76 protein-coding genes, 25 tRNA genes, 1 rRNA gene, 1 riboswitch and 1 other annotated feature (1 of these 104 only partly in view) are annotated in these 84,707 nt (G+C 41.9%); of the genes, 86 read left to right on the top strand and 16 right to left on the bottom strand.

From position 1 onward, the window contains the following. The 29 genes from rrf to FFR60_RS13460 all read left to right on the top strand — a co-directional run. A 5S ribosomal RNA gene (gene rrf, locus FFR60_RS23245) occupies window positions 1-77 on the top strand; the annotation flags it as partial. An 8-nt stretch (window positions 78-85) separates the two neighbouring features. After that, window positions 86-158: transfer RNA gene (locus tag FFR60_RS13595), tRNA-Val, on the top strand. Between the two features lie 3 nt (window positions 159-161). Next, window positions 162-234: transfer RNA gene (locus FFR60_RS13590), tRNA-Lys, on the top strand. Window positions 235-243: 9 nt separating this feature from the next. Further along, a tRNA-Leu gene (locus FFR60_RS13585) sits at window positions 244-325 on the top strand. An 18-nt stretch (window positions 326-343) separates the two neighbouring features. Then, window positions 344-416 (top strand) — tRNA-Thr (locus tag FFR60_RS13580). Window positions 417-420: 4 nt separating this feature from the next. Beyond that, window positions 421-492, top strand: a tRNA-Gly gene (locus FFR60_RS13575). A gap of 22 nt (window positions 493-514) precedes the next feature. Further along, window positions 515-600, top strand: a tRNA-Leu gene (locus FFR60_RS13570). 13 nt (window positions 601-613) lie between these two features. Continuing rightward, window positions 614-687: transfer RNA gene (locus FFR60_RS13565), tRNA-Arg, on the top strand. Between the two features lie 3 nt (window positions 688-690). Beyond that, window positions 691-764, top strand: a tRNA-Pro gene (locus tag FFR60_RS13560). Window positions 765-779: 15 nt separating this feature from the next. Further along, window positions 780-852: transfer RNA gene (locus tag FFR60_RS13555), tRNA-Ala, on the top strand. Window positions 853-865: 13 nt separating this feature from the next. Then, window positions 866-939: transfer RNA gene (locus FFR60_RS13550), tRNA-Met, on the top strand. A gap of 14 nt (window positions 940-953) precedes the next feature. Continuing rightward, window positions 954-1,027 (top strand) — tRNA-Ile (locus tag FFR60_RS13545). 15 nt (window positions 1,028-1,042) lie between these two features. Continuing rightward, window positions 1,043-1,132: transfer RNA gene (locus FFR60_RS13540), tRNA-Ser, on the top strand. Window positions 1,133-1,147: 15 nt separating this feature from the next. Next, window positions 1,148-1,221, top strand: a tRNA-Met gene (locus tag FFR60_RS13535). A gap of 17 nt (window positions 1,222-1,238) precedes the next feature. Further along, window positions 1,239-1,314, top strand: a tRNA-Asp gene (locus tag FFR60_RS13530). 1 nt (window position 1,315) lies between these two features. Continuing rightward, window positions 1,316-1,386: transfer RNA gene (locus tag FFR60_RS13525), tRNA-Gly, on the top strand. Window positions 1,387-1,404: 18 nt separating this feature from the next. After that, a tRNA-Ile gene (locus FFR60_RS13520) sits at window positions 1,405-1,478 on the top strand. Between the two features lie 10 nt (window positions 1,479-1,488). Beyond that, window positions 1,489-1,560 (top strand) — tRNA-Glu (locus tag FFR60_RS13515). A gap of 12 nt (window positions 1,561-1,572) precedes the next feature. Further along, window positions 1,573-1,662: transfer RNA gene (locus FFR60_RS13510), tRNA-Ser, on the top strand. Between the two features lie 15 nt (window positions 1,663-1,677). Further along, a tRNA-Met gene (locus FFR60_RS13505) sits at window positions 1,678-1,751 on the top strand. A 17-nt stretch (window positions 1,752-1,768) separates the two neighbouring features. After that, a tRNA-Asp gene (locus FFR60_RS13500) sits at window positions 1,769-1,841 on the top strand. 5 nt (window positions 1,842-1,846) lie between these two features. After that, a tRNA-Phe gene (locus tag FFR60_RS13495) sits at window positions 1,847-1,919 on the top strand. 10 nt (window positions 1,920-1,929) lie between these two features. Continuing rightward, window positions 1,930-2,000: transfer RNA gene (locus tag FFR60_RS13490), tRNA-Gly, on the top strand. 14 nt (window positions 2,001-2,014) lie between these two features. Beyond that, window positions 2,015-2,088, top strand: a tRNA-Ile gene (locus FFR60_RS13485). Window positions 2,089-2,109: 21 nt separating this feature from the next. Beyond that, window positions 2,110-2,197 (top strand) — tRNA-Ser (locus FFR60_RS13480). Between the two features lie 14 nt (window positions 2,198-2,211). After that, window positions 2,212-2,283 (top strand) — tRNA-Glu (locus FFR60_RS13475). A 112-nt stretch (window positions 2,284-2,395) separates the two neighbouring features. Then, a riboswitch (SMK box riboswitch) is annotated at window positions 2,396-2,480 on the top strand. Then, a complete protein-coding gene (metK, locus tag FFR60_RS13470) occupies window positions 2,478-3,668 on the top strand; it encodes a methionine adenosyltransferase (protein WP_137664558.1) in 1,191 nt (396 codons plus the stop codon). (Overlaps the previous riboswitch by 3 nt.) 747 nt (window positions 3,669-4,415) lie before the next feature. After that, on the top strand, window positions 4,416-5,894 hold the full coding sequence (locus FFR60_RS13465; protein ID WP_137664557.1) for an MDR family MFS transporter: 1,479 nt from the start codon (window positions 4,416-4,418) through the stop codon (window positions 5,892-5,894). Window positions 5,895-5,916: 22 nt separating this feature from the next. Then, entirely contained in the window at window positions 5,917-6,705 is a 789-nt protein-coding gene (locus FFR60_RS13460; protein ID WP_137664556.1) for an alpha/beta hydrolase, read from the top strand. Window positions 6,706-6,711: 6 nt separating this feature from the next. Here FFR60_RS13460 and mnmM read toward each other — a convergent pair whose 3' ends face one another. The 3 genes from mnmM to FFR60_RS13445 are packed head-to-tail and all read right to left on the bottom strand — an operon-like array spanning window position 6,712 to window position 8,886. Next, window positions 6,712-7,275, bottom strand: a complete 564-nt coding sequence (mnmM, locus tag FFR60_RS13455) for a tRNA 5-(aminomethyl)-2-thiouridylate-methyltransferase MnmM (RefSeq protein ID WP_137664555.1) — start codon at window positions 7,273-7,275, stop codon at window positions 6,712-6,714. After that, window positions 7,250-8,230, bottom strand: coding sequence for a tRNA modification radical SAM protein MnmL/YtqA (gene mnmL, locus FFR60_RS13450; protein ID WP_137664554.1), 981 nt, complete (start codon window positions 8,228-8,230; stop codon window positions 7,250-7,252). Before mnmL ends, mnmM begins: the two co-directional genes overlap by 26 nt. After that, window positions 8,227-8,886, bottom strand: coding sequence for a phosphatase PAP2 family protein (locus FFR60_RS13445; RefSeq protein ID WP_137664553.1), 660 nt, complete (start codon window positions 8,884-8,886; stop codon window positions 8,227-8,229). The genes mnmL and FFR60_RS13445 overlap by 4 nt, the downstream gene beginning before the upstream one ends. Before the next feature lie 139 nt (window positions 8,887-9,025). Further along, window positions 9,026-9,217 (top strand) — a binding site (T-box leader). 288 nt (window positions 9,218-9,505) lie between these two features. On the opposite strand from FFR60_RS13445, the gene leuS reads away from it, so the two are divergent. Both leuS and FFR60_RS13435 read left to right on the top strand, forming a co-directional pair. Continuing rightward, entirely contained in the window at window positions 9,506-12,019 is a 2,514-nt protein-coding gene (gene leuS, locus FFR60_RS13440; RefSeq protein ID WP_137664552.1) for a leucine--tRNA ligase, read from the top strand. A gap of 123 nt (window positions 12,020-12,142) precedes the next feature. Beyond that, the gene (locus tag FFR60_RS13435) at window positions 12,143-13,045 is read left to right on the top strand and encodes an NAD(P)H-dependent flavin oxidoreductase (protein WP_137664551.1); all 903 of its coding nucleotides are present in this window, start codon (window positions 12,143-12,145) and stop codon (window positions 13,043-13,045) included. Between the two features lie 35 nt (window positions 13,046-13,080). Here FFR60_RS13435 and FFR60_RS13430 read toward each other — a convergent pair whose 3' ends face one another. Further along, the gene (locus FFR60_RS13430; protein ID WP_137664550.1) at window positions 13,081-14,577 is read right to left on the bottom strand and encodes a UDP-N-acetylmuramoyl-L-alanyl-D-glutamate--L-lysine ligase; all 1,497 of its coding nucleotides are present in this window, start codon (window positions 14,575-14,577) and stop codon (window positions 13,081-13,083) included. Window positions 14,578-14,705: 128 nt separating this feature from the next. Between FFR60_RS13430 and FFR60_RS13425 the strand changes: the two genes are divergently transcribed. Further along, window positions 14,706-16,343, top strand: coding sequence for a putative polysaccharide biosynthesis protein (locus FFR60_RS13425; protein WP_137664549.1), 1,638 nt, complete (start codon window positions 14,706-14,708; stop codon window positions 16,341-16,343). Between the two features lie 409 nt (window positions 16,344-16,752). Then, a complete protein-coding gene (gene apf, locus FFR60_RS13420) occupies window positions 16,753-17,403 on the top strand; it encodes an aggregation-promoting factor (RefSeq protein ID WP_137664548.1) in 651 nt (216 codons plus the stop codon). A gap of 102 nt (window positions 17,404-17,505) precedes the next feature. Here the strand turns inward: apf and FFR60_RS13415 are convergent, their stop codons facing one another. Next, window positions 17,506-18,357, bottom strand: a complete 852-nt coding sequence (locus tag FFR60_RS13415) for an RluA family pseudouridine synthase (protein ID WP_137664547.1) — start codon at window positions 18,355-18,357, stop codon at window positions 17,506-17,508. A 277-nt stretch (window positions 18,358-18,634) separates the two neighbouring features. On the opposite strand from FFR60_RS13415, the gene FFR60_RS13410 reads away from it, so the two are divergent. The 8 genes from FFR60_RS13410 to FFR60_RS13375 all read left to right on the top strand — a co-directional run bounded on the left by FFR60_RS13410 (window position 18,635) and on the right by FFR60_RS13375 (window position 25,929). Next, the gene (locus tag FFR60_RS13410) at window positions 18,635-20,836 is read left to right on the top strand and encodes a PBP1A family penicillin-binding protein (RefSeq protein WP_137664546.1); all 2,202 of its coding nucleotides are present in this window, start codon (window positions 18,635-18,637) and stop codon (window positions 20,834-20,836) included. Window positions 20,837-20,904: 68 nt separating this feature from the next. Beyond that, on the top strand, window positions 20,905-21,246 hold the full coding sequence (locus tag FFR60_RS13405; protein ID WP_088935919.1) for a YlbF/YmcA family competence regulator: 342 nt from the start codon (window positions 20,905-20,907) through the stop codon (window positions 21,244-21,246). A 399-nt stretch (window positions 21,247-21,645) separates the two neighbouring features. Beyond that, window positions 21,646-22,269: a signal peptidase I gene (locus tag FFR60_RS13400; RefSeq protein ID WP_137664545.1), complete on the top strand. Its 624-nt coding sequence runs from the start codon at window positions 21,646-21,648 to the stop codon at window positions 22,267-22,269. After that, on the top strand, window positions 22,266-23,114 hold the full coding sequence (locus tag FFR60_RS13395; RefSeq protein ID WP_249355004.1) for a hypothetical protein: 849 nt from the start codon (window positions 22,266-22,268) through the stop codon (window positions 23,112-23,114). Before FFR60_RS13400 ends, FFR60_RS13395 begins: the two co-directional genes overlap by 4 nt. A gap of 124 nt (window positions 23,115-23,238) precedes the next feature. Beyond that, the gene (locus tag FFR60_RS13390; protein ID WP_137664544.1) at window positions 23,239-24,063 is read left to right on the top strand and encodes a COG1470 family protein; all 825 of its coding nucleotides are present in this window, start codon (window positions 23,239-23,241) and stop codon (window positions 24,061-24,063) included. Next, entirely contained in the window at window positions 24,054-24,539 is a 486-nt protein-coding gene (locus FFR60_RS13385; RefSeq protein ID WP_137664543.1) for a signal peptidase I, read from the top strand. Before FFR60_RS13390 ends, FFR60_RS13385 begins: the two co-directional genes overlap by 10 nt. 18 nt (window positions 24,540-24,557) lie before the next feature. Further along, window positions 24,558-25,151, top strand: a complete 594-nt coding sequence (locus tag FFR60_RS13380) for a hypothetical protein (protein WP_137664542.1) — start codon at window positions 24,558-24,560, stop codon at window positions 25,149-25,151. Between the two features lie 16 nt (window positions 25,152-25,167). Beyond that, the gene (locus tag FFR60_RS13375) at window positions 25,168-25,929 is read left to right on the top strand and encodes a hypothetical protein (RefSeq protein WP_137664541.1); all 762 of its coding nucleotides are present in this window, start codon (window positions 25,168-25,170) and stop codon (window positions 25,927-25,929) included. Window positions 25,930-26,083: 154 nt separating this feature from the next. On the opposite strand, the gene FFR60_RS13370 is transcribed toward FFR60_RS13375, so the two are convergent. Next, window positions 26,084-27,559, bottom strand: coding sequence for a helix-turn-helix domain-containing protein (locus FFR60_RS13370; protein WP_137664540.1), 1,476 nt, complete (start codon window positions 27,557-27,559; stop codon window positions 26,084-26,086). 351 nt (window positions 27,560-27,910) lie between these two features. On the opposite strand from FFR60_RS13370, the gene FFR60_RS13365 reads away from it, so the two are divergent. From FFR60_RS13365 to FFR60_RS13320, 10 genes are all read left to right on the top strand, one after another. Further along, window positions 27,911-28,291 (top strand): EF2685/EF0750 family sortase-dependent surface protein, encoded by a 381-nt coding sequence (locus FFR60_RS13365; protein ID WP_171004941.1) that lies wholly within the window; start codon window positions 27,911-27,913, stop codon window positions 28,289-28,291. Beyond that, window positions 28,288-29,019, top strand: a complete 732-nt coding sequence (locus FFR60_RS13360) for a WxL domain-containing protein (protein ID WP_137664538.1) — start codon at window positions 28,288-28,290, stop codon at window positions 29,017-29,019. The genes FFR60_RS13365 and FFR60_RS13360 overlap by 4 nt, the downstream gene beginning before the upstream one ends. A gap of 20 nt (window positions 29,020-29,039) precedes the next feature. After that, window positions 29,040-29,819, top strand: a complete 780-nt coding sequence (locus FFR60_RS13355; RefSeq protein ID WP_137664537.1) for a WxL domain-containing protein — start codon at window positions 29,040-29,042, stop codon at window positions 29,817-29,819. A 21-nt stretch (window positions 29,820-29,840) separates the two neighbouring features. Beyond that, window positions 29,841-31,928 (top strand): lectin-like domain-containing protein, encoded by a 2,088-nt coding sequence (locus FFR60_RS13350; RefSeq protein WP_137664536.1) that lies wholly within the window; start codon window positions 29,841-29,843, stop codon window positions 31,926-31,928. A 146-nt stretch (window positions 31,929-32,074) separates the two neighbouring features. After that, complete coding sequence (locus FFR60_RS13345) at window positions 32,075-33,124, top strand: WxLIP family cell surface protein (RefSeq protein WP_137664562.1); 1,050 nt, start codon at window positions 32,075-32,077, stop codon at window positions 33,122-33,124. Then, on the top strand, window positions 33,099-33,869 hold the full coding sequence (locus FFR60_RS13340; RefSeq protein WP_137664535.1) for a class A sortase: 771 nt from the start codon (window positions 33,099-33,101) through the stop codon (window positions 33,867-33,869). The genes FFR60_RS13345 and FFR60_RS13340 overlap by 26 nt, the downstream gene beginning before the upstream one ends. A gap of 235 nt (window positions 33,870-34,104) precedes the next feature. After that, window positions 34,105-35,286 carry a metallophosphoesterase family protein gene (locus FFR60_RS13335; RefSeq protein WP_137664534.1) on the top strand — a complete coding sequence of 394 codons (1,182 nt, stop codon included), beginning with the start codon at window positions 34,105-34,107 and terminating at the stop codon, window positions 35,284-35,286. Further along, entirely contained in the window at window positions 35,276-37,906 is a 2,631-nt protein-coding gene (locus tag FFR60_RS13330) for an ATP-binding protein (protein ID WP_137664533.1), read from the top strand. The genes FFR60_RS13335 and FFR60_RS13330 overlap by 11 nt, the downstream gene beginning before the upstream one ends. After that, window positions 37,903-38,847 (top strand): 3'-5' exoribonuclease YhaM family protein, encoded by a 945-nt coding sequence (locus FFR60_RS13325; RefSeq protein WP_088933596.1) that lies wholly within the window; start codon window positions 37,903-37,905, stop codon window positions 38,845-38,847. Before FFR60_RS13330 ends, FFR60_RS13325 begins: the two co-directional genes overlap by 4 nt. A 54-nt stretch (window positions 38,848-38,901) precedes the next feature. After that, a complete protein-coding gene (locus FFR60_RS13320) occupies window positions 38,902-39,408 on the top strand; it encodes a GNAT family N-acetyltransferase (protein WP_212741906.1) in 507 nt (168 codons plus the stop codon). A 138-nt stretch (window positions 39,409-39,546) separates the two neighbouring features. Here FFR60_RS13320 and FFR60_RS13315 read toward each other — a convergent pair whose 3' ends face one another. From FFR60_RS13315 to FFR60_RS13290, 6 genes are all read right to left on the bottom strand, one after another. Then, window positions 39,547-39,915 carry a nuclear transport factor 2 family protein gene (locus FFR60_RS13315; RefSeq protein ID WP_171004940.1) on the bottom strand — a complete coding sequence of 123 codons (369 nt, stop codon included), beginning with the start codon at window positions 39,913-39,915 and terminating at the stop codon, window positions 39,547-39,549. Between the two features lie 317 nt (window positions 39,916-40,232). Continuing rightward, window positions 40,233-40,832 carry a DUF2922 domain-containing protein gene (locus tag FFR60_RS13310; RefSeq protein ID WP_137664530.1) on the bottom strand — a complete coding sequence of 200 codons (600 nt, stop codon included), beginning with the start codon at window positions 40,830-40,832 and terminating at the stop codon, window positions 40,233-40,235. 37 nt (window positions 40,833-40,869) lie between these two features. Continuing rightward, window positions 40,870-41,262: a hypothetical protein gene (locus FFR60_RS13305; protein ID WP_137664529.1), complete on the bottom strand. Its 393-nt coding sequence runs from the start codon at window positions 41,260-41,262 to the stop codon at window positions 40,870-40,872. Between the two features lie 124 nt (window positions 41,263-41,386). Next, the gene (locus tag FFR60_RS13300) at window positions 41,387-41,599 is read right to left on the bottom strand and encodes a DUF2922 domain-containing protein (protein ID WP_088933593.1); all 213 of its coding nucleotides are present in this window, start codon (window positions 41,597-41,599) and stop codon (window positions 41,387-41,389) included. 38 nt (window positions 41,600-41,637) lie between these two features. After that, complete coding sequence (locus FFR60_RS13295; RefSeq protein ID WP_137664528.1) at window positions 41,638-41,844, bottom strand: hypothetical protein; 207 nt, start codon at window positions 41,842-41,844, stop codon at window positions 41,638-41,640. Window positions 41,845-42,130: 286 nt separating this feature from the next. Then, on the bottom strand, window positions 42,131-42,856 hold the full coding sequence (locus FFR60_RS13290; RefSeq protein ID WP_249355003.1) for a hypothetical protein: 726 nt from the start codon (window positions 42,854-42,856) through the stop codon (window positions 42,131-42,133). A gap of 557 nt (window positions 42,857-43,413) precedes the next feature. On the opposite strand from FFR60_RS13290, the gene FFR60_RS13285 reads away from it, so the two are divergent. From FFR60_RS13285 to FFR60_RS13160, 26 genes are all read left to right on the top strand, one after another. Further along, complete coding sequence (locus tag FFR60_RS13285; RefSeq protein WP_137664527.1) at window positions 43,414-44,529, top strand: tyrosine-type recombinase/integrase; 1,116 nt, start codon at window positions 43,414-43,416, stop codon at window positions 44,527-44,529. A 423-nt stretch (window positions 44,530-44,952) separates the two neighbouring features. After that, window positions 44,953-45,588, top strand: a complete 636-nt coding sequence (locus tag FFR60_RS13280) for a WxL domain-containing protein (protein ID WP_171004939.1) — start codon at window positions 44,953-44,955, stop codon at window positions 45,586-45,588. Between the two features lie 94 nt (window positions 45,589-45,682). Then, the gene (locus FFR60_RS13275) at window positions 45,683-46,762 is read left to right on the top strand and encodes a WxLIP family cell surface protein (protein WP_171004938.1); all 1,080 of its coding nucleotides are present in this window, start codon (window positions 45,683-45,685) and stop codon (window positions 46,760-46,762) included. Then, entirely contained in the window at window positions 46,755-47,186 is a 432-nt protein-coding gene (locus FFR60_RS13270; RefSeq protein WP_171004937.1) for an LPXTG cell wall anchor domain-containing protein, read from the top strand. The genes FFR60_RS13275 and FFR60_RS13270 overlap by 8 nt, the downstream gene beginning before the upstream one ends. Continuing rightward, window positions 47,183-47,401, top strand: a complete 219-nt coding sequence (locus FFR60_RS13265) for a FeoB-associated Cys-rich membrane protein (protein WP_137664523.1) — start codon at window positions 47,183-47,185, stop codon at window positions 47,399-47,401. The genes FFR60_RS13270 and FFR60_RS13265 overlap by 4 nt, the downstream gene beginning before the upstream one ends. Beyond that, complete coding sequence (locus FFR60_RS13260; RefSeq protein WP_137664522.1) at window positions 47,370-48,464, top strand: WxLIP family cell surface protein; 1,095 nt, start codon at window positions 47,370-47,372, stop codon at window positions 48,462-48,464. Before FFR60_RS13265 ends, FFR60_RS13260 begins: the two co-directional genes overlap by 32 nt. A 188-nt stretch (window positions 48,465-48,652) precedes the next feature. Next, complete coding sequence (locus FFR60_RS13255; protein WP_137664521.1) at window positions 48,653-50,872, top strand: WxL domain-containing protein; 2,220 nt, start codon at window positions 48,653-48,655, stop codon at window positions 50,870-50,872. A gap of 207 nt (window positions 50,873-51,079) precedes the next feature. After that, entirely contained in the window at window positions 51,080-51,793 is a 714-nt protein-coding gene (locus FFR60_RS13250) for a winged helix-turn-helix domain-containing protein (RefSeq protein WP_137664520.1), read from the top strand. Between the two features lie 420 nt (window positions 51,794-52,213). Continuing rightward, on the top strand, window positions 52,214-53,332 hold the full coding sequence (locus FFR60_RS13245) for a tyrosine-type recombinase/integrase (RefSeq protein WP_137664519.1): 1,119 nt from the start codon (window positions 52,214-52,216) through the stop codon (window positions 53,330-53,332). A 418-nt stretch (window positions 53,333-53,750) separates the two neighbouring features. Further along, a complete protein-coding gene (locus FFR60_RS13240) occupies window positions 53,751-54,374 on the top strand; it encodes a WxL domain-containing protein (RefSeq protein WP_171004935.1) in 624 nt (207 codons plus the stop codon). Window positions 54,375-54,444: 70 nt separating this feature from the next. After that, a complete protein-coding gene (locus FFR60_RS13235; protein ID WP_137664517.1) occupies window positions 54,445-55,485 on the top strand; it encodes a WxLIP family cell surface protein in 1,041 nt (346 codons plus the stop codon). 10 nt (window positions 55,486-55,495) lie between these two features. After that, window positions 55,496-55,963: an LPXTG cell wall anchor domain-containing protein gene (locus FFR60_RS13230; protein WP_137664516.1), complete on the top strand. Its 468-nt coding sequence runs from the start codon at window positions 55,496-55,498 to the stop codon at window positions 55,961-55,963. Next, window positions 55,947-58,280 (top strand): WxL domain-containing protein, encoded by a 2,334-nt coding sequence (locus FFR60_RS13225; RefSeq protein WP_137664515.1) that lies wholly within the window; start codon window positions 55,947-55,949, stop codon window positions 58,278-58,280. The genes FFR60_RS13230 and FFR60_RS13225 overlap by 17 nt, the downstream gene beginning before the upstream one ends. Window positions 58,281-58,289: 9 nt before the next feature. Then, on the top strand, window positions 58,290-58,514 hold the full coding sequence (locus FFR60_RS13220; protein WP_137664514.1) for a hypothetical protein: 225 nt from the start codon (window positions 58,290-58,292) through the stop codon (window positions 58,512-58,514). A gap of 103 nt (window positions 58,515-58,617) precedes the next feature. Then, a complete protein-coding gene (locus FFR60_RS13215) occupies window positions 58,618-59,367 on the top strand; it encodes a winged helix-turn-helix domain-containing protein (RefSeq protein WP_137664513.1) in 750 nt (249 codons plus the stop codon). A gap of 15 nt (window positions 59,368-59,382) precedes the next feature. Then, complete coding sequence (locus tag FFR60_RS13210) at window positions 59,383-60,096, top strand: winged helix-turn-helix domain-containing protein (RefSeq protein WP_137664512.1); 714 nt, start codon at window positions 59,383-59,385, stop codon at window positions 60,094-60,096. Window positions 60,097-60,323: 227 nt separating this feature from the next. Then, window positions 60,324-63,623, top strand: coding sequence for a BspA family leucine-rich repeat surface protein (locus FFR60_RS13205; RefSeq protein WP_137664511.1), 3,300 nt, complete (start codon window positions 60,324-60,326; stop codon window positions 63,621-63,623). A 99-nt stretch (window positions 63,624-63,722) separates the two neighbouring features. Further along, entirely contained in the window at window positions 63,723-64,520 is a 798-nt protein-coding gene (locus FFR60_RS13200; RefSeq protein ID WP_307723319.1) for an InlB B-repeat-containing protein, read from the top strand. Window positions 64,521-64,886: 366 nt separating this feature from the next. Then, window positions 64,887-65,768, top strand: a complete 882-nt coding sequence (locus tag FFR60_RS13195; RefSeq protein ID WP_249355002.1) for an Rpn family recombination-promoting nuclease/putative transposase — start codon at window positions 64,887-64,889, stop codon at window positions 65,766-65,768. 39 nt (window positions 65,769-65,807) lie between these two features. After that, entirely contained in the window at window positions 65,808-65,990 is a 183-nt protein-coding gene (locus FFR60_RS13190) for a hypothetical protein (RefSeq protein ID WP_137664509.1), read from the top strand. A gap of 219 nt (window positions 65,991-66,209) precedes the next feature. Beyond that, complete coding sequence (locus FFR60_RS13185; protein WP_137664508.1) at window positions 66,210-68,630, top strand: HAD-IC family P-type ATPase; 2,421 nt, start codon at window positions 66,210-66,212, stop codon at window positions 68,628-68,630. A 221-nt stretch (window positions 68,631-68,851) separates the two neighbouring features. After that, window positions 68,852-70,345 (top strand): phosphohexomutase domain-containing protein, encoded by a 1,494-nt coding sequence (locus tag FFR60_RS13180; RefSeq protein ID WP_137664507.1) that lies wholly within the window; start codon window positions 68,852-68,854, stop codon window positions 70,343-70,345. Between the two features lie 406 nt (window positions 70,346-70,751). After that, window positions 70,752-71,105 carry an iron-sulfur cluster biosynthesis family protein gene (locus tag FFR60_RS13175; protein ID WP_137664506.1) on the top strand — a complete coding sequence of 118 codons (354 nt, stop codon included), beginning with the start codon at window positions 70,752-70,754 and terminating at the stop codon, window positions 71,103-71,105. 96 nt (window positions 71,106-71,201) lie between these two features. Beyond that, window positions 71,202-71,873, top strand: a complete 672-nt coding sequence (gene sapR / locus FFR60_RS13170; RefSeq protein WP_088933574.1) for a two-component system response regulator SapR — start codon at window positions 71,202-71,204, stop codon at window positions 71,871-71,873. Between the two features lie 9 nt (window positions 71,874-71,882). Continuing rightward, a complete protein-coding gene (sapS, locus tag FFR60_RS13165) occupies window positions 71,883-72,905 on the top strand; it encodes a two-component system sensor histidine kinase SapS (RefSeq protein WP_088933573.1) in 1,023 nt (340 codons plus the stop codon). Between the two features lie 148 nt (window positions 72,906-73,053). After that, window positions 73,054-73,917 (top strand): GRP family sugar transporter, encoded by an 864-nt coding sequence (locus FFR60_RS13160; RefSeq protein WP_137664505.1) that lies wholly within the window; start codon window positions 73,054-73,056, stop codon window positions 73,915-73,917. A gap of 43 nt (window positions 73,918-73,960) precedes the next feature. On the opposite strand, the gene FFR60_RS13155 is transcribed toward FFR60_RS13160, so the two are convergent. Together FFR60_RS13155 and FFR60_RS13150 are read right to left on the bottom strand one after the other, a co-directional pair. Continuing rightward, window positions 73,961-75,151, bottom strand: a complete 1,191-nt coding sequence (locus FFR60_RS13155) for a toxic anion resistance protein (protein WP_137664504.1) — start codon at window positions 75,149-75,151, stop codon at window positions 73,961-73,963. Window positions 75,152-75,210: 59 nt separating this feature from the next. Beyond that, complete coding sequence (locus FFR60_RS13150) at window positions 75,211-75,861, bottom strand: 5-bromo-4-chloroindolyl phosphate hydrolysis family protein (protein WP_088933570.1); 651 nt, start codon at window positions 75,859-75,861, stop codon at window positions 75,211-75,213. Between the two features lie 343 nt (window positions 75,862-76,204). Here FFR60_RS13150 and FFR60_RS13145 point away from each other — a divergent pair, with 343 nt between their 5' ends. From FFR60_RS13145 to FFR60_RS13130, 4 genes are read left to right on the top strand one after another with little or no spacing between them, the layout of a single operon-like run. Further along, complete coding sequence (locus FFR60_RS13145; protein WP_137664503.1) at window positions 76,205-76,774, top strand: NUDIX hydrolase; 570 nt, start codon at window positions 76,205-76,207, stop codon at window positions 76,772-76,774. Between the two features lie 20 nt (window positions 76,775-76,794). Continuing rightward, window positions 76,795-77,079: a cell wall synthase accessory phosphoprotein MacP gene (gene macP, locus FFR60_RS13140; RefSeq protein WP_088933568.1), complete on the top strand. Its 285-nt coding sequence runs from the start codon at window positions 76,795-76,797 to the stop codon at window positions 77,077-77,079. A gap of 42 nt (window positions 77,080-77,121) precedes the next feature. Further along, window positions 77,122-77,814, top strand: a complete 693-nt coding sequence (locus tag FFR60_RS13135) for a 5'-methylthioadenosine/adenosylhomocysteine nucleosidase (RefSeq protein WP_088933567.1) — start codon at window positions 77,122-77,124, stop codon at window positions 77,812-77,814. A gap of 42 nt (window positions 77,815-77,856) precedes the next feature. Further along, complete coding sequence (locus FFR60_RS13130) at window positions 77,857-78,402, top strand: cysteine hydrolase family protein (RefSeq protein WP_137664502.1); 546 nt, start codon at window positions 77,857-77,859, stop codon at window positions 78,400-78,402. A 39-nt stretch (window positions 78,403-78,441) separates the two neighbouring features. On the opposite strand, the gene FFR60_RS13125 is transcribed toward FFR60_RS13130, so the two are convergent. Next, the gene (locus FFR60_RS13125; protein ID WP_137664501.1) at window positions 78,442-79,113 is read right to left on the bottom strand and encodes an HAD family hydrolase; all 672 of its coding nucleotides are present in this window, start codon (window positions 79,111-79,113) and stop codon (window positions 78,442-78,444) included. Between the two features lie 139 nt (window positions 79,114-79,252). Between FFR60_RS13125 and crcB the strand changes: the two genes are divergently transcribed. Further along, the gene (gene crcB / locus FFR60_RS13120) at window positions 79,253-79,633 is read left to right on the top strand and encodes a fluoride efflux transporter CrcB (RefSeq protein WP_137664559.1); all 381 of its coding nucleotides are present in this window, start codon (window positions 79,253-79,255) and stop codon (window positions 79,631-79,633) included. Beyond that, the gene (locus FFR60_RS13115; RefSeq protein WP_088933563.1) at window positions 79,630-79,983 is read left to right on the top strand and encodes a fluoride efflux transporter FluC; all 354 of its coding nucleotides are present in this window, start codon (window positions 79,630-79,632) and stop codon (window positions 79,981-79,983) included. The genes crcB and FFR60_RS13115 overlap by 4 nt, the downstream gene beginning before the upstream one ends. Window positions 79,984-80,008: 25 nt before the next feature. On the opposite strand, the gene FFR60_RS13110 is transcribed toward FFR60_RS13115, so the two are convergent. After that, window positions 80,009-80,986 carry an AraC family transcriptional regulator gene (locus FFR60_RS13110; RefSeq protein ID WP_171004934.1) on the bottom strand — a complete coding sequence of 326 codons (978 nt, stop codon included), beginning with the start codon at window positions 80,984-80,986 and terminating at the stop codon, window positions 80,009-80,011. Between the two features lie 111 nt (window positions 80,987-81,097). On the opposite strand from FFR60_RS13110, the gene FFR60_RS13105 reads away from it, so the two are divergent. The 3 genes in view from FFR60_RS13105 to rhaA are tightly spaced (at most 21 nt apart) and all read left to right on the top strand, a layout consistent with a single transcriptional unit that may run on beyond the window. After that, window positions 81,098-82,408 (top strand): MFS transporter, encoded by a 1,311-nt coding sequence (locus FFR60_RS13105; RefSeq protein ID WP_137664500.1) that lies wholly within the window; start codon window positions 81,098-81,100, stop codon window positions 82,406-82,408. A gap of 2 nt (window positions 82,409-82,410) precedes the next feature. Continuing rightward, window positions 82,411-83,868, top strand: coding sequence for a rhamnulokinase (rhaB, locus tag FFR60_RS13100; protein ID WP_137664499.1), 1,458 nt, complete (start codon window positions 82,411-82,413; stop codon window positions 83,866-83,868). A 21-nt stretch (window positions 83,869-83,889) separates the two neighbouring features. Next, on the top strand, window positions 83,890-84,707 hold the 5' portion of the coding sequence (gene rhaA, locus FFR60_RS13095; protein WP_137664498.1) for an L-rhamnose isomerase. Its footprint extends 466 nt past the window's final position; only the first 818 of its 1,284 coding nucleotides appear in the window; its start codon is at window positions 83,890-83,892; its stop codon lies beyond the right edge, outside the window.

The following is an 84,707-nucleotide window of genomic DNA, read 5'->3' as shown; positions in this document are numbered from 1 at the left end:
TCGAACACAGAAGTTAAGCTTCTTAGCGCCGATTGTAGTGAGGGGTTGCCCCTTGTGAGATTAGGACGTCGCCACGCGAACTTATGGGGGTTTAGCTCAGCTGGGAGAGCATCTGCCTTACAAGCAGAGGGTCAGCGGTTCGAACCCGTTAACCCCCATTTGAGCCGTTAGCTCAGTTGGTAGAGCATCTGACTTTTAATCAGAGGGTCACTGGTTCGAGCCCAGTACGGCTCATAAGTATATGCGGGTGTGGCGGAATTGGCAGACGCACTAGATTTAGGATCTAGCGCCTTACGGCGTGGGGGTTCAAGTCCCTTCACCCGCATTTTATTTTTTTGTAGTTGCCGGCTTAGCTCAGTTGGTAGAGCATCTGATTTGTAATCAGAGGGTCGAGGGTTCAAGTCCTTTAGCCGGCATCATGCGGAAATAGCTCAGTGGTAGAGCACCACCTTGCCAAGGTGGGGGTCGCGGGTTCGAACCCCGTTTTCCGCTTTCCTGAAGACCAGGGGAAAGCGCCGGGGTGGCGGAACTGGCAGACGCACAGGACTTAAAATCCTGCGGTGAGTGATCACCGTACCGGTTCGATTCCGGTCCTCGGCATTAACTAAATAACGCACCCGTAGCTCAATTGGATAGAGTACTTGACTACGAATCAAGGGGTTAGAGGTTCGAGTCCTCTCGGGTGCATTTCGGGAAGTAGCTCAGCTTGGTAGAGTACTTGGTTTGGGACCAAGGTGTCGCAGGTTCGAATCCTGTCTTCCCGATAGAAACAAAATTATGGGGCCTTAGCTCAGCTGGGAGAGCGCCTGCTTTGCACGCAGGAGGTCAGCGGTTCGATCCCGCTAGGCTCCATTTTTATTAATAACGCGGTGTAGCTCAGCTGGCTAGAGCGTCCGGTTCATACCCGGGAGGTCGGGGGTTCGATCCCCTCCGCCGCGATTTTATTCGAGCCAGGACCTTTAGCTCAGTTGGTTAGAGCAGACGGCTCATAACCGTCCGGTCGTAGGTTCGAGTCCTACAAGGTCCATAGTGACTCTTTTACGGAGGATTACCCAAGTCCGGCTGAAGGGAACGGTCTTGAAAACCGTCAGGCGGGTAAAACCGTGCAAGGGTTCGAATCCCTTATCCTCCTTTTTAATAATATTATCGCGGGATGGAGCAGTCTGGTAGCTCGTCGGGCTCATAACCCGAAGGTCGTAGGTTCAAATCCTGCTCCCGCAATTAAAAACTAAAAATACGGTTCCGTGGTGTAGGGGTTAACATGCCTGCCTGTCACGCAGGAGATCGCGGGTTCAAATCCCGTCGGGACCGCCATGCGGGTGTAGTTTAGTGGTAAAACCACAGCCTTCCAAGCTGTTGTCGCGAGTTCGATTCTCGTCACCCGCTTTTAGTTTTTTTTGAGAAGGGCCTATAGCTCAGCTGGTTAGAGCGCACGCCTGATAAGCGTGAGGTCGATGGTTCGAGTCCATTTAGGCCCATTAAAATCATGGCCCGTTGGTCAAGCGGTTAAGACACCGCCCTTTCACGGCGGTAACACGGGTTCGAGTCCCGTACGGGTCATTATTTTTATTCGGAGGATTACCCAAGTCCGGCTGAAGGGAACGGTCTTGAAAACCGTCAGGCGGGTAAAACCGTGCAAGGGTTCGAATCCCTTATCCTCCTTTTTAATAATATTATCGCGGGATGGAGCAGTCTGGTAGCTCGTCGGGCTCATAACCCGAAGGTCGTAGGTTCAAATCCTGCTCCCGCAATTAAAAACTAAAAATACGGTTCCGTGGTGTAGGGGTTAACATGCCTGCCTGTCACGCAGGAGATCGCGGGTTCAAATCCCGTCGGGACCGTTTCTGGCTCGGTAGCTCAGTTGGTAGAGCAATGGATTGAAGCTCCATGTGTCGGCAGTTCGATTCTGTCCCGCGCCATATCAGAGTTGCGGGTGTAGTTTAGTGGTAAAACCACAGCCTTCCAAGCTGTTGTCGCGAGTTCGATTCTCGTCACCCGCTTTAGTTTTTAAGAAGGGCCTATAGCTCAGCTGGTTAGAGCGCACGCCTGATAAGCGTGAGGTCGATGGTTCGAGTCCATTTAGGCCCATTAAAAATCTTTTTGGTTTTTGGGGAAGTACTCAAGTGGCTGAAGAGGCGCCCCTGCTAAGGGTGTAGGTCGGGAAACCGGCGCGAGGGTTCAAATCCCTCCTTCTCCGTTTTTTATTGTTATGGCCCGTTGGTCAAGCGGTTAAGACACCGCCCTTTCACGGCGGTAACACGGGTTCGAGTCCCGTACGGGTCATCCTGAGACGTTTTCGAACGTCTCTTTTTTTGTTGTGAAAGTGTTTTTTCATAAATTTTCAGATTTATTGAGGGATTTATTAGTGACAGGTGCTATTTTTCTGTTATAATCGAGTCGTTGCAAGTTCCCGATAGGCTCTGGAAAAAGGCCAGAGATTCCTTGTAACCGAATAAAAATTAGGGGGAATATTTATAATGGAAGAACGTCGTTTATTTACATCTGAATCAGTTTCAGAAGGACATCCGGATAAGGTTGCTGACCAAATCAGTGACGCGATTTTGGATGCGATTTTGGAAAAGGATCCGAAAGCCAGAGTTGCATGTGAGACATCTGTGACGACTGGGCTTGTTTTAGTTTTTGGAGAAATCTCTACTTCGGCGTATGTAGACATCCAAAAGGTTGTGCGTGAAACAATCAAACGCATTGGCTACACAGAATCTAAGTTTGGTTTTGATGGAGACAACGTAGCTGTTTTAGTCGCAATCGATGAGCAATCTCCTGATATTGCGCAAGGGGTGGATGATGCTTTAGAAACCCGTGGTAAAGAAGAATTGTTAGATGATATCGGTGCTGGAGACCAAGGGCTTATGTTTGGCTTTGCAGTGAATGAGACACCTGAATTGATGCCTTTACCTATTTCATTGAGTCATCACTTAGTGAAACGTTTGGCTGATTTGCGCAAATCTGGCGAAGTGGCTTATTTTGGTCCAGATGCAAAATCTCAAGTAACAGTGGAATATGATGAAAATGGAAAACCTTTACGTGTGGATACGGTTGTTATCAGTACGCAGCACAATGAAGATGCTGATAATGAAACGATTCAAAAAGACGTAATGGAAAAAGTGATCAAACACGAAATTCCTGCTGAATTATTAGACGAGAAGACAAAATACTTTATTAATCCAACCGGCCGTTTTGTAATCGGCGGACCTCAAGGAGATGCCGGTCTAACTGGGCGTAAGATTATCGTTGATACTTATGGTGGTTATTCACGTCATGGGGGCGGTGCTTTTTCTGGTAAGGATGCAACAAAAGTAGACCGTTCGGCTTCTTATGCTGCGCGTTATATCGCTAAAAACATTGTTGCTGCTGATTTAGCTGAAAAAGTCGAAGTACAGCTTGCTTATGCGATTGGTGTAGCACAGCCGGTTTCTATTTCAGTGAATACGTTTGGCACAGCAAAAGTTTCTGAAGAAGCATTGATTGGTGCGATTCGTGAAAACTTTGATTTGCGTCCAGCGGGGATCATTGAAATGCTGGATTTATTGCGCCCAATTTATAGTGATACAGCGGCTTATGGTCATTTTGGCCGGACTGATGTTGATCTTCCTTGGGAACACGTAGATAAGGTGGACGCGTTGAAAAAAAGTTTGGATTTAGCATAAATCGTACAGACATAAATTATTTATGGAGTTCACGAGGCGGTTTCTATTGATCATGGATCGATGGAACCGTCTCTTTTTGTCAGTCCAACTTTTCCCAGTTGTCTAAGGTAAGAGAATCGAGTGATTTTCTTAGCTTAGAAAATAGTATCTAGGTGTTTAGTTGGATGATATGTCGACGAGGATAAGAATAAATTTTGACAAAAATTTATATTCCCGATTATTTAGAGTCGGCTGCGAGTTTCACTTCCTGCTTTATTGGTTAGTGGAATCGTATGCGTGACGAGAATCAGATTCATTTTTCTCAGGTTATAGAAAAATGAATTCTTTACAACGAGGTAGTGGTCAGTCCAACTTTTCCATTTATATAAAGCAAGAGAATCGAATAATTTTTTTAGCTTAGAAAATAGCATCTAGGTGTTTAGTTGGATGATATGTCGACGAGGACAAAAATTTATATTCCCTATTATTTAGAGTCGACTGCGAGTTCCCCTTCCTGCTTTATTGGTTAGTGGAATCGTATGCGTGACGAGAATCAGACTCATTTTTCTCGGGTTATAGAAAAATGAATTCTTTACAACGAGGTAGCGGTCAGTCCAACTTTTCTCAGTTGTCTAAGGCAAAGGGATCAAGTAATTTAATAGTATCTAGGTGTTTAGTCGACTGCGATTTTTTTAGAAAAAGAGCGCCTTAAAAATGTGCTATATGGTAGTGTATGGATAGAATGTGAGATGAATTTGGAGGGGAAAGATGAAAAGAAAAACAAATGTAAAGGTTGTGACCGCAGGGATTTTTATCGCGACATTTATGTCGGCGATTGAAGGGACGATCGTGACGACAGCGATGCCGACAATTGTTGGCAGTTTGCACGGGATTGAAATTATGAATTGGGTATTTTCGATTTATTTATTGACGAATGCGATGATCACACCGATTTATGGAAAATTGGCGGATAAAATTGGCCGGAAACCGATTTTTATTGTGGGGATTTTATTGTTTGTTTTAGGCTCTGCGTTGTGCGGGATGTCGAATGAAATGTTGACGTTGATCATTGCTCGCGGAATTCAAGGAATCGGAGCTGGGGCGATCATGCCGGTTTCATTAACGATCATTGCAGATTTATATGATATTGAAAAGCGTGCCAAAGTTTTGGGTTTGACGAGTGCGGCTTGGGGTGTGGCTAGTGTCTTTGGCCCGCTGGCTGGCGGACTGATCGTGGACACGGTTGGCTGGCATTGGATATTTTTTATCAACGTGCCGATCGGCTTAGGCTTAATCGGATTGCTGCAATATTTCTTTGTGGAAGAGAAAAAAGTGCATCAAGCGAAAAAAATGGATGTCTTTGGCAGTTTATTTTTAATGCTGACATTGGTAAGTCTATTGTTGGGCTTCCAGCTTTTAGGTGACGGGGGAATATCGGTAACAGTCATTGCTTTATTTGTCGCGAGCATTCTTTCCTTAGTATTATTCATTCGAACGGAAAAACGGGCAGAGGACCCCGTGATCAATTTGAAATTATTTAGTAATCAAACGTTTGCCAGCGTGAATATTGTTGCGGCATTGATCAGCGGTTTCTTGATGGGTCTAGATGTTTATATTCCTATGTGGATGCAAGGTGTGTTAGGAAAACCTGCGGGAATCGGCGGACTGGTATTAGCACCGATGTCGATTGTCTGGATGTACGGGTCCTTTTTGTCGGGGCAATTATTGCGTAAGTATTCGGCCAAATGGATCATTATTATTGGACTGGTCATTATTTTAGCGGGCGGCGGGACGTTATTGGCGTTGCCGCAACAGAGTCCGTTTTGGTTGTTTTTCATTATCACAGGTGTTTTAGGTGTCGGTTATGGTCTGGCGGTTACGACTACGACGGTGGAGGCGCAAGCGAGTGTGCCAAAGGAAGAGATTGGTGTAGCGACCTCCTTTAATACATTGTCTCGGACGATCGGTCAAACAGTGATGGTTTCAATCTTTGGTATCATCCTGAATGTCGCAAATGGGCGGCAGCTGGTTGCGGCGGGGATCGCTGATCTGGATATCATGAATCGTTTGATCAATCCTCATACTGCGTTGCAGATTGAATCGGGCTTGCGGGCAGAGTTAAGAAAAGTTCTCTTTGACAGCTTGCATTGGGTATATTTTGTGGGACTGCTGCTAGTTATTTTCGCACTAGTTTTCAGCTTTATGGTTGGCAAACAATCGAGAAGTGTTAAACTAAACGAAGAATAAAAGAACTGGAGGAACTGGCTGGATGGCTTTTTTACAGGTGAATGTCTATTCGAACGTTTTGCAAATGGAAGTGGCAATGAACGTGATCTTGCCGCAAACGACACATAAAAAAATTGGAACTGAGACTGCTGGTGTAACGGAAGATGTCCCCGTCTTGTATTTATTGCATGGCATGGGTGGAAACCATAGTGTTTGGGAGCGTCGCACGTCGATCGAACGTTATGTGGCCGAGTATCAGATGGCGGTAGTGATGCCTTCGACGGATCTGGGCTTTTATACTGATACGACCTACGACATGAAGTATTGGACGTTTGTTTCGGAAGAATTGCCAACGATCGTACATGAGCTCTTTCCGCAAATTACTCGTAAACGGGAAAAAACTTTTGCGGCGGGATTATCGATGGGCGGTTATGGTGCATTGAAATTAGGGCTGGCAAAGCCTGAGAATTTTGCGGCGGTGGCTTCTTTATCCGGGGCGGTTGTTTTAGCAGATGTCGAAAGTTTATTGCTGGTACGCAATGAAGCGTATTGGCAAGGAATCTTTGGACCGCTGGATCAAATCCAAGGTTCTGAAAATGATCCAATTCATTTGTTGGATGAGTTGGTCGAAAGTGGGAAATCCGCACCGCGCTTCTTCTTAGCGTGCGGGACAGAAGATGATTTGTATCCGGCGAGTCAATACATGGCTCATAAGATGGAACAAAAAAAGCTCGCTGTGACTTTTGAAGAGGGTCCAGGAAAGCATGATTGGGTGTTTTGGGATGCTTGGATCAAGCGAGTATTGGAATGGTTTAATGAAAAGAACGACTGATTGCGATCAGTCGTTCTTTTTTTCTACGCAAAATAGAATCGGCGGATTATTTTTTTGATTGATAAATTGATAGTTTAATACGCTGAATTTTTCTTGCGGTAAGTTTTGACAAAATTGCAGCACTTCATTTTTTTCCGTTTCGCCGCCTTCATGACCGTAATAAATCACCACGATCATCCGACCGCCAACAGTCAAACGTTTCAAGATCGCACTCATGGCTTGCTTAGTAGTTTCTGGCAAAGTGATGATTTGTTTGTCGCTTTTCGGCAGATAACCAAGATTAAAAATTGCCGCTTTTATTGGCTGATCGACCGCGATCTTTTCTTCGATGGTTTCATGACCTGCAAGAAAAAGTGTTGAACGTTCTGTGTACGCTGCTAATTTTTCGCGGGTATTTTGAAGTGCTTGTTCTTGAATGTCAAACGCATAAACATGTCCTGTTGAACCGACTAATTCAGCTAAAAAAAGGGTATCATTGCCGTTTCCCATCGTGGCATCAATCACGTGATCTCCTTTTGAAACGACATCTTTTAATAATTGATGGCTAAAGCGCAGAGCCGTTAGCAGCATGAACAAATTCCTTTCTTAAGGCAAATTTTCCTTGATAAGAATCGCGGCGGATCAGTTCTTGATCAATCGCATTTAGGACTTCCCATTTTTTCAGACTCCACATTGGTCCGATCAGGGAATCCCAAGGCGCATCCCCGGTCAAACGATGGATGATGATGTCTTGGGGAATCATCTCCAACTGGTCGCAGATGACAGAGACATAGTCCTCTTTGCTCATTAATTGCAGCCGGCCTTCCGCGTAATCTCGCAGCATTTTTGTGTTGCGCATCAAATGCAGCAGATGCAGCTTGATCCCTTGCACATCAGAATCCAAAATCGTTCGGCGCACATTTTCGCGCATCATCTCTAAGGATTCCCCGGGCAGACCGTTGATCAGGTGTGTGCAGACGTTGATATCATGTTTACGCAGACGCGCGACTGCATCGACGTAGGTTGGATAATCGTGGGCACGATTGATCATGTCGCTGGTGGATTCATAGGTTGTTTGTAAACCGAGCTCGACCCATAGGTATAAGCGTTGATTGAGTTCCGCCAAATATTCTACGACCTCCGGCGGGAGACAATCTGGCCGCGTGCCGACAGATAAACCCACCACACCAGGAAGATTGACGACCTGCTCGAAACGTTCGCGAATTACTTCTACGGGTGCATGAGTATTAGTAAAGTTCTGAAAATAGACGATATATTGCTCGACATGAGGCCATTTCTGGTGCATCATGTCGATTTCCTTATGGAATTGCTGAGGCAGCGGATCACTTGGCGCCACGATCATATCGCCGGAGCCAGATACGCTGCAAAAAGTACAGCCGCCATGTGCGACCGTCCCGTCACGGTTGGGACAATCGAAGCCGCCATCAACGGGCACTTTAAAGATTTTTCCGCCGAACTGCTGCCGCAGTGCGTAATTCCATGAATGATAGCGTTTGGCTTCATCATCACTATATTGAAAGGTCATTTCTGCCTCCTAATTGCTTTTAGATCATAAGCTAATTTTTTCTCTTTGTAATAAGGATAGGTAAAAAGCAGCCAGCTGCTGCCAAAAAGTGCTCCAGCCAAAACGTCGCTGGGATAATGAACCCCAAGATAGATCCGGCTGATCACAATACTAACGATCAATAAGCCAACGACGATCTGTGCGATCAAGCGCGGTGTTTTCTCCTTAAAGAACAAGGCCATCACAAAAATCAAGGTTCCATATAATAAGGTACTAGCCGTTGCATGTCCGCTGGGGAAACTAAAGCTGTGTTCGGTTACCATATGAGGCAAGATCGTTGGCCGTGCCCGCTGGAAGAAAAGCTTCAGCAAGTGATTGCCGATCCCGCTGACTAAGGCCATGCTGGCTGCCAGCCAAAGCGCCGTGATTTTTTGTTTGTTGAAATAAAACAAACCGACGAAAACGAGGGATAAGATAATCACCGTGATGGGATTGGCGAATTTTGTCACCCATAAAAAGTAGCCGTTCATTTGCGGATAAAGCTGATGGACCGCATGAATGATTCCGCGATCAAAACCTGATAAGGTTTCTGGATAAAACCGGACTATATAACACAGTGCCGCAAAAAAAAGCAGGGTGAAGCTGCCTATTAATTGGTAGATTGGTTTATTTTTCATTGTTTTTCTATGATTCATCCTTTCTAAACAGAAGTATTATATCATGTTTCGCCAGCAGGACAATTTTTTCAAGGATTTCTTAAAGGGAATTCAATTGAATATTATTTTGGAATCTGCTAAGATGAAACTACTTTGAATATTGTTTGCCCGGAAGAGGAGTAGTAGAAACGAACGCATTTCAGAGAGCGCACGGTGCTGTGAGTGTGCATGCGGAAAATTCGAACTTACCTTGGAGCAAGATCAGATGATCCGGTTAAAGACCGTTATTTCTTTTGAGGTCTGCCATCTGGCAGATAAAAATAGGTGGTACCACGTTGATAACGTCCTATGAGAGTTCTTTTTGAGCTTTCGTAGGACTTTTTTTGCGAGTTCCACTTTCACGCTTTGCATGATTAGTGGAATCGTATGCGTACGAAAATGGGAAAAATTGTTTCATTATAAAGAGCTAGCTGCGAGTTCCGCTTTTCGAGTTATTCAAAGTAACCGTACAACAAACGGTTGGGATGTTCATTTATTAAGAATTCTTCTATTATCACGAGTCAGCTTTTAGTTTCAATTTAGAAATTGCGGCTATATTATCAATGTAAACAAAATAAGTTCATATATTAGGAGGAACAACATGAGTTACGATCACAAGGCGATTGAGAAAAAATGGCAAAAATATTGGGCAAAGCACAATGTGTTTAACACCCAGGATGATCCTGAAAGACCAAAATTTTATGCGTTAGATATGTTTCCTTATCCATCTGGACAAGGCTTGCACGTTGGACATCCGGAAGGCTACACAGCGACTGACGTGATTTCACGAATGAAACGGGCGCAAGGCTACAACGTTTTGCATCCAATGGGCTGGGATGCTTTTGGCTTGCCTGCCGAACAATATGCGTTGGATACAGGCAATGATCCAGCCGAATTTACGAAGAAAAATATCGAGACCTTCAAACGTCAAATCAACTCATTAGGCTTTAGCTATGACTGGAACCGTGAATTAAACACAACAGATCCTGAGTACTACAAATGGACGCAATGGATCTTTGAACAAATGTATGAAAAAGGCTTGGCCTATGAAGCGGAAGTTCCAGTTAACTGGGTGCCTGAATTAGGTACGGTTATTTCGAACGAAGAAGTGATCGACGGCAAGAGCGAACGCGGCGGCTATGATGTTATCCGTAAACCAATGCGTCAATGGATGCTGAAAATTACCGCTTATGCTGATCGCTTGCTAGACGATTTAGAAACGGTTGATTGGCCTGAAAGCATTAAAGAAATGCAACGTAACTGGATCGGCCGCTCCATTGGTGCGAATGTCAGCTTCAAGATTGAAGGCAGCGAGGAAACATTTACTGTTTTCACGACACGTCCGGATACTTTATTTGGTGCGACATATGCAGTCTTGGCGCCGGAATTAGAATTAGTGCAAAAAATTACTACGCCTGAACAAAAAGCAGCGGTGGATGCTTATATTGATGAAGCTTCGAAAAAGTCTGAATTGAATCGGACGGATTTAGCGAAGGAAAAAACTGGGGTCTTCACAGGGGCTTATGCGATTAATCCTGTGAACGGTGAAAAAATGCCGATTTGGATCGGGGATTATGTTTTAGCTTCTTACGGAACCGGTGCGATCATGGCGGTACCCGCTCATGATGAACGAGACTATGAATTTGCCAAAACATTTGGTCTGCCAATCATTCCTGTACTTGAAGGCGGCGATGTAGAAAAAGAAGCCTTTACCGGCGACGGCCCGCACATCAACTCAGAATTCTTGGATGGAATGAACAAACAAGACGCCATCGATGCCATGGTTCCATGGTTAGAAGAACACGGCTGCGGTAAAAAAGAAATCAGCTACCGTTTGCGGGACTGGTTGTTCTCTCGTCAACGTTATTGGGGCGAACCAATTCCTGTGATTCACTGGGAAGATGGCACGACTGGCTTAGTACCAGATTATGAATTGCCATTGGAATTACCAAAAACAACAGATATCAAACCAAGCGGTACTGGTGAATCACCATTGGCCAACATCGAAGAATGGGTCAATGTGGTTGATCCGATCACTGGTAAAAAAGGTCGTCGTGAAACGAACACAATGCCGCAATGGGCAGGCAGCTCATGGTATTACCTGCGTTTCATCGATCCGCATAACAAAGAAGCCTTGGCAGATTACGATAAATTGAAACGCTGGATGCCAGTTGATCTTTATATCGGCGGAGCTGAACATGCGGTACTGCATTTATTGTATGTTCGTTTCTGGCATAAATTCTTGTATGACATCGGTGTCGTGCCAACGAATGAACCATTCCAAAAACTATACAATCAAGGCATGATCTTAGGCCAAAGCTTCCGCGACAGCCGCGGGGCGTTAGTACCAACGAATTTGGTAGAAAAACGCGACGGCAAGTGGTTTAGCGTCGAAACTGGCGAGGAATTAGAAGAAGCACCAGCGAAGATGAGTAAATCATTGAAAAATGTCGTGAATCCTGACGATGTGGTTGAAAAATATGGTGCTGATACTTTACGGATGTACGAAATGTTTATGGGACCATTGGATGCAGCGATCGCTTGGAGTGAAAACGGCCTTGAAGGGTCACGGAAATTCTTGGAGCGGGTATGGCGTCTGATCGTTGATGAAGAGGGCAAGATGCGGGATCATATTACTACCCTTAACGATGGTTCATTGACGAAGGTCTACAACCAAACGGTTAAAAAAGTAACAGAGGATATGGAGCACCTGCATTTGAATACGGCCATTTCTCAATTGATGGTCTTTGTAAATGATGCTTATAAAGCAGAAGCGTTGACTTACGAGTACGTGGAAGGCTTTGTACAACTACTAGCTCCGATCGCACCGCATATCGCCGAAGAGCTTTGGGCGATTTTAGGACACGAAGGCGGCATCTCTCATGTAGCTTGGCCAACGTATGACGAAGAGGCCTTGGTTGAAAATGAAGTTGAGGTCATCTTGCAAGTCAACGGCAAAGTTCGTTCAAAAGCAATGATCGCGGTTGATCTGCCAAAAGACGAGCTGGAAAAACTGGCGATGGCTGATGAACATATCCAACGTAACATTGAAGGTAAAACAGTTCGTAAAGTAATCGTGGTGCCGAATAAATTAGTTAATATTGTAGCAAATTAAATATCTGAAATGTCTCGCAATTTTGCGGGGCATTTTTTTGCTCTTAAGCACCAAAACAAAAATGATGCTCGATTCCTTCTTTAAATATGCTAGGATGAAGAAAAACAGAAACGAGGGAGTTCGATGAAAAAGATCACGGAGTTATTAGGTATCCAGTATCCGATTTTTCAAGGAGCGATGGCGCATATCGCCCGTTATCCGTTAGTCAGTGGCGTGTCAGAAGCGGGCGGCTTAGGGATTATTGCGGCTGGCGGCTTGAGCGGAGAAGAATTACGGGAACAAATTCGTGAGACAAAAAAGCGCACGAAAAAACCATTTGCGGTCAATCTGATGCTGCAAATGGAAAACATCTCGGAACAAGTCGACGTATTGATTGCAGAAGGAGTCAAGATCGTCACAACTGGGGCAGGCACACCTAAGCCTTATATGGACAAGTTGAAGCAGGCGAACATCAAAGTTTTCCCTGTGATTCCTTCAGTGAAGCTGGCGAAAAAAATGGAACAGCTGGGTGTCGACGGTGTGATCGCAGAGGGCATGGAGGCTGGCGGACATATTGGAGAAACGACGACAATGACTTTGATTCCGCAGGTCGCACAGGCAGTTGAGCTTCCTGTGATCGCAGCCGGCGGGATCGGGGATGGTCGCGGGATGTCGGCGGCATTTGCATTGGGTGCCAGCGGTGTTCAAATGGGAACAGCTTTTTTAAGTGTTGAGGAATGTCCAATCCACGAAAATTACCAGCAGGCGATCTTGCAGGCGGATGATACGGCAACAACAGTGATTCGCAAAGCCAAAGGCGGAGCGATCCGCGGCTTGAAAAATCAGTTAACCGAAGAAGATACGAGCGACGCTTTTTCTTTAGCGGCTTTGCAGCGGGCAGCGGATGATGGCGATACCCAACAAGGAATCGTTATGTCCGGGCAAATCGCCGGTATGCTGAAGGAAGTGAAAACAGCTAAAGCGTTGATCGAAGACGTCTGGGGTGAGTCGGAAGCTGTCAGCAAGAGGTTGGCTGATTATTACTAAGAGCAGAACTAAAAAAAGACTAACGGGAGTGTCCGTTAGTCTTTAATAAATGCTTCTGCTAAATGATAGTCGCCTTCGTAAGGAAGATTTTCTCCTTTGACGGTCATGTATTTGTCGGTTCCTTTACCGGCTAAAATGATGGCATCCTTTGGTCCGGCATTGCGGATAGCATCTTTGATAGCTTTTTTACGATCGACTTCAAAATGAACCCGCACATGCTCATTTTGGATTCCTTCTTCGATTTCGTCCGCGATTTTTTTCGGCTCTTCGAAGTTTGGATCGTCGCTGGTTAAAACAGCAACATCGGCATATTCTCCGATCGCTTGTCCCAAGCCTTCACGGCGAGATTCTGCTTTATTGCCGGTTGAGCCGGTGATCACCAGCAGTTCGCCATCGGGATGCTGCTCTTTTGCGAAAGCCAGCAGGGATTTCATACTGAGATAATTATGGGCATAGTCCACATAGATGTGCGCCCCGTTTGGTTTAAGCAGCAGGTTCATTCGGCCAGGGACCAATGCTTCAGCTAAGCCTTGACGACCAGCGTTTTGATCAGCACCTACTAAGGCACTGGCAAGCAATGCGGCAGCGGCATTTTCTTTATTAAAGTCGCCGGCCAATAGAATTTGGTAATCACCATTTAATTTGAATGAATCCTTTGTACTGGATAAGGCGAAGGCCAAAGGATGCTCTAAAGGTGCTACCTGATAATCAGCTGCTTCATTTCCGTAGGTGATCACGGGAATATTTTTTGTTTGCGCTAGTTCTTGTAATAGATCGAAGTGATCAATCTCGTGCTGCAAGATGACTTGGCGAGAATTTGCCACCAATTGTCGTTTACAATAGAAGTAATCTTCAAAGGTCGGGTGTTCGATCGGTCCGATATGATCCGGCGAGATGTTGAGGAAAATCCCCACATCAAAGCTCAAACCGTAAACTCGTGCTACTTTGTAGGCCTGCGAAGAAACTTCCATGACTAGATGAGTCATACCGTTGGCAACAGCTTCTGCCATCATTCGATATAGGTCCAGTGATTCTGGCGTCGTAAGCTTTGATTTGAAAAAAGTTACGCCATCTAATGTCGTATTCAAGGTCGACAACAGCGCGGTCTTTTTATCGGTAGCGATATCTAAAATTTGTTTTGTAAAATAAGCGACCGTCGTCTTGCCCTTTGTTCCGGTGATTCCGATCAGCTTCAATTTTTCTTGCGGATAATCATAAAAGGCCATACTCAAAACGGCCAGTGCTTTACGAATATCGGTGACGATGATCGCTAAGTCCGCTGGAACCTCATAAGGCTGTTCGGCGATGTAACAAGTTAAGCCATCTGTTAGCGCCTGTTCTAAGAAGCGCTGTTGGAAATTATTTCCTTTACAGAAAAAAAGTGTCTCGCTATCGACTTCACGGGAGTCGTAAGAGATTTTTTGAAAGCTTTTGTCAAAAGGCGCGGTCAACGTCCAACGCGTGGGCGTGATGAACTCGCGTAATAGGTTTTCTTTTTCAAGGATCGCTTGAATTTGGGTAAGTGTCAGCATGTTGAGACCTCCAATATATAGTCTAGGCTATTATAGCATAGCTCAGGCATCAGAGAAAAAGTAAAGAGTGATTGTCAGAAGCGTGATTTAGCTTTACTATAAGGGTAACGATTTTGAAGGAGGAGACCATGAAAGAGACACGACCAAGTGATCTGAGCTATCAAGAAAAGATGATTCAAGGGTCGGCCTGGATGTCGATCGGCAGCATTTTTTCGCGACTGCTGGGTGCGATTTACATTATTCCGTGGTACGCCTGGATGGGAGAAAACGCCCGTGCTGCTAACGGTTTATTCAATATGGGTTATACCTTTTACGCCTTGTTCATGATGATCTCTACGGCTGGTCTGCCGGGAGCAATCGCAAAACAGGTGGCTCGCTACAATTCGATGGGCGAATATCAGACGAGTCGGCATTTATTTATCAAGGCTTTGCAGGTAACAGCGGTCCTAGGGATCTTTTTTGGCGGCGTGATGTTTTTTACGGCACCATTATTAGCCAGCTTATCTGGCGGCGGACGCGCCCTGATTCCAGTGATCCAAGCATTGAGTATTGCCGTTGTTGCTTTTCCTTGTATGAGTGTTCTGCGGGGATATTTTCAAGGGCAGCAAAATATGCGGCCTTCAGCGATCTCACAGCTGGTTGAACAAGCGCTTCGTGTCTTGTATATGCTTTTAAGTGTCTTCATTATTATGAAGGTCATGAAGGGGGATTACTTGAGTGCGGTGATCCAATCGACCTTCGCTGCATCAGTGGGAATGATCGGCTCTTATGCTGTTCTGCTTTTTTATTGGTTCAAAGAACGCAGACAAGAGGATCTGCAACCAGGATATCGTTTTACCAAAGTGAAAATCGATACGAAGAAGCTATTGATCGAAACGGTCAGACAGGCAATTCCGTTTATTTTACTAGGCAGCGGGATCATTTTTTATAAATTGATCGATCAAATGACCTTTATCCATACGATGGCCGCCAATACCAACTACAGTCATGATCAATTAGTTGCGCTCTATGCGTTATTCAGTGCGAACCCGGATAAGCTGACGATGGTGGTAGTCGCATTAGGAACTTCGTTGGCCTTAACCAGCTTGCCGATGCTGACGGAGCTCTTTACTCAAAAACGCAGACCGGAGCTGGCAAAGTTAGTTAATACGAATATCCAGTTGTTTGCTTTTATTATGCTGCCGGCCGTTTTTGGCATGATCTTATTAGCCTATCCGTTGAATACAGTCTTTTATTCGGCGGATGTTCTGGGCAGCCGCGTATTAGTCGTTGCTTGCTGGAGTGGTTTGGTATCGGCACTGTTCATGATGCTGTCCACGACGCTGCAAGGAATTTCCCACAGCCGGATCGCTGTAAGGTATTGGTTGGCGGGATTGCTGTTAAAAATACTTATCCAAATTCCCTTGATCGAACTACTGGAAGTTTATGGTCCTTTAGTAGCGACATTCATCGGCTTGAGCTTGACCTGCGGTTTGTGCTTGTGGAAATTACGAAGAGTTGTTCATGCAAATTATCAGCTGGCCTTTCGCCGCTGTGTATTGATTTTGATTCTAACGCTCGTGATGTTGGTGGTGGCGATCATCGTTCGGCAATTAAGCTATCTTGCCTTTGATCCGTCCTCGCGCTTTTCGGCTCTGGCCATTTGTTTATTGACCGCAGGTGCGGGGGGCTTGGTTTATTTCTATTTAAGCTTGAAAATCCGGTTGGTTGATAAACTCGTTGGACCTCAAGCTAAGAAGTGGCGGAAACGGCTAAGAATCAAATAAGAAATACTTCTGCTTTTTAATCAAGCAGGAGTATTTTTTTATTATAAATCAGCCTCTCGATTCAATTTCAATAAAAATTATTTGTAAAATAATTTGAAATGAACAAAGCTGCCCGCCTTGCCTTCGTTACAAAAAGATTGCAATGTTTCTAAAGATAATTTTTGTAATACAAGAGTAAAACAGTTACATTTGCTGAAAGTGGCTTAAACACTAGGTTTTACTTAATAAGAATAAAAGTAATATATTTCAAAGTGACACACTGAGCAGAGTTTTGTTACATAGTTTTATGTTTTTGTAATGAACTGTTACACGAATATCACCCATGAAACACAAAAGGATGGTAAAGTAGCACTCGTAGTCAAGAAGACAGTAGAAAAAAGACATAAGAAAAATCGGAGGAAGTTACATAATGAAATTAGGGAAAACATTTCTTTTTAGTACAGTATTAGCAGCAGGTGCAGGTTTAGCGATGGGAGCTACAGACGCACACGCTTCAGAAACGTATACTGTAGAATCAGGAGATACTTTATCAAAAATCTCTCACAAGTTTGCTGGTAACGACAGCTTAGTAGATGCAATTGCAAAAGCAAACAAAATTTCTAATGTAAACATGATCTTTGCAGGTCAAGAATTAACAATCGACAGCGAAGGCAAAGCAGAAGCAAAAGCTGAAGCAGCTCCAACTGAAGACAAAGTATTGTATCAAGCAAGTACAACTGAAGCACCAGCTCAAGAAGCAGCACCTGTACAAGAGGCAGCTCCAGTTCAACAAGAAGCAGCGGCACCTGTACAAGAAGCAGCACCAGTTCAAGAAGCGGCTCCTGCAGCAGCTCCAGCGACAACTTCATCAGCAAAAGAATGGATCGCACAACGCGAATCAGGCGGTTCTTACGCAGCAACGAACGGTCAATACATCGGACGTTACCAATTATCATCTTTATATTTAAATGGTGATTATTCTGAAGCAAACCAAGAACGTGTTGCTGATCAATATGTAACTTCTCGTTACGGTTCATGGGAAGGCGCACAAGCTTTCTGGCAAGCAAACGGCTGGTATTAAGATAAACATTTTCAAGCCAAGATCTCATTGCGAGGTCTTGGCTTTTCTTTTTATCAAAAAAACCGTTCAGAAAGAAATATTCTCTCTGAACGGTTTGGTTTTTTACCACAATCCCGGCAAGGCCTGAACGGCTATTTCTTGATCCGTAAAGGGGTGTCGCAGATGCAGCTCATACGCATGCAGCATCAATCGTCCGTGGGGATTCCTACTATATAAAGGATCACCGATTAGCGGATGCCCGATACTAGCTAGATGGACACGAATTTGATGCGTCCGCCCGGTATCTAATTGGCAGAACACCATGGTTTGACTTGGTGATTGCTTTGCGACTGTTACATGAGTAATGGCCGGCTTGCCGCCTTTTGGATCAATCCGGCGTTTGCGGCGATCATGACGATCACGACCAATCTTTTTATTAATCGTCAGATCCTTTTTGATTGCTCCATGAACGACTGCCTGATAACGACGGTAGATTTTCTTCTGCTCCAACAGCCGGCCTAAAATCGGCAGCACAAAAGGATTTTTTGCAAACAAAATCGCGCCGCTGGTCTCCTTGTCCAGTCGATGAACGACGTGGGGCTGAAAAGCGGGTGCTAAATAGGCCGCTAAATGATTTAGCAGAGTATCTGCTTCATCCGGCTGGTTCGGATGCGTCTTCATACCATAAGGTTTATTGACGATAATCAAATGCTCGTCCTCATAAAGAACCTCGATCTGTTTTTTATCACCTAAAAGGATGGTTCGCTCAGGATAATCACTGGCTTCAATGCTAATCGTAATCACATCGCCAGCGCGAACGAATGATTGAAAATGGCAGGACTCTCCATTGATCAAGAGGCCTTTGCGGGTTCGGATGAAATGGCGGACCTTTCGCGGGACCAGCCATTCTTCTTCTAATAGGTCCTTAACGGTCATTTCAGCAAAATGATCGGGCAGGGTCATAGTAAATTTCATTTAAGTACTCCTTTTTAATGAATATAGTTTCAATTTGCTAAACTTATTGAAGCAGAGAATAGCAAAAGTAAGCTAATTTTTTATTTCAACAGGTTAAATAAAGGTATCATCCGGCTTATTGTATCACTTTTAACGGATATTTAAGAAAAAAATCAGCTTTTCCTTGAGAGCACATGCTAGAATACTCTCAAGTGTGTATCCGTCTCAAGACCCAAGCGTTAACTAGGTGATTTGTGATACACTGTGTCTGAATTTTACATAGAATGGAGATCAAAAAATGGATTTTCAGGAATTTTGGCGCAAATTTAAAAGTGGTGCAAAAGTTTTTTGGCAAAAGTTTCGCAGCGGCACAAAAACCTTTTGGCAATGGATCAAGCCTTATTTGATCCAATTTCATCATTGGCGCAAACGTATTTGGAAAAAATATCATATCAATAAAATCTTGCTCTTATTAACACTTGTGGCTGTTTTAGTAATGAGTGTCTATCTATTTTTCTTAGCAAAATCGGTCAATGTGGAGACGCTGCAATCCAGCTTGAAGCAATCGACGGTGATCTATGATGAAAAGAATGAACAAGCCGGCTCGCTTTACGGGCAAAAGGGAACCTACGTAGAAAGCGACCAGATTTCTCCTTATTTAAAGGATGCCGTCGTTTCGACGGAGGATCGAAACTTCTACTCTCACCATGGTTTCGATATTAAGGGGATCGCACGGGCAGCTTTAGGATTGGTTACTTCCGGTCATATTACTGGCGGGGGGAGTACCTTGACCCAGCAGCTGGCTAAAAATGCCTATCTCAGTCTCGATCAAACGCTGGAACGAAAAGCCAAAGAAGTCTTTATGGCGATCGAGATCGAAAAAAAATACGATAAGGACCAAATCTTGACAATGTACCTGAATAATTCCTACTTTGGTAATGGGGTTTGGGGTGTTCAAGATGCGTCTAGAAAGTATTTTGGAGTGGATGCTAATCAACTGACGATCGGAGAAGCAGCTACGATCGTTGGGATGCTAAAAGGACCAAGTATTTATAATCCGATCGACAATTTAGAAAATGCCGTAAATCGACGAAACACGGTGCTTTCGGTCATGGTAGAAAATGGCAAGCTGTCGAAGGAACAAGAGGATCAAGAAAAGGCGGTCGATCTAGCCTCACAGCTGAGTGATACGTATTCTTCGGCTGATGCCGGTTATCGCTACCCTTCATACTTTGATGCGGTTATCGACGAAGCGGTCGAGCGTTACGGAATGTCAGAGAAGGATTTACTGAATAAAGGCTATAAGATCTATACGTCATTAGATCAGGATTATCAAAAGCAAATGGAAGCTGTGTATGCAAACAACGCGAACTTCCCAGCAAATGCCGAAGACGGTGCGATGCCGCAATCAGCCTCAGTGGCGATGGACCCCAAAACTGGCGGCGTTCAAGCACTAGTTGGCCGACGCGGGGAGCACATCTTCCGCAGCTATAACTTTGCGACCCAGATGCGGCGCTCTCCCGGTTCTTCGATGAAGCCTTTGAGTGTTTACGCCTCAGCGTTAGAATCCGGCTACAAGCCTGACAGCATCTTAAAAGATGAACCGCAATCGTATTATAAGGCCAAAAACTATGACGGCACCTATCAAGGGGACGTACCGATGTATCAAGCGGTTGCCCAAAGCTTGAACTTGCCAGCAGTTTGGTTATTGCACGAGATTGGTTTGAACAAAGGCTATAATAAGGCCGAAGAGTTCGGTATTCCATTGAGCAAGTCAGATAAATATTACGGCTTAGCACTAGGCGGTTTGGAAAAAGGTACTTCACCGATGCAGATGGCGGCAGCCTATGGGGCTTTTGCGAATGAAGGAAAAGTGTATCAGCCGCATTTGATCACCAAGATCATTGATTCGACAGGAGCTGTGATTGAGGACAACAGCTCACCTAAATATGAGCAAGTCATTTCAAAAGAAGTCGCCAACGAAATGACGAGTATGCTTCTAGGGACTTTCTCAAACGGAACAGCAGCTCAAGCGGCTCCGGCTGGATTTACTGTTGCAGGTAAAACTGGGACGACAGAAACCAACTTTGACGCGAATAAGGTCAACGACCAATGGATCATCGGTTACACACCAAATGTCGTAATCTCTACTTGGTTAGGTTTTGAAAAAGTCAGCGAGACTCATTATTTGAGCGGAACCAGCGGATCAGAGGTTGGACAGGTCTTCAGAGCAGAAGCCGAATCAATCTTACCTTATGCCGGTCAATACTCCTTTGATGTGGCGGATGCCTATGCTACAGGCGGAAAAGTCGTGGCAGCCGATGAAGTGAATCAAGGAGCCGAAAACTCGGATGCAAATAAATGGCGTGAAGAGCTGAAAGATATTGGCGGCAAGGCCAGCGAAGGGGCTGCGAACTTCTTCGAAAAAGCCAAAGAAGGCGCTAATAAGCTGAAGGAAAAAGGCCAAGAACTATGGCAGCAGTACCAACAAGGAAATTAGGGTGTGAACCCGTTTCCATTCATGTTACAATAGAACAGTAACTTTTATAGAAAATGAGGGAATAAAAAATGGCAAACATTTACGATTCAGCGAACGGATTAGAACGCGAAATCCGCGAACTACCAGAATTTAAATCTTTAGAAGCAGCTTTTGAGGAATTAAAGAAAAATGAAACTGCTTATGCAGCGTTCAAAGACTTCCAAGTTTTCCAACAAGGCTTGCAAGAAAAACAAATGCGCGGCGAAGATTTCAGCGATGAAGATGCTGCACAAGCACAAGCTTTAGCCGAAAAGGTTCAGCAAGAAGAATTGATCAATGAATTAATGGTGAAAGAACAAGCTTTCAGCGTTATTATCAATGACTTGAACCGGATCATCATGACGCCTATTCGTGAATTGTACGAAGGATAATTAAGATTATACTAATAAAATTGAGCCAACCTGTTTAATTGCAAACAGGTTGGCTTTTTTTCTTTCTATCTAAAAGATTCAAATTCAAGAATAGTTTATATAGGAAAATGAAGATGGCCCTAGTGAAAAGCCGCCACTAGCAGTTTCGTAGGTGATTATCTAATTGATTATTTGATAGATAAAATTTACTTATATTCGGCGAAATCAAATTAAAAACTCATAAAATAGGTGTAAAATATTTTTTAAGTACTTTTAGCTAATAATATGAAGTTATTAGTGGCATGCAAATAATTAATAGTTCAATAAAAGATTGTCTAATTTTAATTAATACATTATAATATTAATTGCAAATGAATTTTTTTAGAAAATTTTAAATGAAAATAATGAGGTGATATCTAATTGGAAATTCAATCTAAAGAGGTCGATTATCAAGTGAACTCTGAGACGAAGCGCAAGAAATCAACGCTTCAACGGATTACTAGCGGAATTGCTATTGTGGTTTCTATATTGCTGATCCCGATTTTGATAGCAAATCTTGTGATTATCGTCAAAGGCAGTCTGAATCCAGAAGAGATTCCAACGGTGATGGGGTATGCGCCGATGGCAGTGGTGACCGATTCCATGAATACTGGAAAGTCCGATGCGATCAAGGCTGGAGATATGGTCGTCACGAAAAAAACGAACGTCGACAAGCTGGCAGTCGGCGATATTATTATGTTTAAAAACAATCAATCCGCGATTATCCATAGGATCGTTGGTTATAACGAAGCGACGAACACTTTTACTACTAAAGGGGACGCCAATAATACTGAAGATATAGATCCAGTTCAAAAGAAAAATATCATTGGCAAATACATGCTGCGAGTACCAAAGGTCGGGGATTTGATTTTATTCTCCAGAACTCCGCTTGGCATGCTGATCTGTATTGGACTCCCAATACTAATGCTTTTAAGCTATGACTTCGTAGCGAAACGACTGACCCGACGCGAAGAAGAAAAAATAAATAAAAAGGAGATTGAATGATGGAAGAAAAAACGAAAATTGAACGAAAGAACAATAAATCAGTCAAAACGGCTGTTTTACTATTTGGTGCGGTGCTGATAACCATGAGTCTATTGGGCGGCACTTTGGCGAAGTATACGAGTGAGATTGGAACGGCAAGTGATAGTGCGAGAGTTGCGAAGTGGGGAATTACTGAAGAGGCTCAGACTTTTGATATGTTTAAAACAGCGTATGACGGCGCAGCTGGAACATCAACGAATACAGTAGAAAGTAAAAACGGCAATAAGGTTATTGCTCCGGGGACAAGTGGTTCTGTAGTTATGGCGCCAACAATTTCAGATACAAAATTAAATAATGTAGAAACTGCATTTAAAGTCAATTATGCTTATGGAGACTTTGCTAGTGACTCGGTTTATGGGAAATATTTAGGTAATTGGAGAAATAATGCAGATGGAGTTAGTGGATTTCCTTGGTGGCCTTTGCGATTCAAAATTTCTGCTTACGATACAACTGACAATGATTACACTGATGTAGTATATGACGGAATTGATACTAATGGAGGGGCGAAAAATCCCGATGATGGTGGAGTTCAGGTGAAAAATCTTAACGACACATTGAAGGCTGGAGGAACGACAGAAACAATTTATCCTAACGAATCACTTGCTGAAAAAAAAGCAAAATTAGCTGCAATAGGATTTAAAATTGAATGGGAGTGGCCTTTCGAACGACCAGAAACTGGTTCCTTAGAGGCTGTAAATGATTGGGATACTGTTGTAGGGAATCGTGCTGCTGATCCTGCTACATTAGATGCGGATATGCCAAGATTTGATATGAGCATGAGCTATAAAGCTGTCCAAGTCGACTAATATTTTTGAGAAGCTGGCTTTCAGCTTCTCCAAAGGCTGTCTATTTTAGGCAGCCTTTGGAGAGATTGAAAGCCTTAAAAGTGTCTGTAAGTATTACGGCTCTATTTAAGATGTGGGAGGAAAAATGAAAGATCAACGAGTTTACCATCCCCATAAGAGGGTAGTTCTATTCTTTTTAGTTGTTGTCACATTTATTCTCGCCTTTTTTCCTAGTTCTGCTGAAGCGGCATTAGAAGATCATGTTTATATAGAAGATCAATACGGAGAACGTTGGAGACCCGGCGAGATGACTAGCGCCAATATTTTTGCGACGATTCTTGAGCGAACGGTTGATAGTCCGACAGCTGATGGTGAAAAGCTGATTGCACCTGGTACCAGCGGCTATTATTCCTTTACGATCCATAATGATTACGAGCAGCCGATAGAATATATCGTGACTGGTCGTGATGAAAATGAGCAGGAGCTTCCGTTAGATTTTAAATTGCGAGTCACTAATGGTCCGTGGATCAAGGGCAGCGAAAATGCTTGGAGTCTGTGGAGTGCGACTTTTCCATTAGATTACAAACGGAAATTAGCTGCGGGGCAGAGTGAGACGATTGATTTGACGTGGCAATGGCCTTTTGAACGGGATAAGGACAAAAACGATACCAGCTTTGGCGAACGGGCGTTGAAGGAAGCGCTGATTTATCGGTTGACGTTGAATGTAATAGTGGAGACAGATGAAGAAGTGGCCGATATTAAGGGAAACACTCAAAATAATGCAGCGAAAGAGCCGGTTCAAAATACATTGGCACAAGATTCTGCAGCTTTTTTTAAACAGAAGCTGTGGCGTCAATATCCGCAGACTGGGGAATTTATTGCCAAATCCAGTATCGTGATGGGGATTCTGATTGTGCTGTTTATCTACATAGTTTGGCGAGTTCGTAAGGGAAGAGAAAAATGCGAGTAATTTGGAATATATTAAAGAATCTGATGATTGTCTGTTTAGTTTTGATTTTGAGCTTTAACATCTATAGTTTGTATCAACGGAATGTGAAGCATGAGCGTTTTCCTATGGCTTTTGGTTATGGATATGCGGTGATTGCTTCTGGCAGTATGGAGCCGGCACTATCGTGGGGCGATCTGGTGATCGTTCAGAAACAGGCACATTATCAAAAGGATCAAGTGATTACCTTTATTCAAGAAGGGGATACCCGAGCAACGACCCACCGGATCGTTGAACAAACGGAGAATCAGTTTGTGACACAAGGGGACGCGAATAATACGGAAGATCCGCCAATTGTTTCAAAGCAAATTTTCGGCAAAGTGGTTCTGACGATTCCATTAGTAGGATACGGTATTCGCTTCGTGGGTTCGCCACTAGGAATGCTCTTGGTAATTGGATTATTTTTAGCCATGTTTTACTTTGATTCAAGGAAAAAATAGTAAGGGAGGAAAGCGGCGATGAAACAGTCAAAGATCAAAGAGTTCTTTTTAAGCTTCAAGAATTCCAATAAAATTTATCGCTATCTTTTCTCACTAGCTTGTTTGACTTGTATCAGTGTTGGTTGGACCAGTGCAAAGTACACTTCTGAAATCTATGCCTCATCAGATAGTGCTAGGAGCGCGAAGTTTTCTTATAGTATTGAGAATGAAGTCAATAATTCAGGTATTACCGGAAATTTAGTAGATTATGAATCAACAAGACATGTAAATAAGTATGGTATTAATACAAGTGATGAGAAGATACAAGTTATCTTTTCAATTAAATTAAAAACTGAAGTAGCAGTGAATTTGAAGATGAGGATAGACACTACACAGACAGATTTTCCTTTAAATGTTGATAATGTAAAACTAACAGGAAATCATGTTGAGACAATAGAAGTAGATGGAATTGGGACAAATCCTAAGACAATAAAAGATGTGATTTCATTGGATATTGAACCGTTTGATGGTGAACGGGAATATGAATGTACAGTCCTATTGAGTCATAATGGATACGATGGCAAAGTAGATAATTACATCAATCTGGTTCCTATTATTAACCAGATAGACTAAAGAAGGTGAACATCTAATGAAACGAAATAGAGTGATTGCAGCCTTGTTTATTTTAATACTGGTAACAGTATCTAGTTATTCTTTAGCAAAATTCTATGATAAGCGTACCTATGTGATTCAAGTTGATAATGCAGCATTTGGTGACAAAAGCAAATCTGTTCAGGAAAAATCTGAAAATAAAGAAACTGTTAAAATAGAAGCTGAGAATGAATCAAAAACTGAAAAGCAAGAAGTAGAAGAACCTATCGAACCTCAACCTGAGATCATCTTGGAAGCAAACTACGATGGGAAAGCGCATGAGCTGCCATTGGAAAAAGAGGGCATCTACGCAATCCAGTTATACAGCGGGGAATCGTTGGGGACGGAGGTTGCTGATTTAGCGGATATGCCAAGCTATGCGGCAGTGTACTTGGAGAATCCTGCTGAACTGCAAGTTCAGTTAGGCGATGCTGGAACTGTTAAGGATCAAAATGAAGAAACGGATAACGTTGATAAAGATACAGACGAGCACGCGTCTGATTTGGAAAAAGTGAAGCTGGGCGAACCTTCGACAGTCACAAAAATTGGTGAGACAGCCCCGATACTAAAAACGAGTGAAGAAAAAGTCGAGCTGAATGCAGATATGGTTACTAAAATTTCGCCGAATTCTCAACTGCATACTCTTTTGCAACCATATCAAGGCAAAGCCGAAAGGAATTATACTGGGAAAATCATCGTAACCTATTTAGGGCCGAGCGAGGTCTTGGAAAAGGTCAAAGAATTGAATAAGCAGGAGTAAGCCTGCGACACGCAGTAGCTTATAAAAGGAAACATCTTGAGTTCAAAAATCATTTATTGATTTTTGGCTTCAAGATGTTTTTTGTTAATTGTCGTTGTCGCAAAAAAAGGGTTCAAAATCGCAGAAGTGATTTTGAACCCTTTTTTTAATATAGTTAGCCGATTTTCGTAAATCTTTTTTTTATATAGGTTCTGCGGATCAGGATCAGCAGGTGTTCCCAAGCGTCTTCATTGTTGACGGAATCAAAGTAAAAAATGGATTTGTTGTCCTCGGTGACTTCTTCTAAAGAATCGGTCACAACAATGTCAGCCAGAGAATAATTATCTGAGATATAGATATTCTCTGAGTTAAACAGGGCGCGCAAGCGATTTTTTAAGACATAGACCGCTGTGAAATCTTTGTTCATTTGCAAATAGATTCTGATTTTTATTTGATCCTCTGAGGTAGAAAGCGAGTAGAGCAGGCTGCTAAGATAATTAGCCTGATATTCATCGGAAATCGTTTCTACCATTACATGACGGATTTTGGCGATGTATTCGGTATTGGTATCTAAATGAAACGTTGGTTTTGGTAAAAGAAGATCAAGAAAATACTCAAAACGTTTTTCAAACAAGGCGTAAATGATATTAAAGATCGTTAAATAGTAATGATACAAATAGCTTCCTTCTTCAGAGATCGGAAATTTTGAAATCGTGAGAAACGCTTCATAGATTTTATTGGAAAGTTGACAAAACTTATCATCAGTCCTACTAAAAACCTCACCAAGCTCAACTTTTGTTCGATAAGGGATAGAATCAGACGCTAAAAAGTGTCGCACAAAATTGAAGTATAGCAGTTCTTGCTGAAAATGTTCTTGCGGAATTTCACCATATCCGCCTGTGTGGAGAACATAAGCGCTGTCATAATGCTCTACCATTAGTTCGATCAATTTATCGATTGTCGGATCGCTTTCAAAATTTAGATAACGCTGATGGTCATACCGGGAACGCAGTACTTGATGCAGGATATAAAGAGAGCTGCGCTTCGTATTCGAGAAGGTCGGAGACAGCCGCAGAACTTTTTCAGGCAGTCCTTTGCGAATATCCTCCTGCGAAATATCTGTAAAGGGCCATTCGATGTTTTGGTAACTATCCTTCAAGAAAATATAGGAGAAGATTCGCACGACCATTTCATTTCCGGTTAAAGAATACTGGTCATTTTCAATCGTGATCTCGATCTCGTAAGGTAAGAGAAATTCTCTCAGTTGTGTAGTTAATTTGGCTAGGTAGGCATCAGAGATAAACAAAGTATCTAAAAGCTCGTCTTTACTAATAACAACTTTAGTAATCAGAAGGACGCAATAATTGAAGATTACTTGACTCTTGAGTAAGGAAAGTTTTAACGCGTAAGCAGTTTTAACAGCATCTTGTTGATAGGCAGGATTGATGGAAATGACACCTTGGCGACTGGAGAGAAGGTAATCTTTCATTGAAAATTCATCTTTCATTAACTCATTGATTGTTTTTAAATCCTCTTTGACCGTTCGTTTAGGGATCGTGAGAATTTCAGAAAGTTCTGTTAAAGAAGTCCCTTCTGTTCTGATGATATAAAAGAGCACGTTCAACTTTCGTAGGATAGAAGCTTTGATCATTTTACCAACACCTCTGTTATTTTTACTTTTTATGTCTAGACATGTACATGAATTGTATTTGAAAGTGAATCCTTTTCACTGCTACTATATCACACATGGCGAACAGTTGAGAGACGGTTAGTAAAATGTTTTATTAGTTTCTAATTTGTTTTTCAATGAAAATACAAAATTCTTTTTGCTCGCTATCTTGGGCTGCAGCAGAAGGATTCTTGTATCAGCGGCAGAGCAGTCGACGGCTCTTCACGCATGTTTGCCAGGATACTGCTGGGATGATCTATTCAAGAAAAGATATTTTTACTGCTGATGGTTAAGTCAGCAACAAATTTATTGGTAATAAAGGAGGGACAACGTTTGAAATATCTTATGAGGACACTGTCCATTGTATTTTTGACATTGGCTTTCGGGATAAAGGCAATACCGGCAACTGCTGAGGAACAAAATTATAAATCAAATGGGCAAACCAGTTTTTATGGTACTTATGAATACGAGACGAACGAAGAAAACAATGACAATGAACGAAATAGCGACAATGCTGAACAAGCGAATCGATCAACAAGTGGTAAGGAGCTGCCAACAAGCGGCACAAAAAATTACTCATCTTCAGGTCGAGCGATCCTGCCTAGAACCGGCGATTCTGTTAATTCGAGCTACTTTTATGCAGGATTGATTTTTTGGACAGGGCTTATCTATCTCATTTTTAACACTAAAAGAAAAGAGGAACGATCATTATGAAAAAAACACTACTACTCATAACAACCACTTTATTGGCAGGTCTGACATTAGGCGCAGGCCAAGCATCAGCGGAAGAAACATTTCCTAAAGAATACAACACAGAAGGAACGATCACTTTTGAAGCAGGGGATGAAGGTGTGACACCACCGGTTGACCCGGAAAATCCAGACCCAACCAATCCAGTTGATCCAACGGACCCTCCTGGACCAGGTACTGGCGGGGCATTGTCAATTGACTATGGTTCAAAATTTAAATTTGGTACTCAAAAGATTTCTACAGCAGATAAAACCTATTATGCTGCGCCAGACGAAATGTCTGACGGTTCAAAAAAACCAACCTATGTGCAAGTAACAGACCGACGAGGAACTTTAGAAGGTTGGAAACTAGGTATTTCACAACCTGAGCAATTCAAAACAGCAGCAGGCGACGAGTTAGTCGGTGCACAATTGAAGTTTGGCGAAGCGGAAGTTGCTTCCGCAGTAAATGAGCAGTACAAGCCCTCTGAGGTAAATAATGAATTAATTCTGACACCCGGACAAAGCAATAACGTTGCTGTTAATGCCAAAGCAGGAACGGGCGTAGGGACATGGGTCTATCGTTTTGGCTCTGATGAAGCGACAAATGCGGATGCTGTTCAGCTTTCTGTTCCCGGCGAATCAGTAAAACTAGCACAACAATATTCAACAAAATTAGTTTGGTCATTAGAAAATACTCCAGGAAATGAATAAACGCTAAAGGAGAACGACGGATGAAAAAACATTTTTTTGGTATAGGGGTATTCGGGTTGACGATGCTTTTTGGATTGTCTAGCCAAGCAAATGCAGAAGAAGCGAAAGCCTATCAATCAGATGGAGTAATAGAATTTATTCCTAGTACAGACCCTATCGATCCAGTTGATCCAGAAAATCCAGAACCAGGAAATCCGGTTCAACCGATTGATCCAACGAATCCTGATGGTCCTGATCCGGGAACGCAGGGACCGTTGTCGATTGACTATGCGTCAAGCTTTGATTTTGGCAAAAACCGTATTTCAAACAAGGATCAGGTGTATTTTGCCAGAGCCCAAAAGTATCAAGGGGAACAAAAAGACACACCGAACTATGTTCAAATTACAGATAACCGCGGAACCAATCATGGCTGGACGTTGACCATTGAACAAGAAGAGCAGCTAAAGGCAGTAACACCAACTGAAAATGATGTGTTAAAAGGTGCAGAAATTACTTTAGCGAATCCAACAGTTGAAAGTACGATCTTGTATGACCAAAAACCGCTCGCTGCTGAGAGCCTCTCATTAGTTCCAGGCGAGACTGAAGTAGTCGTCACCGCAGAAGCAGGAACAGGTGCAGGAACTTGGGCAACCTATTGGGGTGCAGTGGAGGAAGCAGAAGAACAAGATGAGCAGGGCAATACGCAAAAGGTAAACGTAACAAAAGACGTGAAGCTGTCTGTTCCCGGTGAAACGCCAAAAGATGCAGTGAACTACCAAACCCAATTAACCTGGACACTAACGGATGTACCAAAAAATTAAAAGAGGCAGGGTGAAAGAAAAATGTTCAAAAAGAAAGTAGCAACCCTTTTAGCAAGTGTATTACTGATAACATCAAGTTTTCCTGTTATCAGTAGCGCAGCTGCTGAATTTTCTAAAGACTTGGAAAAAGATGAACTGAAAGTCAGCCCTGACCCAACCGAAGAACAATCCTCAGAAGAATCCGTTTCGAATGAAGCGGACAGCCAAGAGACGGAAACTAGTACGGAAATTGAAGAAACGACCGAAGAAACGATTGAAAATCCCGATGTGGAGATCATCGGCGAAGCGCCAGTAGAAGAGGAGCCGTTGCAAGACTATACGACTCCCTATGCTGCTGCATTGCCAAATGATCCGAATATCATCAACATCGATAAAGTCTTTCAAAATCCGATCGGAGATAGTACGAGTATCTTAGAAGGCGGAAGATTGTTGCAGCTGAATCCTGCTGAAAAATCGCAAAGAGGCGCTATTTGGTCGAAAAAACCAATCAGTCTTCTGTCAGACTTTACATTTAAGAGCTATCTGTATTTAGGCGATCAGCAAGGAAATGCCGGTGACGGCATGACCTTTACATTGACAAATGATGACCGGATGACCTCTGCCCCAGACCAAGTGATTGGTTCTACGGGAATGGGGATCGGCTCTTATTCAACTAAATCCGGACAGCCGTATCTTAGAAAATCATTATCAGTTGAATTTGATACCTATAAAAATCAGGGATCAGCGGATCGAATGGACCGTGAAATCGGGGGCGATACTGGTGGTCGTGGTCACGTGGCCTTTGTGACACCAAAAGAGAATAACAATAATTATTCTGGCGAACACTCCGGTGTGACAGTAGCCCCTGCGAATTTATCCAATGGAACGTGGCGGATGCTGATTGTCCAGTGGGATGCCGCATCAAAGCAGCTGATGTATAACCTAGAAGGGGTAGGTTCCGCTTCTTATACGGTGGATGATCTTAATGCAAAATTTGGATCGACCAACGTATATTGGGGCTTCACCTCTTCAACAGGAGGAAAATTCCAAGAAAATGCCCTTGCCATGACACAAATCCCTACAAACGTTCAATCGCTCGCTGAGCTAAGTGTCAATGACGAGCCTTTTGCAACAGATGTAGAGGCCGTTGAAAACGATAAGATTACGATCAAAAACACATTGAATGTTGCTAATGAATTGAATATTCACCATCATCAATTTGCTGAAGATCGTCAGCCCCAAGTAAGTATTGAGCTTCCGCCAAAGTTGATGTATGAAGAAGGCTCCTTGACGGTAGATGGAAAGGCGGTTGCTCCAGAAGACATCTCCATAGTGGATTCTCGAGTCATCTTGAATTTAGATAATTATCTAGTAATGGAGCAGGACATGGCGATTGAACTGACGGCTAAGCTGCAAGGCACAACACCAGAAGAGGTATTGGCAATGAATTTTGAATACAGCGAAGAAGCTGAGCTGATTCAAAGATCAAATCAGGCAACGATTAAAATAGCCAAACCCAAAGATAAAACCCTCACGGTCTTCTATAAAGATCTGCTCACTGATCAAGATATCGCCGATCCGAAGCCAATCACAGGGTTAATTGGCGCTGATTATCAGGAATCACCAGTGGATGTAGTCGGCTTTGTTTTCAAAAATGATTCCGGCAACGCGGAAGGTGTTTTCGCAGAAGATAGTCAGGATATTTACTTCTATTATCGAACAGGCGAATTGTACATTTCAGAAGCGCCAAGCCAAGTGTCATTTGGCACCAATAAAATCTCAAATACCTCACTGATAAAATTCGGTGAAGTAGATCAAGGCTTGCGTATTATGGATGAGCGTAAAGAAGGTGCCTGGCGATTACAGTTGAAGCAGGCGCAGCCTTTAACCAATGGAACAGTAGAAATGCCAGAAGTCTTATCCTTTGTCACAGATAGCGGCACCGCAAAAATTAGTGCAGCAGCGATCACGATCGCTGAAAGTGATCAAAAGGCAGAAACGGATTTAAGCGGATTATTGGATCACACTAAACACCGAGGAATCCAAACGGAGATTCCTGTGGAGTATCAGCGCACAGGAACCTTTAAGGGGATGCTCTCTTGGTCACTAGAAGATGTTCCTGCAAACTAAAGCTAGTGCCAAGTTTATATAGATGCTTTATTCAGTTATTACAGGATAAGGCCGCAAAGCTGGGAACTTGCTTCTCAGCTTGTACATATTTTGAAGAGGAGCGCTTTACATTGAAAGGAATCAAAACAATCGGTGCATTTGTTTTTATGGTGGCGGGCTTGCTGCTAGTCAATCCCAGTGCTGGAAACGCCAGCGAGTTTAATTTTTCGGTAACACCAATCACACCAAAAAATCAAATCGATCAAGATAATACCTATTTTGACCTGCTGCTTTCACCTAATCAAACGTCAGAAGCCAATGTCAATCTTAGAAACGACACCGACAAAGAGGTGAAGGTCGGTATCTCGCTAAATACTGCCACGACGAATTCAAATGTGGTGGTGGAATACGGTCACAATGACCTGCCCAAAGATAAAAGCTTAGAGTACGACCTAAAAGATTATGTCCAATACCCTGAGTCGATCACATTAAAACCTAAGAGTGAACAAACCGTCCCTTTTAAAATCAAAATGCCTGATAAAGCCTTTGACGGTGTGATCGCTGGCGGGATTACATTTAAAGAAGAAGGAAAGAATGAAACCCAAAGCAGTGATAAGCAAGGTCTATCCATAGAAAATGAATACTCCTACGTCGTGGCACTGCTGATGCGCCAGAATGAAAAGGAAGTACAACCTAATTTGATCCTGCATGATGTAAAACCGGGACAGATCAATGCCAGAAATACGATCTTAGCCAACCTGCAAAATGATCAAAAAACCTACATTAACCAAGTCGCAGTAAACGCGCAAATTACGAAAAAGGGCAGCGACAAAGTCCTTTATCAGGAAGAAAAGGACGATTTGCAGATCGCGCCCAATTCCAGTTTTTCATTTCCTATTTCACTAAAAGAACAGGCATTAGAGCCGGGGGACTACCAGCTAGCGATGACTGTTTCAGGAAACGAGAATCCAAAAGGGGCGTTTACTCAAAAAATCGGCGATAAGACGAACAAGTTTGAGCAGCAATGGACATTCAAAAAAGCCTTTCGTATTGATGGAAAAACAGCCAAAGAGCTGAATGAAAAGGATGTTACCTTAAAAAAAGACAACACATGGCTATACATTCTGATCGGGATTTTGATTTTATTAGTAGTCAATGGATTGATCCTTGGACTCATTTGGAGAAAGAAGAATGAAGCAAACAAAAAAGACGCATAAGCTACTGATTATTTTGTTGTTCATCATTGGCGCAGGCTTCATCTGCTATCCGATCATCAAAAATACAGTTACGATCATAAATATAAAAGAGCAGGAAATAACAGAGACCAAGGTCTTTCCGCAAGCCGTATCTGAAAACGAAAGGATTGAGCTGCCGACAGCAGGGAGTTACTTGACTGCTTCAAAAGAAGACATCAATGACGCGGTGGGGCAGCTCTCGATTCCGTCAGTAAAGATTGAGACGCCGCTTTTTGCAGGACTTCACAATCAAGAACTGCTTTACGGAGCGGGACTGATGTACCCTGAGCGTTCGATAGAAAAGGATAATATCGTAGTCTTGGGGCATCATTTAGGTATCTCGGATCTATTATTGGGAAATTTAACTAAGGTCTCCTTACATGATAAAATCCATCTCCGACTTTTAGACAAAACCTATCAATACACGATCATTGAGAAAAAGCAGGTACACGAAGAAGACATCGAAGTTTTGGCGAATACACCTTCGCCGCAGCTGACACTGATTACCTGCGATGAACCAACGGTTACCGATCAGCGAATAGTTGTGACAGCCAAACTTGAGGAAGAAAAAAGTGCGAAGCAATCACTTTCGACTGTAAAAGCAGCAGAGCAGAAAAACAAGCAGGAACTAATCCAGAAAAGCTTTATCAAATATAGCTTGGGACCTATTTTATTAGTACTTGCTGTGGTCACTTTCGGCAGCTGGTGCATTTGGCGTTATGTATAAAAACTGGATACTTGCAATCCCACCATCTTCTTTCTAAATTATTGAAAGAGAAGCTGGTGGGATTTTTTTCGGCAACGAATAATGACAGTCATATAATAGGAAAAGTCCATTTGAATACGAACAAGTTTTCGTTTTTTTATGGTAAAATAAACGAGATTGGATATCAGTGCAGCTTTGAGTTGAAGGGCTGTTTTACTGAAAATTTATTCTAATGCTACGATTAGGAGGAGAAAGAATGAAATTCCTACACGCAGCCGATCTGCATCTGGATCGCTCCTTTGAAGGGCTGACGAGTGTGCCGGAGCATTTTCAAACGCAGTTGGCAGCAGCCAATCAGAAGATGCTGGAAAACATTGTAGATGCCGCGCTTGCAGAAGCCGTTGATTTCATTTTATTGGCAGGAGATACGTTCCATCAGAATCGTCCTACGTTGAAGACACAGCGTTATTTCTTCCAAGAAATGGCGCGTTTGGCGGAAGCGCAGATCCCAGTCTTTATGAATTTTGGCAATCATGATTTTTATCAAGCCGACCGTTATTGGTTTGCTTTTCCAGAGAATATTCAGCTTTTCGACACTGAACAGGTCGAAACGAAAGCTTTTACGACGAATGCCGGCGAGCGGATCGCCATTACAAGCTTTAGCTATCAGCATCCTACGATTGATACTGCGATGATTGAACAGTTTCCCCGCAAAGGAGCCGTTGATTTTCAAATCGGCATGTATCATGGCGGGCAGATGCCTTATGCGCCGTTTCATTTAACGGAGTTAGCGGCAAAGGGCTATGATTATTGGGCGCTAGGGCACATTCATGTCCCGCAGGTTCTATCGCAGAATCCATACGTGATCTATCCAGGGACACCACAGGGCCATACCCAAAAAGAAACGAATCTGGCTGGTGTGACCTTAGTAGAGAGCGAGGGGAATCACTTGATCCCTAAGCCGATCTCAGTTGAGACAGTGCGCTGGGAGAAGCAGACACTATCCTTGGCAACTATTCGTCAGCCGCGGGAGATTTTCCCACTCGTTCGCAGGTTAATGGTGGATAGGCCAACATTGTTACACTTAGAATTCAGCGATACGGAGAACTTGGGGGAAGAGCTGGCTTATCAAATTAATTCGGGTGAATTATTGGAGGCTCTGCAAGAAGAGGTTTCGCAGGATATTTGTTTGTGGCAATTAACCTTGGCAGACCTGCCGATGGAGCGACCTTATTTAGCCGTCGACAAAGAGTTGGTCGATCAGTTGATCATGACTTATCAGACACCGGAAGTTTTTGACGAACTGTTAAGCGATTTGGACCAAAATCCACAGCTGCATCACTTGATGGATCAAGAATTTAGAGCAGATACTGTGACATTATTAAAAGAAAAAATGCTGCAAAGCTATCGATTTAGGAGGGATGCCGATGTGGATTAAAAAAGCGGAGATCACAAGCTTTGGCAAGTGGCGTCAGCAAACCTTCCTATTTGAAGCCAAAAATCAATTAGTCTACGGCTTGAATGAAGCGGGAAAATCAACGCTGTATCAATTTATCCAAGCGATTCTTTTTGGTTTTCCGACAAAGCGCAAAAAAGGTCAGGATTATACACCCAATGACGGCAGCGGTTTTGGCGGCCGCCTGCTGATCGTTCATCCGACCTACGGCACAGTGACGATCGAGCGGTATAAAGCAAAGAATAAAGGCAAAGCCAAGGTCTGGCTGGAGGATGGACAGCAAGGAGAAGAAGACTTGCTGGAAAAAATCCTCTATCCCTTGAATCAGCAGCTGTTTCGCCAAGTGTTCACCTTTCAGCAGGAGCAGCTCCAGCAGCTGGATGTACTAAGCGAAGAAAATCTGCATGAAGCCTTGATTTCGTTGGGCTTGTCCGGCAGCAATGAGCTATTTGAGCAACGCATTCGATTGAAGAATCATTACGAAGGCATTTATCGTCCCCGTGGACGTAAACAGCCCTTGAATCAGGCATTGCAGAATTATCAAGCCCTGCAGCAAAGGATCAAAGAAAAAGAAGCCCAAGAGGCCGGTTTTCAGCAGCTGGTTCGTCAGGCTGATGAAGAGAAACGAGCGGTCACGCAGCAAGCCGCGAAGAACCGGAATTTGCAGGAACGGCAATTAACCTTGGAGCAGCAGCGCATGAACTGGGCGGGTTATACAGAATTTTTAGACCTGCAAAAAATGGATCTGCACTTATCTGCCAGTGAAGAGGAGCAAGAACAGCTTCAGACCTTCTATCAAGAGTATCAGCAACTGATGAAGGAGCAGGAGAAATTACACGCGGCATTGCAGCAGCATAGCGGCAATCAAGAGTCGGCCCGCTATTATTTCTATTTAGAAAATGAAAATAAAATCCAACAATTACTAGCTGAAAAAGTTGCGATTACGCGAATGCTGGACGAGGAACAGCGGATCGCAGTTAAGCTGGCACAAGTAGACGAGATTCCCGCAAACTGGCAGCAGCACCCGCCGCAGCCATTCGCAGATGAGCAGGCGATCCAAAAGCTTTTCGCGCCATTACAAGCACAGCAGAAAAAACTAGAGGAGCAAAGCATTCGTTTGCGTCTAGTCAAAGAGCAGCGGGATCAAGCAGAGGCTAGTCTCAACGCCTATGAACAAAAGCATCCTGAACTGTTCAATCGCAAAAAGAATCCGCCGTGGCTGTTTATCGCAGCCGGAGCAGCATTGGTGGGAGCCTTTTTCGTGCCGGCACCATTGCGTTATCTCTTGATGGCAACGGCAGCCGCGTGCGGAGTAATCGGAATGCTGAAGCAAAATAAACCGGCCAACAAAGATGCTTGGCAGGAAAAGCTGGGACAGCTCGATGTCTACGAAGGTCAAGTAGCGGAAATGACAGAAAAAGTCGCCAAAGGCCAGCAAGTCTCCCAACGATTATTCGATCAGCTCCAAACTGAATTACGTCAAAGAAATCTATCGAGTGCCGAGAATGAGTTTGCGGTCGTGCAAGACAACCAGCGGGCCCAAAATTATTTGGCGCAGTTGAAAACAAGAGAAGAAATGCAGCAGCGGCAGTCCGCTTTGCGGCAAAACTTGATGCAGCAGGAACAGCGCTTTGAATTTTTAGCGGAGTGGCTGCCCCTGCATGAAAAGAATCTATCCGAAAAACTTGCGACCTTGGAACAATTTGCCAAGGAGATGGAGCAGATTCGCTTTGCTCAGACCTACCAAGAAAACACCGTGCTGCAGCAGCGAATTCATGAAGCGCAAAAGCAGCAACAACAGCTGTTGGAGCAGCATCAATCCTTATTGGAAAAATTGCGGGTGGCCTATCCTTCAGAGATTCCGGCCTTTTTACAAAGGGAATCAGAGATGATCCAAAAGCAAGTCCGATTAAGAGAACTGACCGAGAGCGTCGCGCCGCTGTTTGAACAAGAGACGACACTTGCAGAAATCGAAGACGCCTTGCGTATCTTACAACAAGAGATTCAAGCCGGCGAAATGCAGCTTCATCAGCTGCAAGAACAAGAGCAGCGCTCACGCCTGCAGATCCAGCAAATGCAAGCCGACGGTACCCTAGACAGTCTCTATCAGCAAGCCAGTCAGCAACGCGCACTAGTTGAAAAGCTCACAACAGATTATGCAACAGCCAAATTGGAGAACCAGCTCCTGCAGGATATCGCGACGGAATTATCCGAGCAGCAATTACCGGAGCTATTGAAGCAGGCGACGAGCTATTTCCAAGCGCTCACCAATAATGCCCATAGCCGATTGGATTTTTCAGAGGGGCTGTTAACAGTGGATCAGTTGAGTATTTACAACCTCTCAACTGGAACCAAGGATCAGGTCATGATGGCTTTTCGCTTTGCTTATCTCGCATTGCAGCAGAAGCATCCGCTGTGTCCAGTGATCATTGATGACGGCTGGCTGCATTACGATCATCAGCGAAAATATCAATTCGCTAAATTATTACAGCAATTTAGTCAAAATTATCAAGTCATTTGTTTGTCATCTGACCAAGAAATGGTAAGCTATTACCAAGAGCTTCACCAGCCAGTCTGGGAATTGAAGGGAGTCCAACGATGAAAAAAATCAAAGAATTAACCGTCGACGAGCAGTTTGAAATGTATGTACTGATCAAAAATGCGGATGTCCGTCTAGCAAAAAATGGGAAAAAATTTATCGCGTTTACTTTCCAAGATACTTCTGGAACAGTGGATGGCAAGTTTTGGGACGCATCAGAAGAAGAGATCAAACGCTACAAGGCCGGACAAGTCGTTTTACTAACCGGCAAACGGGAAATGTACCAAGGCAATCCGCAGGTCAAGATCATGCATCTGCGTACCACCAAACCAGAGGAACCAAATGATCCAGCATTGTACATGGAGCGCGCACCGATCAAACGCGAGGAGATGGAAGAAGAGTTCAATCAGACGCTGTTTGAGATCACTAACGCTCATTGGAATCGGATCGTCCGTTTCTTATTGAACAAGTATCAAAAGGAATTTTTCGAATTTCCAGCGGCAAAGCGTAATCACCACGCCTTTGCAGGCGGACTAGCTTTCCATACCCTAACGATGCTGCGCTTAGGCAAGGCGATCGCGAAAGAATATCCGCAGCTGAATCACTCGCTGCTGTATGCGGGAATCATCATTCATGACCTAGGCAAAGTGATCGAGCTGACCGGTCCTTCTTCAACTGAATATACAGTAGTCGGAAACCTTGTGGGACACCTTGTTTTAGTAGACGAAGAAATCACGAAGGCCTGCGCTGAGTTGAAGATCAATGACGCGGATGAGGATATCGTGGTCTTGCGCCACATGGTCTTGTCTCATCATGGACTTTTAGAATACGGCTCACCAGTGCGTCCGCGCATCATGGAAGCCGAGATCCTGCATCAAATCGATAACATCGATGCCTCGATGCAAATGATGTCGAGCGCTGTGAAAAATGCCGAGCCGGGAACCTATACGGAACGTATTTTTGGCTTGGATAATCGTAGTTTTTACGTACCGAAGGATATTTAATTCAGAGCTGTGCCGAGTTTACTTGGTGCAGCTTTTTTAAGGAGTAAAATGAAGATGATTGAGACAGAAAGACTGTATCTTCGTGAGCTGCGGCAAACGGATAGTGATTCATTAAGGAAAATATTACAGGATGAGCAAACGATGTATGCCTATGAAGGAGCCTTCGATGATAAAGAGGTTCAAAATTGGCTGGATAAACAGATTGGAAATTATCGACGTGACGGATTTGGTTTATGGGCGGTCATATTAAAGGAAACGGATGAAATGATCGGACAATGCGGATTGACTTGGCAAGATTTTGCCGATCAAAAAGTTTTGGAGATCGGATATCTATTTCAACGCGCATTTTGGCATAACGGATATGCGATTGAGGCAGCGAAAGCATGCAAGACCTATGCTTTTGAGAACTTACAGGCAGAAGAAGTTTTTTCGATTATTCGTGATACGAATACGGCTTCGCAAAAAGTCGCCGAGAGAAACGGCATGACTCGTTGCGGAGAGTTCGTAAAGCATTATCGCGGAGTAGCGATGCCGCATTACGTTTACTCGGTTCAAAAATAATTCAAGTCGCAGCTTGCTGCGGCTCAGAGTGTAGACAAAGTACTTCATTTCATTTTATTCATACATTTTTTGTATAATATACAATTTCCTAACTAAACATTTATCTGGAGCTTTGTTCTTTGACCTTTAAATATGAATTTAGTTCATCGAATCCAGTTGCTTTTTGGAATCACAAAAAACTTGCCATATTCTTATTTGCTGTCCGGAAACTACGACTTTCCAAGCAGCTGGAATTTCCCAATGTTTATCCTCTTTTTCTAAATACGAACCACTTGCTTTTCCTATAACCATTGCGAATTCTTCATTAGCTATATAATCATCAATCGTTATGCAATAATCAGGAAACCATTCGAAATAGCCTTTCCAACCACTTTTCATATGATCTTTATTTTCGTAGTGTCCATAAGTATCAATAAAATAAAAATCATTTGCCATCATTTCATTTATTAGGGATAAGTTCTGACTATTAATTGCTTCAATAAACTTAAATACAGTTTCCTTAATCACATGTATTTCCTCCATAAATTCTGATTTTACTAAATTATATCATTTCGGAATGAAAAAGAACCGTAATGAATTATTATAAGTTCACATTCAAAACCGTTCCTCTAAATTGACTTTGTCTTCAGTCTGAGTCGCAGCTTGCTGCGGCTTTTTCTTATCCATAAGATCAAAAAATCCGTATACTGGCTGATAATTTATCGACAGGAATTATCGTCCAAATGTCCCAGAGCACACCCGCTCACTTAACTTGCAGCACCTCTTTTTCCGGAATGAGAGGGTGACAGCGTAAGCGAGGGGCGGCTGCTTATTTATTCTGACCTTCATGAAGAATCGCCGGTGTTTTTACTTTTTCTGCGCCAAAGCCGGGACAGCTTTCGTTTGAGAAGCCCGTCATTGTTGTTTGGCGAAGGGGTCGGCTCCTGTGACAATGAAACTTCCTCAGTCTCCGCTTTTGGCGGCTGAGATACAGTTGATTCAGGAGAATCAGTGATCGGTGCCATTTCTGGTAATCTAACTGCGTCAAAATTAGGCTCTAAGTTCTCTTTCGATAACTTCTCCAAGGCAGGCGGGCAGGCTAAATCCACGTATTTTTCATACGTCGGTTTTGAACAAGTGACAGCAGGGACTTCAATTGGTTTCGGTGCAACAAACGGTTCGGCAGCTTCGACAGGATGCTCCTTGTCAAACTGGATATATTTAACGGTCTCGACATATTTGCAGGTATCGACCTCCGCATAGGTCTTCACACCGTCTTCTTCTTCAAAAATATCCAAGGTCGTTAATAATTCCAAAGCTTCGCGAATTTCTTCGGCAGATTTATCGACTGTCGGATTTTTGACGGTTAGGTTGTGCTTCTTACCGTTGCTTTTATAAAAAGTTGAGACTAATTTTTTGGTTTTGATCGTTTTTACAGCGTACATAGTTTTCCTTCCTTTCTTTCTTTTTTTAAGAATCGATTCATTCAACTTGTGCTTCTTGATCACCAAATAGGTTACTGATAGAAAAGCGGCTGCGCACAGCGTTGATCGCTTTTTCGGCATATTGGCGGACAGGGAAGACCCGCAGGTTCAAGTATTTCCATTCCTTTGATGAGAAGTAGTCCTTGAAATAGAAAAAGAATTTTTTGACGATCTTAGTTACTTTTCGCTGGGTAAATAGATACTGTACCAGCTCCTGTAAGATCAAATGAAACTCGCTATCTCCTAAGCGCTCGCGGATATTGAGTGCCATCAGATATTGCACGGTACTATCCGTATCACCAGAGATTCTGAAATACGAGTCGATGCGTTTTTCAAGGGTATTCTTCTTTAAGCTAAAGAGCTGTTTAGATGTAAATGGTTGTTCATTCATAATATATTCTCCTTTTTTTGTATAGTTCCAGAAAGCTTGCGCAAGTCTTCTGGGATAAATCAATCCTCGGATCTATGTATAAGTGAGGGCGGCAGATAATCACCGCCCTCTAATTCTTCAACGATTAAAAAAGAATCGTTTCATTGATTTCTACGAAACTCGCGCTTTCTGCGGTGTCGTAGAGATTATTACCGTCTTTACTGAATAACTCTAGCGGACCGATTTGGTCTAGCAGCCCTTTAAGTTCAGCAGGTGTATTGGTCGTATCTGGATTTGGAAGGCTCCAAGTCTGACTGTTACCTCCGCTGGTTTTAAAATTTGCGACTAGCTTTAACATCTGTTTTCCTCCATCATTTTTTTGTTCGCTCTAATCACTTACTTTGTATAACGTGTTTGACTGGTTAATAAAACGCCATCCAGAGTGCTGCCTTCTGGTGATAAGGTGGTCATGATCTCCCCGAGCTTCAATACCGCATGTTCATCTGGTTGATCAACGACATGTTGAAAATTGATATTCTGTAATTTCTCCTCGTTGGGTGTATCGATCTGGACTTTTAATTTGTTGCTGAGTTTTTGAATCATACGTTTTCCTCCACATTTTCTTTTGTTCCGGCCGGTGACTAAAAGATAAAGGATTTCAAAAAAGAATGCGAATTTGAATTTGGCACCAGCACCCCCAATTTGACCGCTTTTAGACCGAAAATAGGCAAAATTGCCCCAAAACGAGTCAAATTGGGGGTGCCGGGGTCAATTTGCGATTTGCGAAAAAAATTGACTTGGATTATAATAGAAAGTTTTTCTGAATTTAGACAAAAAAGTAGGCAAAAAATAGCCGAGCACTTAGTAATCAAGTGCTCGGCTATTAAACTCACAGCCAATCAATATGATCGCTGTCCTCTGGATCATCCATCAAGGGTTCACAATGATAAAGAGAGTAGGTCTGCTGGTACAGGCGATTGATCTCTCCAATCGGGGTCTGGAACATTTTCAAACAAGGGCGTTTCCTTAGTAACCTTGCAAAAGGAGTGTCCGGAAAATAGAGAAAATCTAATGGCTCGTCTCCCTTAATCGCATAATGAAACACGCCGCGACGAATCGTTGCCAAGACTAGACAAGCGATCTCCGCCCGTTCAATGAAGCGGCGGTAGTGGAGTGGCAGAACCAGACAGAGTCCATTTGTCAGTTCTGCGAAGAATTGCTCATCCACCTTAAAGACGTTGGAAAGCTTGATAGGGTTGAGCCAGATTGTCTGGTCTTTTCCCTCAAGTGGAAATAAGGTGAAGAACGAACAGGCCCAAGGCATCTTATATTTTCCGAAATGCCCCAGCTTCTTTAGACAAATAGATAAGACTTCATAATCAGAAAATGAGTGTGCCGAAGAAAAGAGATGCAAGGTTTTCACCGCGTTGATGTTGCTGAAATGGATCTCTGTATCCGTGAAGATCAAGACACCTGCTCTATCTGGAATGGGAACAATACAGTTGATCTCATGAACAGTCAGCGGATCGAATACGATCGCCTCCTCAAGATAGCGCTCCCATAATTGTGACCACTGTCTGTCGTTTAAAGCTTCTTGTTGATTCATTTCATCCATAGTAACTCCTCCTAATAACGATTATTATTTAATTTTTCTAAATAAATGATACGACAAAAATCAATTTAAGAATTTCGAAAATTTCAACAGTCCAATAAAGAAAATCGAAAATCGCTAATAATTTTGTTATTAATTAGAAAGCAAAAAAAGGAGAAGCACGTTCGTTTTTATAACTAAAATGACATTATTCAGCGTAGAAAAAAGGCGTCCACTCATTAAAATCTGAGTGGACGCCTTTTTCTTATGTAAGGGGTATTGTTTGACTAAATTATTATTTCCATATAATTTTTTTCGTAGTTTATCCAAAACTATGAACATTATTCTTTTATAACTCGTTCTTAATTAACAAAAAATCGAACTGATTTGATTTTATTATAGAATATAGGATAAGAATAATCAATATATTTCGATAAAATCACCTTAAAAGAATAAATTTAACGTTTCGTAATTAAAATTTTCGATAAAACTCAGTTAGAAGTAAGACAAACGGAAGAAAATATCTAGTTATTGACCGTCAATTGAGCCGTCAAAATAAGAAGGAAAATAAGGAGCGAATTATGCGAAGAGGCGAAAATATTTATAAAAGAAAAGATGGACGTTGGGAAGGACGCTATAAAAAAGGATACAAACCCAATGGACGAATTAAATATGGCTATATCTATGGAAAAACCCTCAGTGACGTAAGAAGTCAGTTGTACTCAAAAAAAGCTTACTACAATACTCGACAAGAACTGTATGGCAGTGTCTGTATCCCATTTGAAGAGTGGGGGCACCAATGGCTGAATGAAATTCAACAAGGAATAAAGCCAGCGACTTACACTTCTTACTATTATAAGTTGACGAAATACGTCTTTCCTTATATCGGAGAATACGATCTTAACGAACTAAAGCTGGAAAATGGGAAATACCTTATCAATCAATGGACAGAAAAAGGGCTGGAAGTATCAACGATGCAAGTCATTCTAGGCGTCGCCAATCAATGCCTATACGAAGCCCAAAAACAAGAGTACCTAAAAGAAAATCCGTTTCGATTCTTAAAACTGCCAAAAAAGCGAAAGAAACCCATTCGCGCCTTAACGTGGGATGAACAAAAAGACCTAGAGAAAGCTGCCTTATCCAGAAAGAATCACACAGGGTTACCAACCTACTTAGCCTTGCATACAGGACTAAGAATAGGGGAGATCGCCGCATTGAAATGGACCGATATAGACTTTAAACGCGATATCATCACAGTTAATCAAACGTATCAACGTGTCGCTCTAGCAATCGATGGACAGAAAACTCAATTGAATCTTGGCACGACAAAAACAGAATCGGGTACACGCTCTGTCCCAATCGGTCGCCCCTTGAAAAAACAGTTACTCAGCTATAGCCGCAAAGCCAAAGGAGACCATGTCTTCTCCATAAAAGGGCATCCAGTCGAACCGCGATTATTAACTTATCATTTCCATCAGTTACGAAAACAATGCGGACTAGAGGACATCCACTTCCATCAATTACGTCACACCTTTGCGACTCGCTGCTTAGAAGAACAAAGCGATATTAAGTCCGTCAGCGATATGATGGGGCACCGCTCTACGCAATTAACCTTGGATACCTATGCCGATTCTATGATGGAACAGCGAATAAAAGTCATTTATCAGATGGAAACCGCCCTGAGTTCGCGAAAATAAAGTATAAATAATTAAAAAATTTTTCAACCCCAAAATTCTGCCCCCCTTTTTTTCTCACTCCAAGGAAGCGCTTACAAAAATGAATTGTTCCTTCAATCCGTATATTTCTTAAAAAATTAAATAAAAGAATCGACGAAATTTGAAGCTAAAATTCACAGACACTTTATGCGCCGTCATTTGCCGTCAGTGTGGGGGCTGTGAGGGGCGGTTTCATCGTTTTTTTATGAGGATTCATAGTTTTGGATAAAACTCGAAAAAAAAGTAATCCTAACTTAACAAAAAAAGTTCTACTTATCCCAATATCAAATGTACCATTTTTGTACATTATAGATATAAAAAATTAAATTATATTAAGGAGAGAAAGAGATGAATAAGAAAAAATTAGCATCAGCACTATTGGGAACAGCAATGATGGGAGGACTATTGTTACATGCAGTTCCTGCATCAGCTGCACCTGTAGCTGGAGGTTCAACCGGAGGTAGCGTTGGTTTTAGCGGACACATTCCACCAACTACTCCAAGCGGCGGCGATTTAGATTTGGTTTGGGTTCCTAGAGCATTTGAATTTGGTAACAGTAATGCGAATACAACTGCTGCAAAAACTTATGCTGCGACGAACGGTGCAACTAAATATGTAGTAGTTCGTGATCAGCGTGTTGCAAATGGTACTACTCAAGTACCGAATGCATGGGAATTAACTGCTCAAGCTTCTACCTTAGTAGATGGTGGCTCTACTTTAACTGGTGCACAATATACTTTTTCAGGTAACCAATTAAAAAATTACAATAGTGTCAGTGGAACAGATACTGAAGCACCAGAATCAGTTGGTGCAATTGACAATGCATTGCCAGGGGGACATACAGCTGCTGTTACTGCCAATGTGACTTTGCCAGCAGATGGCACCACAACAGTAAAAGTAATGGAAGCTTTACCAACAACTATTGATGGGAAGTATGCAACTGAATTGAATAACATTTCATTAGTTATTCCTGCAAATACTTCTCAAGAAGGCAAACAATATGTTGGAACTGTTGACTGGTCATTAGACGATACGATCTAAGATTATTCCTATGAAAAGGCTCAACAAATAGCAGCAAAAAGGGAGTGGGAAGGATTCCCATTCCCTTTTCACTTTGATGGAGGACAGACAGAACGTGAAGAGAGAGTGTCAATCAAGATTATTACGTATTATTATGTTAGGTATCGGACTGATTCTTTGTTTTCCCTCTGTATCCTTTGCGGATCAGAAGGATTCATCAGGATCAGCCAATGAAGCAAGTAAAAAAGCCTCGGAGTTAGCAGAAAAAACTGGATTTACAGTTGAAAGTATGCAATCAGAGAATCAAATCAATAAGGATTTTTCTTTCTTTTATGTTCATACGCAATCATCAGAGGAACAGGTATTGAAAGTAAAAGTCATTAGTAAACGAAAAGAACCTAGTAAGGTAAAGATTCATATAAACAATGCCGTTACTAATATTATGGGGCAGATTGATTATGGTCAAAAAAATGTGCAATTAGATTCGAGTATGAAGCAACCTTTGACGGATTTTGTTTCAATCGGAACAAAGGAAGTGACCGTTAAGAATTTTGAAGAGAAAACCGTGGAACTTCGTGTGCATCCGCCAAAAGAATCTTATCAAGGGATACGATTAGGTGCTGTTGTTTTCCAGTCTGCGGGTGTTCAAAAAGATGAAAAGGGCGTTAAGAATACGTATGGGTATAAGATCGCCATTATGACCAGTGAAGATTTGCGACCTTACAATGAAGGCGGACAAATAAATTATTTATCGGTCAAAGCACGTTTGCAAAATGGACAAAAAACTATTGCCATGAAGGTTCAAAATCCAGAACCGGCTGTGCTTGAGAATGTTTCTATTAGTACGAAGGTTTTTCCTAAAGGGGAAAAGGAACCATTGGCGACCAATGCGTTGACAGGAATGAAGCTGGCACCAAATAGTTCATTTGATTATTTGACCTATTTAGGATTAGAAGATCTCAAAGCAGGGAAATATGTGATCCAAGCAACTGCGACGGATAGAAAAGAGACTTGGGAATGGGAAAAAGAGTTTACGATCAGCGATAAACAGGCAAATCAAATCAATGAGGATGCTGCTTACAAGTTGTTACTGCCGAAGCTGTATAAAGTGATTGGCGGTATTTTACTTGCGTTGACGTTAACTAATCTCATCTACCTACTTTATCGAAAGAAGGGAGGAGCAACTGTTGAATAAACGAACAAACACTAAAATCGGTATTCTTTGCACGAGTTTAGTCCTTAGCATTTTTTTAGTTGGCGGCGCTTATCAAGCGTCAGCAAAAACTGATGCTTACATTGGTTTTGAATCAGAGAGTATTTCGTCAAGTACATCGATCTCTTCATCAGATAGTTCAACTACGGATACAACAATCAGCAGTTCTACTACAGCTACCACTAGCAGCATTGCTACGTCTGACACAGAGAGTAAACAAAAACAAACTATCATTACTAGTGGTTCAGGTGGAGGAAGTAGTTGGTGGCCCAGCTCTATAATTGAAAAATTACTACCTAAAACAGGAGAAGTCGGTCAGCCGTTATTGGTTATTTTTGGTGGAATTCTTCTAATTATCAGTATTCTACTCTATAGAAAGAAAAGTCGGGAGGAAAACCAGATATGATGCCATGGATCGTTGGAACAGTTATTGTGGGAATCGTGTTCTTTCTTTTAGCGATTATTTTGTTTATTCAGGATAATCGTCGAATGGTTCAATTGAAAAAGAAGGGGAGTTACTTGATTTTCAATGTAACCTTTTTGGTTCTTTCTTTTGGCTGGTTTCTTTTGGCGGGCTATCTATACTTAGATGTTCAAAATCAACTCCATCTTTTTAAATAAGCAGAGTAAGGGACGGATTATTGTAATGACGCAAAAAAGCCAAATAAACAATTATCGACTCCTTTTGTTGTTTCTTTTTCTTCTTTTCTTTCCTTTTTCAGCAGAAGCAAAGCGGGCCGAAGAAGCAAGTGATGTGGGAAGATTTACAGTACAAGCAGTATTGCCAGAAAGTCAGATCAATCCAAAAATCGATTATTTTCATCTATTGGTGAAACCATCAGAAAGGCAAACTGTGAAAATCAAGCTATTCAATCAATCAGATAAGAAGCAACGTTATAAAGTCAGAGTTAATCAAGCCACCACGAATAATAATGGGTTATTAGTTTATGATGAGCCGCATAAACAACGAGATAAGAGTAACAAGCTGCCTATTTCTGAAGTAGTAAAACCCGAGCAAGACGAAGTGGAAGTAGCGGCGAATAGTGAAAAAGAAGTGGCTATTCAGGTTACTCCGCCCACGAAATCTTTTGAAGGGATTTTGCTTGGCGGAATTGTAGTTCGTCCGAAAAGCATAGTAAAAGAAAATGAAAAAAATATATCTATCCAAAATCGTCTAAGCTATACGATTGCTTTGATTCTAACGGAAAAAACTGAGACAGCCATTTATGGTGGACAAGAGGTGAATCTATTAAATGTGGAGCCAAAAGTTGTAAATGGTAATCTAGTTATTGAAGCGATTTTTCAAAATCCTTCTCCAGAAATCATCCAACAAATGATGATCGAAGGAAGTCTGACTAAAAAGGAACAAACCAAACCAATTGCTAAACAAACGATAAAGGATATTAAATTTGCTCCAACGAGTCAGTTTGCCTATCGACTAGATTTAGAAGAAAAAGAGTTGGTGGCAGGTAAATACCAGTTTCAGAGCGTTATAAAAACGATGAATGGTAGTAAAACGACCAAAAAGAATGTTCAAATAAGCGAAAAACAAGTGACAGAAATGAAACGAGCTCTTCAGAAGGAAACCAACTGGCGTCCTTCAATTATTGGAGGGACTCTTGGGCTAATCATTATTGTAAGTGGCTTTATTATTTATAAAAGGAAAAGGAGTCGTGGGTCATGAAAAAGAAAATTTTAAAAGGGGGCAAACTTGTCTTAACAGTGATGCTTCTTGCATCGACACTTTCTTGTTTTGTTGAAGAAAATTATGCGATTCAAACGGCTAATTTTGGGGCTTCCAATATAAACCTAAAAATTATGAATACAGGTGGCACTGAGCTACCATCTAGTTTAACTTTCACAGCAGATTTGGTGGACTATAAGTATACTTTCATTGGTCCGTCTAGTTCCAGCACGACTAAAACAGGTACTGTTCCTGCAAATATATCAAAAACACCTGCATCCAATGCATTCAAAGTAGATATTCCAGCGTATAATAAGAGTTCTACTTATCCTGCTGGAGGATCACCTGGAGTAGAAAAAGTACAATCTTTATACACAGTGGTGGGAAATCTCTCTCTAGTTCCATCAGGAAATATGAGACATATAAAAACTCTATCTACTCATCTTCCACTCATAAATTACAATCGTTATAATTATCTTAATGGTTCTTATATGTCAGCTTCAGCCTTTACTAATTCGGGAAACTTTATTAAGCAATCAGATAATTCGTATTTGTATAATAATAGTTCAAACTCATTCTTGAGTTTAGGAAGAAGAGAAGTCAGTGATGGTTTTTATGGAAGTCAGTACAGTCATAGGTATGGGGACGACAATGATACGATAGAATATCGACCTACTGCCTTTCAACAAGTAAAAGAAATATTTGAAGATACGACAGGTGCATTAATTACAGTGCCGTCTGGTTATACACAGAATAAACTATCGGATATTACCTCAGATCCTTATGTCTACACAATGTCAGGAGGATCAACATTACCGAAAACCTATGTAATAGGATCAAACATTTATACCTATCAAGGCTGGTATAAAGGGGCTGGAAATCAAGGATCAATTAATCCGACTTTTCCACCCAATGTGACGTTTAGTGCGGAATTTGATGATTTAAAGGATGAAGTGCATCTTGTCTACGATGTGAAACTCGTGCGTACAGTGACTGAAAATTACATTGATACCTCAGGAGCTGTGATCGATCCTTCTTGGAATGGCACGCAAAGTGTCGCAACTGGTAGTACTTTTACGGCAACTCCAGCGGTATCCAAGACATCCGCGGGAACTGAGTGGCTGTATCAAGGGTGGAAATTAAGTACAGAACCGATGAGTGCTGTGAAAACGACCCCCGTTTCTCAAACCATTAATGCAAATACGACCATACAATATATCTATCGAAAGAACGAACATACACTAACAGAAAAAATCGTAGATAGTTCTGATGGCACTACATTACTTGGCGTTGCGTCAAATCCCGCATCAGTAAATATAGACGACAATGACACTTATACAAAAATACCTGTTGCTACCTTGACAGATACCAGTGGGGATGACTGGGATTATGTCGGTTGGGAAAATGTTACCGATGCATCAGGCGTGGTGAATTCATCAGGGACACCAGTCTCAATAGCGAACGTTAAAGGGAACAAAGAAATTAAGTACCATTATCGTTTAGCGAAAACGACGGCAACGCTAGATTTAACGCCAACACCTAAAATTATAGCTAATGGCGGAACAGTGACTTGGACCTCCAAACTAATGAATTCAGGATCAACGGCAATGAAAGACTTGAAAGTACAATCTACGAGTATCTGGGCAAGCGGTTTATCAAATCCTGTCCAAGTAACGTATACTCCTGCAATCGGTATTCCTCAGAATTTTTCAGGAAACTTAGCAGCGGGAATTAATCTAACAGGGGTGACTATTCCTTCTGGTGGTGTGAATAACTATGCGACTATTTCTTTTACTACTACAGCAACTGGAGCAGTGAATCAAGTGTTGCCAGCCGAAATTGAGATAGATGGAAATTTAACGGCAAAAATCAAAGCAGATAATTTTGTTCGGATTGATGATCCAGATGAACCAAATCTTAATCAAACTGGAGATTCGGTTTTTGAAAACTTGCCAGATTTTCGTTTTGGAACGGTGAATGCTCTAGCTGGATCGCAAACGAAGAAGCTTGATGCATCTGCTTATGCTGCGGGCTACAATCCATATATTCGTTTTAAGGACCAATCATTATCAGGAAATTGGGATGTTGCTGTAAAGCTAGGACAATTTAGTGACGGGATGAATACTTTGCCTACGAGCACAAGTATTTCCTTAAATAATGGATCATTTAATACAGTAAACGGCTATAACACAGTAAGTGAATCATTAATACCAAGCGGTTCAGTAGCTAATAAAACACTATATTCTGATGGGACAAGTGTTGTGTTGCATGCTGGTACCACTAAAGGCGTCTATCAAATTAATTACAATTTGAACGATGTCGAATTGAGCCTTCCAAGTACATCTGGTGTTAGTTTAGGGAAACCATATAACGCAATTCTAGACTGGGAGCTATCTGTCGGTCCATAAAATTTCAATGAAGGAGAAGCCACTTGGCTTTTCCTTAACTGAAAATTGTTACATACAAATAAAAAGTTAGTTTCTTTTTCGACCGCCCGTAGTTCTTCGGAAAAAGTTTACCAGTTGAACGCCTATTTTTACCTATACCTGCTAAAAGGGGACCACCATAACCAATCGCAACGCCTTACTATCTAACGCAGAAAGAAGGAATGAACTATGAGCCAAATACTACTATTAACCAATAACCCATTAAACGAGCAAGCCTTTGAGGTACGCTTGCGCCAACTCGGACACGAGGTCTTCACCTCAAAGCTGATGATCAATCTCTGCCTGTCGCAGAATTCAAAGCACGACATCATCCACATGTTTGATCTGATTATTTTAAGCGAGACACTGGCAAACGCCGAAGTCAAAGAACTCTTAGAAACATTAAGCACCTGCGCGACTCCAATCCTGCGGAAATCCGATGAACGCTTGGAAGAGACCGATTTAGAAGAATGGAAAGAACAAGGCTTGACCGAATGGATCGTAAGTCAGCCGACCCTAGAAGTCTTGCGGGAAAAACTCAGCTGCGAAAAAGTCCGCAAAGAAGGCAATATCGTCTTTCTGCCGAAAGCCGAAGATAAACGCCCAATGTCCGCCTTTTCATTAAGCGGCGGCGAAGTGAAGCTGTTTGAACTTCTCTTTCAGCAGAAAAAAACAGTCCCGCGCGAAGAAATCTGCCTCCGCATGTGGAATCGCGGCAAGAGCAACTCCAGCATGTCCCAACTCTCTGTAATGGTCAAGCATCTAAAAGACAAACTAGCCGGACAAGGCATCGAAGGTCCAATCATCGAAACTTGTTGGGGACGCGGCTATCGCCTGCACGAATCGGTGTACGATCAGGTGTATCTGGATAATGCAGATGAAAAGTTAGTGAAGCAGCAGTAGAGAAGTCTTTTGAGGCTTCTCTTTTTCTTCTATATAATAGACGATTCAAGGTAATAGAATAGCGAGAACATAAAAAAGGCAGGTCTGCTAAAAATCAGACCTGCCTTTTTATATATATTGATGTAATAAAAAACTATTGCTAGAACCAATAATTTTGTTTAGATTATTACATGGTTTAATTAAAACTACGAAAAATATTCTAATATGAAAGTATTTAATAGAAAAAACTGAATTGTTCTGTCTCAATTATAGAATACAGTTAAACAATAATCAATATAAATTATTAATTTTGTTAAAAAAACACAAATGTAATTGTTTGCAGTAGAATCTTCTCGAAATAGCAAGAATTATAGGTGAATTTTTACTTATTAGGAGATTCTACAATTACCGTCAATTAAGCCGTCGAAAGGAAGAGGATGTATGCGTAGAGGAGAAAATATTTACAAACGAAAAGATGGACGTTGGGAAGGCAGGTATAAAAAAGGCTACAAAGCCAATGGGAAGATAAAGTATGGCTACATTTATGGAAAAACGTTTCAAGAAGTACGAATCCAACTGTATGCGTTAAAAGCGCAATATTATACTCAACAAGAAATACATGGGAGTGCCTGCATTCCCCTAGAAGAATGGGGACGCACTTGGTTAGTAGATATTCAAGATGAAGTGAAACCATCTACTTTTGGCACCTACCGTTATAAGCTGAACAGATATGTATTTCCCTATATTGGACATGTTCTTCTAAATGAACTAACCCCTGAGACAGGGAAACTACTCGTTTCAAAGTGGCAGGAAAATGGGCTCCAGACCTCTACAATGCGCGTGATCATTAGGATTACAAACAAGTGTCTGAACTATGCGAAAAAAGAAAAGAAAATCAACGAGAATCCCTTTTTAAAACTCAAATTACCTAAAGAGAAAAATAAACCTATTCGAGCATTCACAAGAAAAGAACAAACAAAGTTAGAAAAAGTCGCACTTAAAGAAAAGAAACATAGAGGCTTGCCAACGTATCTGGCACTAAATACTGGGCTTCGAATCGGTGAAATCTCAGCACTAAAATGGAGCGACATTGATTTTGACCAGAATCTAATCCATGTTACCCAGACGTGTCAGCGAATTGCCCTAAGTCGGAAAGGTCAAAAAACCCAACTTATGATTGGCCCAACTAAGACAGAATCCAGCGTACGCTCTATTCCTATGGCTAAAGTTCTGCGAAGAGAGTTGTTGAAACACCGTTGCCAATCCAAAGGAATCTTTGTCTTTTCAACTAAGAATCACCCGATGGAACCGCGCTTGTTAACCTATCACTTCCATCGCATCCGAAAAAAATGCGGGCTTGAAGAGATCCATTTCCATCAGTTGCGCCACTCGTTCGCTACACGTTGTTTAGAAGTGCAAAGTGATATTCTATCTGTCAGCGCAATGCTTGGTCATGCTTCAAGTAAGCTGACACTTGATACCTATGCGGATTCCATGATGGAACAACGGGTTGAAGTTATTTACCGAATGGAACGAGCCAATAGACAAGCAACAGTCTAATAAAGCGCTTTCAAAAAATGCTTATCCAACTTGCGGCTTCCCACTTTTTGCTTTATTGGAGTAAGCGCTTACTTTACGAGCTGTGATAAATCCATCGTTTATATTCCCAAAAAAGGCTAAGAAGATAGCCAATAAAATCTGTAAACTTTTCAAACGCCGTCAGTTACCGTCAACTCTCTATTTTAAAGTCTGATATGAAAGCATTTTTGGGGGCATCTTAGTTTTATTAGACTAAGAAAAAATATCTCCTGAAAATATCATTAAAGAAGGACTGACTCTATTTTAATATCAACTGTACGGTTTGTACATTTTTGATATAGAAAAATTATAGTTTAAGGAGAGAGAAGAGATGAATAAGAAAAAATTAGTAACATCATTAGTTACGACTTCAATGCTAGGTGGACTGTTGGTTGGAGGAATGAGCGCAAGTGCGGCTCAAGTAGATTCAGATAAGACAAAGGTAGAGTTTGGATTTATTAAAGATTATAACCCACCAAAACCAGCACCAGCCGGAGATATTACTTTACGTTGGACACCGAAAGCGTTCCAATTTGGTAATGCTCATACAGTAGTAACGTCATCTGCCCCAAAAACTTACGATGAAATCAATACAACTGGTGGTGTCGGTCGTTATGTGGTAGTCGATGACCAACGTCCAACAGCAGCAGGAAATGAGTGGAAATTAGAAGCGGCCTTGTCTGATTTAGAAGATAGTGCTTCATTACAACTTGCTGGAGCAGAAATTGACATTGACTTGGGAGCACAAGTTTATGACTACACTGGAAGTAATGAGCCTGTAGATGCAGATATTACGACACCAATAGCTACTGCAATCGCATTACCATCCGCAACATCAATTACTCTTGCACAACCAACAGATGGTGGAGGAACAGTTGAAGTGTCCACTGGACCTGGTACTATTCAGGGTGCATATGCTACTAAGATGACCAACATCAAGTTGACTAACGTTGCTCAGCTAGCTACTTATGATGGTAAACAATTTAGCGGAGATATTACTTGGACATTGTCTGATAACATCTAAGATTGATAAATGAAGGTGGAGGAGAAGAGGATTCTTCGCCTCCGCTTTTTGTATTACGGGAGGAAGCAGTGTGCGGAAGAAGCTGATAGCTACTATAGTAGCGAGTATCTTTTTTTTAATCGGAATGCCTTCACTTGTTAAGGCAGATAATAATGGACAGACGACAACTGGTTTTACAGTTGAAACTATTCAACCAGAAACACAAGTAGATAAAAATTTAAGTCTCTATTACATTTCGGTAAAGCCGAATGAGCCTCAAACGATTCAAATGAAAATTATCAGTACCCAAAAAGAGAAAAAAACGGTAGAAATCTTCATTAATGATGCCGTGACGAATAAATCTGGCCGGATTGAATATGGCTTTAAAAAACCGATTTTAGACGAGAGTCTGAAAACGCCCTTGACCAGTATCGCAAAGGTGAAGGATTCGATGAAAAAAGTGACGGTCGCCAATTTTGAGGAAAAAATCATTGAGATTGAGGTCACACCGCCAAAAGAATCTTTTGCAGGAGTGAAGCTGGGGGCTATCCAAGTGTTAGCAGTTGATAGTGAGGATTCTAAAGAGTCCGGTGTCAGCAGTCGGTATGGGTATTCTGTCAGCTTGATGGTAACAGAAGATAATGGCGATTATCGTGAGGGTGGCGATTTACGACTGAAGCGAGTAGAAGCTGGAGTAGAAGGCGGAAAAAAAGTTGTAAAAATTCCGATTCAAAATTATCAGCCAAAAGTAATGAAGGGCTTGTCTGCGAAGGCAAGTTTTACCAAGAAGGGTTCTAAAGAGGTCATTCAGAAAAGAGAAATTAAGAACTTGGACTTCGCTCCAAATTCAACCTTCCAGCTAGACCTTGATTTTCCACCGCACAACTTAGAGCCGGGGAGATATGTGGCGAAGATCCATGTTAGCGATGGAGAAAGAAAATGGGATTGGGAAGAAGAATTCGAGATTACAGCGAATCAAGCTGAAAAATTAAACAAGGATGCCATTTTCAAGTTACAGGTCGTTTCTTGGGTCAAATGGGCAAGTATCATTCTATTTGTTGTCCTTATTCTTTTGACAGGCACATTGTATCTCAGAAAAAAGAAATGGCAAAAAAACCTCCAAGAAAGGTAGGTGACTACCGTTGAACAAAAAAAGACTAACGATCCTTTTATCACTGTTGTTACTAAGCTTGGGTGCTTTTACCACACACGTATTGGCAACAACAGAAGTGGGAATCGGTTTTGATTCTCAGAGTCAGAGCAGCAGTTCGACTTCTGATAGTCAATCCTCAACGACGGATACAACAACGAGTACGACAATAAGCACAACAGATAGCTCTACAATGGATACGACAACTTCTAGCTCGCAAGTTTTGATTCCGGTAGACAGAAATAATCCTACAAATATAGGGATCACCGGTGTTATTCCGATTTCGTATAACAATGGTAGAAATCGGGTCGTGTGGGATGATGACTCACCTAAGAACTTGCCCCGGACAGGAGAGCAAAAAAACTCTAAAGTGTTTGTGTTGATAGGAGTGGGCATATTGTTATTAGCATTGGTAATAATAGTTGATCGGAGGAGTGTGACAGATGAAGAGAAGTGGTAGTTATATTTTAGGTGCCATTTGTACATTGTTGTTTTTAATTATAAATCCTGTTACAACTTCAGCAGACAGTCGTATGATTACATTAAATCCAAATGTTACTTTTATGTCTAAATTTGTTTTCTCAGACGGAACAGATGTCCCATCATCATTTATGACAATGGAATCAAAGATTATAAGACAACCTCACTATACGGATACAAATACAGGATTTATGAAATACACAAAAAGAAGTCCAATAGTTTTAAGAGGTACAAAAACTATCCCGAATGTAGGAGGAGGACTCTGGAAAGACACTTACAAAAGCCCTAGTGTTACTTTTGGTCACTCTGATAGTGTCACTATGGAAGGATTTCGTGATAGTTATAATTCCTTGTTTATAGATACGAAAGACAGTGTAAAAGCAATTTGGACACTTCAAAAAGTTGGTGTAAAAACAAACCAAGTATGGTATCAAACACAATTTGGATCAAATGTTCCCTATCCATACGAAGCATACAATTTACAACAATCATTTTTTAATACAACAGAGAATGGGAAATATGGATATAAATTATCAGAAATTTCTAATCCAGATTATCCAGGGCAATTGTGTGATCCCGACGATGTACTATTCGCGAGTACAGCGGCATCAACAACCAAGAATTATGGGTCACTCACTTACAGTGGGTCTCATTATGGTGAGTGGATTGGAAATGATGATATTTATACTGGAAAGCCTGTTACTTTCCGCATAGATGTACCAAAAATAGAGGAAACTTTTGTAGATATGCAAGGAACTAAGATTCCAACTTCAGATTTGCATCCAACTTTTGTACAAGATAATAAGTATGATGCACTTGAAGATAGCTATTCTTTTGGAGGTGGTCAGAATGGGCAAGCTACTACTTTGCCGCAATCATATGTTGCTAACTCAAAAATTTATGAATACAAAGGTTGGTATTATGGAGATAGTTTTAAAACAACTAATCCACCAAAGTTTGACTGGAAAGACATAAGTAATTCGGATAAAGATAAATATGCAAAAATCCGAATTGTCTATGAAGAAAAGAAAACAATGTATGACATTACAGCAAGGTGGGTAGATGATACATCGAACGCGAACCTTATAGATTGTAGTGCCCAAATTGGATTACCTAATCCAGGGACAGTTGCTCAAGCGGAAGGAACGACTTTCACTTTCAACATTTTTGGTGCATTTTGGGATTCTTCATCAGCTTGGTGGGATATAGTTGGATGGAGAAATATGACCGATGATCCAAACACTTTACATTCAGGGACGAATGTATCAGTACCTTCAGTAAATAAAAACACTCTTCTCCATTTTGTTTATAAAAAGAGAGCAGCTAGACTCGATGTTAATTTGTTACCCGATTCAACTGTGATAAAAAAAAGTGGTGAAACGATTGACTGGACACTTACCGTGAAGAATACCGGGCATATGTACAATGTAGAGAAGTTGGATATCTCTCACTTGATTACTCAAACTGGTGGAAGTATGTCTGCTCCGACAAATACAGTGATCGAGGATAATAATGGTTCGCAAATAACAGGGATAACGAACAATGTTTGGTCGGATGGTGGAGTAGAGTTAGCAGCGCAAAATGTTAAGATTAAACCGAATGAAAAAATCACAGTTAAGTTTAAGACGACTGTTACCGGAGATATTGGAGATTTATTGAATTTGAAGACGATAGTGAATAGTAATAATAATACGCTGTCATCATCGGATGATACAAATGTACGTATCAAAGATCCCGACCATCATGAGGTGACTGATCCAGCTGATTCTAAGCTCTCTTTATTGTACGTACCGACAATTTTCGGATTTGGTCAACAAGATAAGATGAATATTGGGACCACTCAAACGATGACTTTAGCACCGGGATCATATCACTCGACGACGGTTAGTGAAGGTTTCTATGTGAAACTACAAGACCCAAGGAATAATCAAAGTGGAAATAATTGGAAACTGAGTGCAAAGTTGGATTATTTTGCAGACAGTGTTAATTCTACAATTCTTGCTACACAACCAGTCTTAACCATGGGTAATTGTTCAACTGAAGTCGTGAATAATCCTGAAACAGCTAGTGAGAATGGAGCACCAACTGGAGATGTCACTTTAAATTCACCAACTGTCACATTGACAGGCGGTGGCGGAACAGTGCCAATAATGAACTCTCAAAATATGAAAAATAAAGGTACATGGATCTTCAGAGCACCATTTAATGATGTGAAACTTCAAATTCCTGCTGATGTGGGAGAAGCGGGTAGAGCATACAAGAGTGAGCTAATCTGGACTTTAGAAGACACAATTTAGGAGGACAGGATGGAACCAAATCAATGGATATACCTTCTAATAGGAGGGGCAGTTGTATCATGCGTGTTGTTCATCTATTTTTTGATCAATGATTCAAAGCTGATTCGACAAGCCAATTTAAAGGGAAGGCATTTAGTATTGGATTGGATGTTGCTGATTATAGGTGTCGCGTTTATCGGACTAGCGGTATTCACTTATATTGACATTCAAAATCAAATACACTTGTTTACTTAATGAAACAAACCGCCCGAAATTCACGGGCGGTATCTACATACCATAGAATAGAAAGATTTTTTTGACCTTCTCTATTCAATGAGTTCACAAAAAGAGGTGAAAAATGAATCGGATTTTAATCTTAACGAAAAACATTTCTGTAGAAAATTATTTGCAGGAACAATTACAGAAATTGAATCATGAAGTGCTGGTCTCTGTTTCAATTTGGGAAAATTGGGAAAACTCGGGTAGGATCGATCCATTTATCAACTCTTTTCAGTGGGTTTTTTTGAGTGAGACGATTTCTGAGGGCGAGGCAGAGGCGTTTGGACAACAATTCAATTCAAATTGTCTGATGAGAATCGTCAGTGAAGAGCCGACAGAAGAGTTGATCGCGCAATGGCTGAACTGGCACATTTTTGATTGGTTATTATCGACCGTTTCCTTAGAAAGTCTAAGGGAGAAATTAACCGCTAGACCTCAGCTAGGGAAAGTAGATTTTAATTCCAGTCAAACAACTCAGTCATTTCAAGAAAAACAAGTAGTATCAAATCACAAAAGAAAATCGTTTCCTTTATATTTTTCAGACATTCAGTTCACTAAGCTTGAGAAAGATATTATACGCCAATTAATGGCAGCCGAAAATTTGTCGCTGGCAAGAGATGAACTGAGTAAAGACTGGCGATCCAAAAATCAAAATTCTAAGCTGTGTCAATTGTCTTCAACAGTCAGCAAAATTCGAAAAAAAGTTGAACAGACTTATGGAATAGAAGATGCGGTGATCACACACTGGGGAGAGGGCTATCAGTTGAACAAGTATTTTCACCGTTGTTTATTAAAAGGGGAGTTTCAAAATAAGCCGCAACAGACGTAGAAAGAAGGAAGATAGATGAGTCAAATATTATTACTAACCAATAACCCATTAAACGAACAAGCCTTTGAAGAACGGCTCCGACAGCTAGGTCATGAAGTCTTCACATCAAAGCTTATGATCCATCTCTGTCTGTCGCAGAATTCAAAGCACGACATCATCCACATGTTTGATCTGATTATTTTAAGCGAAACATTGGCAAATGCCGAAGTCAAAGAACTCTTAGGAACATTAAGCACCTGCGCGACTCCGATCCTGCGGAAATCCGATGAACGCTTGGAAGAGACGGATTTAGAAGAATGGAAAGAACAAGGCTTGACCGAATGGATCGTAAGTCAGCCGACGCTAGAAGTTCTGCGGGAAAAACTCAGCTGCGAAAAAGTCCGAAAAGAAGGCAACATCGTCTTTCTGCCGAAAGCCGAAGACAAACGCCCAATGTACGGCTTTTCATTAAGCGGTGGCGAAGTGAAGCTGTTTGAACTTCTCTTTCAGCAGAAAAAAACAGTCCCGCGCGAAGAAATCTGCCTCCGCATGTGGAACCGCGGCAAGAGCAACTCCAGCATGTCCCAGCTCTCAGTGATGGTCAAACACCTAAAGGACAAACTAGCCGGACAAGGCATCGAAGGTCCAATCATCGAGACTTGTTGGGGACGTGGGTATCGCTTGCACGAATCGGTGTACGATCAGGTGTATCTGGATAGTGTAGATGAAAAATTAGTGAAGCAGCAGTAAGAGGTCTTTTGAGGCCTCTTTTTTTTGCGCGGAATTATTTAATAGAAATAGTCAATCAATTGTTCCCCCCTTTTTTATTCAAAAAATTGAAAATTAATGGGAAAGATAGTTGTCCGTTTTTCCAGTTATCAACAGGGACGACTTTCAAAATCAGATATAATTAATAGTGTGAAATAGCTGATTTAGCAACAAAAAAACGGGCAAGACAAAGAGTCTGGGGGATCAAGATGAACAATAAAAGAATGGGAAAACATGCTGAACGAGTCCAGCGATTTGTTTACAAGAAGATCAATAAACAATTGATCAGTGTCGCTGGAAGTGTACTGATCGTCTTAGGCGGTTATGCGATTATACCAGTACAAGTATTGGCGACCGAAACAGCGACCGAAGCAGCGATCGAAGCAGAAACCACACAAGTACAACAAAGCAACACCGCTTTACCTACCGTAGCAAGCAGCGAACTTAGCTCAGAGACACAACCAACCACCGCAAATGAAGAATCCGCAGCACAAGAAAAATCACCAAGTACAACTGATGATGCCAAAGCCCCAAAAGAAACCGAACCAAAGCCAGCTGACGAGACAAAAAAATCAGAAGAAACGGATCAACAAGCCAACACTGCTAAAACCCGCGCACAAGCGCAACCTCAAAGCGATGCTGCTGATGAAGGATGGGAGTATGAAAATCGAGAAACCTATGTAGAAATCACTGATTACAAAGGGGACTTGGTGGATATTACCGTTCCGGCGAAGATTGATGGATTGCCGGTGGAAATTAATTTGGGGACTGTGTTGAAAGAGAAGATGGCAAATACGACGGGGGTAACAAAGACCTTCAAAATTGAATCGGCTGGTGAAGGGGAAACGCCTGTTAAGTTGGTAGGGACATTTGAGAAATTATTTTATGTTAATCTTGGTCAGGATAATGAGACACTAACCTCTGTTGATTTTGGGAATGCAGATTGTTCGGGAATTCAGGATATGAGCTATATGTTTCGTGGATGTAGTAAGTTGCGAGATTTGAACGTAACCGGCTGGAATACGAGCCAAGTTCAGGATATGACCTATATGTTTTCTAACTGTAGTAAGTTGCAAAACTTAGACGTATCCAGTTGGAATACGAGTCAAGTTCAGACTATGGAATTTATGTTTATAGAATGTATGGAGTTGAAAGAACTAGACTTATCCGGCTGGAAAACGAGCCAAGTACAGGATATGGCCTCGATGTTTATTTCATGTAATCAGTTGAAAGAGTTAGACCTCTCCGGCTGGGATACGAGCAATGTACAGGATATGGCCTTGATGTTTGGTAATTGTAGTCAGTTGCAGGACTTAGACTTATCTGACTGGAAAACGAGCCAAGTACAGGATATGTACGCCATGTTTCAATCGTGTAGTCAGTTGCGAAAATTAGACTTATCCAACTGGGAAACGAAACAAGTACAGGATATGAACTTTATGTTTCAAGAGTGTACTCAGTTGCAAGAATTAAACTTATCCGGTTGGGATACAAGCAGTGTTCAGAAAATGTATAGTATACTTTCAAGATGTGACAACCTTTCAAAGTTGACACTGTCTTCAGACTTTAAGTTTAATGGTAATACTGGCTTACGTGGGCTTCCTGAAACGACCTCTCGTTGGGTGAAGGATGATTTTGCGGAAATGTATGATTCAACAGCTGCTTTTATTGCAGCGCATAATAATTTGACTGAGACCGCAACAAATCATACTTATAAAATTAAGGATTTCTCCAATCCGACTGCTGAAGGTTGGGGTTTTGTAGATAAAGGAACCCATATGGAGATTACCTCTTATAATGGTGACCTGACCAATATCACCGTTCCGGCGAAGATTTACGGGAAACCAGTGGAAATTGATTTGGGAACTGTGTTGAAAAGTAAGATGGCTAATGAAAATGAGGCGGTAACGCGAACCTTTAAAATTGAAGCGGCTGGTGAAGGGGAGACACCTGTCAAGTTGGTAGGGACGTTTAAGGTGTTGTTTGCTCGTCCGTCGGGTGGCGTACATTATTTTAATACTACACTAACCTCAGTTAATTTTGGGAATGCAGATTGTTCGGAAATTCAGGATATGAGCTATATGTTTTCTCACTGTAATCAGTTGCGAGATTTGAACGTAACCGACTGGAATACGAGCCAAGTTCAGGATATGACCGCTATGTTTGATTCCTGTAGTGAGTTGCAAAACTTAGACGTATCCAGTTGGAATACGAGTCAGGTTCAGAATATGAGCTATATGTTTTTAGTGTGTAGTCAGTTAAAGGAATTAGATGTAACCGGCTGGAAAACAAGCCAAGTTCAGGATATGAGCTATATGTTTACTTACTGTAGTAAGTTGCAAGACTTAGACTTATCCAGCTGGAATACGAGTCACGTTCAGGATATGAGCCGTATGTTTGCTTCGTGTGAGCAGTTGAAAGTGCTAGATGTATCCGGCTGGGATACGAGTAATGTTCATGATATGACCGCTATGTTTGATTCCTGTAGTGAGTTGAAATCCTTAAACCTGACAGGGTGGGATACGAGTAATGTTCATGATATGGCCGCTATGTTTGATTCCTGTAGTGAGTTGAAATCTTTAAACCTGACAGGGTGGGATACGTCCAGTGTTCAGTACACTACCAATATGTTTTACAACTGTACACAGTTGAAAGCGTTAGACTTATCAGATTGGAATACAAACCAAATTCGGTGGATGAATAATATGTTTGCTAATTGTTATCAGTTGGAAAAGTTAGACCTATCCAGTTGGGATATAGGTGAATTGGATAGGACGGATAACATGTTTTCTGATTGTACGCAGTTGCAAGAATTAAACTTATCAGGTTGGGACACGAGCAATGTTACTGTTATGGATGCTATGTTTTCTAATTGTGCGCAGTTGCAAAAATTAAACTTATCCGGTTGGGATACAAGCAGTGTTCAGTATATGATGGGTATATTTTCAGGCTGTGACAATCTTTCAAAAGTGATTCTGTCGTCAGATTTCAAATTTGGGGATTTTCATCATTTACCTTTTTTTCCTCCTAACTCAGGAACAACGACCTATCACTGGGTAAAAGATGACTATACAGACGTGTACGATTCAACCGATGATTTTACGGCTGCCCACAATAATTTGACTGAAACAGCAACAAATCATGTATACACGATTCAGAAGAAACATGAGGTTTCTTTTGATTTGAATGATGGTAGTGGCAAGGCACCTGATCCGCAGTATATTTTTGAAGGTAAATTGGCGGATAACCCTGACTACGAAGGGACAAAAGGAGATCTATTTTTTGATTGCTGGACGTTCAATAGTCTGCCGTTCACTTTCGATACGCCAATCACTGAACCTGTCGAGTTAGTCGCAAGCTGGCGCAAGGCCAGATATACAATCAAGTTTGATGCTAACGGTGGCGAAGGAACTATGAGTGATCAGGTACTGTCTATCGATGAAGAAAAATCACTCTCAGGCAATCAATTTACTCGTAAAGGGTATGATTTTGTTGAGTGGAATGAATAATCTGATGGGAGTGGAGACAGTTATTCAGATAAAGAGGCCGTCAAAAATTTATCAACCACAGAAGGTGAACAGGTAAAACTTTATGCGCAGTGGAAGCCGATCACTTATACGATCAATTTTGATAGTAAGAACGGCTTATCCATTTCACCAAGAACATACACGATCGAAACAGGAATCGACAAGTTTGATTCACCAACTCGTCTCGGCTATACCTTCGAGGGCTGGTACGAAGGGGAGACTAAAGTAACGAAGATCGAAAAAGGCGAAACAGGCAACCGTACGTTGATTGCCAAATGGACGCCAGTAACCTATCAAGTCACCTTCGACAGCGCCGGTGGCAGCACGGTTGATCCAATTTCGTTCACCACTGAAAATTCTGTAGATAGATTACCAGAACCAGCACGAATCGGTTATCGTTTCCTAGGCTGGTATGACGGTGAAACGAAAGTGACAGAGCTGCCAAAAGGAACGATCGGCGACAAAACCTTGACTGCCAAATGGGAAAAAATCAAGACAACAGAAGTCATTGAAGACATCCTAAAAGAAGAAAATCAAAAGAACCGCAAGGAACAGGATTACACCGAGGATAGCTGGAAAAATTACCAAGAAGCCAAAAAAGCTGCCGAAGAATTACTGAAAGAGGTCAATCCTGATCCACTCAAAGCGGAACAGGTACTGGCGAAACTTCAATCTGCTATCCAAGGACTGACTTTGAAAGACGCCACCGCACCAAAACCTGTAGGAACGACGAATACACCAGTAAGTAAGAAGGTCTATCCAACAGCACAGGCAAAGCAATATCCACGGATGAATATGGTCACAACCATTTGGCCGGGATTCATAGGAACAGGATTAGTTGTAGCAGTAGTCGCTTTGGTTAAGAAGAATAAGAAGTAGGATGAGTTAGAGAAGAACTTGGGATGTATGTTTCAGGTTCTTTTTTCACGTCAGGCATGACAGTTATCTAGCAGGAGAATTTTAGTTGATTATTTAAAATATTTTTACCCATTTCCGCGTACCTTAACAGTGAAGAACTTTGATAGTACGCCATTTCCCATGCTATAATGAGGGCAAGAAAAGCCTTTTCAGCAGAGCGCGACTATCTGGAAAGGTGCGAAACGATGAAGAAGTATTTACCGACCAATGACCTATTTAGAAAAGTGGAGCGAACTCGGTCAGCTCTTGAACAATAAGACTAAAATTTTGATAAATTGCTCCTCAAATTTAACAAAATTTTCGCTTATTGCTTCAAAGAGCTTGTTCGTGCAACTAGACATGTTTAAGAAAATGTTGACCTCCGAAGATTCCCTGCATATCCTCAAAGCTTTTGTGAATGACCTTTTAGAAACGGATTTCAAAGAGCTGCAACCCAAGCAAACCTATCACATTGACAGCTATATCAGTAACTACGAAAAAGCACAACAAAAACCGAAAATTCAATATACCGAAGTCGATATTTTGGCTACAACGGAAGACGGCACCCAGACAACGATCGAGTGTCAGATCCAGCCTCACGATCATTTCAACTCGCGAGCGCTGTTTTACTTGATCGAAGCTTTTCGCTCCTCGTTAGGCAAAAAGAAAAGCAAAAACATTATCAAGGATAATCTGTTTTCGAGCCTGCATCCGGCTTACGGAATCAATATCATTGATTTTCACTTAGCCGATGCGCAAGGCGATGCCCTGCGACGCTTTCGATTACTTGATGAAAAGACTCAGCAGCCATTTTTGGGAGACCAAGAAGAAGAGTTGTTGATCTTATGCTTTTTAAGTCTGAAAAGTAAAAATATTCGAAAGAACTCCGCCGTATACCACTGGCAAACATTCCTAAAAACCGGCGAAGTCGCCGCAGGAGCTCCCGAATATATCAAAGAAGCCAAACAACGAATCGACTTTTACAACCTAGGAAGGGAGGAACAAAAAATGATTATGAAAATAGATAAAGCCGAAGCTATTAGTAATGCGGTCATGTCTACCAAGTTGAATCAAGGCAGAAGAGAAGGAATAAAAGAAGGTAGAGAACTTGAGAAAATTGATTTTGTCCGATCGATGTTAGAAGATGGTCTTCCTTTAGAAACGATCTCGAAGTATTCCAAATTAAGCATTGAGAAGTTGGAAGAGTTGAAGAGAGAGCAGGAGCAGTAGGCTGTTTGATTGAAAAGAGTGTTAAGGAAGGGATAAAAAATGAATAAAGCTGAAGCTATTAACAATGCGGTTATGTCTACTAAAGCGAGAGAAGGAATGGAACTTGGGATAATTAAGGTGGCTCGATCAATGTTAGAAGATGGTCTTCCTTTAGAAACGATCTCCAAGTATTCCAAATTAAGTATTGAGAAGCTGGAAGAGTTAAAGAGAGAACAGGAATAGAAAAAAGTATTTTCAAATCTTTTATCAGCAATAGAGAAGTCTTTTTAGGCTTCTCTTTTTTTGTAGGACAAGTGAAAATTTTATTCAAAAATTAAAAGAAGGTTGCTTTGCGGGGTTCCCATCCGACTTAAAATCCAAGTCGTGTTAAGATGAGTATAGAGTAAAAATCATATTTTTCGCTGTAAAAACATGGTTATAAATGAGATGAGGTGAAACCGGATGAAGAAAAAGGAAGAAGTTCAAACGGTGGAAGAAAATTTTGATGATGTTGAGATTCCAGCAGGGCTGGAGGGTCTAACAGCTTCCGAGGTTCAGCGGAAAATAGAAGATGGACAGATCAATCAAGTGGAAGAGAATCTATTAAAGTCGGACAAAGAAATTATTAAAGAAAATACGATTAATATCTTTAATATTCTGAACTTTGTATTGGCCTTATTGGTGTTGTTAGTCGGTTCGCCGAAGAATACCTTGTTTTTCGGAGTCGTCGTCATTAATACGCTGATCGGGATTATTCAAGAATTAAGAGCAAAGCATACGATCGACAAGTTATCGGTCTTGGCTAAGACGAAGGCGGTCGTTTTAAGAGACGGGCGTTTGAAGCAGATTGATCAAGAGGACATCGTTTTAGGTGATACTCTTTATTTGCGAAATGGCGATCAGATTCCTGTAGATGGGAATTTATTAGCTGGCGCTGGTGTCGAGGTGGATGAATCACTGCTGACTGGTGAAGCGGATCGGGTACAAAAAGCACAGCGCGACAAATTATTCAGCGGCAGCTTCGTGACTGCTGGCGAGTGCTTTTATCAAGGAACGGCTGTTGGCAAGGATAACTTTGCCGAGCAGCTAACGAGTGAAGCAAAGACGAAAAAGACTGGCAACTCGGAATTGACGAAAGTCTTGAGCCGCATGATCGCTGTGTTAACGATCGTGATCATTCCAGTCGGTCTGGGGCTTTTTTATAGTCAGTACCAAGCTTCGGATTCTATCAAACAAGCGGTTCTAGGGACTGTTGCGGCGTTAGTCAGTATGATTCCGGAAGGCTTGATGCTGCTGACGAGTGTGGCTTTTGCAGTAGGTGCGGCGAATTTGGCGCGGAAAAAGGTTCTGGTTCAAGCATTGCCTTCGATTGAAACATTGGCGCGGGTAGATGTGATTTGTTTAGACAAGACTGGTACGATTACCGATGGCACACTGAAGTTCGAACAGGCACTGCTGGAGGACATTTCCGATAATCGTTTACGAACGATCATGGGAGCGCTGCTGCATCAGTTAAAGGATCAGAATGCGACGGCGAAGGCATTGCGCGAAGCTTTTCCTGCTGTTGAGGATTGGCAAGTGGAAAAAGTCGTTCCCTTTTCTTCTGCCCGAAAATGGAGCGGGGTAACGTTTAAGGATCAAGGCAGCTTTGCATTTGGCGCACCGGAATTTATTTTTAAAGAAATGTCATCTGAAATGCAAAATAAGATTCAGCCTTATTTAGAAGACGGACAGCGTGTACTTGTTTTAGTGGAGTACCCAGATATTCTGGAGGAGGAGCTGATCTACGAACCACGCTTGCTGGCTACCCTGATCATCTCAGATAACTTGCGGGAAAATGCTCGGACCACATTCGGCTATTTTGCAAAGCAAGATGTGCAGCTGAAGGTTATCTCTGGAGATCATCCATTGACGGTTTCGAAAATCGCTCAAAAAGCCGGAATCAAAAACGCTGAAACGTTTATTGATATGTCGAGTTTAGATGAGCCGATTGATTATAATGCGCTGGTGAATCACACGACAGTCTTTGGGCGCGTCACTCCTAAGCAGAAGGAATCCTTGATTCATGCCTTGAAAGCAGATCATACAGTCTGCATGACCGGTGATGGAGTCAATGATGTCTTGGCCTTGCGCGAGGCGGATATCGGAGTAGCGATGGCGAATGGCAGCAGTGCCGCAAGAGCGGCATCGGATGTCATTTTGCTGGATTCAGATTTTGCGCGGATGCAAAATGTTTTGAATGAAGGGCGCCGCGTTATCAATAATATCGAACGTGTGGCTTCGATGTATTTGGTTAAAACGATCTATTCGCTGATCTTGGCTGTGATCTTCATGATTATCGCCAGTCCTTATCCTTTTGAACCGGTGCAATTAACACCGATCAATGCGTTGACAGTAGGGATTCCATCCTTCTTCTTGGCCTTGAAGCCAAGCTATGAACGGATCAAGGGCGACTTCTTGAATAATATTTTGCGTGTTTCTTTGCCTGGGGCTTTGACAGTCGTCAGCGCCGTGATGATCATCCAGTTGGCTAACGTATTGTTTGATCTGGATTATCAGGCGACTTCGACCATGTCGGTCTTCTTGACAGGCTGTGTGGGACTGCTGGTGTTGTATAAAGTTTCCTTCCCGTTGGATAAGAAAAAGATTGCCCTGATTGCAGCGTTGAGCACCGCTTACCTAAGCTGTTATCTATTCTTCAGAGAATTTTTTGAATTTGATAAACTGTGGAATCGAAATTTGTTCTTCGTCATCCCATTAACCTTTGGAATTTATTGGCTGTTCAAAGGATTGACGTTTGTCATGGATCGATTGGTCGATTGGAGAATTCGCTGGAAAAAGAAACGCCAAGCGAAAAAGAATCCGCAATCGCGTGTCATTTAAAAGAGTAGAAATTACTTAAATTGATAAAATTTCCCGGAAAAGGCTTTCTTTTTCGGGATTTTTGGTATAATGAACTAAAAGTAAGGCTGAAGAATGTCAGTTTCGCTTTTTGCAAGGTATGTAAAACAGATGCAAGGAAATAAACTAGGGCTAACTATCATGCTGAAATGTTAGACGGTCTGAAAATAAAACTTATTAAATAGGAAGAAGGAGGTTCATCAATGGAGTTAACAAAATTACAAAATGGTTCAGATATTCGTGGAATCGCTATCAATGCTGAGGATAAAGTAAAGAACTTAGGGGCTGATGAAGCCCGTTTGATCGCGAATGGAATTCTTAATTGGTTGACGGATAAAGGTGTGAAGCGTCCATTTAATATCGGGATCGGACATGACAGTCGTTTGACTGGTCCTGAGTTGAAGGGTGCGATGGTGGCGGTTTTTGAGGCGGCTGGTTGTGAGGTCTTGGACTTTGGTTTAGCAACGACACCCGCTTTATTTATGGCGACTCAGTTTGAGGAGTTCGGCTGTGATGCAGGGATCATGCTGACGGCAAGTCATCTGCCGTTTTATTTCAACGGCATCAAGATTTTCAGTCAAACAGGCGGCGCAGAGAAAAGTGATATCGCCTACATTTTGACTCACACCGAAGCAAGTGAAGCGGCGGCTGGAAATGTGAAGCAGGCGGACCTATTATCTCGTTATGCAGCTGACCTTGTAGAAAAAATCCAACGCGGCAGCGGCACTGACCAACCATTGAAGGGCATGAAGATTGTCGTTGATGCGGGAAACGGGGCTGGCGGCTACTTTGCGGATAAAGTATTGGCGGTACTCGGTGCGGATACTAGCGGATCACAATTTTTAGAACCGGACGGTAATTTCCCGAACCATATCCCGAATCCTGATAATAAAGAAGCGATGGCAAGTATTAAGCAAGCCGTATTGGATAATAAGGCCGATCTTGGCGTGATTTTCGATACAGATGTCGATCGTTCGGCGATCGTTTCGAAGGACGGACAAATGATCAATCGAAATAATCTGATCGCGGTGCTATCAGCGATCGTCTTGCAGGAGCATCCCGGCAGTACGATCGTGACCAATTCACCGACCTCGGATCATTTGAAAAGCTTCATTGAAGAAAAAGGCGGCAAGCAATATCGTTACATTTCCGGCTATCGGAATGTCATCAATAAAGCGATCGAACTCAACGAAGAGGGGATCGATTGTCAGTTAGCGATCGAGACCAGCTCCCACGCTGCTTTCAAAGAGAATTATTTCCTAGATGATGGCGCGTATGTGATTGCGAAAGTATTGATGCTACTGCCGAAATTGCAAAAGGAAAATCGTGAGCTGACCGATTTAATGGCCGAGCTGGAACAGCCGGTGGAAACACTGGAGATTCGCTACACAATCAGCGGCGAAGAATATAAAGAAGCCGGCAAGCAAATGATCGAAAAATTCCGTGCAGAGCTGCCGAAGCAAGCAGGATTTGCAGAGAATCCAGAAAACCAAGAAGGCGTACGTTTTTCTGTCACTGAACCTTACGGCAAAGGCTGGATGCTGCTGCGTTTAAGTCTGCACGAACCATTGCTGGTGATGCAGGTAGAAAACGATCAAGCAGATCAAATCCAAAAACAATTACCAATCTTCCGAGAAATATTAGCACAAGATACCCAGATTGATTTGACGAAATTAGATCAACAATTGAATAAGTAAGATTACTTGCAAAATAAGCCCCTTCGTCTGATGATAAGAGTCAGATGTAGGGGCTTTTGCCAGTTTTTCTTCACGCTTTAGCGTGATTAGAAAAATGGTATGCGTACGACGATAAAAACATTTTTCGCTTTTTGAAAAATGTATTCATCGCAAAGGAGCTAGCTGCGAGTCCAACTTTTCGCAGTGTAATTAAGTTCAAGAGAAGAAAAAATATTAAAGTATGTAAGAGTTCGTGAGGTTTAGTTGGATCGTATGCGTACGAGGATAGAATCATTTTTCGCGCTTTTCGAAAAATGATTTCCTTACACATGAGTTAGCTGCCACTTCAACTTCTCACGCGACGACAACCCTAGCGACTTAACGCGACTAAAAAAAGACTAAAGATTCCAGAATAGGAGAGAGAATTATGCACATTTCATTTGATGACGCAGCAAAAGAAAAAATTTCTGCACACTTGGGAGCAGACAAGATTTTACTATTAACTTTTGAAGATGGCGTTGGTCCTTATTCGCAGCACGCCATGATTCATATGCAGACGCAGTTTTCGATTAACATTATTTCAACAGAAATGGAAAAGACTGATTACGATGAAAAAATTCCGTCAGAGATCGGTGATTTCTGGATCAAGGGTTATTCAAAAGAAGATCTGCAAGAGGAAATGGCAATCAAGTTTAATCCGCGCTTGAGTACCTTCAGCTTATCTGGCGAAGGCGGAATGATCGATGATAATTTAGGGTTTATTGATTTTACCAAAAATTAATGTTGAAAGGATCGTCTTTCATTTTTTTTCTGTTCTTTGATATGATGATAACAAAGGTTTCATGACCAGATAAGTAATAGAAAGTGGAGGAATAAAATGGCAAAAATCATGATCGTTGAAGACGAGGCAGTGATTCGTCAATTAATCGGTGAAGAGTTAACAAAATGGAGATTAGACGTTTATCAAACGACAGACTTTAATAAGGTTTTTGAGGAATTTGAAGAAATTGCGCCCCAGCTTGTTTTATTGGATATCAATCTGCCGGTTTATGATGGGTACTATTGGTGTCAAAAAATTCGCGAAGTCTCCAAGGTTCCGATTATTTTTATTTCTTCCCGAAATACGAACATGGATCAGATCATGGCGATGAACATGGGGGCTGATGATTATATCACTAAGCCTTTCCAAGTCGACATTTTAGTGGCGAAGATCAACGCACTGCTGCGCCGTTCATACAACTACGCGGAAAGCGGCGAGGAGCTGGAGCACAACGGAATCACTCTGAATATCGACAACAGCAGTATGACGATCAAGGATGAAGTCGTCGATCTCAGCAAAAATGAATACCGTCTGCTGTTTATTTTAATGAAGCAGCACGGGAAAATTTTAAGTCGGGATAAATTATTGCGGGCATTATGGGATGACGAACGCTTTGTTGATGATAATACGCTGACGGTCAATATCAATCGTTTGCGGCGCAAGATCGAGCAAGCAGGTATTGAAGACTATATTCAAACGAAGGTTGGACAAGGATATATCGTCCCATAAGGAGCGGCTATGACATTTATCAAGTATTTAAAAGATCGTCTGCTTGTCCTGTTGGGATGGGCAGTCTTGAGCTTATTATTGGTTTTTATGGTTTGGCTAACGCCTGGATTGCGTAATTTTTGGGACAATCTCAGCTATCTATTGGTCTTGCAATTATTTTTAGTCTTTCTCTTTTTTACGATCGACTATTATCGGCGGAAAAACTGGTACAAGGAATTTGATAAAGAAGAGGATTCCCACCTGCAGCATTTTGTCGAATCAGCGACGAATAATGAGGAACGGCTGGTGCAAGAATATGTGAATCAGCAGGTACGAGAGCATCACTTGATGCTGGAGCAGCTGTTAAATAGTCAAAAGGATCAAAAGGATTATATGGATTCTTGGATTCATGAGATCAAGGTGCCGCTTGCGGCCGTGGATTTGATCTTGAATTCGATTGAGTTTGATATTCCTGATGAGAAGTTTGTTTTGCTGCAAAATGAGATCCAGCAGATCGATGAATATGTGGAGCAGATTTTGTATTATTCTCGCTCTGATGAATTCGTGAATGATTATTTGATCCAAGAATATTCGTTGAAAAAAATCATTCAGCCGATCATTCGTAGCCAAGCCAATTACTTCATCCAAAAAAATCTGCAATTAACGTTAGCGGAAAATGACGCAAAGGTGCTAACTGATGCCAAATGGATCGAATTTATTTTCCGTCAGCTATTGAGTAATGCGATCAAGTACACGCCAGACAACGGACAGATCAATATTTTGATTGAAGCTAAAAGCGCGGGTGTTTCCTTGATTTTGGAAGATAACGGAGTCGGTATCCCGCCAGAGGATCTGGGGCGGATTTTTGATAAGGGCTTTACTGGGGAAAATGGACGAAAAGCCCAGCAGCATTCCACCGGACTTGGTCTCTATCTAGCTAAGCGCCTCGCTGAAAAGCTCGGCGTGGCGATCACAGCAAAATCAACTATGAATGAGGGAACGACGATGACACTATTTTTCCCACGATTAGATTATTATCATGAAGAACGGTAAATTTTCAGTTTTTGATTGCTTAATTTCCTTTTTTTCGCTAAACTATTCCAGTTGTGAATAATTGTCGGGCTGTACAGACTAGCTTTTTGGACAATAAGTCCAAAAGCTGAATTAGTCTGTTCTGCTTTTATAAAAAAGGAGTAAGTTTATGAGTATTTTGATTGCCCTAATACCGATGGTAGCATGGGGAAGCATTGCTCTGGTAAGCGGGAAATTAGGCGGCGACGCCAACCAGCAAACCTTAGGAATGACGATGGGTGCTTTTGTTTTTGCATTAGTGACTTATTTTATCGTTCAGCCAGCAATGAGCAGTTGGATTTTGTTAATTGGTTTCTTGTCAGGTTTCTTTTGGTCGATCGGTCAGAATGGACAGTTCCACGGGATGAAATTTATGGGGGTATCGGTTGGTTTGCCGATCTCAACCGGGTTTCAATTGATTTTGAATACCATCGCCGGTGCTGTGTTTTTCCATGAATGGACAAAAACAAAGGATTTCGTTCTAGGGTTTATCGCATTGGCTTTACTTGTTCTTGGTGCCTACTTAACGGCGCGTAAGGATGACGAAAGCGGCGTACAAACCGATAACAGCATGTTGAACTTCGGCAAAGGTTTTCGTGCATTGATCTTTTCGACTTTAGGTTATGGTGTTTATACGATTATCATCACTTGGGCAGGACTTAATCCGCTGGCGATCATCTTACCGCAAAGTGTCGGTATGTTAGTCGGCGCGAGTATCTTTGCCTTTCGCAAGGCGAAAATCGACCGCTATGTTTGGCGCAATATGGCCTCAGGTTTATTGTGGGGGATTGGGAATATCTGCATGCTATTGTCCGTTCAAAACATCGGCTTAGCGATTGGCTTCTCATTATCACAAATGGGGATCATCATTTCGACCTTAGGCGGAATTTTCCTGCTGGGCGAACGAAAGTCCAAAAAAGAAATGTACTATGTCATCATCGGCTGTCTGTTGATTATTGTCGGCGGTGTCGTGTTAGGATATATGAAAGCATAAAAAAAATTAGCGTGCCGATGCGGCTCGCTAATTTTTTTTGATCTTATTGTCCGGAATTCAATTCCATTAATTTTTGTTTCAAGTCGTTTTCCATGTGACCGATTTCGATCTCGGCTAGTTGACGACGTTCGCGGCCTTCTTTTTGAATCCGCAGTGTTTCTTCTAATGTTTCGACTAGGTCGTTTTGTGTTTGCTGTAATGTATCCAGATCGACGATACCGCGTTCGTTTTCCTTGGCCGTTTCGATCGTTGAAATCTTCAACATCTCTGAATTTTTCTTCAATAGATCGTTGGTTGTTTCAGATACTTGACGTTGTGCCGTAGCAGCATCCTTTTGACGTAATAAAGTCAATGCGATCGCTACTTGGTTTTTCCATAAAGGAATCGCCGTATTAATAGAAGCTTGAATCTTTTCAGCCAACGCTTGGTTGGTATTTTGGATCAAGCGAATTTGCGGTGCTTGCTGGATCGTAATTTGACGAGCCAATTTTAAATCATAGGTCCGTTTGTCTAAACGATCCAAGAATTGTGTGTAGTCATTAACGACTTGCACATCCATTTGATCGCCGGAAGCCTGTGCTTTTTCTGTCGCTTCTGGAATCGTCGTAAGCTTCATTTCTTCGATCTTCAGCTCAGCAGCCGCGATGTAGATATTCAAAGCATCAAAGTAATCTTTGTTTTTGTTGTAAAGTGTCTCTAGCATTTGATTGTCACGTAATAGACCATCTTTTTCGACGTTCAATTTTGTTGCAATCTTATCGATTTGTGCACCGATCTTTTGGTATTTCGTAGTGATCTCATAGATCGATTGTTTAACTTTACCAAACATTTTTTGGAAAATATTGCCTTCGCCGACGCGTAATTCGTCAGGGTTGGCTTCATTTAAGCGATACATCAATTGGTTCAAAGAATCACCGATTGGTCCAATATCTTGTGAAGATACGGTGTTCAGCATTGATTGCGAGAATTCGCTCAATTTTGTTTGGGCCGTTGATCCGTAACTGATCACGGCTTGTGAATCATTGACATCGATTTTTTTGGCAAGCTCACGCGCTTGTACTTGGCGTTCTTCAGGTAATTTATCCACTAAGCGGTCTGCTTGTTCTTGCGACTGCAGGTGGGAAATTTCTTGTTGTTGAACGGGGGTTAAAGAATCGGTGCCAAAAGGGTTGCTAAGCAGGTCGTCTAAAGTAGAATCGACCGGTTTGGTTTCTGGTTTATTTTCTGGTTCCATAGTATGTCCTCCTGTTCGAAAAAAATCTAGCTTCAGCTAGATTTTTTTGTTGATGTTTTTTATTTTGTTGACACAGGGTCGCGATCAAGGTTTTTTTTCGCAATCGAAATTTCAACATCCATGTCTTCTAAGTCTTCAGACACGAATTGTTGGTAGTCTTTCACGATTAAATCAGCCATCTGATCAATGATCTGTGCGCTTTCTTCTAGTTTACCATAAACTTCTTTTGACTTGACCTCATGTCCGTTGATTTCGACATAATTATCAGTCAAATCGACGATATTCGGCAAGTGGGTATAAAGAAACTGACTTGCTTCTGGTAAACGTTTTGGATCTTTTACCAATTCTTTAAACAAAGCTTTGGCAGCCTTCAGCGTATCATGACGTAAATCGATCGCTTTTAGCTTGGCATTTTTTTGAATATTTTGCTGCAAACGCAAAACTTGTTGCTTCGAAAGGTTCATTGTTTCGCGGAACAATTCGATTTCACGTTCACTCATACCCAATTTTTTATAGTATGCTTCCTTTTCTTTTGTAAGAAATGGTAATTCTTCTTTTTGCGGCTGTATTTTTCTTCCTTTAAAACCACGATAAATCAGCCCACACCCAACAGCTAACATAAGAAAAACGATATAGTTGCCGAAGTCTCCTTCGAAAAAGGAGAGAATGCCGATTGCTGCGATGATGATAGGGAATATTTTCCTTCGCATAATAATCCTCCTAGTCTAGTAAAAACCCTTCACATTATTTATTCAAATTACTTGATTTCTTTACACGCTCATCATAGCATGAATTTCTATAGAATTAGTATCGGACTAAAGATGGATTTTTCAGATTTAGAAAAAACATAAGAATTTTCTGTGATACAATAAGGTAGAACCGTCGAATGGCTACGCTGCGCAGTGAAAAAAGAGAGATCTTTTCTTGGTTTTTTGAAAAAGAATTACTTATATTACCAGCTGTCAGTTGAGTACTTCACTTTAGTATAATCAGTGGAATCGGATGTCAACGACTTGAAAAATTAATTCCTTAAAAAGGGGGAAAAGTGCCGTAATGTTAGAGTATAAAGATTTTGAAGAGAAGACGATTGAACGTAAAGAATTGTTTAAGGGAAAAATCATTGACGTTTATTTGGATGATGTCGCTTTGCCAATGGGTGGAACCGCAAAACGTGAATTAGTTTTCCATCATGGCGGTGTGGGAATCATCCCGATCACTAAAGAAGATAAAATGATTATGGTCAAGCAATTTCGCAAACCATTAGAAAAAGTCGTGTTGGAGATTCCGGCTGGAAAGATCGATCCCGGTGAAGGTCAGCATCCGGAGAAGACAGCGATGCGGGAGCTAGAAGAAGAAACGGGTTATCGTACTGAAGAATTAACCTACATAAATGAAATGTATTTATCACCAGGATTCTCCAATGAAAAATTATATATCTATGCCGCGACCGATCTGGTCAAGGTGGAGAATCCGCGACCCCAAGATGATGATGAAGTCTTAGAACTTTACGAATTGACTATGGCAGAAGCAAAACAGGCGATCCAAGACGGATTGATCTGTGATGCAAAGACGATCTTTGCAGTCAATTATTGGGAATTGATGCAGTATAAAAAACAGAAGTAAGAACAAGGAGTGGATTACGCATGAGCCAATCACCCCTGGTGACGCGCAGCGAATTAAGAAAGCGAAAAGAAGAGCAGGAACGTTTGGCAGAAGAACAACGCAAAGCTGCCGAACGAGCCTATGAAAAACGCGAAAAAGAAATCAGTACAGTCTATCGCAAAGAATTGAAGAAGAATAAGCCTGTCACAAAGTCCCGCAGCAGCGAGCGAGTGAAGCAAAAAGAACGCAGCAGTTTTCTAAATAAAGCGATTATTTTAGTTTTACTGCTGTTGATCGTAGTAATGTTAGCCGTATTCTTTATTTAGCTGTAAAATAAAAATATATTAATAAGAAATAGAGGAATCGTTATGAAAATCGGTATTATCGGTGCAATGGAACCAGAAGTAAAAGCATTAAGAGAAAGTTTAGATCATCCCGTGTCATGGGAACAATCAGGAGCGTTGTTTATTTCCGGAGGATTAGGCAATCATGAGGTCATCGTCGTTCAATCAGGGATCGGTAAAGTTTTGGCTTCGATCACGACTTCTGTCTTGATCCAGCAATATAAAGTCAACATGGTCATCAACACTGGGACTGCTGGCGGGATCGGACAAGGTCTGGCTATTGGTGATTTGGTAATTGCAGATAAGGTGGCTTATTTTGACGTGGATGCTACGACATTTGGCTATAAGATCGGACAAGTTCCAGGAATGCCGCTTTATTATGAAGGATCAACCTATCTAAAAGGCGAGATGCTGGAAGCTAGCAAGAAAATGGATCAGCCCGCTCATGTTGGCTTGATCGTTTCAGGCGATACGTTTGTCAGCAGCCCATCAAAAATCTATGAGATTAAAGCTGCGTTTCCAGATGCCTTAGCAGTGGAGATGGAAGGGGCTGCGATCGGACACACCGCTGCACAGTTCGGTATTCCATTTTTAATCGTACGCGCAATCAGCGATACGGCCGACAGTGATGCGACTGAAACACACGAAGAATTCGTTAACCGTACAGGTACTTTATCTGCGCAATTGGTTATGGAGTTTGTAAATCACTTAAAATAAAAAATGATTACTTAAAGGATTTTAGCAAAAGGAGGAACTGGTATGCGGGCGTTACTTTCGATTGATTATACGAATGATTTTGTTGCTACTGACGGAAATTTGACAACAGGTGAAGCGGGTCAAGCGATCGAACAAGACTTGGTCGCTGTAACAAAAGAGTATTTCCAACAAGGAGACTTCATCGTCTTTGCTATTGACGGACATGATCCAAGTGATCAGTACCATCCTGAAAACAAGCTTTTTCCGCCTCATAATGTGATCGGCACTAGCGGCCGTGATCTATATGGTTCACTGGCTGATTTTTATCAGGAAAACCAGACGGGGAAAAATGTTTACTGGATCGATAAGCGTCACTATTCCGCTTTTAGCGGAACGGATTTGGATATTCGCCTGCGGGAGCGCGGCATTACAGAGCTTTGCTTGACGGGTGTGTGCACAGATATCTGTGTCTTGCATACCGCGGTCGATGCCTACAACTTAGGCTATCAATTGGTGATACCTGAAAAAGCCGTAGCCAGCTTTGATGTGACCGGACATACTTGGGCATTGAACCACTTCAAAAATACTTTAGGGGCAAAAGTCATCTAAATAAAAGCCGCAACGAATTTTCGTTGCGGCGTTTTTGTATTATAAATAGCGTGAAATAAAGCTTGTAAAATCTTCGATGACTCCGTCTGGGGCTAAATCTTCCGCTTCAAAAACGGCGCGATTTTTTTCCTCTGGATCAATGGCTATGATCGTACCGATCTTGGCATTATGGGCGGCCTGCAAGCCGGAATAAGAATCTTCGATCACGATGCAGTTTTTGGGTTCGACACCGATTTTTTCTGCTGCGATCAAGAAAATATCTGGTGCTGGTTTGCCGGGGAAACTGCCGGTATGACAAACCATTTTTTCGTAATCAAACCATTCACCTAAGTTTAGGTAATCAAAATAGAAATCCATATTGATCTTTGGCGAGGCAGAAGCAATCGTCATAGGGATTTTTTCTGCTTTCAAATAGTCTAAGACTTCTCGCAAACCAGCGGTAAATTCCTTATGATCGGCACTTGCTAAGACGGAATCACGATAATACGCTTCTTTCTCGTCAGATAATTTTTGGACTTCTTCATCGGATAATGCCTGTGAAATGAAATTACGCAGGATCACGTCATTGGTTTTTCCGTGAACATTTTTCAAAATATCTTCTTCGGTCATTTTCTTGCTTGAATATTTTTTGATCAAATGCAGCCAAGCGGCCTCATGGAGATCAGAATCCATAAACATTGTCCCGTTAAAATCAAAAATAATACCCTTCATACATAAACCTCACTTTTTTTCCCAAGATATCCCTAGTTTAGCACGTTTTGAAAATAGTTGATGAAAAAGATAGGATTATTTGCAACTTAAAATCATTCGTTTTATAGTGAGAAAGAATGAAATGATGGAGATGAAACGCATGTTGGACTACTTAGTCATTGCACTCTTTGCCTTTGTCGGCGGAACAGCGCGTTATTGGGCGGGTGTATGGATTCCTGCGGTTGGCGGTTTTCCGCTGGGGACACTGGTGATTAATTTATTAGGGTGCTTTATTTTTAGTTGGATCGTTAAACATATTTTAAGTGATCTTGATGTATCAGGACGCTTAGTCTTAGGACTGGGTGTCGGTTTTTGCGGAGCCTTGACGACGTTCTCGTCTTTTGCGCTGGATACGATGAAATTAGTGCAGGCGGGACAGATTGGGTTAGCCTTTCTTTATTTAGTGCTGTCGTTTGTCGGCGGCTTGGTGATGACTGTGCTCGGTGAAGCGATCTACCACAGAAGGGTGGAGGCGAGATGATCGAGACCTTGTTAGTCGGCAGCGGCGCGGCGATCGGAGCGATGCTGCGTTTTGCGTTGAATAATTATTTTGAACCGCAGACGAAACGTTTGCCGCGAGCGACTTTTTTTATCAATCTGACGGGAAGTTTTTTGCTGGGGATTTTCTTTGGTCTGCATTTGTCCGATCCGATTTATTTGTTTTTAGGAACAGGACTTATGGGCGGCTATACGACTTTTTCCACCTATAACTTTGAGCTGTTTGTCTTATGGAAAAATGATCGTCCGATGTTTTATCGCTATTTCTTCGGATCGTATGGCTTGGGCTTATTGTTAAGTTTTATTGGTATCGTAATTGGTTCGAAACTATAAAAATGAGTCACAGTAATTCTGTGGCTCATTTTTTGTGTTCTCTGAAAGCATTTGGCAAATCATCGTAGGCTTCTTTAAATTGCTTATAGAAGTGGCTGCGATTTTTTAGTCCGATCATTTCTACAATCGAGCTGATCGATAACGTCGAACTTTCAATTAAAAATTTGGCTTGTTTCATACGCTGTTTGGTTAAGAGCTCGGAAAACGTCTGATTGGTCTTTTTCTTGATGATATTGCTTAAATAGTTTTTATTGTAGCCCAATTGCTGTGCGGCACTTTCCAAAGACAAATCAGCATAGTCTTTCTCGATTAGTTTTAAGGTATCGATCACGACTTGGTGATTGGTCTTATCCTTTCTTTCTTCGTAGAAATCATACTTGCAGTTGCCGATCAATTCTGTAAATAAAATCGGAATATATAACGAAATGATTTCATTAGCAAAGACTGGTTCGGTGAAATATTTGTCGATCATCTGATCCAGAATCATCTGGACATGATTATTCTCAGAGCAGCGGAAGATCAAATATTCTTTTCGCGAACGAGTAGCCATCGTTTGGGCCAAGAAATTGAACAGCACGCTATTTTTATCATTCAGGCTGGAAAGCCATTCAATATCGACCTTATCATTGGGAAAAATAATGTTCACGACAATATCTTCCTCCCCGTGTTCACCCAAGGCATGGGAAGAACCACGATCAAGTAAAAGAATTTCTCCTTGGTTGATTACTTCACGTCTGCCGTTAATGTATTGAACAGATTTTCCAGAATAAACATAGTTCAGCTCTAAAAAGTGATGGCTGTGCTCTGGATAAGGCGCAAAGCGCGGATGCTTGCTTACATAAATCGAATTATTTTTTAGAAAGTATTCTTTAAGCAAAACCATATTATCCTCAGCGGTTTGAAAGGATCGCGTGGGGATATCCATGACGAATTTTTTCTTATTTAATTGTGCTTCTTCTATTTGATTATGATGGCGTAAATAGTCCTCTACGATTTTCTGCATGTCAACACATCCCTGTAAATTCGTTACACTCATTCTATACTCGCGTCATCGAAAGCGCAATCAGAAAATTGAATAATATGCTTGTAAATAAATTTAAGGAGCGAGTAAAACATGAGCGGACAAAGCAGTGGAGGAAAAAAGGAAACAATTGCCGTTTCGTTGACCAACTATTTGGATTCAGGCTGTATCGTAGCTGGCGCTAGCGGATTAACATTATGGGCAGAGCATTTTGGTCTAAATAGTTTTGCGGTCGGTTTACTAGGAGCACTGAGTGCAAATGCCTTTGGAGCAGCGGTTGGAGCACTTGTTGGCGGTCGGTTAGCTGATAAATTTGGACGTAAATTCATCTATACCTATAATTTGCTGGTGTATATGTTCGGTGCATTATTTATTATTTTCGCTATGAATTTTCCGATGTTATTGGCTGGATTTTTAATTATGGGCTTATCAGTGGGTGCCGGAGTTCCTGCATCATGGTCATATATTGCTGAAATGGCGCATCCCGATTCACGTGCTCACAACATCGGAATTTCTCAATTAGCGTGGTCATTAGGACCAGCGATTATTTTCACGTTAGGTGTAATTTTGGCACCATTAGGATTACTTGGCAATCGTTTGCTATTTGTTTCATTGGTGATCGTCGCCATCGTTGCTTGGCTGTTGCAGCGTCAATTGGAAGAATCTAAAGACTGGGAAGAAGAAAATGCTCGGCAAGCAGCGGCTACCGAAAAGTCTCATCCTTACAAAGAGCTATTCTCGAATGTGGTCAATAGAAAATCAATCGCATTTTTAGTTGGTGTGTACTTATTCTGGAATTTAGTCGCAGGTGCGATGGGCTTCTTCATGCCATTTGTTTATGAAACTGTCGGCGGACTGACCAACTCGCAAGCGAATATGCTGCAAGCAGCAATGTGGATATTCACTTCATTGGGTTCTTACTTCGGCTTTGCCAAATTAGGCGATAAGGTGGATCATCGTAAATTCTATTTTATCGGCGCTGTCATGGCGGCGGCTTCATGGGTCGTTCTCACCTTTGTCGGTATGTCTTGGTTAGGCTTATGGGTATTCGTTATCTTGTGGGGCATCTCAGCAGGTATCGGGGCTCAAGCCTTCTATGCTTTATGGGCCTCAGAATTATTCCCAACGAAATTCCGCGGCGGGGCACAAGGTGTCATGTTCTTCTTAGTTCGCGGAAGCTGCGGGATATGGTCGATCGTATTTCCGATGATTTTGGCAAACTTAGGCTTCACGGTGGCAGGGACGGTCATGATCGGCTTATTGCTAGTATCGCTAGTGATCGGAACTGTTTGGACACCGCGAACACGCGGAAAGACCTTGGAACAAATTACCCAAGAACGTTATGGAAACAATGATGAAGCATTGATCGATTCAGAGCTTTCTCAGGGACAAGAGGTTAAATAACTATGACGAAAACGTATATAGCAGTAGACATCGGTGCATCAAGCGGACGTTTGATGCTTTCAGAAAAGGAGCCTTTTGAAGCAATCACATTGGAAGAGGTTCATCGCTTCAAAAATGGTTTTTCAAAAATAGCTGGAACGGACTATTGGGATGCCGATCATCTGATCAAAGAAATCTTGATCGGCTTAGAAAAAGTCAAACAACGGGGAATCACTGAATGCTATTTCGGGATTGATACGTGGGGCGTCGACTATTGCTTGCTGAATGAACAGGGGCAGGCCTTGAGTCAACCAGTCAGCTATCGCGACAACCGGACAGAGCAGGCGATGGAAGAATTTGATCAAAACTTTTCTTTACAAAAGCTCTATGAAAAAACCGGCATTCAGCTGCAACCATTTAATACAGTATTTCAATTATTAAAAGAAGATCGCCAGAAGTTAGCTCAGGCAAAACAATTATTACTGATGCCGGACTATTTGGGCTATGTTTTGACAGGCAATGCCGTATTGGAAAAAACCAATGCCTCAACGACGCAGCTAATGAATTTGAAAACCCGAAAGCTGGATGAAGAGGTGTTGGAAGCGGTTGGTGTCAATAAAAAGCTGTTTCCCAAAATAGTAGAACCGGGCACGATTTTAGGCACGATCCTGAAAGAAAAGTTTCCTGATTATGATCTGCCGGAGGCAACATTTATCACGATTGCTTCTCACGACACGGCTTCAGCCGTTGCAGGTACACCGGGAAAAGGCGATAACTGGGCTTATATCAGTTCAGGCACATGGTCGCTGATGGGTGTGGAGATCGAAGAAGGCATTTCGACTGAAGAAGCATTCGAGGCGAACTTCACTAATGAGTGGGGTGTTCAGGGCACGATTCGTTTCTTGAAAAATATCATGGGAATGTGGCTGATCCAAGAGGTCGCTCGGTTGCAAGATTATCAGTATTCTTATCCCGAACTTGCTGCATTGGCGAGTCAAGAAGAGGCTTTTGTCAGCTTGATCGATGTCAATGATCGGCGCTTCATGAACCCGCAGAATATGATCACTGAGATCCAAGACTATTGCCGTGAGCTAAATCAAAAAGTACCGGAGACAGCTGGTGAACTGGCTCGTTGCATTTATGATAGCTTGGCTTTGTGTTATGCCGTCGAACTAGAAAAAATGGAGAAAATGACCGGTCGTACGATTACCCAACTCCACATCGTTGGAGGCGGCTCAAATAATGACTTTTTGAATCAATTAACGGCTGACGCTTGCGGCATCAATGTTGTGGCTGGACCAGGCGAAGCTACTGCCATCGGCAACATTGTGGTGCAGATGGTAGCGACCAAAGGATTTGGGACTTTAGCAGAAGGACGCGAAGGAATCAAAAATTCTTTCCCAATGAAAGAATTCCAGCCAAAAAAAGAGACTCATCAAGCCATTAAAAAATATCAAGCCTTAACAAAACAATTCGTATAAAAGAAAAGGAGCAGAAATAAAATGACAAAAGCAGTTGAAGAACGCTACCAAGACGCAAAGGCCCGCTACGCAGAAATCGGAGTCGACACAGACGCGGCCTTGAAGAAGTTACAAGATGTAAAAATTTCGATGCATTGCTGGCAAGGTGATGACGTAAAAGGTTTTTTAAATCCTGATGGTGAATTAACTGGCGGGATCATGGCGACAGGTGATTATCCTGGTGCTGCTCATACACCGGAACAGCTGCGTCAGGATATTGAAAAAGCTTTTTCATTAATACCCGGCAAGCATAAATTGAACCTGCACGCGATCTATCTTGATACTGATGAACCAGTTGATCTGAATGAAATTGAACCAAAGCATTTCGAAAAATGGGCAAAATGGGCCAACGAACAAGGAGTTGGTTTAGATTTCAACCCAACCTTCTTCTCTCATCCCATGATGAAAGACGGCATGACCTTGGCACATCCAGATCAAGATGTCCGTGATTTTTGGATCGAACATGGCAAACGCAGCCGCAAGATCGCTGAATATCTTGGAAAAGAAACCGGACAAACCTGTATCAATAATTTCTGGATGCCGGATGGTATGAAGGATAACCCGATTGATCGCTATAGTCCGCGCAAACGCATGATGGAATCATTAGACGAAATCTTTACAGAAGAATTGAACGAAGAATATACCCAAGAAGCAGTGGAAAGTAAATTATTCGGACTTGGTGCGGAGGCGTATACAGTAGGGTCGCATGAATTTTACATGGGCTATGGTCTGACTCGTGACAAATTGATCTGTTTGGACGCGGGCCACTTCCATCCAACTGAGGTGATCTCAAATAAATT

The organism is Enterococcus hulanensis, from assembly GCF_005405485.1.
Taxonomy (GTDB): Bacteria; Bacillota; Bacilli; order Lactobacillales; family Enterococcaceae; genus Enterococcus_A; species Enterococcus_A hulanensis.
This window is presented reverse-complemented; position numbering and strand designations above follow the sequence as displayed.

What these genes read in the sequence shown, in the direction of transcription:
- metK (WP_137664558.1), top strand. Translation starts at nt 2,478, where the DNA reads ATGGAAGAACGTCGTTTATTTACATCTGAATCAGTTTCAGAAGGACAT.
- FFR60_RS13465 (WP_137664557.1), top strand. Translation starts at nt 4,416, where the DNA reads ATGAAAAGAAAAACAAATGTAAAGGTTGTGACCGCAGGGATTTTTATC.
- FFR60_RS13460 (WP_137664556.1), top strand. Translation starts at nt 5,917, where the DNA reads ATGGCTTTTTTACAGGTGAATGTCTATTCGAACGTTTTGCAAATGGAA.
- mnmM (WP_137664555.1), bottom strand. Translation starts at nt 7,275, where the DNA reads ATGCTGCTAACGGCTCTGCGCTTTAGCCATCAATTATTAAAAGATGTC.
- mnmL (WP_137664554.1), bottom strand. Translation starts at nt 8,230, where the DNA reads ATGACCTTTCAATATAGTGATGATGAAGCCAAACGCTATCATTCATGG.
- FFR60_RS13445 (WP_137664553.1), bottom strand. Translation starts at nt 8,886, where the DNA reads ATGAAAAATAAACCAATCTACCAATTAATAGGCAGCTTCACCCTGCTT.
- leuS (WP_137664552.1), top strand. Translation starts at nt 9,506, where the DNA reads ATGAGTTACGATCACAAGGCGATTGAGAAAAAATGGCAAAAATATTGG.
- FFR60_RS13435 (WP_137664551.1), top strand. Translation starts at nt 12,143, where the DNA reads ATGAAAAAGATCACGGAGTTATTAGGTATCCAGTATCCGATTTTTCAA.
- FFR60_RS13430 (WP_137664550.1), bottom strand. Translation starts at nt 14,577, where the DNA reads ATGCTGACACTTACCCAAATTCAAGCGATCCTTGAAAAAGAAAACCTA.
- FFR60_RS13425 (WP_137664549.1), top strand. Translation starts at nt 14,706, where the DNA reads ATGAAAGAGACACGACCAAGTGATCTGAGCTATCAAGAAAAGATGATT.
- apf (WP_137664548.1), top strand. Translation starts at nt 16,753, where the DNA reads ATGAAATTAGGGAAAACATTTCTTTTTAGTACAGTATTAGCAGCAGGT.
- FFR60_RS13415 (WP_137664547.1), bottom strand. Translation starts at nt 18,357, where the DNA reads ATGAAATTTACTATGACCCTGCCCGATCATTTTGCTGAAATGACCGTT.
- FFR60_RS13410 (WP_137664546.1), top strand. Translation starts at nt 18,635, where the DNA reads ATGGATTTTCAGGAATTTTGGCGCAAATTTAAAAGTGGTGCAAAAGTT.
- FFR60_RS13405 (WP_088935919.1), top strand. Translation starts at nt 20,905, where the DNA reads ATGGCAAACATTTACGATTCAGCGAACGGATTAGAACGCGAAATCCGC.
- FFR60_RS13395 (WP_249355004.1), top strand. Translation starts at nt 22,266, where the DNA reads ATGATGGAAGAAAAAACGAAAATTGAACGAAAGAACAATAAATCAGTC.
- FFR60_RS13390 (WP_137664544.1), top strand. Translation starts at nt 23,239, where the DNA reads ATGAAAGATCAACGAGTTTACCATCCCCATAAGAGGGTAGTTCTATTC.
- FFR60_RS13385 (WP_137664543.1), top strand. Translation starts at nt 24,054, where the DNA reads ATGCGAGTAATTTGGAATATATTAAAGAATCTGATGATTGTCTGTTTA.
- FFR60_RS13380 (WP_137664542.1), top strand. Translation starts at nt 24,558, where the DNA reads ATGAAACAGTCAAAGATCAAAGAGTTCTTTTTAAGCTTCAAGAATTCC.
- FFR60_RS13375 (WP_137664541.1), top strand. Translation starts at nt 25,168, where the DNA reads ATGAAACGAAATAGAGTGATTGCAGCCTTGTTTATTTTAATACTGGTA.
- FFR60_RS13370 (WP_137664540.1), bottom strand. Translation starts at nt 27,559, where the DNA reads ATGATCAAAGCTTCTATCCTACGAAAGTTGAACGTGCTCTTTTATATC.
- FFR60_RS13360 (WP_137664538.1), top strand. Translation starts at nt 28,288, where the DNA reads ATGAAAAAAACACTACTACTCATAACAACCACTTTATTGGCAGGTCTG.
- FFR60_RS13355 (WP_137664537.1), top strand. Translation starts at nt 29,040, where the DNA reads ATGAAAAAACATTTTTTTGGTATAGGGGTATTCGGGTTGACGATGCTT.
- FFR60_RS13350 (WP_137664536.1), top strand. Translation starts at nt 29,841, where the DNA reads ATGTTCAAAAAGAAAGTAGCAACCCTTTTAGCAAGTGTATTACTGATA.
- FFR60_RS13345 (WP_137664562.1), top strand. Translation starts at nt 32,075, where the DNA reads ATGGTGGCGGGCTTGCTGCTAGTCAATCCCAGTGCTGGAAACGCCAGC.
- FFR60_RS13340 (WP_137664535.1), top strand. Translation starts at nt 33,099, where the DNA reads ATGAAGCAAACAAAAAAGACGCATAAGCTACTGATTATTTTGTTGTTC.
- FFR60_RS13335 (WP_137664534.1), top strand. Translation starts at nt 34,105, where the DNA reads ATGAAATTCCTACACGCAGCCGATCTGCATCTGGATCGCTCCTTTGAA.
- FFR60_RS13330 (WP_137664533.1), top strand. Translation starts at nt 35,276, where the DNA reads ATGTGGATTAAAAAAGCGGAGATCACAAGCTTTGGCAAGTGGCGTCAG.
- FFR60_RS13325 (WP_088933596.1), top strand. Translation starts at nt 37,903, where the DNA reads ATGAAAAAAATCAAAGAATTAACCGTCGACGAGCAGTTTGAAATGTAT.
- FFR60_RS13320 (WP_212741906.1), top strand. Translation starts at nt 38,902, where the DNA reads ATGATTGAGACAGAAAGACTGTATCTTCGTGAGCTGCGGCAAACGGAT.
- FFR60_RS13310 (WP_137664530.1), bottom strand. Translation starts at nt 40,832, where the DNA reads ATGTACGCTGTAAAAACGATCAAAACCAAAAAATTAGTCTCAACTTTT.
- FFR60_RS13305 (WP_137664529.1), bottom strand. Translation starts at nt 41,262, where the DNA reads ATGAATGAACAACCATTTACATCTAAACAGCTCTTTAGCTTAAAGAAG.
- FFR60_RS13300 (WP_088933593.1), bottom strand. Translation starts at nt 41,599, where the DNA reads ATGTTAAAGCTAGTCGCAAATTTTAAAACCAGCGGAGGTAACAGTCAG.
- FFR60_RS13295 (WP_137664528.1), bottom strand. Translation starts at nt 41,844, where the DNA reads ATGATTCAAAAACTCAGCAACAAATTAAAAGTCCAGATCGATACACCC.
- FFR60_RS13290 (WP_249355003.1), bottom strand. Translation starts at nt 42,856, where the DNA reads ATGGATGAAATGAATCAACAAGAAGCTTTAAACGACAGACAGTGGTCA.
- FFR60_RS13285 (WP_137664527.1), top strand. Translation starts at nt 43,414, where the DNA reads ATGCGAAGAGGCGAAAATATTTATAAAAGAAAAGATGGACGTTGGGAA.
- FFR60_RS13265 (WP_137664523.1), top strand. Translation starts at nt 47,183, where the DNA reads ATGATGCCATGGATCGTTGGAACAGTTATTGTGGGAATCGTGTTCTTT.
- FFR60_RS13260 (WP_137664522.1), top strand. Translation starts at nt 47,370, where the DNA reads ATGTTCAAAATCAACTCCATCTTTTTAAATAAGCAGAGTAAGGGACGG.
- FFR60_RS13250 (WP_137664520.1), top strand. Translation starts at nt 51,080, where the DNA reads ATGAGCCAAATACTACTATTAACCAATAACCCATTAAACGAGCAAGCC.
- FFR60_RS13245 (WP_137664519.1), top strand. Translation starts at nt 52,214, where the DNA reads ATGCGTAGAGGAGAAAATATTTACAAACGAAAAGATGGACGTTGGGAA.
- FFR60_RS13240 (WP_171004935.1), top strand. Translation starts at nt 53,751, where the DNA reads ATGAGCGCAAGTGCGGCTCAAGTAGATTCAGATAAGACAAAGGTAGAG.
- FFR60_RS13225 (WP_137664515.1), top strand. Translation starts at nt 55,947, where the DNA reads ATGAAGAGAAGTGGTAGTTATATTTTAGGTGCCATTTGTACATTGTTG.
- FFR60_RS13220 (WP_137664514.1), top strand. Translation starts at nt 58,290, where the DNA reads ATGGAACCAAATCAATGGATATACCTTCTAATAGGAGGGGCAGTTGTA.
- FFR60_RS13215 (WP_137664513.1), top strand. Translation starts at nt 58,618, where the DNA reads ATGAATCGGATTTTAATCTTAACGAAAAACATTTCTGTAGAAAATTAT.
- FFR60_RS13210 (WP_137664512.1), top strand. Translation starts at nt 59,383, where the DNA reads ATGAGTCAAATATTATTACTAACCAATAACCCATTAAACGAACAAGCC.
- FFR60_RS13205 (WP_137664511.1), top strand. Translation starts at nt 60,324, where the DNA reads ATGAACAATAAAAGAATGGGAAAACATGCTGAACGAGTCCAGCGATTT.
- FFR60_RS13190 (WP_137664509.1), top strand. Translation starts at nt 65,808, where the DNA reads ATGAATAAAGCTGAAGCTATTAACAATGCGGTTATGTCTACTAAAGCG.
- FFR60_RS13185 (WP_137664508.1), top strand. Translation starts at nt 66,210, where the DNA reads ATGAAGAAAAAGGAAGAAGTTCAAACGGTGGAAGAAAATTTTGATGAT.
- FFR60_RS13180 (WP_137664507.1), top strand. Translation starts at nt 68,852, where the DNA reads ATGGAGTTAACAAAATTACAAAATGGTTCAGATATTCGTGGAATCGCT.
- FFR60_RS13175 (WP_137664506.1), top strand. Translation starts at nt 70,752, where the DNA reads ATGCACATTTCATTTGATGACGCAGCAAAAGAAAAAATTTCTGCACAC.
- sapR (WP_088933574.1), top strand. Translation starts at nt 71,202, where the DNA reads ATGGCAAAAATCATGATCGTTGAAGACGAGGCAGTGATTCGTCAATTA.
- sapS (WP_088933573.1), top strand. Translation starts at nt 71,883, where the DNA reads ATGACATTTATCAAGTATTTAAAAGATCGTCTGCTTGTCCTGTTGGGA.
- FFR60_RS13160 (WP_137664505.1), top strand. Translation starts at nt 73,054, where the DNA reads ATGAGTATTTTGATTGCCCTAATACCGATGGTAGCATGGGGAAGCATT.
- FFR60_RS13155 (WP_137664504.1), bottom strand. Translation starts at nt 75,151, where the DNA reads ATGGAACCAGAAAATAAACCAGAAACCAAACCGGTCGATTCTACTTTA.
- FFR60_RS13150 (WP_088933570.1), bottom strand. Translation starts at nt 75,861, where the DNA reads ATGCGAAGGAAAATATTCCCTATCATCATCGCAGCAATCGGCATTCTC.
- FFR60_RS13145 (WP_137664503.1), top strand. Translation starts at nt 76,205, where the DNA reads ATGTTAGAGTATAAAGATTTTGAAGAGAAGACGATTGAACGTAAAGAA.
- macP (WP_088933568.1), top strand. Translation starts at nt 76,795, where the DNA reads ATGAGCCAATCACCCCTGGTGACGCGCAGCGAATTAAGAAAGCGAAAA.
- FFR60_RS13135 (WP_088933567.1), top strand. Translation starts at nt 77,122, where the DNA reads ATGAAAATCGGTATTATCGGTGCAATGGAACCAGAAGTAAAAGCATTA.
- FFR60_RS13130 (WP_137664502.1), top strand. Translation starts at nt 77,857, where the DNA reads ATGCGGGCGTTACTTTCGATTGATTATACGAATGATTTTGTTGCTACT.
- FFR60_RS13125 (WP_137664501.1), bottom strand. Translation starts at nt 79,113, where the DNA reads ATGAAGGGTATTATTTTTGATTTTAACGGGACAATGTTTATGGATTCT.
- crcB (WP_137664559.1), top strand. Translation starts at nt 79,253, where the DNA reads ATGTTGGACTACTTAGTCATTGCACTCTTTGCCTTTGTCGGCGGAACA.
- FFR60_RS13115 (WP_088933563.1), top strand. Translation starts at nt 79,630, where the DNA reads ATGATCGAGACCTTGTTAGTCGGCAGCGGCGCGGCGATCGGAGCGATG.
- FFR60_RS13110 (WP_171004934.1), bottom strand. Translation starts at nt 80,986, where the DNA reads ATGCAGAAAATCGTAGAGGACTATTTACGCCATCATAATCAAATAGAA.
- FFR60_RS13105 (WP_137664500.1), top strand. Translation starts at nt 81,098, where the DNA reads ATGAGCGGACAAAGCAGTGGAGGAAAAAAGGAAACAATTGCCGTTTCG.
- rhaB (WP_137664499.1), top strand. Translation starts at nt 82,411, where the DNA reads ATGACGAAAACGTATATAGCAGTAGACATCGGTGCATCAAGCGGACGT.